The following is a 115343-nucleotide window of genomic DNA, read 5'->3' as shown; positions in this document are numbered from 1 at the left end:
TCGAATTGGGGCAGGTCGAAGAAGAAATGTTCCGAATCTTTCATGATCGGCGTCGCGCCAGAAACGGCAGACTTAGGATCGATCAGATCGGTCGGGCTGTAAGTTTCACCACAGTTGTCACAGTTATCGCCGTATTGGTCTTCAGCTTTACATTTCGGGCAAGTGCCTTTTACGAAACGGTCTGGCAGAAACATTTCTTTCTCAGGATCGAACAGCTGAGAAATAGTGCGGCTAGTAATAAAGCCATTTTCTTTAAGCTGAGTATATACAAATGATGCCAGCTCACGGTTTTCATCTGAATGTGTGCTGTGGTAGTTATCAAAGCTAATATCAAAGCCAGCAAAGTCCGCTTGGTGTTCTTTGCTCACTTCCGCAATCATCTGCTCAGGATCCATACCCATCTGCTGGGCCTTAAGCATGATTGGAGTACCGTGTGCATCGTCAGCACAGATGAAATGAACTTCGTTGCCGCGAAGGCGCTGATAGCGCACCCAAATATCCGCTTGTACATGCTCAAGCATGTGACCTAAGTGGATAGAACCGTTAGCGTACGGCAGGGCGCAGGTCACCAGAATTTTTCTTGGATTTGCAGCCATAATTACTTATTTCGCTCATGATGGGTAAAATGATTTTAAGCCACAAATATTACCTGAAGGGCACGCTATTGCCTAGCATCATAAGGCGATATTCGACCTCAATAGCAGCGATATTTAAGGTTTGGTGATACGATAAACACGGAATAATAATAACGGAGCGCTATACATTATGGGTAACGACTCAATGATCCGATTTGAAAATGTTGCGGATATCTGTCTGTGGCTGAACCATTTTGAGCACCCCTGGTTGCATCACGCATGGGCTGAAACGCCGAATGTGGTATCGGTTTCGGCCCAGGGAATGGTCACGATTAGCTTACCTTTTGCCGCCTCAACGATGGCTGAGCTGCTAGAACACTGGATTATTACCCAGCAACAATTACATCATGTTGCTGCCAATATGGCTTTCACTGTGCAATGTCATGTCGCTCCGCTATCGAGCGGTGATAAAGCACCGCTGAAAGGGGTTAAGAACATTATCGTTGTGAGTTCTGCCAAGGGTGGGGTCGGTAAATCGACCACTGCAGTTAATCTGGCGCTCGGTTTGAAACAGCAAGGTGCAAAAGTCGGGCTGCTCGATGCCGATATTTACGGCCCTTCTGTTCCAATGATGTTGGGAACGGTAGATCAAAAACCGCAATCGCCTGACGGCAAGATGATGATGCCTATTGAATCATGCGGTTTATTTACTAACTCTGTCGGTTATCTGGTTCCGGCTGAAAGTGCGACGATCTGGCGTGGCCCGATGGCTTCAAAAGCACTGACCCAAATTCTGACTGAAACCTGGTGGCCCGATCTGGACTATTTGGTGATTGATATGCCACCGGGTACCGGAGATATTCAGTTGACGCTGGCTCAGCAGATCCCCGTGACAGGTGCGATTGTTATTACGACGCCGCAAGATTTAGCGTTGGCAGATGCGATTAAAGGCATCAGTATGTTTAATAAAGTAGAGGTGCCCGTCGTTGGGATTGTGGAAAACATGAGTTACCACATCTGCAGCAACTGCGGTCATCATGAGCCTATTTTTGGAACGGGTGGTGCAGAGCGAATGGCGAAGGAATATTCGGTACCGCTATTGGCCCAACTGCCGTTGCATATCAAAATTCGTGAAGACATTGACCAAGGGAAGCCAACCGTTGCAGCCTCTCCTGATTCAGAGCAAGCTGCTGCATATATTGATCTGGCCGGGGCTGTTGCCAGTCGATTATTCTGGCAGGGTGAGGTGGTAGCAGAGCAGATTACTATTCGTACAATGTAACGCTTTGTGTGAGAAATCTGTGAAGGATTTCCAATCTAATGTGTCAGGTGTCGCATTTCTGCTGGTATCTGACGCTGCGAATCCCTATAATCAGGCGGTTTAATTTTTCACCTTGCCACGTTGTCATACAGGTGCTCTTTGATATGTCTGAAAACTCACACCAATGCGTAATTATCGGTATCGCAGGCGCTTCTGCGTCCGGTAAAAGTCTGATTGCCAGTACTGTTTATAAAGAACTAAAAGAAAAAGTAGGCGATCATCAGATCGGTGTAATCACGGAAGATTGTTACTACAACGATCAAAGCCACCTGACCATGGATGAGCGGGTTAAAACAAATTACGATCACCCGAATGCCCTTGATCACGACCTTCTATGTGATCATCTGCAACAGCTGATCGAAGGTAAAGCCGTAGAAGTGCCTCAGTACAGCTACAGCGAACATACTCGCACGGATGAGACTACCGCAATGACACCGAAGAAGGTGATTATTCTGGAAGGTATTCTGTTGCTGACCGATCCGCGTTTACGTGAAATTATGCACGCAAGTATATTCATGGATACGCCATTAGATATTTGTTTGCTACGTCGCCTGCAGCGCGATGTTGCTGAACGCGGCCGTACAATGGAATCTGTACTGGTGCAGTATCAGAAGACGGTACGTCCGATGTTTATGCAATTTATTGAGCCATCGAAACAATATGCTGACATCATCGTTCCACGAGGCGGTAAAAACCGTATCGCGATCGACGTATTGAAGGCGCATATTGGCAAGCTTCTTAAATCATAAGATTGATCACTAAGGCTGACGTTGTCAGCCTTTTTTATATCTGCTTTTTAAATAAGCGTGAATAAAAGCGGATAAAATGACTATTTTAATGGGCAGCCTTAACGGCTGCCCTTTTTTTTGCTTTAATCTATTTGTATTTGATGTAAAAGCATTTTTGCTTTACGCACGTATTATGGACAGCGACTGTTTTGGGAAACTAACGATTGCTAACGCTGTCATAAGCGGAAATTGGCTAGATAGCCAAACAGACCAATTAATCAGCTTGATATGATTTACCTCATCGAATCAGGAAAAACGGATCACATAGAGGACACAATGAAAAAGCTACTTTATATTTTACTGGCCATAGTACTCATCGTTGTCGTGGGTATTGGTGCTTTATTAGCGCTGGTGGATCCTAACCAGTTCAAGCCCCTGCTAAGCGAACAAGTTAGAAAGGCGACGGGTCGAGATTTGGTTATTGCTGGTGACATTAGCTGGCGATTCTTCCCGAGTATTGGCTTTAACCTGGGGGAAACAGAATTTAGAAATCCTGACGGTTTTGCCGAGCCGAACTTGGTGAAACTGGGGAATGCGGAATTATCCGTTTCGGTTATGCCATTATTCTCGCAGCATTTAGAAATTGGCAATGTCAGCCTTTACGATGCGCGTGTCTTTGTCCAAACTCGTGCTGATGGTGTGAGTAACTTAGATGGTCTGGGCGAGCAGCAAGGTGAAGTCGGTAAGTCTGCCATACCACCATCTGCTGTTGAAGAAACCGAACCTGAGGTGGCTGTACCAGAGAGCCAAGAGACCAGTCAGCCATGGTCAATCAGTTTAGCAGGTGTGGAGCTGGTTAATGCCAGCGCAATAATTCGTGACGATAAAGCGGGCACCTTAACGGAAGTCAGTCGTTTGAACTTCAGTCTGGCTCATTTTTCCCCGGGTGAATGGACCAATGCAAATTTTGATGTCATCGGTAAAAATGGCGAGCTGAGCTTTACGGCCAAAGGTGAAACAGGGCTGCTTATTCTGCCGGGTTTTAAAGATGGTGAGCTGAAAGCATTGACGTTATCTGCAACCGCGAAGGATCTTGTTAATGATATTGAGGTATTTGAGTTAGACGTCGATAGATTTAAAGTGGGTGAGTGGTCCACGATTACCTACAACACCAAAGGGCAGGTGCCAGATCTTGGTTTTGATGCCAATGGTCAGACGCGCCTTAAACTCAGTAAAGATTTTAATGCTGCCGAGCTGGAACAATTAACGTTAGCGGCCAAGCTGAAAGGTAATACGCTTCCTCGTCCGGAGATGACCGTAAAGCTCGATGCAGATGCCAATTATGATGTGGCCAAAGGTCTGGCAACGCTGAGTCGTTTTGAAACGGCTATTGATGAAATTGCGTTGAAGGGCAAGGGGTCATTCCAGAACGCTGATATTCCGGCTATACGATTTGCGGTAAACAGTGACAACATCGACCTTGATGCTTTCCTTGGCCTGAAGCAAGCGTCTTCAGATAAGCCTTCTGCAGAGGATGACAAGCAGGTTTCATCGCCTCAGCCTGGTTCGCAATCGAATGAAGCGGCCCCGGTATCGGATACCGAGCCGGATCTGTCGGCTCTGAAAACGTTGGATCTGGCGGGCACGGTGAACATTGGCAAACTGAAAGCTGCTAACGCCAGAGTCTCTAACGTACAGCTTGATGTGAAAGTGAAAAAAGGGGTTCTTAAGCTGAACCGCTTTGACGCCAATTTGTATGGTGGCTCAGTGAATGCGCAAGCGACGATTGATGCCAATGGCAAACTCCCCAAGTATCAGGTAACCAAACACATCAAAGGGGTGCAGGTTCAGCCAATGCTGATCGATATTGCACAAAACGATACCCTGGCAGGTACGGGGAATATCGATGTTAAGTTATCGGGCACTGGGCTTGCTGAAAAACGGATACGTCAGAATATGGCAGGTACGGTAGATATTAACTTTGCCGATGGTGCTATTCACGGAGTCAATATTCCGCAAATGATACGGGAAGCCAGAGCAACACTTAAAGGTCAAAAGGCTGAATACGTTAAAGAAGATAAGAAGACAGACTTCTCTGCGTTAGAAGCCACTTTTAAATTAGGCAAAGGCGTAGCTTCAACCAATAACATGCATCTTGCATCACCGTTGCTTCGTATTGATGGCAAGGGCAATACCAATCTGGTGAGTGAAGCTATTGACTTTACCATTAACACTTCTGTGGTAGCGACCAGCAAAGGGCAGGGTGGCAAAGAGATTGATGAGGTTGCGGATCTAACCGTTCCAATTGATGTTGAAGGTGATTGGAAGCAGCCGACCTTTTCGCTAAATCTGAAAGAGCTGCTCAAACAGAACAATGAGTTAGAAGAGAAAGCCCAAAAAGAAGTGGAACGAGGTCTGGAGAAGCTGCTTGGCGATAAAGCCAAGGATGACAAGATTAAAAATGCCGCAGATAAACTGTTGAAAGGCTTGTTTAACTAATCAGTTTCTTTAACCTAACGACAAAACTAAAAGGCTTGCCACAAAATGGCAAGCCTTTCTTTTAGCTGATGAATTTAGGATGGACTAGGTTAGGCTGCCGATTTTTTCTTCTTTTTGGATTTTTGTGACTCCAATGTGTCCTGGAATGCTGATAACAGATCCACGGCAGATAACATGCCGACCAACTGTCCGGTTTTATCTAATACCGGTGCCGCCCCAATGTTGTGGTTAAGTATCGTGCCCACTGCTTTGGTTAAGGTATCGTAAGTCCGGACATGAACCACGTCTTTAATCATCACGTCACCAACATGCAAATCATTGGTCAGCGCATAGTCATGGCCAATATCAGGCGACTCATCCACCCAGCCCGGTCGACGCAACTCTCTGTCACTGATAATACCTCTCAGTTCACCGTCAGCACTGATGACCGGCAGATGGCGAATGCCTTTATCGCGCATCAGAAAGAAGGCTTCACGCAGGCCAGCTTCAGGATAAATAGTAATTACTTTGCGGGTCATGTATTCCGAGACTTTTGTTGGCATCGCATCTTCCTTTGGTGAAAGTGAATGGATGTTGCCTTTCTTACGCTAACTAAATCAAACCGTGTGAACTGCGACTCGTTACGCATTTTTACTTTCTCTTTACTTTTTTGTCGCTATGATGTGCATCAGAGCTTAGGAAAGCTCATGAATGTTTTACCAATTGGGATAATTGTGCCGATTGGCACTATACAAATTGGTATTAAGGAGATGATGTGGATTCGGTAACTCAGGCTGCGTTAGGCGCCACTGTTGCAGCAGTGGTAGCAGGAAAGCAATGTTCACCCAAAGTGTTGCTGGCGGGGGCTGCTCTCGGAACTTTGCCCGATCTGGATGTATTCATTGGTTATGGTGATCCTGTCTCTGACATGGTGAAACACCGGGGTTTCAGTCATTCTCTGTTGGTTCTGTTACCATTTGCCAGCTTGCTTGCATGGGGCTGGCAGCGTTGTATGCCTACGGTATTGCCGTTTTCCCGATTATGGCTGCTTGTCACGGCGTGTCTGCTGACCCATCCTTTACTGGATGCGTTCACATCGTATGGAACCCAGTTGTTCTGGCCGCTGGATGTCAGTGTGGCTGTATCGAGTATCTTCATCATCGATCCGCTTTATACTGTGCCATTACTGGTGATGCTTTTAGCCAGTTTGCTGTGGCGAGAAAAAATGGCAAGGTTATGTGGGATCAGCCTGACAATTTCCACGTTTTATCTGGTTTGGTCAGTGGTTGCTCTCAATTTGGTTGAGTCCCGTATTGCCGCAGACGTCAAAGACACGCCATTGGAAGATAAGCCGGTATTTATTGCTCCGACCCCTTTTAATACCGTGTTATGGCGAGTTGTTGTGCTGGATGGTGACACTTATTGGGAAGGGTTGACCTCATTGCTGGACGATAACAAGGCAATTGATTTTATACCCAAGGAACGTGGACAGTGGCCGTTAGCGGATAAACCTGATTATCTTGTGATGCTGGAAGATTTTACCCAGCACTTTGTGAAGTATCGTCAAATCGATAACACGCTGACGGCAACTGATCTGCGCTTAGGGATCGTCGATTACCTTCCGTTCAGTTTTGCATTTGCCACACAAGGTGCAGATCAACAATGGCAGACACAGTTGCCTGAAAAACGGCAAGAGACCCGCGTCAGGCCAAAACATTTACCTGCTTTATGGTTGAGGCTGTTGGGAAATCAGGACATTGATGCAAATTTATGCCATGTAAAAGAGTGCCCGGAAAAAACCAATACTCATTCGTAGGAAAAGGGAGCGTTCAGCTCCCTTTTTTGTTTGTGCATCGGCACTCATTTCGCTTAATTAGTCTTCAGGCTGATTTTTATTAGGATCGGTTACTATCTCATAAGGCCAGTAATGGTGGCCGATACGGATCATCAGTGTGGCGGCTGCAAGAATAAAAGCGGCCAATGCCAGCCAGACAACAAAAATACCGTCTAACTCTTTCATACCTAGCGTGATATATCGTGCTATTGCCATTATTGCGATATAGATAGGATAGCGAACGGGGATTTTCCCGTTGGCAACGAATTGCTGCACCATGGCTAACACTTCCAGATAAATAAACATCAGCAAGATATCTGTCAGCTGAATATCGCGGTTTACGAGCACATGAATGAATTCATTTATCATGGCAAACAGGGTTGCCAGAGTGATGGCGACTAATAAAATAGCTTCAAGAACATGAAAAATCTTCAGAAACCGAGAGCTGAAGGCTTTAGGTAAATGTGATGGCATATACTCTCCGGGCATAACGCTGAACCGCCGTAAAATGTTTTAATGACTTACCAGTCAACACCTTTACGGGCTTTAATCCCGCTTTCAAAAGCATGTTTAATGCTTCTGACTTCAGAGACGGTATCTGCCATATCCATTAGCGAACGGTGCGCTGCACGGCCTGTGATAATGACAGACTGCATCGGCGGCCGGTTACTGATCGCTTCAATGACTTCATCCAGCTCAACATAGCCATACGTGACCATGTATGTCATCTCATCAAGCAGTACGACATCATAGCTGTCGTCTGCCAGCATCTTTTTACATTCGGCCCAAGTAGTTTGTGCTGCGGCTGTATCGGCTTCTTTGCTTTGTGTATCCCAGGTGAAACCGGTTGCCATTACCGCGAAGTCAACGTCGTGCTGTTCCAGCAATTTACGTTCACCGCAATCCCAGGTTCCTTTTATGAACTGGCCAACACCACACTTAAGGCCATGGCCAACAGCGCGGGCGATGGTGCCAAAACCGGAGGTCGATTTCCCTTTGCCATTACCTGTGACGATCAGAAAAATCCCTTTTTCTTTCTGAGCCGCTTCAACACGCGCATCCACTTGATCTTTTACTTTCTGTTGGCGTGCTTTATAGCGTTCGTCTTTACTGGTTTCGTCAACCATGGGATTTCCTCTGTTTATATGCAAATTAAATTATCAAGATTACTATGAAAAGAGTGCTAGCAAGGCCATATACCCTGATAGTTCAGCAATTTGCTGCGCGGCACCCAGACAATCACCAGTATAGCCGCCCAATTGCTGTTGAAACCACCTGCCACATAGATAACGCATTGCGAGCATAACAAGCGTTAAGGTAACGGCGGCTTCAATAGGTAGTAACAGTAATATAATCAGTCCCGTGCCGATCAGAACCCATAAATCATGTTTGCTTTGCTGATTAGCCAGTGGTTTAACTTTACTTTGCTGATCGGCCCTGACGTAAGGATATGAAAAAATCAGACTGGCAGAGCAAATACGGCTTACGCTGTGCATTACAATCAGAAGGATTGCCGGTAAGGCTGGATCAATACTTGCCAGTGCAGACAAACTGATCCATTTACACCCGAGCATCATGACTAACGAAGCAGCCCCATAGGTACCCAAGCGCGAGTCTTTCATGATGTCGAGCTTGCGTTCAACCGTCCAGCCACCGCCAAAGCCATCAAAGACATCGGCGAGTCCATCTTCATGAAAAGCTCCGGTGGCCAGAATGCTGGCGACCATTGCGAGGGCAATGGCGAGTTCTGGTGGCCATATGAGGATGGCGAGTAAGTAAACAGCCGCACTGATTAAACCAATGACAATGCCGACAGCACCAAAATAGCGATTTGCCTGATTGAGACGCTGAGTTGAGTAGGGCGTATCTGCCGGCACCGGGATCCGGGTAAAAAAGGCCAGCGAGACAAGAAATATCTGCCATTGTAACCGCCAGCCCGTAGCTTCGTTTTGCGCCGATGGTATGGCCGTTTGTTCTGATGACACGTGATGTTCAGTATTTTGCTGGCTCACACCGTGACTCCTGCATCGCTGAAGCTGGCCATTTCATTATAGAAAGTACAGGCTGATTCGATAATCGGCAGTGCCAGGGCAGCCCCGGTTCCCTCGCCCAGGCGTAGCCCCAAGTTTAATAATGGGGTGGCTTCAAGGTGCTGCAGCATACGCTGGTGGCCAGATTCTTCCGAGCAATGGCAGTAAATGAAGTAAGCGTTCGCTTCGGGATGCATACTGACAGCAATCATTGCCGCAGCGGTCGAAATGAATCCATCGACTAGTACCACCATTTTATTTTCAGCCGCTTTCAACATGCCGCCGACAATTTGAGCAATTTCAAATCCACCGATGCTTGCAAGTACGTGCAAAGGATCATTCAATCGGTCTTGATGCAGGTCGAGTGCTTGGGTGATCAGGTCAACTTTGCGCTGTAGCTGCTGATCATCGATCCCAGTACCACGGCCAACGCATTCATCGGCAGGAATACTTAGTAAAGCTGCCATAATTGCCGATGCACTGCTGGTATTGCCGATCCCCATCTCACCAAATCCAACTAAATTACAGCCTTGCCGATAAAGTGTATCAACGACGCCTGCACCATACTGTATGCCTTGCAGTGCTGTATCAACAGGCATCGCGGGTTGCTGGCTGAAATCAGCGGTGCCATGGCCCAAACGGTGCTTGATCAGGTTGTGATGATCTGCGGGTTCAACTTTGATTCCGGCATCAATGACCTTTAATGCCATATTATTGGTGCGGCAGAAGCAGTTAATGGCTGCACCACCGGCAAGGAAGTTAGCGACCATCTGTCCCGTCACTTCGCTTGGAGCGATACTCAGGCCATGTTGGGCAATTCCATGATCACCAGCAAAGACCAACAGGTGAGGCTGGTTGACCGAAATGGTCTCAGTTTGCTGAATGAGCGCTAGCTGCATTGCAACAGTTTCTAATTGACCTAGGGAGCCTAATGGCTTGGTTTTATTGTTAATTTTATCCTGAATCTGTGTTGAAAGCATGGTGTCTGGTCGGGTGATGCTAAACATGGGACCGCTCTCCTTGTGGCTGGTGGAAGTAATAAGGCAATTGCACTCGTGGCCAACAATGGTAGCCAGTGAGTCAGGAACGTTTAATGTGATGAACTGCCTATACCCAAACGACTTAAAGAGGCGGGTTCAGCCCTTTGAAGTCGTTTGGGTATAGATAAGACAGCAAGAGAAATTTTGCGGGAGTGAAGGATACAAAGCAATGAAAATCTTGAAAATGTGCGGATCCTGGTTGAATCTCAGTTGGTGGATAGCCGGAAAAAGAAAACGCCCGCAATCGCGGGCGTTTCTATGTATTAGCTTAAAGGTGGCAGTACCAGTTTTAAGCATTGCTGATGAAGCTGAACAGAGGGGTATTAACCGCCTAAGGTATCTGTTGCAACTTTATAGGTCGGATCTTCCAGCATATTAACTTCAACCAGATTACCGGCTTTTTTCAGTAAGCTACGGCATTCCTGACTTAAATGACGGATATGCAGTGTTTTACCCTGGCTGGCGTAACGCTCAGCGATGGTATCAATTGCTTCAATCGCAGAATGATCAGCGACGCGCGATTTAGCAAAATCAATGATGACATCTTTAGGGTCGTTTTTCGCGTCGAACAGCTCCTGGAAGTGAGAAACAGAACCAAAGAAAATCGGTCCATTTACTTCGTAGATCTTTGTCCCTTTTTCATCGGTATGTGATGATGCGTAAACATGCTTAGCGTGATCCCATGCAAATACAAGCGCAGAGTAGATAACACCCACAATCACAGCAATAGCAAGGTCGGCAGCAACTGTTACACAGGTAACAAGAATGATGGCAAAGAAATCATGCTTTGGCACTTTACGCGCCATTTTAAAGCTTGCCCATTCAAAGGTGCCAATAACAACCATGAACATGACACCAACAAGTGCAGCTAGAGGAATGATTTCAATTAGCGCAGAGCCAAATAAAATAAAGCAAAGTAAACCAACAGCGGCAGTAATACCCGATAAGCGACCACGACCACCAGAGTTAATGTTGATCATCGATTGACCGATCATCGCACAACCACCCATTGCGCCGAACACTGAACATGTTACGTTTGCAATGCCTTGACCAACACACTCACGGTTACCTTTACCACGAGTACCTGTCATTTCATCAATTACAGTTAGTGTTAGTAGTGATTCAATCAGACCAATTGCAGCTAAGATTAGCGAGTACGGTAAGATAATACGTAAGGTTTCCATGTTGAAACCGACTTCAGGTAAAGCAAAGCTTGGCAGTGAAGCCGCCAGGGTTGCATTAACATCACCACTCATTGTGCGAACGAAGTCGATAACGGTACGAGAATCTAGACCAAATACATGAACTAATGCAGTAACAGTGATAATAGCAACAAGAGATGATGGGACTGCAGTCGTTAGTTTAGGTAGAAAATGGATAATTGCCATTGTAAGAAGAACAAGCCCTAGCATGATATACAGCTGAGAACCTTGCATCCACTCAAGTGCACCCGTTGCTCCTTGTACTTTAAATTGACCAAGCTGAGCTAAGAATATAACGATAGCTAAACCGTTAACGAAGCCAATCATCACAGGGTGTGGCACCATGCGAATAAATTTACCGAGTTTAAATATACCGGCAAGAATCTGGAATAGACCGGCAAGCATAACGGCAGCAAATAGGTACTGAACACCGTGTTCGGCGACCAGGCTGACCATAACAACAGCCATTGCGCCCGTTGCACCAGAAATCATACCTGGGCGACCGCCTAAAATAGCGGTGATGATACCGACAATGAAAGCGGCATACAGGCCAACCATAGGGTCGACACCTGCCACAAAGGCAAAGGCAACGGCTTCAGGAATTAGGGCTAACGCAACGGTCAAACCCGAGAGTATGTCATTTTTGACAGAGTGGTGTGAAAATTGAGGAAATTCAAACATTATAATAAGTTTTGTTTCAGTCCGGTTGATGATATCAATCGCATTAAGTAACTGCGCTGAATGTTCAGTTATTTAATACGGTTGGTATTACTGAGCATTGAAAGACGCGAATCCTACAGAAATATGTGATTTGGTTCAACTTTCATACTAAATAACTTTACAGAAACATCAAAATTAGCATGAAAATTTGATATGACATGGGTTAAGGGTGAAAAATTATGATTTTCGCGCTGCTGAATTTAAGGCAAAAAAAAGCCATGCTTTAAGCATGGCTTTTTTCGATTTATTGCACTTAGTCTAGCGAAGGCTTAGTCATCGGTGCCGTCGCTGTACTCGTGGCAGTTGTACTGCCCGCTTGACGAGTTTTAGCTCGTGCTTCGCGAAGAGGAGCAGAGGCAACAACCGTTACCTCAGCATTTTCTGCGGGTGCCGGCGCTTTAACCATCGGAGATGTGGTATGGCGTCCACGAGGTGCTGTTGATGTTACTGCTGCGTGCGAACTTTTCACTGTTGCAGGTTTTGCTGCGGGTGCTTCAGCGGCAGGCGCTTTGGCTGCAACAACAGGCTCTACAACAGCAGGCTCTACAACAACGGGTTCAGCAATGTCAGCCTCTTTCTCTTCAACGACAGGCGTTGCAGAGATCGCAGGTTCAACGCTCTCGTTCGCGTCTGCAACCTGAGCCTTGGCAGCCGGACGAAGCGGGAACGCTTTACCCATTGCCAGTTCAGGCATTGCAACGCCACCTAAAGTTGTTTGAACCGTTTCTTTCGTATCAACGATTTCAGCGGCTTCAGCCTCAGCAACAGGGGCAGCTTCAGCAACGTCTGCTGCTGGTTGAACGGCTTCTACGACAGGTTTAGCTGCACGACACCAAACTTTACCCATTGCCATTTCCGGAGATGCGACTCCTGAAACCGGACGGGATGTTGTTGGCTTCTCAACAATTGAAACAACATTTTCCAGATTGTCTAATGTATCTGAAGCTTCTTCAACAGCATGGCCTACAGCATCAGTAAAGGCCTGATCAACAAGGTCGGTTTTTTCAACTTTGGTATCACGCATACGACGACGGCGCTGACCGCTGGCACGTAGATGACGTGGAGAACGTCGGTTACGGCGCTGACCACCTTCCTGCTCATTATTCTGTTCTTGCTGGTCGTTATCAACCTGAACATCTTGAGCTAATGCCTCTTTGGCAACGGCAGTTCCCATTTCTTGCAAAGGAGAGGCTACTTTCTTCTCTTCCACAATTTCTGGTTGAGCTGCCGGGGTTTGTACTGGAGCAGTGTCGACATCATCTGTGATACGTACTTTTTTACGAAGCTGACGTCGCTGACGGCGTTGTTTCACTTTCGCTGCTTTTTCTTGCTCAGTCGCGCGTTGCTCGTCGTGAACAGGTTTTTCAACTTTAACTTGTTGCTCTTCCTGATGACGCGGCTTCTGAGGTTTTGTATCGTCTTTACGCGCTTCGTCACGTTCTGGACGTTGCTTCGCTTCGTCACGTTGTGGACGTTGCTTCGCTTCGTCACGTGGTGGACGTTGCTTCGTTTGCTTCTCAGCTTGTGGTTGACGCTCCTGCTTTGGTTTTTCCTGGCGACGACGCTGCTGACGTTGTTCACCATCAGTTTGGTTATCACGTTCAGCTTCCTGACGGTTGCGATCCTTACGTGAAGCATCGTCATCACGGCGGCTGTCACGACGGCTATCACCACGACGGCTATCACGACGGCTATCACCGCGACGGCTATCACGACGGCTATCACGACGCTGACGGTTGTCTTTTTCTTCTGTCGCTTTCTTCTCTGGTTCTGCTTCAGCTTGACCAGAGAAAAGGCCAGATAATGCAGAGAAAATACGGCTGAACAGGCCTGGTTGCTGCTCTGTTTCAATTTTAGCCGGTGCCTGAGGCTTCTTAGCGATTGGCGCAGGTTCTTTTGGTGCAGCAAAACCTTGCAGTACAGGCTCTTCGCGCTTTTTAACAATACGCTCTTGTTGCGGAGATTCTGCGGCTTCAGCTTCTTTCAGTTCATCGATAATTTTTGGAATGTGGTAAGAAAGGGTATCTTTCTCATCACCTTCGCGCATACGCATCACTTCAAAGTGAGGTGTTTCCATATCAGAATTAGGTACGATCACAACACGAACTTTGTGATATTTCTCAATATGTTGAACAGAGCGACGTTTTTCGTTCAACAGGTATGAAGCAACGGCAACCGGTACGATGGCCAAAACCTGCGCACTGTTGTCTTTCAGCGCCTCTTCTTCAATCAGACGAAGGATAGACAACGACAGTGATTCGTTATCACGTACAACACCGGTACCGGTACAGCGAGGACACACATGGTGGCTTGCTTCGGCCAGTGACGGGCTTAAACGCTGACGTGACATTTCAAGCAGGCCGAAGCGAGAAATGCGACCAATTTGCACGCGTGCACGGTCCATACGTACTGCTTCACGCAGACGATTCTCAACTTCACGCTGATTACGAACCGGCGTCATATCGATAAAGTCGATAACAACAAGGCCGCCTAAATCACGCAAACGAAGTTGACGAGCAATTTCATCTGCCGCTTCAAGGTTAGTTTGCAGTGCAGTTTCTTCAATATCACTGCCTTTAGTCGCACGGGCTGAGTTGATATCGATAGATGTTAATGCTTCTGTCGGATCGATAACAATGGAGCCACCAGATGGCAGATGAACGTTACGCTGGAACGCAGATTCAATCTGGCTTTCAATCTGGTAGTGGCTAAATAGCGGTACTTCACCTTCGTACTGTTTGACCCGAGACAGGAAATCAGGACGAATAAGCTTAATGTGTTCACGTGCACGATCGAAGATTTTCGGGCTATCGATAAGAATTTCACCGATATCACGACGCAGATAATCGCGAATTGCACGGGCAATTACATTACTTTCCTGGTGGATAAGGAAAGGTGCTGGGGTTGAATCTGCGGCTTCTTTAACGGCACTCCAGTGATTAAGCAGAACGTTTAGATCCCACTCCAGCTCTTCACCTGATTTGCCCACACCTGCAGTACGAACAATTAAGCCCATGCCATTTGGCAGTTCCAGCGTACTAAGTGCTGCTTTGAGTTGGGTACGTTCTTCACCTTCGATGCGACGAGAAATACCGCCGGCACGAGGATTATTAGGCATCAGAACAAGGTAGCTACCAGCCAGTGAGATAAAAGTAGTAAGCGCCGCACCTTTATTGCCACGTTCTTCTTTGTCTACCTGAACGATAACTTCCTGACCTTCTTTCAGCACTTCCTTGATGTTAGGACGGCCTTGGTAAGAGTAGTTAGCTGGGAAGTAATCGCGAGCAACCTCTTTAAGAGGAAGAAAACCGTGACGTTCAGCACCATAGTCAACAAACGCAGCTTCCAGGCTTGGTTCGATGCGGGTGATACGACCTTTATAGATATTTGCTTTTTTAGATTCGTGGCCAGGGCTTTCGATATCAAGATCGAAGAGCTTCTGCCCATCAACTAATGCGACGCGCAACTCTTCCTTCTGAGTAGCGTTAATCAACATTCTTTTCATTATATTGTACTCGTTTATTGTCGTTGTTTTAGCGAGCTAATTAAAAATGCTTTATTGGTGGTGCCGGACTCCAAGTCTTATGTACGAGTGCAGCCTCACGGCTGGAAATTCAGGAGTGCTTCTGGCAACACTTATCATCCAACGGTATCAAGATGGTTAGATCTGAAATATACAGCTGGTATCACCGCATCGACGCGGTTGTATCTATCACACCAATAAAAAATCTATAATCTGACACGCTAATAATGGCTCTAGCGACCATAACGTCTTACGCCGTGTGCTGCGTATATCACTAGAGCTGCATAAGAAATAGTCATTTAGGTGAGGTTTTGCTCACCTTGTCATTAAAGTAGGCATAATTCCCTACTCTGTACGCAATGATAGCAGGGTGACTTTTTTGCGGCAATCTGCTTTGCATGCATGATACAATCACAATCTATGAAAGAAGATAAACCAAAAGTGCAATTCATCGAGATTTCCGATGACTTTGCTGGCCAGCGGATCGATAACTTTCTCCGCGCTCGGCTTAAAAACGTTCCAAAAAGTATGATTTATCGCATTGTGCGCAAAGGTGAGGTGCGAGTAAACAAAAAACGCATAAAACCTGAATATAAGTTACAAGACGGTGATCTGGTTCGAGTCCCGCCGGTTTTTGTACCGGAGCCGGAAAATCAGGCTCCTGTCAGTACAAAGCTGACTAAAGTGGCTGAACTGGAATCATGTATCATCTATGAAGATGATCATATGCTGATCCTGAACAAGCCCACAGGAACGGCGGTTCATGGTGGTAGCGGGCTGAAGTTTGGTGCCATTGAAGCGCTGCGTGCATTACGACCGGATGCAAGGTTCCTGGAACTGGTTCACCGTATCGACCGTGATACCTCTGGTATCTTACTGATCGCTAAAAAACGTTCAGCGTTGCGCAGACTGCAAGAGCAGTTCCGTAATAAAACGGTGCAGAAGTATTACTTCGCATTGGTGATGGGCGAATGGAAAGCCAGTTGCAAAAAAGTAACCGCACCTTTATTGAAAAATGAAGTGAACAGTATTGTGCGTGTTAACCCTAACGGCAAAGCATCTGATACTCGTTTTAAAGTATTAGAGCGCTTTGAGCAGGCGACGTTAGTGCAGGCCAGCCCGGTCACTGGACGAACGCATCAAATCCGTGTTCATTGCCAGTACGCCGGCCACCCTATTGCCTGGGATGACCGTTATGGTGATCCGCGTTTTGATGCTTACACGAAAAAAGTCGGTTTGGGGCGTCTGTTCCTTCATGCGGCGAATATTAAGTTCACTCACCCGCAGACAGAGGAACTGGTCGATATCAGTGCACCAATGGATGCGACGTTAAATCGTGCAATTGAAAAATTGCGTAAGCAGTGATTGAGGTGCGAGGAGCTAGTTTCTAGAACCTCGCTTCTCGCCGCTAGAGAATATCGACGCCCTGTCTGGCGAGTTGTTCACGTAGTGCTATCAATGGTAAGCCGACGAGGGTGTTAGGATCACGGCCATCGAGCTTGTTAAATAGAGCGATACCTAACCCTTCGCTCTTAAAGCTGCCCGCGCAGTTTAATGGCATCTCACGTTCGACATAGTGACGGATCTCTTGTTCAGATAGCTTTCTGAAGTGCACGTGGAAAGGTTCACAAAGTATGTCGCTTTGTTTGGTTCTGGCATTATATAGACACAGACCGGTATAGAAGGTTACCGTTTGTCCGCTAGCGGCTTTGAGTTGCAGGCATGCGTTTTCAACTGTGTGGGGTTTACCGACAATGCGACCGTTGATGACACAGACCTGATCTGAACCAATAATTAGATGATCAGGAAAATTGTTTTCACAGGCTTTCGCTTTTTGCTCTGCTAATCTTTTAACCAGATCTTCTGCTGATTCTCCGTGAAGCGCACTTTCATCGATCTCCGGGCTGGTGGTTTCGAATGGATACTGGAATTTTTCCAGTAGCGCTTTTCTGAAAGGGGAGGTTGATGCAAGTAGCAAAGGTTGAGTCATGGTGGTATCTGATTGGTGGATGGTCACAATAGTCTAACCAGCTCAGATAAGAGAAGCGAGTTTTTCACTTTTTAGTGAGCTAGCCACTGTCATTTAATAGTGAGAGAAGGGCATCAATACTCCGGTATTGCCCCAGAGAAAGAGAGATAGAATCATGGCTAAAGAAAGCTGTGATTAAACTGCGTACAGATAGCACTAATGCTACTGTGCGGAGTAATTTTTAAACTGTTTTTGTCGGTTATTTGTCCGCTTCTAATGAAAGGAGCAAGTGGTTGAGTCACTGGTAAATAACCGTTCATCCGATGGGAAAGTGGATCTTAAACCACGACGTGTTTAAGGCAAGCAGATGAAATGGCTAAAAGCTGTTAATTCGCACACATTTCCTTTGACTCAAACAAATTAGAAGGCTAATATTCGCGCCCTATGCAAAAGGTAAAATTGCCGCTAACGGTCGATCCGGTTCGCGCTGCTCAGAAAATGCTTGATTTTGATGGCATCATCAAAACCGAGTTACTGACACGTCTGGCTGAATCCACCCAGAGCGTAGTAAGTGATGCAAACGTCACCTTGTCATTTGACTTTGACCGACGTCACCTCGCAGTTATGCACGGTCGTGCAGATGTCGAAGTGGTGTTGACCTGTCAGCGATGCCAGGAAGGGTTCAATCACACTGCTAGTGTGGAATTCTGTTATAGTCCGCTCCTCAAACCTGAGGAAGAAGATGAGTTTCCGGAAGCTTATGAGCCGGCTGAAGTCGACGAAAATGGTGAGATCAATCTGATTCAAATCATCGAAGATGAATTGATTATAGAGTTGCCTCAAATCGCAATGCATGATGAAGCTGACTGTAAAGCCAGTGGAAACATGACTTGTGGTGAGATCCCCATTGCTGATGAGCGTCCGAATCCGTTTGCAATATTGAAAAATCGAAGTTAAGAGTTTATTTAAGGAGTAGGGTTAATGGCCGTACAAAAGAGCAAAAAATCACGTGCAGCACGTGGTATGCGTCGTTCACACGATGCACTAACAACTGCAGCTGTATCTGTAGATTCAGCAAGCGGTGAAACCCATCTGCGTCACCATGTGACTGCTGACGGTTTCTACCGTGGCCGCAAGGTTATCAACAAATAAGGTTGAGCCTTGACTGGTCTAACCGTTGCACTTGATGCAATGGGTGGGGATTTCGGTCCTCATGTAATAGTGCCTGCCGCTGTGCAGGCACTGTTACAATACCCGGAGCTCAAAGTTATTCTCTATGGTGATCAAAGTGCGATCACATCTCAGCTATCTCTCCTGAATCAACCTAGCACCCCTCGAATCACCATTGTTCATAGCGAACAAACGATTGCCAATGACACACGTCCGTCACAAGCATTACGCCGTAGCCAGGGCACTTCCATGCGGATGGCTTTAGACTCCGTGGCTGAAGGTAATGCCGATGCCTGTGTCAGTGCTGGTAATACCGGGGCTTTAATGGCGTTGTCTCGCTATACTCTAAAACAGTTGCCTGGCGTTGAGCGGCCTGCATTGGTGACAGCGATACCAACTCAAAGCCAGCATAAGACCTGGTTGTTAGATCTTGGCGCAAATGTCTCCTGTGATGCCGATACTCTGTTTCAGTTTGCGGTAATGGGCTCGGTGCTCGCCGAACAATGTTTACCGTCGAAACCCCGCGTTGCGCTACTCAATATTGGTGAAGAAGAGATAAAAGGAAATGATCTGGTTAAGCGCTGTGCCGAAATGCTCAGTAGCTCGCCAGATATTCACTATATAGGCTACATTGAAGGTGACCAATTATACGCAGGCAAAGCTGATGTGATTGTCTGTGATGGTTTTGTTGGCAATGTCAGCCTGAAAACCAGTGAAGGGGTTGCGAATCTATTTATCAATAGTTTTAAGCAAGCTGTCACTGGCAATCCAATTAAACGTTTAGTGGCTAAATGGTTGTTTCGTGACCTATTCATTAGCCTCAAACAGTTGAACCCCGACCAGTACAATGGCGCAAGTCTGTTAGGATTGCGCGGTATTGTGGTCAAAAGCCACGGAAGTGCTGATATTTCCGCTTTCTCAAATGCAATTGGCGAAGCGGTACACGAGATCAAACGGCAAATACCGACAAAAATTAGTGACCGTTTGGAAGAAGTATTACTCGAGAGGCCATATTAGTCTTCATGTATAGCAAAATTTTAGGTACAGGCAGCTATCTGCCAGCCCAAGTGCGTTCCAACGCCGACTTAGAACAGATGGTCGAGACCAGTGACGAATGGATCGTTGCTCGTACCGGGATCCGTGAGCGACGCATTGCTGCGCCGGACGAAACCGTTGCCGTGATGGGGTATCAAGCTTCTTTAAACGCTATCGAAATGGCGGGTATTGATAAAGAAGAGATTGATCTTATTATTGTCGCGACGACCAGTGCCAGTCATTCTTTCCCTTCTGCCGCTTGTCAGGTTCAGGGCATGTTAGATATTAAAGGCTGTCCTGCATTCGATATTGCCGCCGCGTGTTCTGGTTTTGTCTATGCGTTAAGCATTGCTGATCAGCACATCAAGACCGGGATGGCAAAAAATGTGCTGGTGATTGGTGCTGATGCGCTTTCACATAAATGTGATCCCAATGATCGTTCAACGATCATTCTGTTTGGCGATGCAGCTGGCGCAGTGGTTGTGGGTGCGAGTGAAGAGCCGGGTATTATTTCGACTCACCTGCATGCAGATGGTCATTTTGGTGGCCTGCTAAGCCTGGCAACGCCTGAGCACGGGCAACCATTTAGTGATGACCAATGGCTCTATATGGCCGGTAATGAAGTCTTTAAAGTCGCCGTTACTCAGCTATCAAATTTAGTTAAAAACACGTTAGCCGCAAATGATATGGATAAGTCAGAGCTTGATTGGTTAGTCCCTCACCAGGCCAACTTGCGGATTATTTCGGCAACGGCGAAAAAACTGTCTATGTCCATGGATCAGGTGGTTGTTACCCTTGATCGTCATGGTAATACCTCAGCAGCAACGGTACCGACGGCGCTTGATGAAGCGGTACGTGATGGCCGTATTCAGCGTGGCCAGACCTTGTTGCTGGAAGCTTTTGGTGGCGGTTTCACCTGGGGCTCGGCATTAGTTAAGTTTTAACAAAATAAAAATTAAGGATCCTCGAATGTCTAAGTTCGCGATTGTTTTTCCTGGGCAGGGTTCTCAGGCAGTAGGCATGCTGGCTGAGCTGGCAGAAAAATTTGATGTTGTTAAGCAAACTTTTGCTGAAGCATCTGAAGCTCTTGGTTATGACCTGTGGGCATTGGTTCAAAACGGCCCTGCGGAAGATCTGAATCAGACTCACCGCACTCAGCCTGCGCTATTGACCGCATCTGTTGCTATCTGGCGTGCATGGCAAGAACAGGGTGGTGAGCAGCCAGCAGTACTGGCTGGCCATAGTCTGGGCGAATACTCCGCACTGGTATGTGCTGGTGTTATCGACTTCAAAGAAGCGGTTAAGCTTGTTGAACTTCGCGGTCAGCTAATGCAAGAAGCCGTACCCGCTGGTATCGGCGCAATGTCTGCAATCATTGGTTTAGATAACGACGCAATCGCTAAGGCATGTGAAGATGCCGCGCAAGATCAGGTTGTTTCTCCGGTTAACTTTAACTCTCCGGGCCAAGTGGTTATTGCCGGTAATAAAGAAGCCGTAGAGCGTGCAAACGTATTATGTAAAGAAGCCGGCGCGAAGCGTGCACTTCCTTTGCCTGTTTCTGTACCGTCTCACTGTGAGCTGATGAAGCCTGCAGCAGAGAAGTTGGCAGTGGCGTTAGAAAGCATCCAATTCAATACGCCGTCAATTCCTGTCATTAACAATGCTGATGTGCAGACCGAGACCGCTCCTGCTGCTATTAAGCTGGCACTGGTTAAGCAGTTATACGGCCCGGTTCGCTGGACTGAATCTGTTGAACGTATGGCTGGCGAAGGCATAGAACAACTACTCGAAATGGGTCCAGGCAAAGTACTGACTGGCCTTACAAAACGTATTAATCGCGCACTTAGCGGTGCCGCAGTCAATGATCCGGCAAGTCTGGAAGCCGCTAAGTAAGTATTAGCTTAAAGAGGAATAACAATGAGCCTGGAAGGTAAAGTTGCTCTGGTAACGGGCGCTAGCCGCGGTATCGGCCGTGCGATCGCTGAGATTTTGGTTGAGCGTGGCGCTACCGTTATTGGTACTGCAACATCTGAACATGGTGCAGAAGCCATTAGTGCATATTTAGGTGATAACGGTAAAGGTCTTGCACTGAACGTGACTTCACCTGAATCAATTGCTGATACGCTAAAACAGATCAAAGATCAGTTTGGTGATATTGACATTCTGGTTAATAACGCAGGAATCACCCGTGATAACTTGCTTATGCGTATGAAAGATGACGAATGGCAAGATATTATCGATACTAACCTGACATCTGTTTTCCGCCTGTCTAAAGCGGTACTGCGTGCTATGATGAAAAAACGTCATGGTCGTATTATCAGCATCGGCTCGGTGGTAGGAACCATGGGTAACGCCGGTCAGACTAACTACGCTGCAGCGAAAGCCGGTCTGCTTGGTTTCACCAAGTCAATGGCACGTGAAGTGGCTTCTCGTGGTATCACTGTTAACGCCGTTGCACCTGGTTTTATTGAAACTGATATGACAAAAGCTCTGAATGATGAGCAACGGGCTGCTACACTAGCTAACGTACCAGCAGGCCGCCTGGGTGATCCGCGTGAAATTGCAGCAGCAGTCGCTTTCTTAGCGTCTGAAGATGCTGCTTATGTAACCGGTGAAACGCTGCATGTTAATGGCGGCATGTACATGATTTAATCAAAAAAGTTGCAATACTTGATGACGCAAGTCAAACTCACCTTGTTTTAACGCAAAATCGTGGTTTGACCAGCAATGAGAGTCTTGCAACTTTTGCCGTAATGAATAAACTACAGCAAATCGCATTAGCGAATTCTTGTTTTAAGGAAATATATTAGTATGAGCACCATCGAAGATCGCGTAAGAAAAATTATCATTGAGCAACTAGGCGTAGACGAAGCAGAAGTTAAAAACGAAGCTTCTTTCGTTGACGATCTAGGTGCTGACTCACTAGATACAGTTGAACTAGTAATGGCTCTTGAAGAAGAATTCGATACTGAGATTCCTGACGAAGAAGCTGAAAAAATTACTACAGTTCAAGCTGCAATCGACTTCGTAAACAGCGCTTCTGAGTAATAAAAAGAACTTCCCCCAGGCGGTCACCATGACCGCCTGATTTTTTTTAAGTCTATTAAACCCCCCTCAATACCCGGAGAAATTAATCGTGTCCAAACGTCGCGTAGTTGTTACTGGCATGGGTATGCTAACTCCTGTTGGCAATTCGGTTGAATCTTCTTGGAAGGCTTTACTATCTGGTACCAGTGGTATTAGTACTATTGAGCACTTTGATGCTAGCTTGTTTGCTACTCAATTTGCCGGAACGGTAAAAGGCTTCAATCCTGAAGAATACATGACCAAGAAAGATGCTCGTAAGATGGATTTATTCATCCAATATGGCATTGCTGCTGGCGTGCAAGCATTAAAAGATTCTGGCATTGAAGTGACAGAAGAAAACGCACACCGTATTGGTGTCGCTATCGGTTCTGGTATTGGTGGTCTTGGTCTTATTGAATCGAACCATCGTGCATATTTGGAAAAAGGTCCGCGCAAAATTAGCCCGTTCTTTGTTCCATCGACAATTGTAAATATGATCGCTGGCCACATGTCTATCATGCATGGTCTACGTGGTCCTAACATCGCTATCGCTACTGCTTGTACTACTGGCCTTCATAACATTGGCCATGCAGCACGTATGATTGCCTATGGCGATGCAGACGTTATGGTAGCAGGTGGTGCTGAAAAAGCATCCACTGAACTAGGCATGGGCGGCTTTGCTGCAGCAAAAGCACTTTCGACTCGTAACGATGATCCACAAGCGGCTTCACGTCCTTGGGACAAAGACCGTGACGGTTTTGTGCTGGGTGATGGCGCAGGCATGATGGTTGTTGAAGAATACGAACATGCAAAAGCGCGTGGCGCTAAAATCTACGCTGAATTGGTTGGTTTTGGTATGAGTGGCGATGCGTATCACATGACATCACCAACACCAGACGGCTCTGGTGGTGCACTGGCGATGGAAGCAACCCTTCGTGATGCGGGTATCAATGCTGACAAGATCGGCTATATCAATGCTCACGGTACATCAACACCTGCAGGTGATATTGCTGAAACGCTTGGTATCAAGCGTGCTATGGGTGCGGCAGTGAATGATGTATTGGTCTCTTCAACCAAATCAATGACCGGTCACCTGTTAGGTGCCGCGGGTTCTGTTGAAGCGATTATTTCCGTGATGTCTCTTGTTGATCAGGCGGTACCGCCCACAATCAACCTTGAGAACCCAGATGAAGGTTGTGATCTTGATTACGTTGCCGGCGAAGCGCGCCAGGTAAACCTTGAGTACGCACTGTGTAACTCATTTGGTTTTGGTGGCACAAACGGTTCTTTACTGTTTAAGAAAATCTAGCAATAACCTGATATCATAGAACGGCCCGATACTCATGTATCGGGCCGTTTTTTTATGCAATGTAACCATGTTATGGGTAGGCGTCAGAATGGTACTGATAAACGGCAGCGAACAGACTACCGTGCCGGTTGCAGATCGCGCGGTGCAATATGGTGACGGCTGCTTCACCACCATTTTAGTGGAGCAGGGTAAACCTCAATTATGGCCGTTACATCTGCAGCGATTGCAAAAAAATGTCTCGGCGCTTTACATTGCAGAACCCGATTGGGGGATGCTGGCTCGGCTCGTGCATCAGCGAGCGGCAAGCTACTCTGACAAAGGGGTGGTTAAGGTACTGATCAGTCGTGGTGTCGGTGCCCGGGGTTACAGCGCTATTGGCTGTGATGATACCCAGGTGGTCGTATCTGACTTTGCCTGGCCGCAACATTACGCTCAGTGGCAGCAGCAAGGAATTGAACTGGGTGTCAGTCAGCAACGATTGGGGCTAGCGCCGATGTTGGCCGGGCTTAAGCATCTGAACCGTCTGGAACAGGTATTGCTGAAACGAGAGGTTGAATGCAACGGTTGGCAAGACGCGGTGGTACTGGATGTAAATGGGCATGTCATGGAAACGACGGCTTCGAATGTTTTCTGGCGTAATGGCAAGACTATTTATACCCCGGAACTCGATATGTCAGGTGTGCATGGCGTGATGCGGGCCCATATTATTGAGCTGATTGCAGGTACCGAGTATTGTCTAGAGTTTGTCAAAAAACCGATAGAGGGATTGCTTTGCGCCGAGGAAATCTTTATTACTAATGCCCTGATGGCGTTAGTGCCTGTGACAAAAATAAATGGTTGTGGTTTTCCTGAGCGCACAGCGCTCAGTGTATTGAACAAGAGGTTGTATTCGTGCTAAAGAAGTTGGTTATTGCTGTAGTGGTGTTGGGAGTGATTGCCGCAGGAGCCGTTGGTTGGTCATATCAACAAGTTAAGGCCTCACTGGAGCAGCCTGTCATTAACAACCAGGAAGTATTTATCACGGTTAAATCAGGAACCAGTTTTCGGGGTTTATTGAATCAGCTGGCAGATGCCCAAGTGATCACTCCTTCGCCGTGGATGCGCTGGATAGGCAGAATCGACCCTCAGCTGACTCAGATTAAAGCGGGTACCTATCAAGTTTTACCGGCACAGAGTTTACGTGATGCGCTCACCGTGATTACGTCAGGAAAAGAGCACCAGTTTGTGATCACTCTGGTCGAAGGTGACCGCCTGGTCGACTGGCTGGCTCAGCTCAGCCAGGCACCGTCATTGGTACATAAAACGGCAGGAATGTCAGAAGCTAAAATTGCCAAAGCCATCGGTGCCGATGTCGAAAAACTAGAAGGCTACCTGCTGCCGGAGACCTATCATTACACCGAAGGTACTACGGATCTTGAACTGCTAAAGCGTGCTTATAATAAAATGACCGCTCTGCTGGTGGATGCCTGGCAGGCACGTGATAATAAGATCCCGCTCAAATCACCTTATGATGCCCTGATCATGGCATCTATTATTGAAAAAGAAACGGCAGTAGATTCAGAGCGTACATTAGTTTCGTCGGTATTTATGAATCGCCTGGTGAAAGGAATGCGACTGCAAACGGATCCAACCGTGATCTATGGTATGGGCGATAAATATGACGGTAACATCCGCAGAAAGGATTTACGCACCCCAACGCCTTATAACACCTACACTATTTTTGGCTTGCCGCCGACACCCATTGCGATGTCGAGCAAGGCTTCTGTTCTGGCCGCAGTGAATCCAGATACAAGTACATACCTTTATTTTGTGGCTGATGGAAAAGGCGGCCATAAATTTTCAAAATCACTCACAGAGCATAATCGCGCTGTTCGAGCTTATTTAAAGACGCTAAGAAACTGATGACTGGTAAATTTATTGTAATTGAAGGCCTTGAAGGGGCAGGTAAAAGCACGGCTATTAATCAAGTGATTAATACTCTGGCAGCACACGGTATTGATGATCCGGCATCAACTCGAGAACCCGGTGGTACGCCGCTTGCTGAACAAATGCGGGCATTGGTAAAAGAAGGTCATCCTGATGAGCCATTGACCGATATGGCTGAGCTGCTTTTGCTCTATGCCGCACGTATTCAGTTAGTTGATAACGTCATTAAGCCTGCCTTGGCCCAAGGTCGGTGGGTCGTTGGTGATCGTCATGATATGTCATCGCAAGCTTATCAGGGGGGCGGCCGAGGCTTCGATAAAGCCTTGATGGAAAACCTGCGTGATACGGTACTGGGCGATTTTCGTCCGGATCTGACTATTTACATGGATATCGACCCTGTTCTTGGCCTTGAGCGTGCGCGTGGGCGCGGCGAGTTAGACCGTATCGAGCAAATGAATATTGATTTCTTCCACCGTGCCCGTGCGCGTTTTCTTGAACTGTCTGAAAATGATCCGAATGTATTAGTTATTGATGCGAGTCAGTCACTTGAAGCCGTTACCGCTGATATTGCCCAGGCATTAACTCGATGGTTGGAGCAGCAATAATATGCTTTATCCTTGGCATCAATCATTGTGGCAAAACTGGCAGCAATTGCTGGGGCAGGGGCGTCTGCATCATGCGGTATTGCTGCTTTCTGCTAAGGGGAGCGGACGAGAGGTTTTAGCGAAACAGCTGGCGAAGACGGTATTGTGTCAAAATTGCGATACTGAGCCCTGTGGTGTTTGCCATAGCTGCCAGTTGGTTGCCGCTGATACCCATCCTGATTTCCATATTGTGAAGCCAGAGCAAGAAGGCAAGCAAATTGGGGTCGATGCCATTCGCCAATGTAATCGGTGGGCGGTGGAAACGTCACAACTGGCCGGTCAGCGGGTGATCATGATTGGACACGCTGATGCGATGGGCGAAGCCGGTGCTAATGCGATATTGAAAACCCTTGAAGAACCGCCTTCTGGTTGTCAGTTTATTTTAACGGCACAGTCGCTTGATAGTTTGTTACCGACGATTGTGAGCCGTTGTAACAAATGGCGTTTGGCTACACCTGATGAGCAGGAAGTTAAGAGATGGGTTGAAAAGCAGTTAATGCAGTCGATTAAAATTGAGGCTGTCCGTCTCAATAGTGGTGCGCCACTGGCAACCATGCAGTTTGTCGAGCAAGGTCAAGATATCCGCCATGGTAATCTGATCGACGCATTTGCGGCATTTTTACAACCTCCCTATATCGGCATCTACGATGTTGCCGGTTTGTGTTCCGGTGAAGGTATTACCAGCTTAAAGTGGCTAAGCTATTTCATGGTTGACTGTATTAAACTTCAGCAAGGGGTCAGTGAATACCTGGTTCACGGCGAGTCTCTAGCCAAAGTACAAACGGTTGCCGGACTTGTGCCACCTGCAGTCTTAATACAGCAGGTAAGAAAGATTAACGAATTACATAGAATGTTAGAAAAACAACGCGGATTAAATACCGATCTGCTCCTTGTTGAGTGGTTAACCGGTTTCTTAGGAGAAAATAACAGTGTTAGTTGATTCACATTGTCACCTGGACAAATTAGATTACGAGCAGCTTCATACAGGAATTGATGATGTGTTAGCTAAGGCCAAAGCACGTGGTGTCGACTACTTCCTTTCGGTTGGTGTTACGCTAAAAAGTTTTCCTTCAATGATGGCAATGATTGAACCCCATGGAAACGTGTTCGCATCTTGCGGTGTGCATCCGCTGGATATTGAAGAAGGTTTTGATTTTGACCAGCTGAAAGCATTTGCACAGCATGAACGTGTTGTTGCAATTGGTGAAACAGGATTGGATTATCATTATCAGCCAGAGCTTGCAGGACAGCAGCAGGAAATCTTCCGTCAGCACGTACGTTTAGCCGTAGAGCTGAATAAGCCATTGATCATCCATACTCGTATGGCGCGCGAAGATACGATGCGTATTTTACGCGAAGAAGGCGCTGAAAAGTGCGGCGGAGTGCTGCATTGCTTTACTGAAAGCCTGGAAATGGCACAAGAAGCGATTGAGTTAGGTTTTTACATTTCAATTTCAGGCATCGTAACCTTCAACAAGGCCAGCGAACTCAAAAATGTCGTGAACAACTTGCCACTCGAATGCTTGCTGGTTGAAACGGATTCCCCTTACCTTGCGCCAATTCCGCACCGAGGGAAACAAAACCAACCTGCCTATGTACGCGATGTTGCACAATACATCGCGTTATTAAAAGGGGTATCGGTTGAAGAAGTTGAAGAAGTCACGACCAATAACTTCTTTACACTTTTTTCGCGAGCCGAACGTTAGAATATCAGATGATTAAAAAAGGAGCTTAGGCTCCTTTTTTTATTTCTCCTGCTCCATATTTGTGAATGTGTTTTGTTTTAGAAACTTTTTCACATTTAATACACTTAATCACATTATGCAATTAAATTGTAAATAAACGACATATAGCAATAATCCTACAACTTTGAATGGCAATTGAACGAATAGTTTCTTTGCTACCTGCTGCGTATTTATTTGTTAACACAACGATTTTTAATGCTCCAGACCGATTCCAAGCAAGATCTATTGGGCTTCATATTTACATTTTGAAATTTTATTTCATGCAGTCTGAACGTTTTGATGGTTGTCGGTTCATATTTAAGGCTATGTTTTATTGTAGTAATAAAATAAATGAGAAAAGTGGTGCTAGCATTATGACTGCGGGGGTATATCGCTTGCACGTATATTGATCTCTAAATAAAACATCGCACTCAGGAGCACAATATGTTTAAGAACCTTTTTGCTAACCTGCAGAAAGTCGGTAAGGCACTTATGTTGCCTGTATCGGTTCTGCCGGTAGCCGGTATTCTATTGGGAGTCGGCGCCGCTAACTTTAGCTGGCTGCCAGAAATTGTTTCTCAGATTATGGAACAAGCTGGTGGTTCCGTCTTTGGTCAAATGTCTCTATTGTTTGCAGTAGGTGTTGCACTTGGCTTTACGCACAACGATGGTGTTGCCGGTCTGGCTGCTATCGTCGGTTACGGCATCATGACGGCAACGCTAGGCGTGATGGCCAGCGTGATGGGGGCAGAGAAAATCGATACTGGTGTACTTGGTGGTATCCTTGTCGGTGGTTTGGCTGCATGGGCTTTTAATCGGTTCTACCGTATTCAGCTGCCAGATTACCTGGGTTTCTTTGCGGGTAAACGTTTTGTACCCATCATGACCGGTTTCTGTGCAATTGGTCTTGGTGTTGTTCTTTCAGTGATCTGGCCACCAATCGGTGGGGCAATTCAGTTATTCTCTCACTGGGCAGCAGAGCAAAACCCAACGGTTGCGTTTGGTATCTACGGTATTGTTGAACGTTCTTTGATCCCATTTGGTCTGCACCACATCTGGAACGTCCCGTTCTTCTTCGAAGCCGGTAGCTGTATCAACGCTGCGGGTGAAGCGCGTACGGGTGTACTGACTTGTTATCTTGAAGCCGACGAAGCAACTCGCCTTGCCGGTAACGGCTTCGGTCAGCTTGCCGGTGGTTACATGTTCAAAATGTACGGTCTGCCAGCGGCAGCAATCGCTATCTGGCATTCAGCGAAGCCTGAGAACCGTGCGAAAGTGGGCGGGATCATGATCTCTGCGGCGCTGACGTCATTTCTGACCGGTATTACTGAGCCAATCGAATTCTCGTTCCTGTTTGTTGCCCCGGTTCTATACGGAATTCACGCATTACTGGCGGGTTCTGCCTTTGTCATGACCAACATGCTAGGCATGGTGCACGGTACGTCTTTCTCACACGGTTTTATTGACTTCGTGGTTCTTTCTGCAAACGCTCAAAAAATAGCATTATTCCCATTAATGGGCCTAATCTACGCCGCTATCTACTATGGCGTGTTCCGTGCAGTTATCGCTAAGTTTGACCTTAAAACGCCAGGCCGTGAAGAGGAAGAAGAAGAGGCTGCAGTAGCTGTTACTGGGTCTGAAATGGCGAAAGAGCTGGTTATGGCATTCGGCGGTAAAGACAACATCACCGGTCTGGATGCATGTATCACACGACTGCGAGTTTCTGTAGCAAGCATTGAAAATGTTGATCAGGATAAGCTGAAAAAATTAGGCGCAGCAGGGGTAGTTATTGCGGGCGGTGGTGTTCAGGCTATCTTTGGTACCAAGTCAGATAACCTGAAAACTGATATGGATGAGTGGATACGTCATCACTAATATGGCTCACTGACTTAGTCAGTTTGGTATAACGGGAAGCTTAGGCTTCCCTTTTGGCGTTTGCAGGATCTGTCCCGTCCTAGAGTGACAAAAAGAACAACATCAGTACGGGAACCAGCAAGCTCAGGATAAAACCACTGACAATGGCGATAGGTACGCAGCGAATGCCGCCGCTGTTCTGAATGACCGGCAGGGTGAAGTCCATCGCTGTGGCTCCGGCATAGCCGATAGCCGTATTGGGATAACGCTGAATAATGATTGGGATCAGGCTCAGGGCAATAAGCTCTCTGAGCAATTCATTTAAGAATGCTGCGCCACCATAAATTGGCCCCAGGCCATCGCCGATTAATATGCCGGCTAACGAGTACCAGCCAAAACCAGAAGCCATCGCTAAACCGTGGTTAAATGGAATATCCAGGATAAAAGCCGCAATCAGGCCGCCAGTTAAGGAGGTGGCAATGATCACGAGGGCAATAATAATGCCTTTCTTATTCAATAATATCTGGCGTAAAGTCATGCCGCTATTTCGAAGTTGAATGCCAATCAGAAATAACAAAATGAGCAGAATTGTTTCACTCGCTTGGTCTACCCAGGAAAGATCGAAACCTAGTGTGACCCCCACGATCAGCCCCCCGGCGACCACTAAAACCAAACGTACTGATTCCATGACCATTTTGCTAAGGGGGAGTTGACGATGATCGTGACTGGTATCCGTTGGCCATAGCCGATCTAAGAAAGGCAGTGCAGCCAGATTACATAAGCTAATCGAGATGAAAAACGTCAGGGTATAGATAAGGATTTGGTTCAGGTTCTGCCCCAAATTATCCAATCCTGCCAAGCTTAAACCCATCAATGCAAGGATCACCAACACAAGGCAGCTGGTCTGGGTATTAATGAATTCTAATACCGAACTTTTATTAACAGGTATTAAATAGCCAATTATCAATGGCAGGAAAATGTAGAGCATCCCTGAGAACATGAGCATCCTTAACGTATTTTCTAAATATCAATATTTGATAAGTATTTTAATAGCTTACCAATAGCGCTTAGCCATGGTCAATTGAAACAATACGGCACATTGCACCGCATTGGGGGGGAAGGGTTACATACCGCTGTCTTTCATGACATTGCGAATTTGGCTCTCGAAATCGGCGTCAGGCATGTTGGTGAGTTCATACATGACTTCGGCACCAGCCAAATCAAGTTCGACATGGTGTTCATTGATGGCCTCATCATTATTTTTAAACATCAACAAGTGGTTGGCCATTCGAGCGATATCCAGATAACTGGTTGTATTGTCTTGTTCCTGATAGGGCATCGCTTTATTTGAAGAGACTTCCAGATAATCATCATCAAATCCCCAATGCTTTAACACCATTGGTGTCGCTTCACCACAGCAGTGCTGGAAAACATAGGTCGCGATGTCGAGATCAAGGTAGTTACCATGGTTCAAGTAAGACTGGTACTCATTAATTAAACCAAATAAGCCGATATCGGCTAACAAACCAGTCAGCAAGGCTTTTTCTGGTTCAAGTTTTAACGATTTTTCACTATGTTTCGTTATCCCCTGACATATCAATGCCATAGTACCGGCTAGCTGGCGCGAACGAATAGCACTTTGCGACAATAATAAATTACACTCATGACTAAAATGACTTTTATTTTTCAGCTCTTCAATTGCTTGCGCGGTGACGATATCTCTGACTCTTAGAATGCCTAAGCGAGATACGGCGGTTTGAAGATCATGACAAATAATATTGCGTCGATTGAACATAATAGTATTTGAAGTGCGGACGATCGATGCTGCCAAGCTTGGGTCATCGAGCAAAAGATCAGCAATATCACGAATCGTTGTATCGTCGGCGTTACAGAGAGTATGCAGCTGAGCTAATACCTCAGGTATCGGGGGGAGTGATAGACGATTTTTTCTGACTGCGTCTTTTACAAGAGAGCAAAATTCAGACTCCAGCCCTTTGATGATTTTTTCATTTTCAGGCTTTAGCCAAAAAAAAGATAAATGTGTCATTACTGATTGTAGTTAATAATGGATGAGATGATTCTAACGCGAGCGGAGAGTGATAGACAGGGTCGTAGCCCAAAAAAGAGAAAGAAGTTAAAAAAATTCAAATCAGGTATCGCTACTCTTGTCATTATATTCTGTATTTAGCAATTTCAGCAGGAATCGAATTGTTAACTTTGGGCTTTCCTGAGTAATGAGTAATTGTTTATATTGAACTTCAAGAGGTAAGATCTCAATCCATCTCTGGCAGATCCAACTAACATCATTGTATTTAGGGGCTGAATATAATGCACCGATTTCAGGCATGGTGGAGTAAAACAGTTTCAGTTTATCACTCAAACATTGTGTCGTATTACTAATTGGCAAAGAGTGCCACTGAATGTAAGGCTTATATTCTCCAGTCAGAAGCCCGTCATATTCAATATGAATTTCGAGCAGACGGATTTTTCTTTCCCCCTCAACAGTGACTCCCAGCAAGCCCCCTTCAAGAGCGTTAAAGTCAACAATATTGACCAAGGTTGCAATAGCAGGAATGTTTTTTACCTCTTGTTTTTCATCGGCCTCATTGAGCATGCACATTGTAAAACCAGAGTCTGACGCTAGCGATTCCTTGACCATACGAATGTATCGTGCTTCAGCAACCGTGATTTCGAGTCTTCCGCCGGGTAAGACATGTTCAGATGATGGGAGCAGTGCCGTGCGTGCCATTTTATACCCTCAACTTATTACTATTAACAATAGACCTCAGTGATAAGAATAACGATAAGACATTGGCATATTATTTGATGTTTTTGAGATATTACCCGACAAAAAATATGGTCAAATTTTGTCACTTTTCCCTTATTTTGCGATGAATAATATGCCTCAAATCTCAAAATTAACTGTTCATTGTTTCATATGTGGTAATTATAATTCCTGTGTGTCATTGTCAATTTGTTGGCGCTTTTTGTTTGGCGTTACCGGAAAAAAAGACCAATAACGTTTGGCTGGAGGATATACAGTGACTTCGTTCAAGGAAGAATTCTATAACTATCTGAGCGGCTTCGGATGCCATGAGAAACGCTCGATGTTCGGTGGAACAGGTGTTTTTATCAATGGTGCTATGTATGCGATTTTAACGGAAACCTCATTGTTTCTCCGCGGAGGAGGCGATCTTGATGAGAAACTTATTGCGTTAGGCTGTGTGAAATTCAAACACATTAAAAGAAGTACAACAGCTGTTGTCAATTATTATGATGTTACTCAATTGTTTTTGTGTGATGCGAAAAAATGTAGCGTACTGGTCAATGAGTCTATTGACATATCACGGAAAGAGAAGGCTTTTAAAACATCGGATCAGAGTAAGCGATTGAGAGACCTACCGAATATGCGTCTAACCTTAGAGCGTATGGTTAAAAAGGCGGGCATTCCGGATGTTAGTAGTTTTGTTACATTAGGTGCTGCTGAAGTGTATCGCAAAGTACGGAGTACACATGGCAGTGATGTTGACGTGAAATTGCTCTGGATGTTTGCGGGTGCAATTGATGGTTGTCACTGGACGTTATTGAAAGAAGAGCAGAAACAAAGCTTGTTAAGCGCTATTAAATAAAACTATCTATCTTTGCATTACGAAATGAGTGTCTGGCCACCTTTTTTGGGTGGCTTTTTATTTGGTATAATGCGACCAAATAAATATGCTCCATTTGGGACTCTATGCAATTACCTAAACTTACGGGATCTGTGCTGTCTGGCTTGCATTGCTTTCTTATTGCCGCAGATCAGATGAGCTTTACTCGTGCTGCAGAAATTCTTTACCTTACCCAAAGTGCAGTTAGTCATAAAATTAAGAACCTCGAAACCAGCCTTGGAGTGCAGTTATTTATTCGCCAGCCCCGCAAGCTGTTATTGACTGAAGAAGGGAAGCGTTTAAAAGCCGTTGTTGCGCATAATTTTGGAGACATAGTCCATGAAATCAGGGATTTAAAAACATTAGAGTTAAGCGGTGATCTGAATGTTTCTGTGCCGCCGACCTTTGCCCAAACCTGGCTGTTACCTCGCCTCAAACATTTCATCGATAAATATCCGGCATTGCGTTTTCATCTTCGTACCCGTAATGATCTGGTTGACTTCCAGACCGAATCATTTGACTGCGCGATCTACTTTGGACACGGAAAATATGCTGGCCTGCATTCAGAGAAGTTAATGGATGAAACGATGCTGCCAGTGTGTAGCCATGAATATGCGACAGCACATAATCTTTATGAGCAGCCCGACAATCTGACATCATGTATGTTGCTGCATGATGCAGCACCATGGGCCAGAGCAGGCCGTAACGATGAATGGCAATACTGGGCACAGCGACAAGGGGTTCTATTACCCGAGAGTGGCTGCACCTTTGATCGTGCTGATTTGGCCTTACAAGCAGCTGAAAGAGGGTTGGGTGTAGCGATGGGACGGATGTCTTTTATCGCAGAGCAATTGGCGACCAATCGCTTAGTAACACCTATTAATCGGCCTGTTCGTTCACCACTAAGTTACTACGTGGTGTGTCGCCAGGAAGTGGTTTCCTCACCGCGAATTAAGGCATTTCAGCAGTGGCTAACCAGTGAAATCTCTGACTGGCCTGCCAATTAAGCAGCCATTAAAAAGCCCCTTGTGGGGCTTCTTTATTTAGTATTTGAAGCGTGTTGTCAGCATGATATGGTCGTTGTAAGTGTCGTTGAAACGACCTTCTGCGCCAATAGAGAATAGCTCTGTCGCATGGAATCGCGCGTATATTGCACCGATAGTGTTCTCATCATCATCAATGCTGGTGTGACCAATCAGACCGCCAACTTCAAGTTGCGGGCCAAGCCACTGGCGAATACCTACATTCACTTCCATGCCTAGTTCACCGCTGGAACTAGTGTGCTTTTCACTTTTTACGTTACGAAGCTTAAGTTGACCGGTGATATCGGCCCAATTGTTAACTGGTGCGTGGAAACCAACACCCAGAGCAAGGTCCCAGTCATCCTCGAATTCCGTATCGATACTTCCGGTAATATGTGCATTTGGGTGAACAGATTTACTGAAACCTGCGCCGTAAGTTAGCGGGCTAATACCAATACGCGCCTCAGCGTAATCGTAACTGAAGTTACTCATCGTTGTTAGTGACTCAGCATGGACTGCTGAAACAGATGCCAGCATGATGCCTGTAGCACAAAGAAATTTACGCATGATAATTAGTCCAAGGAGCGAAAATAATCCGCTCATTTTAATAGACAAATAAATTCAATAATAGATTTTTGGTCTATTTAGTTGAATTATTGATGTGTGTATGAGTAAAAATGCAGCAAAAATCACATAAAAGCGTGATCTGCCACTCGATTATCATCCAGACCTAATGAGATTAAGAGCATATAAGTGATTAAAAAATAACCATCTAAGGCTGGAATTATAGATAATTTGGAGTTAACGCGGATTAAAAGCCAAATCGGGTTAGAAACAGGGAGCATTGTATGCTCCCCAGAGCGCGAACTTGGTGTCAAATTGATCGGTTAATCTGTTTAGTCTTGCTGAATTTATTTGATATCAATCTTCATTTGTAAGCGTTCATTCGGAATGTTGTATGCCAATTAGATGTCTGATAATGATAGGCGGTTATTGCTCAGTGCTTGCATGATCCTTCCGGTATCCAATACGCGTACCCATGGCATTAAATCTTTTTCATTATCAATCATATAGGTCGTTAGCTGATCAATTGCTACATCGATTAACTGATCGCCGTTCCAGGGTTTAGAAATAAAATAATCCAGACTGGCGTTATTGACTGCCTGGACGGTTTCCTCTAATCCCGCTTGTCCGGTCAGCAATACTTTTCGTGCCCTGGTGGTTTCTGACTGGTGCTTTAATTCGATGAGAAAATCTATTCCGGTTTCTCCCGGCATAATGTGATCGCATAAAATCAATGCCAGTGGGATATGATCCGCAATGGCTTCTGCCAGCACTTCTTTTGCTTCATCCACCGATTCCGCCGCCTCAATGATAAAGTGTTCTTCAAGTGTATTGAGATCACGCAAAACGCTGTCCAGTACTTCTCTTTCGTCATCGACACATAAGATGAGGTATTTGTTCATATGCTCTCCTTTAGCTGCATTTACCTGACCGGCAGCGTGACTATCATTCGAGTAAATTGACCGGGTTCTGATTCCACCCGAATTTGTCCATCGTGTTGGTTGATGATCTGCTGGCAAACCGATAACCCGATACCTAAACCGAAATTGCCTTCGCGTTTGGTCGTGTAATTCAATGCGAAGATTTGCTGTTGCTCATCTTCGGGGATCCCCTTGCCGTTATCTTCAACAACAATATCAATTTGTTGCTGGTTGCTCTCTGGAGTAAAGCGGGTTGTAATATGGATCTCTCCGGGCTCTTCAATGGCATCCAATGCATTGGCAATAAGGTTTGTCCAGACTTGCTGTAAGGCGATAGGCTGACAGGTGATAGGGGGAAAGTCGCCATACTCTTTCGTGACATGATGACGCTTTAAACGGTTTTCAAAGATGACTAAGGTGTCTTCCAGACCTTCGTGCACATCAACCGTATGTGTTGTTTCGTCATCCTGACGGGCATAACTTTTTAAACTCTTCACCAGATCGGCGATGCGATGCGCGCAGACGTTAATTGAACGTAAGAAATTACCCATTTGGTAATAGTTATCCCATTCATTCATTACCGGCTTTAACTGGTTTTTCTGTGGTAATAGCCATGAAGTCAGATGGTCATGATCATCGATGCCCATCTGCACGGCTTTACGGGCGAGCTGGCGATCACCAAGCAGTCCTTCTAATTGCTTGGCACGCTGACGGGTTTCCGAGGTTGATAACGGCCTTGATTGCATGGCCTGTTGCAGAATCTGGTTACCACGGGTTTGGTTGTCATGGCTAAGCTGAGACTCAGTGAGTTTACTGACCGTCTCTTTCAGGGTTTCACTGCCACGCAAAATGGCCGAGACCGGGTTATTGAGTTCGTGGGCGACCCCTGCAACCAGCTGTCCCAACATGGCCATTTTTTCTTTCTCAACCAGTTGATGATAGGCTTCATCCAACGATTTCAATGTCTGCTGTAGTCGCAATTCTGTTTTAATACTGCCTTGTAAGCGGCGGTTGAAGTTGCGTAACAGTAAGTTGGTAAACAGCGGTAATAACTCGGTGCGTGAGTTCATAACCTTAGTAAATAACTGGCGGTCGAGCTTGATAACATCGGTTTTACTGAGGGTGATACCGGTAGAGAAGGAAGGTTCACCTGTAACAAATGACATCCCGCCCACTAAGTGCCCGGGGCCCACTCTGACCACTTCGTGTTTGCAGCCGTCATTATCTTTCTTATAGAGCGCGACTTCCCCCTGAGTGATGAGCCAGAGAAAACTGTTGGGTTCGCCCTCGGTGGTGAGCAAATGACCTTCACTGTAGGTACGGCAGGCCCGGCTTTCATCATTACCATCAAAAAAATCATGCAGCGCATCTGCGACCTGATTTGCTAAGCTTTCATCATCCAGGCTGTTGGTATTTTGAATGAAACCGGAACGGAAACTCGACATTTGGCGGTCGATATGGGCTTTTAGAATACGGCGGTGATCCAGCGCCTGACTGTATTTAAGCCAGTCTTCTTCCGGGTGTTTGAGAATGTAGGTGGTGAGCTCTTTAACCAGAACCCGATTGAGTTCGTCTTTATTCCAGGGCTTGGTCAGGCAGTAATTTAAACGGCCTTCATTGACGGCTTGCATGATGGCGTCAAGTTGCGGCCTGTTGTTGAGAAGAACGGTACGTGCTTGCTCGGTGGCGGGGTACTGATCAAGGCGGATCAGAAAATCGACGCCCTGATCGGTTCCTAATTCGTTATCACAAATTACCATGGCAGCCCGTTGGCCATTTTGCTCGATAAAATGAAGTGTTTCATTGGCCTCTTTTATGCTGTCGGCACCAACGATATCGAACAGTTTTGCAAAAGGCGCTAAATCCCGGCTTAATCGTTCAACCACTTCAGGGTCATCATCGAGGCATAAAATGACAAAACTGTTCACCCACATATCCCTATAATAAATATCGTTATCGAGAGTGTATGATAATTCACCAAAAAGGACTGAGACGCTGATTACAAACCTGCAAAGAACTGTTTCATTAGTGATTGATCAATAGAGGAATATTCCCAGTTGTAATAGACTATACCCAAACTACCTCAAGATGCCGAATCTCGAATCTTGAGATAGTTTGGGTATACATTCACTTGAATTTTTAAATCAGGATACGACATGCTGAAGAAAGTAGCTGCGGCTGGTGGTGCTGTTGTTATTGCACTCTGCTGGCCATTTGCGACAGGTCAGGTAGGAGAGCGGATATATCTCGATACTGTTGGAAAATATGATAGCCCTTACGTCAGCATTATCAATGCTAATTATGATCGTGGTTACTTATCTTCCGATGCTGTTTCTCGGATAGAAATTAAAGATGCCTTTAAGGCGATTTTTGAAGATGAGGGTTTACCAACCGTCTGGTACATTGAACATAAGGTCAAACATGGCCTGTTTGGGGTAAGCTCTGTCAGCTCTTTGGTGTTGGATGAGGCGCTTCAACCGATTGCCACCGATCTATGGGGGGACGGCGTAGCACCGATCACCTTTACCACATCGACGGCATTGACCCGAAAGACAGACTTTAACATCACCATTAACCCGGTTTCTTACTCTGAAGAAACCGGAGCCAAAGCCGACATCAAGGCTTTTGTTATGGAAGGTACGGTTGATGCTGAGGGGGCGAGTGAGTTCAGCTATCGTTTACCTGAAGCCGAGATTATCACCCTGGCTGACGAAGCCATGGTTATGAAAGGGCTTGTAGGGGGCGGTAACGGCGTATTAGATGGCCAGTTCTGGATTGGCAGCCAACATTTTACCCTTAACAGCGTGAGCTTTATTGATCAGGTCAATGATAAGAGTGTTGAAGTTGAGAACGTAAAGCTGGGAATGAGCAATACCCTGACCCAGCCCGATCCGACATCTGATGCCGCAGAACAACAGCTCACCAATCTGAATACGGTGACTATTGCTAAAATAATATCGCTGGAAGGGGAAGAGTTCAGCAATTTCAACTTCAAAATGGCATTTGCTGATCTGAACTATCGTGCAATTAGTCGCCTGGGTGACATGGCTGATGAGCTTGACGATCAAATGACAGCCGAGCAGGCTGAAGAAGCCTCATTAGCCCTTGATCTGCTGGTGGCTAAAGGGCTGACATTTAATCTTGAAGATTTAAGCGTAACGACACCGCAAGGAGATGTGAAAAGTAACATCAATGTGGTAATTGCACCGGGAATTGCTCGTGCGTCGGAAAATATCGCGCAAATCACAGAGAAGTTATCCGGGCAGATTAACTTGGTCTTGCCACAGGCAATTGTCGATGAAGATCCTATTTTGTCTGAAAAAGCGGCGATGATGGAGCAAGGCGGTGTGGTTGTGAAAGAAAACGGTCAGTACAAAATGCAAATGAAGATTGAGGGTGACCAGATCATTTTGGCGTCGGGTGATCAACTGCCGCTGGCCATGCTGTTAATGTTGTTTATGTAGCATTTTCGATAACAGGCTCTGCTCGCGTTCGTTGTTGATGTCGTCATTCAACAGCGCTGCGTTTGGTATTGCTGACAAAATCCCGCTGTTATCGCGGGATTTTTACTTTCTGGGCATCGCCGGGTTCATTTGTATCCGATTCCAGAATATTGATGGTTTTCTGCATGGTCTGCTCGACGACTTCCATTAGAAGGCGAACTTTTTGCGGCTGAAACTGACGGTCTTGATAGGCTGCATAAATGGGGGTCGCGCTTTGGTAACGGTCGTTGAGCAGGGGTTGCAGGATACCCTGTTTAACTAGGGGGTTGGCCAGCATTTTGGGCAGTTGGGCGATGCCCAGTCCCGCTTGTGTCAGGCGAAGTGCCAATTCCGGTGAATCGACGGTAAGCTTCGGTGACAGAACAAGGCGTTTTTTCTCGACGCCATCGTCAAAGTGCCAGTGCGGAGAGGTGCCAGAGTGATAGCTAAGGAAAATGCAGTCATGTGTTATAAGCTGCTCTGGATCTTTAGGCTCGTCAACGTATTTGAGATAATCGGGACTGGCGTAATAGCCGGTCTGGAATGTCGCAATCGGCTTGGCAATCAAGGTTGAATCCTGAAGCTTGCCGGGGTTGAGTAACAGGTCGAAGCGGCGCTCCGACACCTCATTCGGGTTGGATTCAAAAGAGCGAAGATCCAATTCCAGCTCTGGATAGTCGCGGCAAAACCCCGTGATCTCCTTAGCGAAGAAATAGTGGAGCATGATAGGGGCAAAGACCCGTAGCCGGCCTGACACTTGCACTTTTTGCTGGCTTAACATCAGCTTGGTTTCTTCCACATCCTGCAATAGCTGCAACGCGCGATCATGAAACTTTTCACCCATCTCAGTCAGGGTGAAATGGCAGGTTGTGCGATGAATTAAACGCACACCTAAGTGGTTTTCGAGTTCACGGATCCGCCTGCTTAAGGTGGACTTGGGAATACCGCAATATTCCGCTGTCCGGGAAAAACTGCCGTGCTCTATCACCTGAATAAACAGCTGGGTATCGTCGAGGTTCAATGAGCTCATGGGGTTAAATCATTCAGTAAGACAGTTGGTGCGCAGAGTGTACATTTGCTGAGGGAATATTATCTGAGTGGGATCAAAATTCAGTCGAAATCTGTTTTGGATATGAATTAAATGCGGAGCGTGAAATGCAATCTGTCTAGTATACTTTCGGCTTGTTGTAGAAAAGAGAAGTGTTAGCTTCATTTGTGGCATGTTGGCAGACGGCCATTTTCCTTTTCTGGCAGAAGGCTGTTAATGCCAATCCGATTAAGCCTGTATTCAGATAACAACAGCGATACTCACAGGTAATAGATCCGTTCGGCGATCAACTTCTCATTTGCAGAACGGAGGTAAGAGACAAAAATCCCTTACTGGCAATCACTGTTCCATAATATGGAACAGCATAACCGCATCCTGATCCCCCCGGGAATGCGAAGCGTCGAAGATCTTGAGCAGTCACATTACCCACATCTAACACATCGATTCCCCGCTGTTCCATATAGTGAAACAAGGTTTACCACTTTTTGCATCTACTCCTTAGGAGGGAGGCAAGCTAGGCTAGCGACAATTCTGGTTAACCACAGCTGTTTTACGGTTATTAATAGCTGTTATGAGGTGTAATTGAATGAATCGTCATAGCTTATCTTGTTACTTGGGGGGAGGAGCGTTATTGCTGGCTCCTGTACTGGCACAGGCCGGTGGTGGCATCCACACTTTGGTTGCGGTTACAGAATATACCGCAACCGCTGGCGCGGGGCATGCCACAGATATCGGCGCCACCGCCTCTTACAATAATCCCGCTGGCCTGGGGTTGTTTCAAGGCCGGGAGCTATACGCGGGTGTGACGGTACTTGAGGACTCGCTGCATTTTTACGATGAAGGTTCCACTGGTCCCGACGCTGATGTGCGAGCTAGGGATATTGACTACTCAGCGGGACTATCGGCTGTCCCGTCGCTCTTCTACGCTTCGTCTATTAACGACAACATGGCTTATGGCATCTCCTTTGCTCCCCTGGCCGGTGGTGAATCAGACTTTGGTTCTGAATGGGTCGGCTCTAATTATATCAATAAGATTGATGTCAAGATTGCGGGTTTATCCGCCGCGTTGGGGCATCGCATCAACGATTCCTGGTCTCTGGGCGGATCGCTGGGGGTGGCTTACCTTTCCTGGAACCTGGATAATGAACTGCCGGCTAATGTCGCACCCAACTCGACAAACTCATTTGAACTCGAAGATTTCCAGCCGTATTGGCAATTAGGAGTGATGTATCAGCCGACAGATACCACCCGGATGGGCTTGCGTTATCTGTCAGGTGTGGATTTTGAGCCTAGCGGTGATAACAACATGGTTATTGATGGCCACAAGGTAACAACCGATGCCAAGATGACCGGCTTTAATTTGCCAAACATGGTGTCGTTCAGTATCGATCACCAGCTGACTGAGCGTCTGTCACTGCTGGCTGATATCAAATGGAATGAGTGGTCGAGGATGAAGGAAAACACCTTGACCATGGGTGATACGCAGATCGTGATCGACAGAAACTGGCGCAATACCTGGGGAGGCGCTATTGGCGTTGCCTACCAGCAGAGCGAAGCGCTTAGCCTTAAGGCTGGCATCAGTTACGATGAGTCGCCGGTGTCGACAAAAGACCATAAGGTGGATCCGCCATTGGATCGCCAGGTGCGCTATGCCCTTGGTATGGGCTACGCTCCGACCGATCAGAGCTGGAGTCTTGATCTGAGTTATCAGTATCTGGATCTTGGTGATGTGGCAGTCAGCCAGTCTGTCGGGCCTTATGTTGTCAACGGAAGCAGTGAAGCGCATTGCCATATCATTAATCTGGCACTTGGCTACCGCTTCTAATAAGTTCCTGGAAAACATGCCCTAGCTTTTGAATGGTTAAAGTTTTGAATCATTCAGCACAGATCCCCTCCGGCGAAACCGGATGGGATCTGCATTGGTTCGCCGTAATAACGTAGATGTAACGTTTTTTCTAGCACTATCGCAGCAATGCTTTCCCACCTCAACAAACCAGTCTCGTAGCCCCTACTTGAGCTAATCGACCAGCCTTAAGAAACGATCATTTCTTCACGCTTTGATCTGAACTCAGCGAGTGCGTACGGGTATATCTTTTCCTTTTGTTACCGTTAATCGGTTACACCTATTGATGAAATTAGTTATTTCCATTTAGTAATTTTAAAGAAATAGACGACACTTAATTTAACGGGGCAGGTATCTTGACATAAGAAAAAGCTCGTAGCCTGTTTATCTGGTATTAACAATAGGTTCAGGGGGATACATGGAATCGTTAAAAGTTAAAGATTATATGAAGCTTAAGCCAGTAACATTCGACCCGAAAATGTCGTTATCTGTCGCATTGGATAAGCTATTAACAGCAAAACAAATTGGCGGTCCGGTTGTTGATGAGCATAAGAAAGTCGTGGGATTTTTGTCAGAGCAAGACATGATCCACCGGTTATTGAAAGTGGGATACTACTGTCAGGACACAGACAATGTGCAAGATTGTATGCGTTCTGATGTGCTGACCGTTTCTCCTGAAGATTCAATCATTGAGCTGGCAGAAATCATGTCGGCTCAGAAACCCAAAATCTACCCGGTCGTCGATCCAGACAATGGAAAATTGGTGGGGGTGATCACCCGGCGCGATGTGTTAACGGCTATCAGTAATCAGATTGGTGAGTGCTTTAAACATCCCGTATGACTTTCATACCACTTATTGAAGAAAGGCGCATTGGCGCCTTTTTTTTGTTGAATAAAAATTTATTGTGATTAAAGTCGCGATTTAACTCATTTTTAAATAAAAATCTGTCTGATAGCAGGCTTGGAACGAGAGACATAGATCAAAAGCCCTTCATATTTCACAAAATTATTGATCTGAGACGATGAAATAAAGCGGATTAAGAAGCAGAATGACTAACGCGAAAGGTTTATATCCAAACTATTTCAATATACATGAACACTGCATATTGAAGTGGTTTGGATATATATCATTCGCCCGACGATGAACGGAGGTTCGCACGGGCGATAAATCACTGCTAGTTATTCCAATTTATAAGCCAAAAAAAAGGAATGAAGGCAGAGGTTATGAGTGACGTTTTTACATTTTGTTTTAAGGGAATAACACCATTATGCGTCAATACATCAGGTACATCGTACCTATTCTGATCCCGCTTTTAATTCTTTTGCTGCCGGCATCCGCATTTCCTGTTGAGGGGCTGACAATTGTCCAGCAGCGGGTTATTGCAATCTTCTTGCTGGCGGCCTTGTGCTGGGTTCTTGAGCCGATTCCAATTTATGCGACTTCTGTGGTCATCATCGTTTTAGAGTTATTGTTGCTTTCGAATAAAGGGCTTTACCTGTTCCGACAAGAGGAAGGACAGGAACATTTTGGTGATTTGCTGGTTTACAGCGACATCATGGCGACGTTCGCCAGCCCAATCATCATGCTGTTCTTAGGTGGTTTCTTCCTGGCGATGGCGGCAACGAAATACCGCTTAGATGTCAACTTAGCCCGTGTACTGCTGAAGCCTTTCGGGACTCAGCCGAAGTATGTGATGTTCGGTTTGATGCTGATCACCGCGATTTTCTCAATGTTTATGTCGAACACTGCCACCACGGCGATGATGCTGTCTATTCTGGCTCCGGTTATTGCTCTGTTTGGCAATAAAGATCCGGGTAAGATTGCGTTCGCTTTGTGTGTACCCGTCGCGGCGAACATTGGTGGTATTGGTACGCCGATCGGTACACCGCCGAATGCGATTGCTCTGAAGTACCTGAGTGAAGAAAACATGATCACTTTCGGAGAGTGGATGTTCTTTGGTGTGCCATTTGTCGCGGTCATGCTGGTGTTTGCGTGGGTACTGATTAACTTTTTGTACCCGGCCACGCAGGAAAAAATTGAGCTGACCATTAAAGGTAAGTTCCTGAAAACACCTAAAGCGATCACGGTGTATATCACCTTTGGTTTAACTATTTTGTTGTGGCTGATGGGCTCGTCCCATGGCATGAATTCATACACCGTCGCATTGATCCCAGTTGCGGTGTTCTCATTGACCGGCATTATCAATAAAGAAGACTTAAAGAAAATTTCATGGGATGTACTGTGGTTGGTGTCGGGTGGTATTGCACTGGGTCTGGCACTCGATCGGACCGGTCTTGCACGCTTGATGGTACACAGTATTCCGTTTGATAACTTCTCACCTTATGCGGTGCTGGCGGGTGCTGCACTGCTGTGTTTAGTGATGGCGAACTTCATGTCTCACACCGCAACAGCAAACTTGCTGATGCCAATTATGGCGGCTTTGGGTACATCGATGAGCTCACTGGTGCCATTGGGGGGCGAAATCACCCTGATCCTGGTCGTGACTTTTGCCGCATCACTGGGTATGTCGTTACCCATCAGTACTCCACCGAATGCGCTGGCACATGCTACCGGCCATGTTCAGAGTAGTCAGATGGCACGTATTGGGGTAGTTGTTGGTGTGGTCGGTGTGACCTTAAGTTTTGCGATGATTTGGTTGCTACATTTAATTGATCATATCTAAGGAGAGGCGGGGTTCTAGAACCTAGAATCTAGAACCTAGTATCGAGTACCTAGTATCTAGATCCTCAACTTTAAGGAACGAAAGGCGTATTCATGCATCAACCGAAAGCATTACAGCGCATTGTCGATGTCTATTTTCAGGATCGCACGCGCACAATATCGGTCAGTGCGAACACTCAGGCGTTAAAGCAGGATGGCTTTAACGACAGATTGTATTGGGTTAAAAAAGGTGAGTTGTCGGGTTACCTGTACAATGAAAATAGTGGCTTAACGGCGAAAGTGTTTCGGGTTGAACAAGGCATGTATTTTGGCGTGCATAGTTATTTTGCTCAGACGCTGGTGGCCTCGACCACGGTGATTGCGGAAAAAGACAGTGAAATCGCCTGGATTGATTTAAATACCCAGGCGGTTGAGCCAGAGAAGTATGGATCACTCATCGAGCAGTTTATGCCGGTGATGGTTCATGAACTGGCGCAACGGCAAATGCTGACAGGCTTGGAAGCGCTGGAAAAAGAAAAAGCCCTACAAAAACTTTATGCTGCTGAACAAATGACGACATTAGGTCAGCTGGCTGCGGGTATTGCTCATGAACTGAATAATGCCGTTGGCGTATTGAGCAGTAAAACGGAAGGGATCCAAAACTCAATTTGCCATTTTCTTGAAGAGAACAAGCCGGAAGTCTCATCGTTTTTAGATCTTGGGATCTGTGATGGCCAGTCATCCACTTCCGCAGAGGTAAGAAAGCGGGCAAAAGAGTTGCAGGAAAAGCATTGCCTCACTCGCGATCAGGCCCGCCAGTTAGCGCGGGCTTTACCGCAAGGTGATGTACCTGATGCCTGGTTGGTTAATATTGATGATGCTTTGCAGTATTGGGATATAGGTCGTGATCTGCATGATATGAAGCTTGCAGGTAAACATGCAGCCAGTATCGTGCGTTCGGTAAAACAGCTGGGGGGCAGTGATCAGGCTCGCCAGTCGGATATCGACGTGAACGATACGATTCACAAATCTCTGGCACTGCTGCAGAGCAACTTACGTCGTGTCAATGTGGTATTGCGTCCGGCGGTATTACCGACCATCACTGCAAGTGCGACCGAGCTGGTGCAGGTGTGGGTTAATATCATCAAAAATGCCTGTGATGCCATGGAGCAGACACCTGAGGCACAGATTGAAATCATCACCCGTTATTCAAAAAACCGGTTGCTGATCACCATTAGCAATAATGGCCCGATGATTGATGAAGCAACACGGAGAAAGATTTTTCAACCAAACTTCACCACCAAAAAAGGGGGCTTGTCGTTTGGCTTAGGGCTGGGTTTGTCTATCGTACAGCGTATTGTGAACAGTTACGGCGGTACGATTGCACTAAAAAGTGACCCAGAGAAAACCAAATTTCGAATAAAACTGCCTATTGCGTAAGGGACGGTTATGGAAAAGCTAAACATCATCTGCGTTGATGACCAAAGGGAAGTGCTAAGTGCCGTACTCAAAGACTTAGCGCCGCTGAATGACTATTTTCATGTTGAAGATTGTGAATCGGCGGATGAAGCATTAGAGCTGATGGACGAGCTTGATGCAGAAGGGGAGTATGTGGCTCTGGTGATATCCGACCATGTGATGCCGGGTAAAACCGGGGTTGAGTTGTTAACGGAAGTGTCACAAGACTCACGTTTCAGGTTTACCAAAAAAGTACTGTTAACCGGTCAGGCGACACACCAAGATACCATCGCTGCGATTAACCGGGCTCGGATTGAAAGCTATTTTGAAAAACCCTGGAAAGCTGAAGTCTTGCTCACCTCAGCCCGAAACCTGATCACCGAGTATGTATTTGACATGGGCTTCGATTATCAGCCGTGGATCGACATTCTCGATAACAGTGTTATTTTCAGACGACTACAATAGTAGTATCTGGTTAGGGCTTGTTTATCTTTCAACATAATTGCTGCAATGTTGAAAGATAAACAGGCCCTAGATATTTATTAAAAGCCAAAGCAAATTGTTTTGGCTTTTTTTGTTGACCTTGGACATTACTCAAAGGTTTATAATTATCGCATTGGTAAGACCCATCTTGTGCAATTAAGAGTAACCAGGAGGATCACAATGTGTGCTCAATGTAATAATAAGAAAACTCATATTCATACCGTAAAACCAACCGCAGCTAAATCGAGTACGGTACAGGTTGTCGGTGCCACAGCAACAGAATGTTGCTGTCCGAGTGAAACCCATGTTGAGTCGAGTGACAGTGAAGGCGGTGGTGAATCAGGCTCTGATGATCCTGCTTCCGGCCATAAGTTGGCTAATCCGTCCTTTTCTCTTGCGGGAGGTTTAAATAAGCCTAAGCCAGGAAAATTGTCGTTGTCATCATCGGCCGTCGTCGTACCCGTCCCCGAGCATTCAGAATCGCTACCGTCAGCGGAAAATAGTTGCGGTACAACTGGTTGTTGTTCCGCCGCATCTCCTTCTTTAGAAGAACTTCAGGATACAGAAGAGCAATTAGCTCAATCGAATTTAGGCCACAGCCAAAGTTGGAAGATCCTTGGTATGGATTGCCCGAGCTGTGCCAGTAAACTGGAAAAAGCACTTCTCACTATCATTGGTGTTGAGCACGCAAAGGTCATGTTTGCGACAGAAAAACTGGTGGTTAACTGCCAATCAGCCTCGCAGGCCGCAGAGGTTGAAGCCAAGGCACTAGAAACGGGTTTTAAATTGGTGACAGGCAGAAAGCTTCAGGAGCAGGAAAAGCCCGGTTTCATCAAGCAATACCTGCCGGTGATTATCATCRCCTTGATGATGTTGGTTTCATTCTTAATTAGCCGTAGTTCAGAATTCTATGGTCAGCTTGCCTTCACACTGACGACCGTTTTGGGGCTGCTCCCAATCGTAAAAAAAGCCGTGAATCTGACGAAATCAGGTACACCGTTCTCTATTGAAACCCTGATGAGTATTGCGGCTATTGGTGCGTTGTATTTAGGAGAAACCGCTGAAGCTGCCATGGTTTTGCTGCTTTTCTTGATCGGCGAACAACTTGAAGGGTATGCATCGTCACGCGCCCGCAGCGGGGTAAAAGCCCTGATGGATTTGGTGCCGGAAGAAGCGACTGTGATCCACTCTGATGGCACGAAAAAAAGAGTGGCAGCAGAAGATCTCAAAAAGGGTGACGTGATTGAGATTGCGCCAGGTTCTCGCTTGCCGGCTGATGCCCAATTGCTTGATATATCTGCGAGCTTTGATGAAAGTGCTTTGACCGGTGAATCGGTTCCGGTCGAACGCCTGCCGGGTGATAAAGTGATGGCGGGCTCACTGGTCGCTGATAAGGTGGTGCGCCTGACCATTATCTCAGAGCAGGGTGATAATGCGATTGATCGTATTCTTCACTTAATCGAAGATGCAGAATCACGTAAAGCGCCGTTAGAACGATTTTTAGACCGCTTCAGTCGCTGGTACACCCCGGCAATGATTGTGCTTGCGGCACTGGTTATTGTGATCCCACCTCTGCTGTTTGCTCAATCATGGCATGAGTGGATATATCGTGGTTTAACCTTATTGCTGATTGCCTGCCCTTGTGCATTAGTGATCTCTACACCGGCAGCGATTACATCAGGTTTAGCCGCTGCTGCTCGCCGTGGTGCCTTGATTAAGGGCGGTGCAGCATTAGAGCAGCTTGGTCATATTGGCACGATTGCTTTCGATAAAACGGGAACCTTAACTCAGGGTAAACCCGTGATGACCGATCTGATCTGCTGGGATGGTAACGAAGAGAAATTACTTCGCCAGTCAGCAGCCGTCGAAGCCGGATCATTGCACCCGTTGGCCGTTGCGGTTGTTAAAGCTGCGGAAGAACGTGGATTGAACGTTACTGAAGCCGCTGAGCGTGAAGCACTGCCCGGACGCGGTATTCAAGGTGTGATTGACGGTGAAACCCTGCTGCTGTGTGCGGCAGATCGATTACCTAAGTCAGTGGCATTAACCGCGGAACAACACGCTCAGGCAATGTCACTGGAAGCGGAAGGTAAAACCCTGGTTGTTGCACTTCGTGATCACGTTGCTATTGGTGTGATTGCATGGCGAGATAACCTGCGTGATGATGCCGCTAACACCATTAAAGAGCTTAAGCTGATGGGGATCCAGTCGGTGATGTTAACCGGTGACAACCCCCGTGCTGCCGCCGCTATCGCCGAGGAAATTGGCATCGATTTTCGTGCCGGTTTATTGCCTGCTGATAAGGTAACAGAAGTACAAACCGCCAACGAAAAAGCCAATGTAGCAATGGTCGGCGATGGTATAAATGATGCCCCGGCAATGAAAACAGCGTCGATTGGTATAGCCATGGGTGGCGGTACAGATGTCGCGCTGGAAACGGCTGATGCGGCGCTTACTCATAACCGCTTGTCGGAACTTCCGATGATGATTGAACTGTCTCGTGCCACGCTCAGAAATATCCGTCAGAATATTGTTCTGGCGTTAGGATTGAAAGGCATATTCCTGGTAACCACTTTGCTGGGCGTCACGGGTCTGTGGGTTGCGGTACTCGCAGATAGCGGGGCAACGGCATTGGTGACATTGAATGCATTGCGTTTGTTGCGTTTTAGCCCTGAAAGCCGGTTGAACAAATAACCGGAGATAGCGCACAAAATTAATACCGCAAAATAAACGGCATCACCTATTCTTACGGTGATGCCGTTTTTTTATAATTAATTTGTGATGAAGGGCAACAGCAAACGCTTTAAGGTGATGGTGATCACGGTTTTATGTAACCTGTAAATCGGTTCATTTTATTATCTGTGACTGCTGTCACTTAAAGTTGCGATTCTATCCGTTATCGTTAACTGGTGTTTTGAGAGTATTTATCTATTTATGAAAATCGATGAATACTGCCTAAACATTAAAATTAGTTTAAAGCCACGACCTCTGACTTCCCTATACAGAGCGGCAAACAATAAAAGGATATGATTATGTCTGAGACGACAGTTTTCCATTTAGGTGTGACAACAGCGGATCTTAATGGTGCAGAACTTGCTATTATTCCAGGTGATCCAGCGCGTGTTGAAAAAATCGCGAACCTGATGGATAACCCTGAGTTTCTAGCAAGCTCTCGCGAATATACGCTTTATCGCGCGGTTTTAGACGGTAAAACTGTGATTGTTTGCTCTACAGGTATTGGTGGTCCATCAACGTCTATCGCGGTTGAAGAATTAGCGCAATTAGGTATCCGTACGTTCCTGCGTGTTGGTACAACGGGTGCGATTCAGCCACACATCAATGTGGGTGACATGATCGTATCAACGGGTTCTGTACGCCTTGACGGTGCGAGCCTGCATTTTGCCCCAATGGAATTCCCAGCGGTTGCAGACTTTGATGTTGCGACAGCAATGAAAGCTGCAGTAGAAGCAGAAGGTGCAACAGTACACACAGGTGTAACGGCTTCAAGTGATACTTTCTACCCGGGTCAGGAGCGCTACGATACGTTCTCAGGTCGTGTTGTTCGTCGTTTCCAGGGCTCAATGAAAGAGTGGCAGGAGATGGGCGTTCTGAACTATGAAATGGAATCAGCAACACTGTTAACTATGTGTGCTAGTTCTGGTCTGCGTGCAGGTTGTGTTGCGGGTGTTATCATCAACCGTACTCAGAAAGAGATACCGGATCATGCGACTCTGAAAGAGACGGAAGCGCGTTCGATCAAAGTGGTAGTAGAAGCTGCTCGTCGCATGCTGGCTGAGTAATTCTTATTACTTATTACTTGTTATTTGCCCTGATCTCTTTATCGGAAGTCCTCATTTATAGTTATAAACTCCGGGCTTCCTCTTCGACCTCAGGGCAACTAACGGCGTACTAAGAACCACTCCAGGATATCTGCCGTAAGCGCAAAAATCCTATGAGTTATCACACTATTCAAGATGAAAACCGGTACTAATGTATCGGTTTTTTTGTGTCTGTTATACCAACCTGATTAATGTTCGCTGGGAGGCCAGATAATTAGTCAGTTTGGTATTTGCGGTACTGTAGATATAAGAAGGTCGCAATTGCGACCTTTTTAAATGAACCTAATCTAGTTTCTAGTTTCTAGTTTCTAGTTTCTAGTTTCTAGTTTCTAGTTTACGCAATATTATGCGTCTGGCCACCGGCATCTTTCAGCCAGTTGTGAAGGTGGGTTTGTAAGTCACCAAGTTGATCCGGGCCAATGATAGCAAGGCCTAAATCCTGGGCGCGTACTAAATCATGATGACGCAAAGGACGGAAGCTCACCAGCATCGCGCGTGCTTGCAGGCCGCCTAATAAATCACGCAGTGATTCCAGCTTGTAGAGCGTGTCGTCACCATCATCACGCATACCTTTGGTTTTACACTCAATAATATGCAGCTTATTATTCACAACCGTCGCGACATCTAGTTCATTACGGACTTCACGGTCTCCGATCTTACGGTAAACCTGAACCCCTAATGAGTGATCCTGAATAGTTGGCAGCTCATTCTGAATCGCACGAACCGTGCTGTGAACCAGGTTTTCCAGCCATTCACCATTTGCGAAACGACGCGCATCTTCATGTATGAAAGTCAGAATACCCTTTTCGTAGGTGGCCAGCCCGGTATCCTGCAGATCGGCAATTAACATGCCTAACTCCCTATAACCTTGTTGTTTTTCACTCAGGCCAACATCGAGTTTCTGTTCTTTTCGACATGTGGTTGCCAGATAGTTCAGTGTTGCCAAACCTGGTCCCAGTTCCAGTGCCGAGCTTGCCCAGCGCTGTCCCAGCTCCCATAGCTGATTGTTGAGTGATTCCGGTACCGTTGTTTCGGGCAGCTCACTTCTCGCACCAAAAATAGTGAGGTAGTCAGTTAGTTGAATACGATCTTCAACTTGCTGTTGCTTGCGATCCGAAGGGTAGAGCCAGCACATTTCGTCACTGAAAGGTTCGATGACATAAATAGGCCAATGAAAAGAACGGAAAACTTCATATGCAGATAGCAGGCGGTGACGTAAACCACAGCTGGTATTAAACCAGACTTCAGTCTGGGTTTGTCGGAGCTTATCTGCTAACTCGTTGAGTCGTTGACGAAGGCTGGTAATACTGATGGAGTCAGGGATCTGGAAAAATTCAACCTCAATATCTCGGGGTGTCAGTATTGATGCAAGGCGCTCGTACTGCTCTCTCTGGCTTTCCGTACCGATAAAAATCATCTTATCGGCCGGGATAGCATGGTCTAATAAGGGGGTAATAAGTCTTACGGGGTCTTGGTCTATAACGCCAACGTGAGTAATCATAAAAATCCTTAATGCCTTTCCCCGAATGAACAGGGACTGATAGTTCTTGTGGGCATTAAAAGGCAAAAAGAAAAGAGGATGCCAACACAAGATTATTTAATCTATATATTTAGAATAAGATATGGGTATTGAAAAACAGTATTTCAATGCAATACCCGATATCATGCCTAAATAATTGCACAAAATTCAATTTATCTGAAATCGATCCTTTTTTTGTTTGCTGTGTGTCAGTTTTATGTTGGCTAAAGCCATTTTTTGCTAGTAGGGATTTTATTCAGAGTTGTTACTAAGTATTTGCCGTTGTGGAGATTCTGTCACTATTTAATTAAGGCTCCTTTTAGATGTTTTATGGGTATAAACGCAGCGTTTTCGTGGAAAAAGCACGTTTACCTAAAGGTTTTGTGATGTTTGGAAGGAAAATGATTGAATTATTGTTGCTGAGAGTGACAATAAAGAGGTTTACCTTAGCCTGAACCTATTTATGACTAAAAAGCTCACCATTCTGGATATTGCTAAATTAGCAGGGGTTGGAAAATCCACAGTTTCACGCGTGTTGACCAATGATCCTAAAGTAAAAGCGGCAACCCGTGAAAAGGTTGAGCAAGTGATCAGAGACTCTGGTTTTGTGCCGTCAAAGTCAGCACAGACGATGCGAGGTGGCAGCACCAAAGTTGTCGGCATTATTCTGTCTCGTCTTGATTCACCATCTGAGAACAAAGCGGTGAGCGGCATTTTAGATGTTATCTATGCAGCTGGTTATGATGCGGTGATCATGGAAAGTCAGTTTAGTGCCGAGAAAACCAATGAACATTTAGCAGTTTTACAAAAGCGTAATGTCGATGGTGTGATCCTGTTTGGTTTTACCGGCTGCGATTTAACCGCGGTAGAAATGTTACAGCATAAAGCCGTTGTTATAGCCGTTGATACCGATACTATTTCATCGGTCGGGTATGACAACCATGGTGTTATTGAGCAGGCGATGGCGCATTTACAGCAACAAGGTAAGCGCGAGATCAGTTTTGTGGGTGTTGACCCAAGTGATAAAACGACGGGTCAAATGCGCCTGAATGCTTATTTAACCTATTGCAAAGCGGCCGATATTACTCCGAACTATCAGACCGGCCAGCTAAGTCATGAAAGTGCCTATGCGCTGACCGATAGCGTATTAAGGCCGAAAACAGAAGCCATTGTCTGTGCCAGTGATACTCTTGCGATGGGGGTTGCTAAACGTCTGCAGGAATTAAACCGCAGCGATGTGCTGGTATCAGGGGTAGGGGCGACCGATTTGCTATCATTTATTTTCCCCAATACTTTCAGTATCGACCCCGGTTATCTTGAGGCGGGAAAAGCCTCGGCAAACTTGCTGATCAGGCAGCTGTCAGGTCAGTGTGCGATAACGCATTTAACGCAGCAAGCAACACTCGCCATTACGCCTTAAAGAAAAAGTATAATAAGAAAAAAAGTGCAGTTACCTCCTATCCTAATATGTATACCCAAGTTACCTCAAGATGCAGGATTCAGAGTGATGCCAGCCAGTTCAATTCAAGGAAAATGTGCGAAGGAATGAGCGGTCCTTTTGAGTGCATTTGACACAGGAGTGGGCTGGCTGGAACACTCCCGAAGGGCGAGTTTTCCAGGCACTAATGTTGCGTTGATGATTTTTGATGTAGAGCGACTATATCTGCAAATCAGCGCCTGACCTTAGCGCCTGGAAATTCTCGCTGAAACGAGCATCTTGAGGTTACTTGGGTATAGGGGGGAGCACTTTTTTCTCGCACTCTGTGAACTCTTTCACGGTTTGGGAATGTTCCCATTTCGTTTTTGCCATTCTTTTGCCATTATCATAACCATAAGTGGGAACATTCCCGCCAAGTGGAAACGCTAAACAACGATAAGTACCCTTCACAACATGAGATGGACAACGGTATGAGTAAGATAAATCGGCAGCACATCGAGCGCCTGGTTGAATGCATCGGTGGTGCTGACAATATTGCCAGCGTAAGTCATTGCCTTACCCGACTACGCTTTGTACTAAACGATACGGATCTGGCAAAGGTTAAAGAAATTGAAACCATTCCGATGGTGAAGGGTTGCTTTACCAATGCGGGTCAGTTCCAGGTGGTGATTGGTACAGAGGTTGATGAAGTCTATAAGATCCTATCGGATATGACGGGCGATGCTGGCGCATCGAAAGAAGAAGCGAAAGTCGCTGCTCGTCAGAATATGAGCCTGCTTGAGCGTAGTATTTCCCACCTGGCCGAAATTTTTGTTCCCCTTTTACCTGCCATTATTACCGGTGGTTTAATTCTGGGCTTCCGTAATGTCATCGGCGACATTCGCATGTTCGATGGCAAAACGTTAGTTGAAATCAGCCAGTTCTGGTCCACAGTGCATTCCTTCCTGTGGCTGATTGGTGAAGCGATTTTCTTCTTCCTGCCTGTCGGCGTCTGTTGGTCTACGGTGAAAAAGCTCGGCGGTACACCGATCCTGGGTATCGTTCTGGGTGTCACGCTGGTTTCACCACAATTAATGAATGCCTACCTGATAGGTAAGCAAGTGCCCGAAGTCTGGGACTTTGGCTGGTTTGTGATTGAAAAAGTGGGGTATCAGGCTCAGGTTATTCCTGCCATGTTTGCGGGTATCGCACTGGCAATGATTGAAACGAATCTGAAACGGATCATTCCTTCTTATCTGTATTTAGTCATCGTGCCGTTTATTTCGCTCATTCTGGCTGTGATCCTGGCGCATGCCTTTATTGGTCCGTTTGGTCGGGTGATTGGTAATGGTGTGGCCTATGCGGCAAAAATAGCGATGACCGGTGACTTTGCCGTGCTCGGCTCTATGATCTTTGGCTTTTTGTATGCGCCATTGGTTATTACGGGCATTCACCATACAACCAATGCCGTCGATTTGCAGTTAATGCAGGATATGGGTGGTACACCGATCTGGCCTTTGATTGCATTGTCTAATATTGCTCAAGCCTCTGCTGTTGTCGGTATTATCTGGATCAGTAAAAAACACAATGAGCGTGAAATCTCAGTCCCTGCAGCAATTTCGGCTTTTCTTGGGGTAACAGAACCTGCGATGTACGGGATCAACCTGAAATACAAATTCCCGATGCTAACCGCGATGATTGGCTCTGCGATTGCTGCTGCGATTTGTGGTAGTGCCGGTGTGATGGCCAACGGCATCGGAGTAGGTGGTCTGCCGGGCATTCTGTCTATTCAGCCGCAGTACTGGATGGTGTACCTGGTTGCCATGCTGGTAGCGATTATCGTCCCCATCGCCTTAACGCTGGTGCTTTATAAGCGTGCACAGGCCAAGGGTCAGATTGAGGACAGTGAGCACACGCCGCAAACAATTTAAATCTTCATAACTGGATAGTCCTGGCGGCAGGGCTATCCCCGTTTTTATAAGCAAATTTTCTTTTGAATCAATTTTCTGTGAGTAAACAAGCATGATGACAGAACAACATGAATGGTGGCGTACTGCGACTATTTATCAAATTTATCCTAAAAGCTTTTGTGACAGCGGAAGTCAGGGTACTGGCGATATTCAAGGGATCATTTCTAAGCTCGATTATCTCAAAACGCTGGGTGTCGATGCCATCTGGTTAACCCCGGTTTACTGTTCGCCAATGATCGATAACGGTTACGATATTTCTGATTATTACAATATCAATCCTGATTTCGGCACTATGGCTGATTTCGATCAGTTACTGGCCGAGGCGCATCAAAAAGGTATCCGCATTGTGATGGATATCGTGGTAAACCATACCTCAACAGAGCATGCATGGTTTAAGTCTGCATTGGGTGATAAGCAAAGCCCGTATCGTGATTACTACATCTGGAAAGATCCGCTTAACGGTCAGGCACCAACAAACTGGGAATCTAAATTCGGCGGCAATGCCTGGGAGCTGGATGAAGCAACTGGTCAGTATTACCTGCATTTGTTTGCTAAAGAACAAGCCGATCTGAACTGGGAAAACCCAAATGTTCGGGCCGAAGTGAAAGAAGTGATCAGTTTCTGGGCAGAAAAGGGTGTAGATGGTTTCCGCTTGGATGTGATCAACCTGATTTCAAAGCAACAAGACTTTCAGAATGACGATATTGGTGATGGCCGCCGTTTTTATACCGATGGTCCTCGAGTACATGAATATCTGCAGGAAATCAGCGAGGCAGTATTCCAGCAATACGGATCGGTAACGGTCGGTGAAATGTCATCAACCACGCTTGAGCATTGCCAGCAGTATTCATCACATGATGGTAAAGAGTTGTCGATGGTATTCAACTTCCATCACCTGAAAGCCGATTATCGCAATGGCGATAAATGGACGAATGCGCCATTTGACTTTCTTCAGCTTAAGCAAATATTCAGCCACTGGCAGCAGGGGCTGCACAATAAAGGCTGGGGGGCGTTGTTCTGGTGTAACCATGATCAGCCGCGGGTAGTCAGTCGCTTAGGAAATGATCAGCAGTACCGTGTCGAGTCGGCGAAAATGCTGGCGACATCTGTGCACATGATGCAGGGCACGCCATATGTTTACCAAGGCGAAGAGATTGGCATGACCAATCCGGGGTATACCTCAATTGAGCAGTACCGTGATGTGGAAAGTACTAATATGTACGACATCATGGTGAATCAGCAAGGTGTGAATGAAGCCGAGATGCTGGCTATTTTAGCGCAGAAATCCCGTGATAACTCGCGTACGCCAATGCAGTGGAATGACCAAGAGCATGCTGGGTTTACGCAAGGTCAACCATGGCTGGAAGTGGCGGCGAATTATCCTGAAATCAACGCCGAAAAAGCCGTGGCGGATGACGACTCAGTATTCCACTATTATCGTAAGCTGATTGAATTACGTAAAGAGTTAGCCGTGATCACAACCGGTGATTACACTGACTTAATGCCCGAACATTCACAGCTGTTTTGCTATCGCCGTCAGTCTGATAAGCAAACCTTAGTTTGTATCAATAACTACTATGGTCAGGAAACCGAATGCCAGCTACCAGAGACGCTTAATGTTGAAAAAGGGCGTTATATTCTGGGTAACTATTCTGATCATCAACATCAAGTACCCAGCCACCACCTGGTAATGAAACCTTATGAATGCCGTGTCTTGTTGATTGAAAATAACTGATAACCCCCAAAGTAACCACCGAGTTTATCGAGTGGTATAACAAAAAGGCTTTAACCGCAGTCTCTGATAAGAGGTGAGGTTAAAGCCTTTTTTTATCTGGTTGTACTTAGTCGGTGTTAAATTGTTGGCGTCGGCACCTGAGAAGCCAGTAACCAGATAGCAAGAACAAAGAAGATCAGACCCATAAACTTGTGCTGGTTGGTGCGAAATTTTTCATTCTTCAGCAACGGCTGACCTAAGCTGCCAACCATAGTCACCAGAAACAGGTTAAACAGCAGGCCAAGAACATTGAGCAGTAGACCCAGCACCAGCATCTGTTCGCCAGAGGTTGCTGTCGCCTGAGTTGATACGAACTGCGGCAAGAATAAGACGAAGAAAATCAATGCTTTCGGGTTTAGCAGGTTACTGATCACCGCACGGCGGTAGAGTGTCTTTGCCATACCGGATTGCTGTTCTAATTCGGGTGTATCTGCAGGCGTTGTACGCATGCAATCCCACCCCATTTTCAGCAGGTAAGCACCACCGAGCAGGCGAAGCACTTGCAATGCTATTGGATTCACCGCGATGAGTGCCGATACGCCCATTGCCGCTAACAGCGTTAGCAGCAGGCCTGAAGTCGCGTTACCTAAGCTGGCAAATACGCCCACTTTACGGCCATAGCTGAGGCTGGAGCTGGCGATAAGCAGCATATCTGGCCCTGGGATCAGCAACAGGGCAATTACAGCGGTCAAATACACTGGCAGTATAGAAAAATCGATCATTATTCTGATATTGAATTTAGAGTGAAGGGCTGGATTTTACAGTGATGGCAAGATAATTAAAGTCATTGTTTATTATAAGTGGCCTTAATCGCTGATTATTTGCTCATTGCTGGTTGTTCATACTTAAACTGTTAATGATTGTCGCAAGGTATGTTTCGTAATTGCTGTGATTACGGTGACTATAATGGCTCTTACGCTTTGTTTCCCATAACGAGATAAATGTACTTAAAAAACCACGTTCAATCCCCCCCAAATGTATTTGCAATAAACCTCTTGACTTAGAGCATGCTCTAACCCGTATTTTTCCTATATGGCTTAAACGGAAGCCGGAAATTCACCTTTATAACCAGGGTCTTAATTATGGAAAAAAGAATACTAGGTAACTCGGATATGGCGATCTCCCGCTTGGGATTAGGTAGTTGGGCCATAGGTGGAGACATCGGCGATTGGGGCTGGGGTAAACAGTCGGAACAGGATTCGATTAACACCATTCATGCTGCATTAGAGTTAGGCATTAACTGGATAGATACGGCCCCTGCTTATGGCCTGGGTAACGCTGAAAAAGTCATTCATAAAGCATTAAAACAAACCAGCTACAAACCTTATGTTTTTACTAAGTGCGGGTTTTCCTGGAATCCAGGGGAAACAGAGCTGCTTAATCGCTTAAACAGATCGTCCATCTTGACAGAAGTAGAAAACAGCCTCAGCAGGTTAGACGTTGATGTGATTGATCTTTATCAGATCCACATGCCCCGGCCTGAGACTGATATTGAAGAAGCCTGGCAAACCCTGGCTGATTTAAAACAGCAGGGAAAAGTGCGCCATATTGGTGTATCTAACTTTTCAGCCAAACAACTGGAGCGGATCAGCGCCATTGCACCTGTGATATCAAATCAGCCAGCCTATTCTTTGCTCTACCGGGAGGCAGAGGAAACCTTGCTGCCCTGGTGTCAACAGCACAATGTTGGCACCATTCATCACTCCACCATGGCTTCAGGCCTGCTAAGCGGGACGATGAACAAAGCCAGGTTTGCCCTGCTGGATAAAAGGGACTGGCGCCATAAAAGCGATAGATTTAAAGATCCGGCTTTTAGTCAAAATCTACAGCTGGTGGAATTATTACGACAGATAGCAGAGGAAAAGGGCTGTGAGGTCGCGCATTTGAGCATAGCCTGGACGCTGGCTCACCCGGCAACCACAGGCTCTATTATTGGCGCCAGAAATACCAAACAGCTGGCGGGCTTATTAGGTGCGGCAGATGTAAACCTAACCACAGAAGATCATACTCGCATCAATGCTTTTTTTGACGCTCAGCAAACAGAGCCTGTATAGCAAATAGCATACATTCGCACACCCACTTAATTAAGCTGCCCACTCAAATCTGAGTGGCAGCTCTTTTATAACCAATGAACGACAGATAAATTGGTAACACAGATATAAAAGTGAGTGGCACAAGCCTTGGCTGCTGGCAACTATTTCTGTTTAGCAACAATATCCTGGTAATGATTTATCTTCCAATCAATATGGGATAAACACTTCTGGGTTTCTGCCAGTTGTTTGTCCAACCTCACTTTATGTTGCTGCAAAATTTGCAGTAACAGCTCCGCCTGGTTTTCAGCATCTCTTACTTTATTAGCAAATTGCTGTATGTCCTTAAGGGGCATGCCGGTGCTTTTTAAACACTGCACGAAATGCAGCCAGCGAATATCATGATCGCGATAAAACCTGTGCCCGGAAGTATCCCTGGATATGGGATAAATTAAGCCGCTTTTTTCATAAAACCTGAGGGTATGACTACTTAGCCCGCTTACTTGGGCTGCTTCCTGAATTCTCATTTATACCAATTCCATACTAGGGTCTGTTTATCTTTCAACATTGCAGCTGTAAAGACTAAAAAAGTCTTCAGACAAGGCACGAAGAGAGAGGTTTAGTTATTCTAAATGAGCTCTGAGTAACGCAGTATGAAGCTTTTTTAGCCTTTACCCGAAGGGCTGGGACTATTTTTCCATCTAACTGCGTTGTCAGATATTTAAGTAGGGCAACTACATGGCATATCTTCCGCCTTGTTAGCTGAAAAAATAGTCTCCAGCAGCAATTATGTTGAAAGATAAACAGACCCTTAATACATGATGCATTTTCTGTCATGTAATAAATCAGCTCTTCCTTGTTTGGAACCATCATTCTTGCTTATGCTAATCCCCCAGTTTAAATCATGACTACTCCACAATCGCAGAGCAGTCATTTTTTATTTATCGGCCGTATGTCGACACAATGTATTGCTCGAACTCGCGGCACATGTCACTGTCGGAGCTAAGATTATTGGCAATCTGGTTAGCACCATCAACAATGTTGATACTGGCATTTAAAGAAGCAACATCCGTTTGCGTTCTGGATTGAAGCGCTGAGATTTTTTGCTTCTCGATATCCCACGCTTGCTCAGCAGATAAATTGCATTCATCCGCAAGATATTTGGCGTTAAACCCTTCACCCGTCAGGTTTACTATTGTGGTGTTATGATTAACGCTATTACCGCCATGCCAATAATGTTTCGCAAGTAGCGGGCCGATTTCTGGGTTATCGGTTAAGTAGCCGAACTTCTCGGTAAAATAGGCTCTGGTTTGATACACCGCCATATTGGCCAGTAGGTACCCTTGATAAGAACATGCTGATTCATCGGAGAGAAGATGTGGAATGGACATTAACGGACGCGGGCTACATTCCAAGCCGAGGGTTTTTTTCTCCATCGCTCTTGCTAACGTTGTCACCGTTTCAGCACTCAGTTCATCGTCACTCAGTTGATACAGTGTTCGTTCAAAGTATGGAACAACCAAAATACTTCTTTCAATATACGCTCTAAAGGGCTGTTTACTGTCAATTATCGATTTAATGATTGCATCAGGCACTGCGTTTCCATCAGCATCCAAGGCGTACTGCTTTAACCAATCGGCATCGCCTAGTAAGCTGTCGCAAAACATTGACTGCGTTTCAGCATAGGCCATCGAGGTCGGCGCGAACTCTTGCGAGAAACACGGGGCATTCATCTTCACATTGGAGAAATGGGCGGCGTGTCCACCTTCATGAAACAAGGTATTGATCCCGTCATATCCACTGCCTACTTGATCCGGTTTGGCGTTACTGGTGAAGTTGACCTTAGCAGCAACCCAGTTGCCTTTATCGTAAAACGCAGGGACAGGGCCGTGGCAGAAGCCGTTTTGATATTTTCCTTTACGATCAAGAAGATCCAGCGTGAGTTCAGCGCCAGAATAATCAATATTTAAGCGACCAAATGATTCTACCCATCGGCGTAAAGACTGAGAGAACGGGACATAAGGATCTAAGTCGCGCATCGCATCACCCGCGAACGAGTATACAAAGTTATGCCCTTGTATAGATTGAGCGCCCATTGATTTAACTAAATGATTTAAGCTATTTTGGTGGCTGTCTCTGGTTCTTGCTTCAAAATCATCAAGAATAGTAAACAGCTCTGCAGTCGTCATTTGCTCCGTTTTGACAATGGAGTAGTCAAAGAAGTTGTCATATCCTAATGATTTTGCAAACTGATTACGTAGTTTGACGAGCGCTAAAAAGCCGTTTTGAAGTAGCCACTGCTCTAAATCGACTAGGGCTTGATGAGATGATTTACGAACATTTTCGTTGGCACTGGTACGAATGTTTGCACCAAGCACAGGCAAAGATCCTTCCGCATCTTTACCGTCTTCATCCACATACGTCATGACGTAGTTCTGTTTTTTCTCAAACAAATCAGCTTCGAACTTAATCAGTTCCGCTTTAAGCGTTTGTGCTTGTTCAGACTCTAGCGCATGAGCTTGAAAAGTGGCGAGCCAGCCCTTTAATCCAATCAGGGTTTGAGTTTTCTCGTCAGAGTCAGCAAGCGATTTTGCCACCTCTATTTGCTTTTTAAGCTCAGTGATTTGAGAAGAAGCGCTTAAGAATTTAGTCCACTCTGTTTCTGCTTTAGTTGAACCATCATGGTCATCACTGATACCCATGTACGTTTCCCAAAAGAAGTCCTCTTTTGTTCTATGAATAGATAAATAGCGTTGGTTCAGTGAATCAAGGTAGGCGGTAGCGGTCATTATCGTCCCTGTAAGTATAAGTTCTTGATTAATTTAAAATATTATATGTCTATCCGCTGGTAATACAATAGCGATATTATTTGAAAATTTTATTCATACCGCTATGAAATTATAGAATTCCCCTCATGAATGATCTATTTTTCAAAGCTATCCATCTCTGAGAGCACTGAGACATAAAGTGTCTGTTTGATGCGGGGCTCTAATCATAGGAACGATACCTCTTAACGAAAGAAGCTTTGCTCCTGCAATGAAAATCGTGGTAAGGCGTATAATCGGTGAAATGCCCGTTGCTGTCAGGCACGTATTCCTTTTGTATGTAATCGTCAATGAGGTTTTTCAGTACCTGGTAATACTCAGCATCGTTATTACAGTGCTTCTTCATCTGATCCAGGTATGACGTGTAGCTCGTGCTATCGAGCGATCGAAGTATAAAGGCAACAGTTTTTATATTGGCTTTAAATTCAAAGGATTCTGTCAGTTTGATAAAGGTCTGGGCCAAGTTTTTGTGGCGAGAGTACAGAAGGCACTCTTTAGCCAGTAATTCTTTTGCTGCCGTATTGATATTATCGGAAAAACTGACCACAAAGAGGTCTTTGGGGTGGTCGCTGACGGCAAATGGTGACTTGACGTGATGTAGAAATAGCTTATCCATCGGAAATATCCTTAGTAATAAACTTTCGTGATCTTGTTGATCGGTTAAAGCCTATATTGGCCCCTGGTTTTCATGGCATAGAGCACAGCGTATTAATTTCCCTTTAGTCGGCCAATGTATAGAAAAGTGTAGGAACAACAAAAGGAATTTGCCACTAGGTAATCTGTCCATTTAGCCTGTTGCATTTATTGAGTATTACCGGTTTCGAACAAACAGAAAGGGGACACAAAGGCAGAAAGGGGACAGGCATACTTAAGAAACCATCAATCCTGTTAGTTTCACTCCATAGCAACATCAATCCCAATCTGATCCACTGCCCCTTTTAAAGTTTGGCATATGAACTATGGTCATTATTCCATCAGCAAGGATTGACTCATGACCACTGCCAGAAAACAACAAATATGTCTGGAATCAACGCACWACTACCACTGTGTTTCACGCTGTGTGCGGCGGACCTTTCTCTGTGGCTACGATGAAGCAACAGAAACGTCTTTTGAACACCGTCGCGAGTGGGTTGAAGCGAAGATCAAACAACTCAGCAGCATTTATTGYATTGATATTTGYGCCTACTCAGTAATGAGTAACCACTACCAYCTGGTAGTGCATATTGATAAAGAGAAAGCACAAGCGTTAACAGATCAGGAAATCATTGATCGCTGGTGTACCCTTCATAACAAACCGGTACTGATCCAGCGGTTGCTGACTGGTGATACTAAAAGCGACGCCGAATTCAACGCCTGCAGAACCATCATCGACGAGTGGCGTTCTCGACTCGCCAACCTCAGCTGGTTTATGCGTGAGCTCAATTTAGATATCGCCACACAGGCGAATAAAGAAGATAAATGTACMGGTCATTTCTGGGAGGGCCGCTTTAAGTGCCAAGCMTTGCTGGATGAACAAGCGCTGGCTGCTGCAATGGYCTATGTCGATTTAAATCCCATCCGTGCYGGCATTGCCAAAACGCCAGAAAAGTCTGACTATACGTCGATAAGAGCAAGGCTTCAGGCTCTGAAAAATGAAAAGCTAACGGCTCCTTCACTTTACCCTTTCATTGGTAACCCAAACAACGCCATCATCAAAGGGATCCCGATGCGATTGATTGATTACATAGAGCTTGTTGACTGGACAGGTCGACAGCTTCGCAAAGGTAAAACAGGGTATATTGACTCCAACACACCGCCAATCCTGCAACGTTTAAATATTGAGCAGAAAAATTGGTTAAAAGCCTGCACCCAGTTTGAACGACAGCGCGCGTTGCTCATTGGCTCATCGCGATCCATTCAGGCTGCAACGGTAAGTTTCAACCGTTCWCGGGCACAGGGTTACAGACTCACCACGTAAATAGCCTTAGATGATCAAAAGCTACCACCTAATTCTGGTCTCAGAAGAATAAACCTTCCTCCCAATACCCCAAAATTGCTTCAGGTTCAGGCTATTACAAGCAAGAAAAGACACAATGCTATTTCGGATGTATTTGACCAACTTAATGATGTCAGCCTTAGTTACTTCTTTTAACTATGCCTGTCCAAGATACGCCATTAACTATGCCTGTCCAAGATACGCCAGATACGCCACACGAAGATACGCCTGCAAGATACGATTAAAAAGAAGAAGGGGATCATAAAATGTATCCTGAACATTTTATTGCGGGGAGTGAAGGCCTGGAAGCGGATGAGATGAGAATCACAACTATAATTTTATCCTACCCGACAGAGTCATGGCGCTCAGCATGGCCTTTTGCCTTGTCGTTTGTGCATATTTGACGCGCCAGCGTAACGAGATAAAGCATAATACATGCTCTATGCAATTTGACTCCTATCACTGTTCTACCGTTCTTACTCGTGTAAGTTATCAATTAATTAAGTCGAAATAATCCCCGCAACATTCTGCAATACATCAACAACAGGGAAGGTTGAAGTATGAACATAAGTAAAAAAATTCACATTGGTTTAGGCATTATGGCGCTGATACTCATCATAGCTGCCATGGCAGGGTTTAGAGGGGTCAACATGGTCTCTGATTCACTGCGCTTTGTGACAGGACCCGCATGGAAGGCTGCCGATGGGGCGATGGGAGCAACCATAGGGATCCAGGCCGAGATGATCGCCATGCAGCGCAGCTTGTTATCGGAGATCTCACATCAACAGGCCATTGAGGATATTCATAAGGCCGAACGATTTGGCGGTGAAGCCCTTGAAAGTATGATGGCCTCCGGTCTGATGGCTGAATCTCAGGCCATTAAAATGAAGGGGATGATCCACTTATTCCGCAGTCGTCGTGATGCCATGCTCTCACTTCACCAAGAGCTGGAGCAAGACAAAAATAAGCTCAACAGTACTCTTACAGCAATTGATAACTTGCTGAAGGAAGCGGAAGAAACCGTCGTTCAGAATATGGATTCCGATAGTCTATCCAGTATGGATCACAGCAAGGTTCAGCAGATGTGGGAAGTCGCAGATGTGGTAATGGAGAACCGTATAGCCTTGTTGCGCAGGGGGCACATTCTAACATTGCTCCTTGATAATCATCCATCAGCGGACCAGGCGCGTACCCTGTTACCGAAACTGCTGGCTGATGTTTCAGCTGGGGTTAATGTCATGAGTAGTTCGCACTTGATCCCGGTTGAAAGCGTAAGCGACCTACAAAGCCTGCTCAAAGCTTATACCGATCAGTTTGAACAAGTATTGACGCAGTTTGAAGAGTTGAAGGAGGCCAAAGAGGATCTAGCTACGATCACCCAGAGCATGCTCGATACAATCGAGATCCTGGAGGAGAGTGGAGCTTCCAAGGTTGAGACTGTGATCGAAGAGGTCAGGCCTAAGGTCGATACAGCCCAAGGGGTCATCTGGGCGGCAGTTGTCGTTGGTATTTTATTGATCGTTATGGGATTATTGTTCCTTAATCGCTATGTACTCGCCCGCCTGAACTTAGTGGTTACCCAGATGCGCAAAATATCTGAGGGTGAGGGTGATCTGACCATAACCCTTGAAACTAAGGGTTCTGATGAGTTGGCTGAGCTTGCCAATGGGTTTAACGGCTTTGTCGGTAAGACCCGCAGCGCTATAGCTGAGGTGAAAGATTCGGTGGATGCCCTCAAGTCGGCAACTAACCAGATGTCTTGCATCACTCGCGATACAGTCAATGGCATCCAGCAACAGAAATCGGAGACGGGGCAGGCAGCCACCGCCATTGCTGAGATGACCGCGACCATCGCGGAGGTGTCCAGCAACGCTCAGGCAGCTGCAAGCTCCACTGCTGATGCCAATCAACAGTCAGTGGACGGAAGACATGTGGTATTTCTTACTGTTGAGGCGATAGGTCAACTCTCCGATGAGATCAAGAAGGCGTCAGAGGTGATCCATCTTCTGGAATCAGACAGCGAGAATATTGGTTCAGTACTAGATGTGATCCGGGGTATTGCGGATCAGACCAATCTGCTGGCGCTGAATGCTGCTATTGAGGCTGCGCGTGCCGGTGATCAGGGGCGAGGATTTGCGGTGGTCGCGGACGAGGTTCGTACCCTGGCCGGACGCACCCAGCAATCGACTACTGAGATTCAGGCCATGATTGTGAAGATCCAGGAAGGAAGCACTGAGGCTGTTCAGGTGATGGAAGAGAGTTGTAAACGGGTCGACGTGGCTGTGAAACAGGCTCAAAAAGCGGGAGATGCATTAAGTGCTATCACGAACTCTGTCACTAAAATCAATGATATGAACACCCAGAACGCCGCCGTTGCTGAACAACAGGCAATTGTGGCCGATGGGGTCAGTCAGAATGTAAATGTTATTTATGATGTGGCCATGCAAACTTCGGATGGCGCAGGCCAAATCGAGTCGGCTTCGCTTGAGTTAACTAAGTTATCACAGCGACTGGAGTCCCTGGTTCTGCAGTTCAGGGTGTAACGTCTTGAACAGGATTCAAAAATAGATTCTTTGCAATCCCTGAGTAAAGCGGCCTTCGTTTGAAGGCCGCTTTTTTGATACTAGTCTATAGAAACTTGCTTCTAGAATCTTACTCTTAAGCCATTTTCTCTGTCGGCTTCCAACGAGCAAGTTCAGCAGGCAGTTTGATGCCTTGTGATGCTAACAGGTTGATTCGTGCTAAATAAGCGGCACCGTGCATCAGGTGCTTGGCGAGATCGACTGCCCGGCGATCCTGATAGTTATCAAGGTAACTGCCTTTTGCCCAGGCGTTGAATGCGCCCAGTGCAGGGCCGGCCCAGATTTGATAATCCATCTCGCGACCGGCTTCACCGGTGTTTGACCAGCGGCTTGAAAGGCCAAGATACCAGCGGAAGATCAATGCCATCTTACGTTTTGGATTGCCTTCTGCACGAATGATTTGCTTTGGATCACGCTCGTTAAAGTGCGCCACAGTACCCGCCCAAATCTCATCAAGGGTCGAGCGGAAAACCTGAGTTTCCAGCTTATGACGCTCATCGGCAGGGATTGCTTCGATAGAATCGTAACGGGTATAGATTTCATACAGCTTGTTGGCACGCATCGGGAATAAGGTACCGCGCTTAACAACCTGCAGCTTCACACCCATTTCGAACATATCGGCAGCAGGTGCCATGGCTACATCGGCCATCTCTGTCGTTGCAAGCAGTTTACGCGTGTGCTCACTTGCGCCCGCTTCGATACAAGCCTGGTTTATAGAGCCTGTCACGATATAAGCAGCACCCATGTTGAACGCAGCCAGTGCCGCATCAGGGGTACCGATACCGCCACCAGAACCAACACGTAACGGTGTCTTAAACTGGTATTGAGCCTGGATTTCTTCTTTCAGAGCCAGAATCGTCGGCAGAAGCGTCACCAGTGGGCGGTTATCGGTATGGCCACCTGAATCGGCTTCAGCGGTAATATCGTCAGCCATTGGAACGAGCTGAGCCAGTTCCATTTGTTCTGCTGTAATACGGCCTTCATTGACCAGACCCTGAAGGATCTTAGCCGGAGCTGGCTCCATGAACTTACGGGCAACTTCGGTGCGGCTTACTTTCGCAATCACCTTGTTGGCGATTTGGATTTCGCCTTTCGCATCACGGCTAAGACCCGCAGCACGGTAGTGCACGATTTGCGGCGTAAGACCTAAGAATGCAGACGCTTCAACGGTACGTACTTTATGTTTCAGGAACAGCTCAACACTGCCACGCTCCAGTGCGGGTTCGCTAGGGCTGTGGATCAGGTTAAATGCATAAGGGCCGTTCGGTAGCGCGGCCTGAATGCGGTTAATTGCTTGTTCCACCCGTGATGGAATAAGGCCTGCGGCACCAAATGAACAGAGGATCCCCGCTTGACCAAGCGCGATAACCAGCTCTTCCGAAGAAATTCCATTGGCCATCGCACCTGCATAGTAAGCGTATTTCACGCCATGAACACGGCGGAAGTCACTGTCACCTAAGCTTTGGGTGCCAAGCGCCGGCGCAAAGGCGCTGACCGGATGGGTGTTGGCGGCACTGGCGCTATCACCAGAGACCAGATCGGCTTGCTGACTGATACCCAGACCTTTTTCCGGGTGATTAACCAGATAGCAGCCACGGCTAAGATCTTTCAATATCTGAGCCATAGAACCTGTATCGAAGAGGGTAGCACTTTCTTCAACCTGCCACGGCCATGGTGATAGCTTTTCGTTATTCATGGTTGTTTGCGTTGTCATATTCTTTATTCCTAACTCAAGCTTCTTCAATACAGATAGCGATGTCTTTCACTTCGTAAATACGCAGGCCGTCTTTACTTAGGTTGGCATCACCAATGATGATGCGTTTACCGTCTTCATCTTTAATCGCAGTGATGTGGACATCCAGTGACATTTGCTTGTTAAGCGGGTTGATCTGACCGCGGTATTTCCACTTCACTTCAGACTGGATCTGACCAAATTTCGGTGAACGGAATCCGGCACCCAAATCTTTGTTCAGGGCATAGGTCTGCATCAGCTCGATAATCGCTTCAACACCTAAAGAGCCCGGCATAACCGGATCTTGATGGAAGTGGAACTGGAAGAACCAGTCACTCGGGTCGATAGTACGTTCTGCATACAAGTAACCTAAGCCTGCTTTACCGCCATCGCTGGTGATATCCACTTTGTCGATGAAGTTAAGACGACCGCCAGCCAATTGGTAATGCGGCTGTGCTTCGCCGATAGCTGAAAGCGGTGCGTTGAAGTAACGGCTTTCCTTATCAAGCAGGTTAATGCTTACATCTGGCGTACGATTATTTTCGACGTGCCATGGTTGCGTCACTTTACCGTTATCGAGACCAAGCTGATCTTTGAGTGCTGCACCTTTGAAGTAACCAAAGACTGCTTTACCTTCGTAGAAAGGCACACCGTCGGTGCTTAGCTCGAAGCTGAAGCTTTGAACGATGTTGGTACCCATCATGACGGTTGAAAGCAGACGAGAATCATTGACGATAGTTTTACCGCGTAGGTCAACATTGCGCAGCATCTTACCGCTACCATCTAGGTTACGGAAGAATAGCTCTAAGCCTGGGAAACCTAAGGTTGTACCCATGTAACCTGAGATAAAGCCATTGGGTTGCAGCGAAATTTCCATCAATACCGAGTAAGGCATTAGGCTGCTATGGCTGTTTTCTTCAAAGTACCAGGCATTTCCCGGCACTTCATATTCAGCGATACATGATGACGGTGTTTTGAAGTCGCCACGGGTGCCGTTCACTTCAATTACACGGGTAGTCAGCTGTAGATCGCCACACGGGGTACGTGGTGGGATCATGCCGCGATAGATTGAGAAGTCAGGGCCGAAACATTTTTCGATGTCACCGGTTGCAAACTCAAACATGTGGTACGGCGTAAACGGTACTGTGTCTGGCGTGCGGTTCGGATAATCAGGTGTGATTGGCGCTTCAACGTGCTGAAGCGGAATAACACCTTTGTTTGTTGCTGTGTTCAAATCAGGAATTTGTGCCATCAGCGGCGCATTGGCAGAAGCTTGCTGCTGAACGGCTGGCTTTTGAGCAATTTCCTGAACAGCTGCTTCTTGAACAACAGCTGTTTGAACAGGAGCAAAAGTCGCTGGCTGTACATCCGCCTCGGTGGTTTCATCGTAGCGAGTACATTCCGCTTCTTCTTTGATCATTACACCCAGGTTCTGGAAATCGACCACGACTTTGCCATCAAGCAAGATATCGATATTTGCTTTCGCATAAGGACGAGGGCTTAAGCCAATTTCAGTCACTTCCATGCGGTAGGTCAGTACTGCAGATTGTGGCAGAACCTGACCGCGGCAACGTACTTGCTGTGGTGCATTTTCAAGTGGCTGGAAACGACCATTCTGTACTTGTGTATGCATACCCAGGTACATCATGTAGAACTGAAGTAACTGACCGCAGCCTTCTGCCATCAATGAGCCAGCCATCACTGAGTCATCTTTGAAGTGGCAAGGGAAATACCAGTGATCAGCTTCAAGTTGCTTGTGACCTTCGATCAGACCAAGACCCCATGTACCGCCTTGCGGATCAACATGACTGACTTGCTCGATCATCATGAACTTGTCTGAGCTGAAGCACAGTGAAGGCTGTGCACGATCAGAAACATGACTGTCACCGAAACAACCTGCAATATTGGCGCTAAGCAGATTGTGCAGTGTCTGATAATCGAATTGGGTCTTCTGGCAGTGAAGGATTGGGTTAAAGCGCTGCTTAACCGCCAGGTTTCTTGCTTTAATTTCATCTTCGGTGCGGATGACACCTTTACCATCAGCAAGCTCTTCATCAGTAAAGAAGCCGGCACAACCGTTGTCCATTTTCAGGATCATCTTATCGCCGACGAAACATTCGTAAGAGAAGAAGAACAGCAACGTATCACCGTTGCGGGCAAAGTTGTTGATGGAAATATCGTAGCGCAATGTATCGCCACCACGAGGTAAGTCGCCCAGGAAGGTGAGGGTACAATCAAGCAGACGGTAAACACGCTCGCCTTTATTTTCAAAATCAATGCCGAGGTAGCTGATCAGCATCAGGTCGCACTGGCCCGATTCTACAGCAACGGCCCACGGGATCTGACCGTCTACCAAGTATGGTGCATCCACAGGAATATCGTATTCCGTGGTCATGGTGCATGGTTTGTATTCAAGCATGGTGGCATCAAGTTTAGTGACGCGAGATACCAGCAGATAATCTGTGGTTGGCAGTCTTACACGACGAGAGTAGTTATCGATAATCGCATAATCCGGACCAAACACATTGGCGATATCGCCTTCAGCGTATTCCACTAAGTCGTCGTAATCCCAGATGCATGGCTTGCGAATTGGTTTGGCGATAGCAGGTGCTGCCATGACATTCTGTGCCGGTGCAACTTGTCCTGAAATAGCTTCAGGCTGATGGTTAAACACCTGACCGGTCCCCGCGTTCATTTGTGCGGTGACTTCATTCAGCTGTGCTTTCAATAGGGCATCAGCCATCTTCAAACCTTGCTCGCGGTTTTGCAGAAATGCCTGATGAACCTGTTGTGCCAGCAGTTGATTTTTAATAAATGAAGGGCTTTGGAATGAGGTTAAATCATTCTGGTTTTTAGCGGATAGGACCTTTGTCATATTGCTTTGAATACCTGTAATCGGCGTCTGGCTTGGTGTTGCCAGAATCGGGGATACTGATGGAGTAACGGGCGCGGGTACGACTGTCTCTTCGAGTGCTGGTACGCGTGGTTTTGCGTTAGCGACTTTTTGCTGAATTTGTTGTAGTTCAGGAAGATCCGTTGTCACGATATGTTGGTAAATATCGCGGCCACCAAGGGTAACTTGCTTGATTAACTGACGCTTTGAATCTGTCGATAGTTCACTATCAAGGCGTGCTTTAAGCGACTGCGTCTCTGCGGCGGATTGCGTTAGCAATAGCTGTGAACACTGCTCCTCGCTGACGTTGGCTACAATTGCGGCTTTGCTATCAAAGTCAGACGCTGTTTGATTAAGGCTTAACAGTCCATGAAGCATACTTGCCATACCTGATGCGGCATAACAGTGCCCTAGACGTTGATTAGCCTGAGTCTGCGAAGCATGAGCGAGAGGGAATTGCGCCGTGTCTGTGCTTTCTGGTGCTTGGTTGAGCTCCAGTAAACGGACGTTATTCGCTGCAATACCGGTTTGTGTCAATAAGCTATCAGTCACGCTTGTGCTGTTACTGACAGAGCTAAAACCAAGTGCACTGATTTCGCCATAGCTTGTACTAGTGTTTTGGCTCTGTTGCTTTTCTTTGTCAACCAGGACAATGGCACCGGCACCTTCACCAACGTTCCAACCGCTGTCTTGCACGGTAGAGGCTACCGGCGTGATGCGGTTTTTCAGGATAACCTGTTCAGCACTACCACTCAGATCGACGGCGGCAATAACCACAGCATCCAGCGATTCTTGAGATATCAAGTTTTGTGCAACATCGATACAACGTGCTACCGATTGTTCTGCGGCAGAAATCGTAAAGGCCGGGCCGTTAAAGTCCCACAGCGAAGCAATACGAGATGCCATGATATTGCCGATGAAGCTGGTGTACTGGTTCAGCTTGGCAGCATCAAGCACACTGTCCATTGCAATGGCTTCAAGTGCCTGATATTCGCTATCACTCAGTTCTACGCCCATGTTGCTCAGGCTATCGGCAAGTTGCGTATGCAAGTTAACGCGACCACGGAACTGGTGCATTTCCAGTTCAGTTTCCATCGCAACCAGAACCGCTACTTTTTGTCCTGCTTCAAGCTTGGCATCTCGGATCGCTTCATCCGCGATTTTCATCAGTAAAAGCTGCTGAGAAATCAGACGGTCATCTTCATTCGGCGGCACTTTAAAGCGTAAGAAATCTAATTCAAATTGATCGATGTACGCACCGTGCGGCACGGTATGTAAACCAAATTGGCTCAGAAGCTCCGGGTGTTGATCTAACCCTTTCCAGCGTTTCTTCGGCAGTGCAACGAAAGCATCAGCACCGGTTTCAATCGCATGATTAAGCGCATTGATGGTTTTTAACGAACCAAAGTGGGACGCTAAACCGGTAATTTTAAGCTGAGGAGCGGATGCCGGCTCGGCAGTGGCTTGAGCGACTGGTTTTTCAGACGAACCCTTCCATGCTTCCAACAACAGGTGAGCGTTACAGCCACCGAAACCAAATACCGAAACACCCGCGTGTCGCTCAGGGTTTCCTGCTTTATCCGGCCAAGGCTGAACTTGGGTTGGCAACGTGTGCGAACCGAACAAACCTTCAGGTGAAGAAAGCGGGGTTGACAGGTTGATACTCGGTGGCAGCACGCCTTCTTTCATTGCGAAGATCATCTTCATGATCCCCGGCATGCCAGCAGCAGTAAGCAAGTGACCTAAGTTGGATTTTGCTGAACCGATAAGCGGTGCTTTTGTGCCGTTAAGCTTGTCAGCAAAAAAGCGTTCCATCGACGTCATTTCGACTTTGTCACCCAGTGGCGTACCGGTTGCGTGACATTCGATCACTTCGATACTTTCTGGTGACAGGTCGGTGGCTTCATAAGCACGTTCGAAAGCTTGCACTTGTCCCTTGCTGTTCGGGCTTAGGACAAACTGACCACGGCCATCATTGGATAGACCGATACCGCTAACAACCGCGTAGATATGGTCGTCATCACGCTCGGCATCTTCCAAGCGTTTTAGCACTAAAACACCGGCACCTTCACCAGCAAATAGCCCTTTACTGTTGGAATCAAATGGTGCTGATATGCCGTGATCCGGGTAAGCGTGGAAGATTGAAAAACCCATATTGATGAAGAATGGATCGGCGCCAGAAACAGCACCCGCCAACATCATGTCAGCTTTGCCTGTACTTAGATAATCACAAGCTAATTTCAGGGAGTAGACCGAGCTGGCACATGCAGCATCAAGGCTTAACTGTACACTGCCAAGACCTAAGGCGTCGGCAACCAGTTTAGAGGCATTATGCGCAGCTGCACCATTGGCTGGGTTTGCGCTTCTATCAAGCTCATTTGATGGGCTTAACGAAAAATGGTCGTTAGCCAGTTTCGTTTGTAGTGCCTTCTCTACCGCAGAGTGATAAATCGGCAGGAACAAATCATTTGAGCGTGTCGTTGGGAACGATAGGGCGCCCATGATCACGCCGGTACGCTTAAGTACCTCAGCATCTAATGCAATACCCGCATCAGCCAATGCTTTGTGGCTGGTGTCTAGTGCCCAAAGGAAGCTTTGATCCAAGCCTTCAAACTTCTCTGCCGGTACACGGTATCCGCTGGCATCAAAGGTGAAGTTCTGGATGTAACCGCCTTTATCACAATAAAAACGGTCTGATTCCCCTTGCTGGCCTTGGTAGGCATCAGGGTTCGCGCCTAATTTCTCAGGGCTTAATGTACTGCGGGAATCTTTTTTATCCAGCAGGTTTTGCCAGAAAGCCTTCGGCGTATCTGCATCAGGATACAGGTTGGCTAAACCAACAATGGCGATTTTTGTTCGCTTTTGAGAACTCATACTAGCTCTCCTTTTAAAGTTATCTCTGGTGTTACTTGATATTGTTCAAGCCCCTTCAGAAGGGGATCAAGTGACAGCGGGATCTGGTGACTGATTAACTGACCAATACATTTGAGCAAGGTGAGAATATCTTCGCCGCCCTTGGCGTTGGCCGCGACAGTACAACTTTCAGTCGTCACGTTATCTGCTCGATTGATCTTATCGATCAAGGTGCAGGTTTGTCTGTCAGCACCGATCTCAACAAATAAACGGGCACCTTGTTCACGGGCACTGCGTATCAATGCGGTAAAGTCGAGCGTCGAGCAGAACGTATCGGCAATCGAGTCGGCAATACTTTGGCTATCAATATTAACAAGAGTATTACGACCCGCTGCGGCACTGATAAAGCGAATATGCTCGGGTAATTCATCGCATAATGGCTGGTGGTAGAAATCAGTTACTTGCTGATGCTGGCTCAATGCTGGCGTGGTATGCATTGCCGTTACTCGATTGGCTGCGATACCGCGCTTACCGAGTTTTTTGAGCAGGGCTCGACAGTCATTTTCACAACCTGCCAGTACGCAAGTATCACCTTGAATAATCGCAAGATAAGCGTGCGGAAATTCAGGAAGCAAAGCTTCAATCGCGGCTGGCTCGCTACGTACAACAAAGCTGTTCCAGGTGATTTCGTCACCGTCGTTTAACTGCCATGCTTCACGCACTGCCGTTAATTCGCCTGAGATAGCGGTGGTAAAGATCGGGCTGGTTTTGGTCATTTCAATCAGTGCGTGCGGATTTTTCCAGACGCCTAAACTTGCCCACATCGATGCTTCGCCTTTGGAGTAACCCAACGCGAAATCCGGTTTAACCGCGAATTCTTCGCACAATAGCTGGGTTAACAAGTAACTGCTGCCAACGCCTGCAATCGCTAATTCGCTCAAGCTCATCTCGGCTGGGTTGTCACCGTATGTCTTCTCGGCTTGCAGTATTTCTTTGAGGTTGCCTTCACGTTCAAGACGAGCGAAAAGCTCCGGGAAATACTGGTGCAATTCGCGGAACATACCAGGGTAAACGGTACCGACACCGGGGTAAACAAATGTCACGCCACCTTTGCTGTTTGGTGATGGTGAAAAACAGCTGCCTGCTGGCGTTTTATAATGACTTTTTTCAGTCATTACTTTTGGTAGTGCATGACTAATCGCAGTAATTTCCTGAAAAATAGCGGCGACTGAAGCACCTTGCAATACGATGGCCGGTAGTGACGGTGAAGTTGAATCACCAGCCTGAAACTGTCTCAGATTTTCAGTCATTAACTCAATCAGTGAATGCGAATCATCAGAGAGATCACTCAAGCGTGTTGTTAACTGTGCTAGCTGAGTTGATAACGCTGCTTCATTTTGACCTGTTACGATAAAGAAAAGTCGAGACGGAGAAAGCATTGATTGTGCCGTTTGCAGCCCAGTCGCTTGGGTTAATACCAGGCTGCTTGTGCATACATCGGCATTGAACGTTAAACTCGTCACGCGAGCTGTGTGCGGCTCGGTAAACCAGTAATGGCTGATGTTTTCTTTATCAGAGCTAGTGTTAAGAGTGCGACTGGCAATAGCTTCAACCATTTGGAACAAAGCAGAAATTTTTTGCTCTGCAGTGAGTGCATCAAAAGTCTTTTGGTTGCTTAAACTTGCTTCCTGGCGGCGTGATTGAGCCAGCGCTTCTTCTCTGCAGTCAACAGTTCTATGTACTGAACTGGCACTAAAGCCAGATAAGTAGGCATGAGGATGAATTTTGTTTTGCGCTGCCGTTAAACCCGCAAGCATCAATAACCTTGATTGTGCTTCACCGTGTTCGCCATTTACGCAAAGTTGAACGACCTTGCCTTGGCTGACTGCTTGAATAGCGGTTTGTAGGGCAGTTTCAAAATTATCACCGACTGAGATGATTTCAATGGGTGGTAATGTGGAAACGCAATCGGCAGAAAGCCCAGCAGCATGCGCTGGCTGGGCTAAAAGAGCGATGCGCAACGGCATCGCTTTATTAGAAGAGTCGGCCACTATGACAGAAGCTCCTTTTCTGGCTCTGACTTCACCCAAAATGCCTCGTTAAGGCTTTTGCTGATCGTCACTTTCGCGCCATTCATAACCGCACTCAAACGACCATCTTGATGGTAAAGCGAGACATTAGCTTGTAGTGAACGCGAAGTATGTTTAATCACTTCAAGTTCTAACCAACCTTTGTCACCTGCTTGCATTGGTTCATAAGAAACAAATTCACCAATCGCAGAAGGCAGGCTAGCTGCGCCGTACTTCAATCTTGCCCAAACCAGCATGGCCTGTAGCAAGTAGTCTTCAGCGAAGGGCTGGCAACCACCCGTGTGCTGAGTTGGTACAAAAGCACCACAGTCAGCATCAGCAATGGTTGGCAACTGGCACTGTGCGAGTAAGCCTGCGTCATCAAAACGTTCAACCGTCTGGATACCTTGCAGCCTTGGACCATGGAACAGGGTGCCATTGCTGTACAACGCATCAGCCGTTGTGACGGATTGATTTGGATCCGCCGCAAAGGTTTTAGCCTGTGCTGGTTCAACCGATCCAGTGTTCTGTTCTAAGACCAACATTGCTTGATACTGTGGTCGACCCTGGCAGCTGATCAATGCTTTGATTTGATCGTCAGCTTTCGCATCAGGTGTCAGTGTCAACGTCAGTGTTTGCACCTCATCGGTATCAAAAATTACGCCTTTAAGCAGTTTGTAGTTGCGAACGCTAACGTTCGCCCCTAACAGCTGTTCTGCTGTTTCACGCATCCATTGGATGGCACACACTGTCGGTAACACTGGGTTACCGGCAATGCAGTGGTCCTTGAGGAAAGGCATCGCCTTTGGGTCAAGGTCACGTGTTACAGTGATGCTTTTATTCAGCGGACTCTCTGCTACCAGCACAGACTCCGCATCAAGCTTTTTTACAGCGGCTTCCTTGTTTTCTGAACCTTGCATGCTTGTACCCACAAGTAGTTGAATACCTGTTTCACTCAGAAGCTGCGAGCTAAATAGTTCGGCGCCAGCTTGCAGAGGAATGACATACACACCACGGTCTGTGAACATTTTCTTAAGAGCAGGGTTAACCATACCGCCATCCCACGGTCCCCAGTTGAAGCTCATGACTTTCGCTTCAGGGTGACGAGCCGAGAATTGCAGTGCTGCTTTGTTCAGGATGTCGTTAGACATCGCGTAATCGCTCTGGCCTGTGTTGCCGTAGAAGCCAGCCGCTGATGAGAACATTGCCACCAGTTTTAGCTTGCTGCAATCTAATGCCTTTAACACCGCATCAAGACCGCCAACTTTGGTTCCGTAAACGAGGTTTAGCTCATCCAATGTTTTGTCTTGAATATGCCTATCTGCCAGTACGCCAGCACCATGGATCAGACCGGTGATGTCACTGAACTGAGATAGTGTCTTGGCAACGGATTCACTGTTTGATACATCCAGGCTCAGGTATTCCGCGCTTGCGCCAACGTTAGCAAAGGCTGTTAGCGCTGCGTTGATTTCAAGGCTGCTTAAAACAGGCTTCAGCAACGCATCCACTTTTTTCGGTGTTGGTTTATCACCCGAAGCCTGCAGGTGAGCAATAGCGGCAACTTTCAGTTCACTCGCTGGTTTGCCTTTAGCCCACTCAGGTAGCTCATTCGCTGTGATGTGCTTGCTGCGACCGGCCAGAATGAAGTGCGATTGGCACTGCTTAGCCAGTGTTAGCGCACATTCAAACGTTACGCCTTTAGCGCCGCCTGTTACCAGAACCTTATCGGAATTGGTTAGCTTCGCAGCCACATTTTTCGTTTGGGCTGTACCTGCTTCAGTTGCACTTAAAGTAGAGCGACCTGATTCGCCTTGTTTTGGTTCACAAAGGCCGATCTCAACCGTGTGGGTATCAATATCAAATAGCTCTGCGGTTACTGCTTCTGCCAGATGGCGAGCATCAAGAGCAGGGGCAACATCTAAAGCACGACAGAATACGTTCGACCATTCGTGGCTTAACGTTTTAGTCAAACCGGACAACGCCGCTTGGTTTAGCTCAGCGTTAATTAGCTGCTGAGTATCAAGGTAACCAAAACCACCATCAATACGGCTTACTGTGAAGAAGCTACGACGGCTTGACGTTGATGTTGTGTTTAACTGAGCGTGAAGCAATTTAGCGAACAAGAACGCAATTGAAATGCTTGATTTCGCATCGGCATTCAATGAAATGCCTGTATTCTCAGATTGCGTGTCAGCAGCAAGAGGTTGCAAGTGAATGAATCCACCAATCTCTTTGTGCTGGCCTTCAATTTCAGCAATAACAGCTTTCACACCAGCGTCATCAACACTCGCTAACGGGTAGCTGGTGATTTCGCTGTTCAGTGGTGAAGCGGCAGATAGAGGACTACGTACTACGGCGACTTGTAGGCCGCGAGCGCTTAGCTTTTCTGCGAGAACGCCTGCATTGTGACCATCATCGGTGATCACGATACATGCGTCTTTGGAAAAACAGTCTGCTAATTTATCTACCGCTGGTAACTTTTTTAGCGCCACCTCGCTGTGAGGAGGAAGTTCAACACTGGTCGCTGCAACGACAGCTTCAACTGCTGGTGCAGATGCGGCTGTTACAGATGAAGAGCCTGAAAGCTTGCTCTGCATGTAAGTAACGATTTCGCCCAGTGTACGACACTCAGCCAAATCTTCAGGGTTCAGTTCAGGTAAGCCTGGTAGTTGGTCTTGAACGGTACCCAGAATTTCAACACGCTTGATAGAATCGATACCTAAGTCCGCTTCCATATCCATGGCAAGATCCAGCATTTCAGCCGGGTAGCCGGTTTTGTCTGCAACAACGTCAAGCATGGTGCTTTGTACATGTGCAGCATCTAAGCCGCTTGCCGCTGGTGTAGTTTCAACCGCAATTGCTGGTGCAACTGATGCTGCAGGCAGTTTGCTGTTCATGTAATCAACGATTTCACCCAGTGTACGACACTCAGCCAAATCTTCAGGATTCAGTTCAGGTAAGCCAGGTAGCTGGTCTTGGACTGTACCCAGGATCTCAACACGTTTGATGGAATCGATACCTAAGTCCGCTTCCATATCCATGGCCAGATCCAGCATCTCTGTTGGGTAGCCAGTTTTGTCCGCAACAACGTCAAGCATGGTGCTCTGAACTTGTGCAGCGTCCAGTCCGCTTGATGCAGGAGTCGATACAGCCGCCGGAGCTGCTGATACTGTTGCTGCAGGCAGCTTGCTGTTCATGTAATCAACGATTTCGCCAAGCGTACGACACTCAGCCAGATCTTCAGGGTTTAGCTCAGGAAGAGTAGGAAGCTGGTCTTGAACCGTACCCAGGATCTCTACACGTTTGATGGAATCGATACCTAAGTCCGCTTCCATATCCATGGCAAGATCCAGCATTTCTGTCGGGTAGCCAGTCTTGTCAGCAACCACTTCCAGCATGGTGTTTTGAACTTGCGCAGCATCTAAGCCGCTTGTTGTTGGTACTGCTGCTACAACAGGAGCCACTGTAGATACTGTCACTGCAGGCAGTTTGCTGTTCATGTAGCTAACGATTTCGCCAAGCGTACGACACTCAGCCAGATCTTCAGGGTTTAGCTCAGGCAGAGTAGGTAGCTGGTCTTGAACCGTACCCAGGATCTCTACACGTTTGATGGAATCGATACCTAAATCGGCTTCCATATCCATTTCCAGATCCAGCATTTCTGTTGGGTAGCCAGTTTTGTCTGCGACAACTTCCAGCATGGTGTTCTGAACTTGAGCAGCATCTAAACCGTTAGAGCTTGCTGCTTCAGTAATAACAGGGGCTGCTTCAGTAACAACAGGCGCTGCTGCTGGTGCAGGTTGAGCACCTAGCTTGCTGTTCATGTAAGTTACGATTTCACGCAATGTACGGCATTCAGCTAAATCTTCAGGGCTTAGTTCAGGCAGGTTAGGCATCTGATCTTGAACCGTACCAAGAATTTCAACACGCTTAATAGAATCGATACCCAGGTCCGCTTCCATATCCATATCAAGATCTAGCATCTCGGTAGGGTAGCCCGTTTTCTCAGCAACCACTTCCAGCATCACTTTTTCAGCGTTGGCTGTCTGTACCGGAGCCGCTGCTTGTTGGACAGGTGCTGGTACAACCGTTGGAGTCGGAGCTGGTACCGGTGCGACAGGCTGAGCCGGAGCAACAGCTTTTACTGGCGCAACCGTCATTACAGGTGCAACAGCAGGCGCCGCTTTTTGAACCGGTGCTACGGTTTGCACTGGAGCAACTGTTTGAACAGGAGCTGCTTGTACTGGCGCGACGGATTGAGCAGTAACGGCTGGTGCAAACGTTGCCTGCGACGTCAACAACCCTAGTGCAGAGTTATTGCTGTTCGCTTGCAGCTCAAGATAATGCGCGTGAGCTTTCAGGGTTTCAGCCTGATGCTGGTGGAACATTTCCATTGAACGTTGCAGGCTGTCAGGAATAGCAACACCAGATGTAGCCATCTTGGCTTGTTCTGTCATTAACGTTGTGAAAGTGTCGCCGTATTGTTGTGGAATCGCGAGGAACTGCTGGTGAAGCTCTGCGGCTTGTTGTTGAGCGGCAAAGAATGCATGCAATGACGCATCACCTACAGGAAGTTGTGCTGTTGTTGCCTGTGCTGGTGTAATGGCTTGACGAGGCTCTTGAGCGACAGTTTGAGCGACAACTTGTGTTGCTTCTTGAGGCGCAGCTTGCTGTGTAGCAGCTACGGCTACAGGCACTTCGCGTATTTCGGTTTTAATCACTTCTTTTTCCACAATCTTCTCAACGACTTTTTCAACGATTTCAGTTTGCTTGCTGACGGTTCCCGTTTCTAATGACTTAGCCATTTTTGCTCGGGTCGAAGCACTGATGTAGTTCGCCGCATTCAGTTTGATATTCATTGGTGATGCTGCATCAGGCTGAGCAATAACGGCTTGGTACGGGTCGATATTGTCTAGCGAGATCCCCGCAACGGCCAGCTGTACAGAGGCCAGACGTAGTTGCTGATCACTATCACCTTTAGGGTTCGGGTTGATACTGATCGTGCAAATCTCATCGGCTTTATCTGTCGAGATTTTCTCAGCAAGGGTTTTTTCAACCAGTTTCTGCAGAATATTCTTAGGTCCGAACTCTACAAATACACGTGCGCCGGCGTCGTACATTGCTTCAAGCTGAGTGCTGAAACGTACTGACTGTAGCATGTGTTGCTTGAAAGCTTTCTTAATGACTTTGCCGTCATTCTTATAAAGCTCGCCTGTTGCGTTTGAATAAAGCGGCAAAGCAGGTTTGCTGAATGTCGACTTATCAATGGCTGCAGCAAATGGTTTCTGCGCGTGGGCAACCAATGGTGTGTGGAAGGCACCAGATACAGGCAGTGGAATGGCCTTGAAACCTTGTTCGCCTAGTGCTTTAGCTGCAAGCTGTGCCTTTTCAGTCGGGCCTGCAATAACAAGCTGAGTCGGTGCGTTATAGTTGGCGATGCTCACGCCATCAAATTCGCTGATACATTTTTCAACAGCTGCTAACTTATCTGCATCAAGAATAACGGCGTACATAGTACCGCTATCGCCTTCTGCTGGTGTTGCTGCCATGGCGTTGCCACGTGCAAAAGCAAGCTGGTAGTAATCATCTTGAGAGATAACACCAGAAGCGCATAGGGCACTTAGCTCACCAAAGCTGTGACCTGCAACCATGTCTGCCTTAAAGCCAGCTTGAGTCATTAGCTCATACTGGCCCATAGAAACCACGCCAATAGCGCTTTGTGCATTAGCTGTATTGGTTAATGTTGCTTCTTGAGCTGCAGTGTCTTGCTTATTAAACGCAGGAATTGGGAAAAGCACCTGTGATAGCGGCGTCTTGTTGTTTTCACCAAATACTTTATCGGCATTCGCTAACTGCTGGCGCATCTCTGGATAATGACAAGCAAGTTCACGACCCATATTGAGGTACTGTGAACCCTGGCCTGCAAACAGTGCAGCGACTTTGGCAGAACCGTTTTCAACCACCAGGCCTGATTCACGATAGCTTGTACCACTTGGTAGCTGCCAATGTGTTTTAGTCTGACTTTCAAGTGTTGAGATTGCCTGAGCTAGCTGAGCCTGAAGCTCTTCATCAGTTTTAACCACTAAACCTAAACGTGCATGAGATGTCTCAATGCTACGTAAGCCATACGCGTCAGCAAGTGCTGCTAAATCCGTTTTCTGGCCAGAGATATTCGCTGATGTTTCTTTCAGGCTTGCGATAAGTGCATCGCGGGAAGCGGCGCTGAACAGCAGCGTTTGCGGAACCTGACGCTGTCGGTACTTGTCACCACGAGCATGTTCTTGTGTGTATTCTTCCATAACAACGTGGAAGTTAGTGCCACCAAAACCGAACGAACTTACACCCGCGCGGCGTGGTGTGCCATCAACACGCTGCATCCACGGGCGAGTTTGGGTATTGAGGTAGAAAGGAGAGTCCTCAATATTCAGTTTAGGGTTCGGGCTAGTGACGTTGATCGTTGCTGGCAATACTTTGTGGTGCAGTGCAAGTGCTGCTTTGATTAAGCCTGCGGTACCTGCGGTAGATTTGGTGTGACCAATCTGAGATTTTACCGAACCTAAAGCAATGTGCTGTTTGGTGTCATTGCCATCGCTAAATACAGAGTTCAGACCACTAAATTCAGCAACATCACCTGCTGCCGTACCTGTACCATGAGCTTCTAGCAGGCCAAGAGTATGTGGGGCAAAACCGGCATCATCATAAGCACGTTTGAGCGCTTTTGCCTGACCTTCAGGACGTGGCGCATAGATACTCTTAAATTTACCGTCAGAAGAAGCACCCACACCTTTGATCACTGAGTAGATACGGTCGCCATCACGCTCTGCGTCTTCAAGACGTTTCAGGGCAACCATACCGATGCCTTCACCTATCATCATGCCTTTCGAATCAATGTCGAATGGCTGGATAGTCTCATTGGTGGTGAAAGCCGGGGTTTTCGAGAAACTCATGTACATGGTTGGTGAGTTATCGGTACACACACCACCTGTGATCATCATTTCGCTACGGCCTTCGACCAGTTCGCTTAGCGCCATCCGCAGCGCAGCAAGAGAGCCTGCACAAGCGGCATCAACGACACAGTTCATGCCGCCTAGGTCGAAACGGTTTGCGATACGGCCAGCGATAACATTGCCAAGAGAACCAGGGAAAGAGTTTTCTTCCCAGTGAATGTACTGATCCTGGAACTTCTTGATCAGCATTTCGCTGTCTTCGTCGTTAATGCCGCTGCTTTTAAATACTTTCTTTAGAACAGGGTATTGAAGACGCGCATTCAGGCTCTGGCTGATCTTCTGACCACCACCGACACCTAAGGTGATACCAATTTTGTCTCGGTCGTAGCCTTCAGGAAGCTTGGCATCAGCCAGTACTTCTTTAGCAACAATTAGAGAAAGCAGTTGTGACGTATCCGTTAGCTCAAGGATGTTTGGCGGAAGACCGAACTCCATTGGGTTGAAGTCGACTTCTGGCATAAAGCCACCGCGCTTACAGTAAGATTTGTCCGGCGTGCTCTTATCCGCATCGTAGTAATCTTCAGGACGCCAGTGGGTATTAGGAACGTCGGTTATTGCGTCAATTTTCTCACTGATCAGATCCCAAAATTTATTCAAGTAACGGGAGTTGGCAAAGATACTTGCCATGCCGACGATGGCGACAGGCATATCTTTAAGGCGTTTATTGAGTCGCTTATCTTCTTGCGACTCGGGTGTTGATTTTGGGGTTTGGCTCATAATGAGTCTCCACTGGACATCCGTGGGTCGGGTGTCATATTTTCGGTCTGGGCTTTAATACGAACTGAACGGTAAGTTGAGGTAGCGCCGGAAAAGCACGGCCAAAAGGTGTGCTTGCTACGGGTAAGCAACAGTCGTGAGTACAATGCTCGTGAGTAAAGTTGTCGTGAGTGCTGTGACTCGTGCGGAATTACACAAGTCATGCGGTGATTGTGCTTTCAACCGTAAAGGTAATGTTCATTACAATCCTGCTGAAACTACTGCTTCGATTATCAGAGAAGGAGATACCTACCATTCGCGATGAAAACCAGCTAAATCTGTTAATGGTTGAGCAGATTACCCGAGGTCGCTTTTTGATACAATCGCCTGAGACTGAGGTTGCATCTCTTCAGACCAGTTGAAAATGTTAAATTTCAATTTTTTGTAATAAGTTGCTGATTAAGTTGTTGATTATATTTTAATTATCATTCGTTTCTAGTGTAAATACTCAAGTTTCAGTGTAAGTGTGATATATGCCCCAGTTTTGCAAATAAGTGTGATGTAACAGCTGTTACAAGGGGCTTGTGCCTGTAGTGACAAAAAAAAGCGTCTACGCATAAAGATGGCAAGTTAAGCCCGTTTTATTCCTGATTTGAGTTGAATTAAGAGGGCCTGTTTATCTTTCAACATTGCAGCAATTATGTTGAAAGATAAACAGGCCCTACTAGATAAAGCCGGCTTAGCGCTGTTGTTTCAAAAGTAAAACAGTCACAATAGAAAACACCATAACCTCGCAGGATCTTCTCTTTGTCATCTTTTTCTCTTGTTCAGCTCTGGTTTTGTCCACTTACTCAGCTTGATGATGCCGGTCCTAATATAGACAGCTTGAAACGTTGGTTAACAGAAGATGAGCTGGCGAAGGTGGCTCGCTATCGGCTGCAAGATGCGAGGACTCGGGCGCTCTATGTTCGCGGCTTTCTGCGGGCGATATTGTCACGGTATGCACCGCTTTCACCGGATGAATGGCGATTTGAATATGGTGAAAAAGGTAAACCAAGGTTGTGTGCAGAGCAGCGGGATCAAACCGGGCTGGAATTTAATCTGAGCCACAGCGGAGACTACCTGTTATTGGGAGTGATGAGAGCGGGAAGTGAAAACGTAGAGTTGGGGGTGGATATAGAGCATGCCAGAACGAGTACGGATATTTACCCGATCCTCAATCACTACTTTTCACCGCAAGAAGTCACGGCGTTATTAAATCTGCCGGAAAATCGACAAAGGCAGCGCTTTTTTGATCTGTGGGCATTGAAAGAATCATATATTAAAGCAACAGGGCAGGGGCTTGCAAAATCGTTAAAATCTTTTGGTTTTGATCTTTCAGAGGCAAGAGAAGAGACTTTGCCAATGCGACTAGCAACGGGGCTTGATTCCCCCTTTTATTCAGAATCTGTTGCCAGTGAACTTGAACTTGAACTTGAACTGTATCGAGGTATTGGATTGAGCTTTGCTGATAACGGTTCTGACAAAAAAGTCGAACCGAACCCGTGGCAATCCTGTCTTGGTCGTCTGAATGAAGAGTATCGTTTTGCCGTTACGCTAGGTGGCAGTGTGAAGCCCATGGCGTTAGACGCAAGGCTAGTCTGTCCAAATAATCTGCTGCGTTAATTATATACCCAAGTAACCTCAAGATGCAGGATTCAGAGTGATGCCAGCCAGTTCAATTCAAGGAAAATGTGCGAAGGAATGACTGGTCCTTTCAAGTGCATTTGACACAGAAGTGGGCTGGCTGGATCACTCCCTAAGGGCGAGTTTTCCAGGCACTCATGTTGCGTTGCTGATTTTTGATGTAGAGCGCGCTATATCTGCAAATCAGCGCCTGACCTTAGCGCCTGGAAACTCTCGCTGAAACGAGCATCTTGAGGTTACTTGGGTATAAGCATCAGCGAACGGTGGACCCCCCGATTATCGCTAAAGTGATACCAATCGGAATAAATCAACAAAACGATAAAATGTTCTGCGTTAAGCGATTTCGGGGATGACGATTGTTAAGCCCTTCCAATAAAGGAGGGAATCTTGTTGCGTGAAATGGGGATCCGCTAATCCGCCATCATCGACTTTAAAATCTCTTCGGGAACAGGCTGCAACCGTTTCTCTTTATCTAAACAGACCATTTCAATATCACCAATAACAGCGGCTCTGGTTGCTCCCGGACGCCAGACTTCTTGTCGCCATAGGGTTTTGTATTTGCCATCTAACTGATAAGACGTTCGAATATCACAGATTTCGGCAAACTCCACACCGTCCTGAAAAGTCATATTGGCTTTATAAACCGCAAAACCTAAACCTTGTTCATCCCAAAGTCTGGCTAACTTATCGCTATCAATCACATGCTCACGTGCGCGCTCGAAATACTTAAGAAAATTAGGGTGGTATACCACACCTGAATGGTCTGTATCTTCATAATAGATTTGCACAGGGTGATGATATATCTTGCTCATTATTGGTTATATCTCTCAATCAAATCAGGCAGGAATGCCAAGACTCATTTTGCAACACGTACAAAGACATGCACTTTACCTTACGCTAGTCGTTAACTTAATATTTTTTATACTGGTCATATGAGCAAATACAGTGACATTTTTATTGAATCATCTGCATTTTCTTGCTCAAATGGCGCACTAATGACGAAGATCGGTACTGTTTTTGCCGAGATAGTGAGCAATTATATAGTTGAATGAAATATTCCCGCGTTTTTATCAATAGTCTGGCTTACGAGCTAGCACCACAAGTGGTATCGAGTTCTGAGTTAGAATCCCGTTTAGCACCTTTATATCAGAAGTTTCGTATTCCCATGGGGCAGCTTGCTGCGCTGACAGGTATAGAGGAGCGTCGCTGGTGGCCCAAGGGGCATAGATTGTCAGATGGTGCTCTGGCCGCAGCCAGAAAAGCCATTGATGAAACAGGTATTGAGGTTGGCGATCTTGGTGCTGTTGTCTACACCGGAGTATGTCGCGATCAACATGAACCGGCAACAGCGTGTCGTATTGCTGCTGAACTAGGTGTATCAAAAGACACCGCGATTTATGACATCAGTAATGCTTGCCTCGGTGTACTTTCTGGCATTTTAGATATAGCAAACCGTATTGAACTGGGTCAAATCAAAGCAGGCCTGGTGGTTTCTTGTGAATCAGCCCGCCATATCGTTGATATCACAATTGACCATATGCTGGCCGAACCAACCATGCAGAATTTTGCCCAATCTTTAGCCACCTTAACAGGAGGTTCAGGGGCTGTTGCTGTTCTACTGACAGACGGTAGCCTGCCACTGCGCAATGGCCGTCAGCACCAATTGTTAGGTGCCAGCCATTTATCAGCACCAGAACATCATAAACTTTGCCAATGGGGCTTACAGGAAGTCGGACCGCAACTATTTCGCGAATTTATGCGTACTGACGGTGTCACCTTGCTCAAAGAAGGCGTGAAGCTGGCGCGTGATACCTGGGACCATTTCCTCGATCAGCGCGGCTGGGTAGTCGAGCAGGTCGATAAAGTCATCTGTCACCAAGTAGGCGCATCTAACCGTAAACAGGTGCTGAACGCGCTGAACATTCCAGTCGGGAAAGAATTTCCAACCTATAAGCTGATGGGCAATATGGGCTCGGTTTCTTTACCTGTTACCGCCGCGATGGCTCACGATCATGGTTTCTTGAAATCAGGCGATAACGTGAGCTTCTTAGGTATAGGCAGTGGGCTTAATTGTATGATGTTAGGTCTCAAGTGGTAACAGCTAACGCTGAAATAGTTACAAAATACAGGATGGTTTATTTCCATGCTGAGGATAGTTAGGATTAGTCATGTTAGACACGTTGTTTCCCTTTAAGCGCAATTTTCTCAGCAGAAATGGCCACAAGCTGCATTATGTGAATGAAGGGCAGGGCGAGCCGGTTGTTATGGTTCACGGTAACCCGAGCTGGTCATTCTATTACCGTAATCTGGTCACTGAATTAAGCCAGAACCACCAATGTATCGTGCCGGATCATATTGGCTGTGGTTTATCTGATAAGCCAGATGATGCTGGCTACGACTACACGTTAAAAAACCGTATTGACGACTTAGAAGCGTTACTTGAGCATTTAGAAGTACGTGAAAACATCACCCTGGTTGTACATGACTGGGGCGGTATGATTGGTATGGGTTATGCATCTCGTTATCCAGAGCGCATCAAACGCCTGGTGATCCTCAATACTGGTGCTTTTCACCTTCCGGAATCTAAGCCGTTTCCATGGGCTTTGTGGATCTGTCGAAATACGATGTTAGGCACATTTTTAGTGCGTGGTTTTAACGCTTTCTCATCTATCGCTTCTTATGTGGGTGTTAAACGTAAACCGATGAGCCCGGAAGTTCGTCAGGCTTATGTGTCTCCATTTAACTCTTGGGCGAACCGTATTTCAACATTACGTTTTGTGCAGGATATTCCATTAAGAAAAGGCGATAGAAACTACGAGTTAGTCTCTGAGATCGCTGCAAGCTTGCCGAAGTTCTCCCAAGTACCTACCCTGATTTGCTTCGGCTTAAAAGATTTTGTGTTTGATAAGCATTTCTTAGCGGTTTGGCGTGAAAAAATGCCACACGCAGAAGTCCACGAATTTGCAGACTGTGGTCACTATATTTTGGAAGATGCGAGCGAAGAGGTTGTACCGCTAATTTCAGAATTTATGAAAGCTCCAGACGCTAAGTCGAGTGAGGAACATTCCTGATGGTTAATGGTGCCCCTTTTGATTCAAGTGAGGTACCAGATTTGGAATCAACCGATGCAAACAAAGCTAATATTTGTCGTCACTTAAAGCGAGCAGCGGTTGAAACCCCTTCAGCGCTTGCTGTGGCAGTACAGAAGAAATCATTCGCAGGAAAACTGCGTTATGAAGAACTGAGCTTTGGCCAGCTTGATGCTGACAGTAATTGTATTGCACAGGCTTTAAATGACTACGGCATCAAACGTGGTATGAAAGCGGTGTTGATGGTAACACCGAGCCTCGATTTCTTTGCCCTGACGTTTGCGTTATTTAAAGCCGGCATCATTCCTATTCTGGTTGACCCTGGTATGGGGGTTAAGAATCTTAAACAATGTTTCGATGAGGCCAAGCCTGATGCGTTTATTGGCATTCCCAAAGCTCATATTGCGCGCTGTTTGTTTGGTTGGGGTAGACCCAATGTACGTCGATTACTGACAGTTGGCGGCAGTGATATTTTTGCGAATATATTCGGCGGAACAACGTTAAAAGCGCTACTTAAACGTAATAGGGTAGTCAAGCCCCGTAGTCAGATGCATCAAGCTACTGATTATGACATTGCCCAATTCAAGAATGATGAAATGGCGGCTATTCTGTTCACCAGCGGTAGCACCGGTACGCCAAAAGGCGTGGTTTATACCCATGCAATGTTTGAAGCACAAATCAGTGTGCTGAAAAACGATTATGGCATTGTGCATGGCGAACGTGATCTTGCCACATTCCCACTATTTTCCCTCTTTGGTCCTGCATTAGGCATGGCGTCTATTGTACCTGATATGGATGCCAGTAAGCCTATCACGGCTAATCCTGATAGCCTTTTTGCGGCTATTGAGCAGTATCAGTGCACCAATATGTTTGTCAATCCAGCGTTGATTGAGCGATTAGGGCAAGCGGGTGCAACTCGAGCTAAGCCCCATAGATTACCGGGTATTAAGCGTGTTATTTCTGCGGGTGCACCAGCCACAATTTCGTCTATTTCACGTTTTAGTAAAATGTTGAGTGATGGCGTCGAAGTACTTAATTCTTACGGTGCGACGGAATCGTTACCACTTACCATGATTGGTAGTGAGCAGCTAATGAAAACCACTGACGTTACCGATAACGGTGGTGGTATTTGTGTTGGTTTACCGGTTCAGGGCGTAGATATTGCGATCATCGCGATCACCGAAGATCCGATTGCTGATTGGGATGACAGCCTGAGGTTGCCAGCCAATAAAATCGGGGAAATTGTGGTTAAAGGCCCGATGGTGAGCCGGAGTTATTATCACCGTGACACTGCAACCGAGCAGGCCAAGATCACCGATGACGCTGCTGTCCGTCATCGTATGGGTGACTTAGGTTATCTGGATGAAGACGGAAAACTTTGGATGTGTGGTCGTAAGGCTCATCGCGTTGAAGCAAATCGTGCCAATTCAGAATGCGATCAACAGCCTTATTTCTCTATTCCATGTGAACGCATCTTCAATACTCATCCCAGAGTGAAACGTACAGCGCTGGTGGGTGTTGAACGAAATTGTGCAATGGTTCCTTTACTGTGTGTTGAGCTAAAGAAAGGCGTAAAGATAGACAATACGGGATCTTTCTTTGAAGAGTTGAAAGTCATTGGAACAAAACATGAGCAGACACGCGGAATCACTGATTTCTTAATTCATCCTGATTTCCCCGTTGATATCCGGCATAACGCGAAGATTTTCAGAGAAAAACTGGCAGTTTGGGCACAAGGCATTATTTCTGAAAAAGAACAGAGCAAGGAGTCATCTGCTGGTGTTAAAAGATAAAAAACGAGATCCGCAAACACCGGATGAGGTGAAAGTTCTGACAGCCTTGGCCTCTACGGTTAGTCACGCTTTTGTTACCGGTGCCGGTGGATTTCTTGGCAAAGCCATTTGCAGGTGTTTGCGTCAAGCTGGCATTGCGGTAACGGGCTTTGCTCGTGGTGATTACCCCGAACTTGAGCAAATGGGCGTCACCATGGTCAAGGGCGATATTAGTGATAAGACAACGCTGATGAATGCGATGAAAGGCTGTGATCTGGTTTTTCATGTGGCTTCAAAGGCGGGAGTCTGGGGTTCAAAAGCAGACTATTACGCCCCTAATGTCGACGGTGCACGTAATATTATCGATGCCTGTCAGGTGCTGCGTATCGATAAACTCGTCTATACCAGTACTCCAAGCGTGACGTTTGCAGGTTTTGATGAAGCGGGGATTGATGAATCCGCTCCCTATGCCAATAATTATCTGAATTATTACGCTGAATCGAAAGCCATCGCCGAGCAGATGGTGCTTGCCGCGAATGGTCGCCTTCTCGAAAAGACCTGTTGTCTTGAAAATATTAATTCTCTTGAAAAAATAGATAGCCTTGAAAAAACAGATAGCTTTGAAGAGCCAAATAGTCTTGAAGAAAGTGATTGCCTTGAAGGAACAGATAAACAGCTAAAGACAGTGGCATTGCGTCCCCATCTTATCTGGGGGCCGGAAGATCCCCACCTGGTACCAAGGGTGATTGACCGAGCTCGCGCTGGCAGGCTCAAGCTGGTGGGGCGTGAAGATAAACTGGTTGATACTATTTATGTCGACAATGCTGCCTACGCGCATATTCTGGCAGCACTAAGACTGAGTGAGCCGGAAGCTGTGTGCGCGGGAAAAGCGTATTTCCTCAGTAATGATGAGCCGATCACTATGGCAGCCATGCTTAATAAAATCCTTTCCTGTGCCGACTTACCGCCTGTTCGCAAGCGAGTACCGACATCACTTGCCTATGGGGTAGGTGCTTTGCTGGAATGGATCTATGGATGGCTAGGTAAAAAGCAGGAACCTGTGATGACCCGCTTTGTTGCCCGTCAGCTGTCGACTAGCCACTATTTCGATATCAGTGCCGCGAAAACGGATTTGGGCTACGTGCCTCTTGTCAGTATTGAAGAAGGGATGAAGCGACTCAAAGCATCACTGAAGAGTTGCTAATCTGCTTATTAGTGATTGGTATAATGCAAAAAAACCTGCTCGATGAGCAGGTTTTTTAGTCTGTGAAGCAGCAGGCCTAATCAACTAAACCATAATCTTTGCGAAGAATCGCAACGATTTCGGCTTTAGGGTTCTCACTTAATGTGATTTTCTTGCCGGTGATTTTTTCAGCAATGCCAGTGTAGATTTTTGATACCTGCATCAGTACTTCCTGAGGAAGTGCATTATCACGAGCAAGTGCTGAACGCTCTTTCATACGATCTTTATTCAGAAGTATATCAGGATCGGGGAAGTGGTTTAGCAGCAGCTGACGGAAATCTTCTTTCGAGTTTTCAATAATTACACCGTCCCGGAAAGCGGCTTCGTCCCAGATACGTGATGAATCAGGCGTACCGACCTCATCCATATAGATCAGTTTTTCCTTGCCGCTTGCATCTGTCACGTAACCAAACTCAAATTTGGTATCAACAAAGATTTGGCCCAGTTTTTCCAGCTCATTGCTGATGACGTTGAAACCTTCTTTAAGCAGGGCTTCATAATGATCGATATCAGCCGGATCACGGAAATTGAAAGCCGTGAAGTTGTCTTCGATATTCTGGCGGGTGATATTCACGTCATCAACAGCCGGAACACCAGGAATGCCTTCTAGAATGCCCTTGGTCGACGGTGTAATTAATAGTTCTGGCAGCTTCTGATCTTTGCTTAAGCCTTCCGGTACTTCGATACCACAGAAATCACGCTCACCTTTTTCATACGAACGCCACATTGAGCCTGTGATGTACTGGCGGCAGATAGCTTCAATCATTACCGGTTTTGCTTTCTGAACAATCCAGATAAACGGGTGGGGAATGTCTAAAATATGGCTGTCAGCTAAGCCATTCTCGCGGAACAACTTAAACCAGTGATTGGAAATAGCGTTTAATGCAGCGCCTTTTCCGGGAACGCCCTTCAGACCGCCTACACCATGCCAAATGCAGTCAAAGGCTGAAATACGGTCACTGATCACCATGATGGCCAGCGGTGCATCTGGTGCAACATCGTAGCCTTTTTCTTCAATCAGGCGGCGGCTGTCGGCATCAGTCAGCCAGTAGACCGAACGCACTTTACCACTGTGAACAGGTTTGTCGGTACGGATCGGCAGATCATCATTTACAGCAAGGACTTGATCAGCAAGACTCATGGTGAAATTCCTATTTTCAAAAATCAATACGATGATAAAAGCATGCAATTAGCGGCTAACAATCTACAGATTAGGCGGTTAGCTGAATTCTGAGGCAAATGATACCAGAACTAGCCACCGCTGCCAGTAAAAAAGCAAACGTTTGCTTTTCTGGTTGAATGAGAGTGGAAAAGCATTGTTACTAATTGTAAAAATATGAGTAATACCCATCGCTATCGTGGGGGGAAAGGAGAGATGTAAAGCACTGAACATTCCCATATTCAGTGCTTGCTTCAGAGCAGAAATTGCTGTTGAAAGATAAACAGCCCCCAGTCTTGATAGACTAATTTCAGCTCTGTGTTATCGGATATGGCGTGATAAAACGTCTCCACGTCACGCTCATTAAAATCAGCCCCGGTAATCCAAAACAGACTAATCCCATCGCACCTGAGCGGGGTTCACCTTCGGCAAAAGATGCCCACGACCAGCCAATGCAGATCCATAAGAAACCAAATACCGCTACCAGACACAGGTTAGCCACCAGGCTTAAACGATACTGCCGGTTCAGATTCATATACCACCATGCTGCGCCTGTTGTTAGCATTCCCATTAAGTACCACATTAAACCAATCATATTAAGACTCCTGCTCTGAGTGCCAGAACGTTTGTACCGCGTTATCAACATCCATATTGCCGTAGCCAAACAAAATATCAGCGTCCTTCATCAACTTGTGGACAAAGCCGGATGTAAAGGTATTGGATGCGTCGATCATCCTGTGATGCCAGAAATCAGGTTTGTTCCATGGGCAGGCTTTGACACAGACAATACAGCCAATGCCATTGTCGCCCCAAAACTTGAAACACTTTTTCGCGTCGTTATAAAACTTTTTAACGCCAACCTGGCCATGCCATGCATAGTCAGGGTTATCGGCACCTTCATAGGTAGGATAAAAATCAGGTTTATCATCCATGCTGATCGCGCTGGATGGGCACTGCTCAGCACAACGCTTACAGTTTTCGCAGAACTCCATAATGCCGAAATCGCGCGGTTTGTCGTACTCAACAAAATCCAGATCGGTATAGATTTTGGCCAAGCGGATTCGGTTGCCAAGCTTAGGGACGATGAGGGTTCCGTTACGGGCACCTTCCCCGATGCCTGATGCAATGCCATAGGCCACGTTATTGCCGAGATCGTTGCCTGAAGCAACTGCTTGATAGCCTAAGCGGCGAATGAAGTCTGCAACCTGGCCGCCGACCAGCGACATTCTGGTATATTCGTTACTGACAGAGCCACTTGCTAATGGGGCTGGAGCGGTACGAATGGCCTCGTAATCTTCTTCGAAGGCTAACACGATGACCGTCTTGGGTTTGAATGGGAAATCGTCTTCCCAAGAGTAGGTCTTTTCTGCAATGGTGTCGTAGATTGGCGAGAAGTTCCAACGCGGATCATTATGGGTAATACCCACCCGTGCGGCACCGTAAAGGTGGCAGGCGCGCTTGATGTGTTGTGAGGCTTCCGAAGGTGAATTAAATTCCCACTTAACCGGAGCCAAATTCAATTGTTCCCAGGTGTGTTCACCGGTATTGGGTACACCGAATTTACTTTTGGGACCAAGATATTTTTCCAGTGATGATTTACTGGCATGGGCCAGTGCCCAGTCGATCTGGCGATAACCCATTTTGCTGTTATCCCATACAGACGGATCCGGCTTCATGTTTACCACTAATTTTCTGGCGACATGTTTAAACTTAAATCCCGGTTCATTGATGGCAGCAGCAAAAGCCTGATCCCGTTCCGGATACTGCTTCTGCAATTTAGGTGAGATTGCGTAGCTGAAGATCAAATCGCGCTGATCCATCGGCTTGAGCACATCGTCCAGTATCTCTACCGGGAAGTCATCATAAGGCACGCCTTGAACACGGTAGTTTATCATTCCGGCAGCGCCACCAGCAGCTGCTACTCCAGCTGTGATAGCACTAATCCGGAAGAACTTTCGTCGGCTGATATTTTCAACTGAGTCATTTTCTTCTTTTGGTTGTTTAACGTCTTTGTTATCCATTTTATTACCGCTAGAAATACAGAGTAGATCTATATTAACCAGCGTATAAAATTCAATGTATACCAAAAACTGTATAGGCTTATACTAAATCGAACAACCAAGGTAATGATTTTGGTTAGTATTATTTAGCAATCAAATATGTTGTGGGTTTGTTCCATATATTGGGTAAACATGTCTAAAAATACTTTTACTTTTTTTGCCATATAGCGGCGAGAGCTATAAATAACGTAATAAGACTGCTCGATGGCGTATTTTCCTCCGAACAGGCAGACCAGGTTGCCTTTTCTCACTTCGTTATCTGCTAATTGCTGTGGGACCCAGCAAACCCCATGACCTTGTACCGCGAGATCCATGGTTAAGTTCATTGAATCGCTGATAAACGTACCATCGACTTGAACAAATTCTAAATGACCATTTTCTAAATAAAAGAATTTATCGGTAGGGTGTATCTTGCTGTCAAATATAAGACAGTTATGGTTACTGAGTTCTGAGGGATGCTCAGGGTAGCCGCATTTATCCAGATAAGCCGGGGATGCATAAAAACGTCTTGGGCAGTTTAATACCCGCCGGGCGATCATGCTTTGATCTTTAGGCGGATGGATGTAAAACATGAGGTCATACTCAAATTCTTTTTCCAGATCTTCTGGTCTGAATGCCTTGTATACAATCTTTATTTCAGGGAAAGCTTTCATAAACTGGCTAAAAAATTTCCTGGAAAGCAATTCGGCGAATAAGGGAGAAATACAAAGAGTCAGCGTTCCGCTTGGCTCATTCTGGTAGTCGGCCAGGGTTTCTTTGGCGGTAGATAACTCATCCAAAATCACCTTACAATGTTTGTAAAACTGCACGCCCTGTTCGGTGAGGCAGATTTTTCGGCTTGTTCTCTCAAATAGCCGGACTTTCAGGCCGTCTTCAAGCTGCTTGATTTTACGGCTAACACTGGGTTGCGGCAGATCTAAGTCGTTCGCGGCATCGGTAAAACTCATGTGATCAGCTACATGGACGAATAGCTCTATATCTTCCAATTTCATCGTTTTACTCTTCAACATGTGTAACTATTAAATATAATAATAAATTATTAATAATAAAAGGAAGAACCGTCGATTGCTATAAACCCTGAGTAAAGAAAAAGATTAATGTTCGTTTCTGTGATTAGTAATATTCCATTGATATCAATACTGTTATGTACCTATTCAGCTCTGCTGCTAGAAACATCTCGTGGAAGTGCCAGAATAGCTTTTGGTTATTTGGCGGCAGGAAAAGACAGCGCAATGAGTACTAGAAAAAAACGGAAACGTCCAAATTATTTGCATGTGTTAGCCATGTTATCCCTGATTGCTGCATGGTGGTTTGGAGCGACGCAAGAAACCAGTGTGTTACAACTGCTTAAACAGTATTACTCATCAGCTGAGGTAACAGTAAAGCAAGGTGAAGACTTTTCGTATTCTGTGTTGGCAGGCGATAAATATAAAACCGTCTATGTTGCTGAAGGCAAAGGTTATGGCGGGCCTTTAGTGGTTGGTTTTTCTCTTAATAAATCAGGTCAAATAACCAATATTGAGCTGTTGTCACACGTTGATACGCCAGGCTATGTTGGAAAGGTCAACAATCAGGGATTCTACCGACAGTTTGAGGGTAAGAAAATCTCAGACAGATTGATGGTCGGGCATGATATTGATGGCGTCTCGGGGGCAACGCTAACATCTGAAGGAATAACCGACGCGGTGCGGGTTGCGGCACATAATGTGGCGGTTCAGCACGGTTTCGCACAGAGCTGGCCTGAAAAAAAACTGCGACTACAAATTGAAGATATCGTGTTGGCGATACTTGTGTTACTGGCATTGCTTGAACGATACATACCCACGAAACAGAGAAAATATTACCTTCTGTTTATGGGGGCGGCTTCGGTTGTATTCATCGGGTACTGGATTAATGCGTCACTGTCTTTATCCGCCTTATCATCATTGGCTTTAGGGTTTGTGCCAGACTTAGATGTACAGCTTTCATTATACATTTTGTTGTTCGGTGTTTTACTTGGCATTGTTCAGTTTGGAAAAAACATATATTGCTCTATTCTCTGTCCTTTTCATCACATTCAACGTTTGGCTTACAAAATAGGTGAAAATAACTGGCCTGTTTCAAAGTTTATACTTAAAAATAGTGTGAATTTTGTTAATTTTTTATTGTGGCTTTCGCTGGTGTTAATCTTTATTTGTCGTAACCCGACGATTGGTTCTTATGAACCCTTTTCTATGCTTTTCTCGTTAGAAGGGGTAGGTGTGCAATGGTATGTTTTTCCTCTGGCGTTGATTGGTTCCCTTTTTGTTAAGGATTTTTGGTGTCGACTGTTTTGTCCGGTAGGCAGATGCTTAACTATTGCTACTGCACGACGTAATAAATTGAATAAATACATAAAAAGTCAAATTCCGATAAAAATGGTGAATAACCGATGAAGAAAAAGACAAAAGATCAGAATCCATTTTCATTCAAGTTGGTTTCTACCTCCATTTTATACATAGTGACCTTTTTTGTGATTGCGCTGTTTCTTAGTCAAAGTTATATCTGATCGCTGTCATAACCCTAGCCGTCTTTCCCTTTAAGAAAGTGGTAGGCGGGTAGGGTTTCTAAGCAAGTGTCTGCGACGAGCTTTTTTAGTCGGTCCCGAACGTCGTTGCTTCCGGTTATAGGCTGCTCACAGGCAAACTGTAGGCAGGGGTAAAGAGTAATATTGTCATTGGTGAACTCGGGGGAGAAGGGGGCAAGCCAGTTGGCGTACCGGTTGGCGAGCTGATTTATTACAGCTCTGTCATGGTTGTTTAATTTGAGCCAAACCGTGTTGGGTAAATAATGCCCTTTAAGTGGCTTAATAGCATCGGTAGTGACTTTCGACCCTGCAAATATTAAGCGCTGACCGGGACCATACATTAAATCCAATGCAACCAAAAACAGCGTGTAACCCGGTGGATAGCGGTTGATTTGGGAAGCGAAAGTTGCAACTAAGCTGTCAAAGTGCGTGTGCCAGATGCTTTGCCCTGTGAGCTGATAGAGGTGCGCGATATTGCGTGCCATGACGCCATTGCCGGAGGGGATGGCACCGTCATAGGCTTCTTTGGCGCGAACGGCGAGCTCTGTATTGGCTTCGGTGAAGTAGAAGCCACCATTTTGGCTATCCCAAAACTTATTCAAAGCTATTTCTGTCCAGCGGAGCCCCTGTTGTAGGTAATCAATCTTCAGGCTGGCCTGGTAAAGCTCCAGGGCCGCCCAGATCATGCTGGCGTAGTCGTCCAGGTGGGCAGGCAAGCCGGTTTTGCCATTGCGGTATCGCTTAACGAGGTGATCGTTATCATCACTCAGGTGTTGCCGAACAAAATCAAAGGCCTTTTCAGCCATTTGAAGATAATCAGTATCGTCCAGCAGTAATGAGCTCCGTGCCAGCGCTGCGATCGTCAAGCCATTCCAGTCGGTTAAAATCTTGTCATCGAGCAGTGGATGAACGCGTTTCTCTCGTTGGCTAAATAGTTTGAGGCGAATAGCTTGCCATTGGCGTTGCCAGCTGGTGAGTGAAACCTTGGCCTGATCTGCCAGCTGTTGTGGCAACCGGGAGAGGTGAGGAATATTGGCCCCTGTCAACTGACCACTTGCTTCATCGGTGTAGTTACCTTTTTCTGAGATATTGAAGTGGCGGGATAACCAGCTCAGCTCACGGCTGTCTAAGATTGCTTTCAGCTCCTCATGTCGCCAGACATAGAACTTGCCCTCTACGCCTTCACTGTCGGCGTCTTCCGCACTGTAGAAACCGCCATCAGGGTGCTGCATCCGCAACGTCAGGAACTTAACAATCTCACTGGCCGTTTGTTTAAAAAAATCATCACCTGTAGCGGCATAGGTTTCGCTGTAGGCCATCAGCAGCATGGCCTGGTCATAGAGCATTTTTTCAAAGTGGGGCAACAGCCAATGGCTGTCAGTACTGTAACGGTGAAAGCCGAAACCGATCTGATCGAACAGGCCACCCAGACGCATGGCTTGTAGTGATTGTTGCGCCATAGCAAGCGCCTGCTTGTTGCCATTGCGATGCCAATAGCGCAGTAAGAACAGGTACTGATGCGGGGTAGGGAACTTGGGCGCGTTGCCAAAGCCGCCGTGAATTGCATCAAAGCTATCTTCCAACTGTTCAAAAGCGAGGTGTTCGATATTGTCGGCTAACTTGTCCTTAGCTGCATGCTCACCCATAGCCTGTAGTTGATGGTTTAGCTGTGTGGCGCCGTTGAGTAGTACTTCATGCTGGTTTTGCCAGGCATGAGCAACGCTGGGCAACAGCTCCATCATACCGGGTCGTCCATAACGGCTATGCTTGGAAAGATAAGTGGTGGCATAGAAGACATGGCCTTCCGGTGTCAGGAAGCAATTCAGCGGCCAACCGCCACTGCCTGTCATCGACTGGCAGGCGGCCATATGGAGCTGATCGATATCTGGTCGCTCTTCTCTGTCGACCTTAATAGCAATGAAATCGCGGTTAAGCCGTGCCGCTACTTCTTCATCTTCAAATGACTCCCGCGCCATGACATGGCACCAATGGCAGGTGGCATAGCCGATAGAGATAAAAATCGGTTTGTTTTCGCGTTTGGCTTTATCGAATGCCTCGTCACCCCAGGGATACCAGTCGACAGGGTTAGCCGCGTGTTGCAACAGGTAAGGACTTTGCTGGAATACCAAGCGATTCCAGTACCCCCCACCGTTTGCGGGCAGTTTTTGAAGTTCTTCTTCACTGGGAATGCCGGGGTGATGATCTGTCATAAGGTGGTGCCTGTTCTTATCACGGGGTAGGAGTCGTCGCGAGAGTACCTGACATGTCGTTTCTTTGTGATAGTAGCGCGAGCGTGTTCTTGAGCTTGGCAGGGGTAAAATTACTTTTTGCTGTTGCTGCTGACTCTAGATCAGTCTAGGCATAATGCAGAAAGCTGTCTAATACAGTACCCATTGTCTTTGAGTATTTAACACTCCCTCTTTGGTCATGGTTCAGTGTCGGTTAACCTAAACTAAATGGGTTTGTTTCAAGCATGACTGGCATAGTGAGGCCACATACACCAGCAGGTGAATCAGGATCAGTTGCTGGCTCACCAATGAGATATTCATTATGTACCACATTGGTAGTAATGAATGTTGGAAAATGCCAGGGGCGACTGACTTTGTTCGACTCCCTTGGTAAAGCTATTCCCAGGCGCTCAGGAACTTTTCCATCAGCGTGTTGAGTTGGTCTTGTTCCTGCCCAGATAAGACGGCCATTTTTTTTTGCTCGCTGTTATGGAGCTCCTGAATAATTTTATCAATCAGAGATTTACCACTTTCTGTCAATTGTACTAATTTACTGCGCTTATCTTCTGGGTTATCAATGCGTTCCACCAACCCCGCTTTTGTGATACGGCCGAGCACCTTGGTTAAGCCACCTGAGCTGAACAGCATAGAGCAATAGAGTTCGGTGGGAGATAAACAGTAGGGCTCGCCACCTCTTCGTAGTGTTGCCAGCACACTGAAATCAGCTCGTTGCAGATCATATTTTTCTATCACTTGAGCCAAGTTCTGTTGCAAGTAATCGTGAATGCGGTGCATCCGAAGGATCGCCGGAGAATAATTTTCAAAAGACTCAGGCCAGTGTTCTTCGATTTTTTTCAATATGTTAGCAACACTTTCTTGTTTCGACATCGACATCTCTCCCAATTGATAAATCAAATATATCTTGCTGGGAAGATAAATGCCAGCTACTATCTTTCCAGAAAGATAAATAAGAGGCACCTATGAATAAACAAATACCAACGTCATTGCTGCTATTGCTCGCTGCCGTTTTTGCCATGAGCCCCTTTGCGATCGATAGCTACTTACCTGCTATTCCGGTGATGGCTGGTGACTTAAACATAGAGACGTCGCTGGTGGCGGTGACCGTCAGCATCTATATACTGGGCCTGGCTATTGGCCAGCTGATCGGTGGGCCATTATCGGATCGGTTTGGTCGTAAGCCAGTGATGGTTGGTGGCCTGCTGATTTTTGCGTTTGGGAGTTTGCTGCTTGCCGGTGTTCAGTCATTAGAAACGTTATGGACATGGCGTGTGGTGCAATCTATCGGCGGTGGCATTGCGGTGGTGGGTGTACCAGCAACCATCCGTGATAATGCGGTAGGAAAAGAAGCCGCCCGGTTATTTTCACTGATCGCGTTAATAATGATGCTTGCTCCATCCATAGCCCCGACGTTCGGAACTGTGGTAATGCAGACGTTGAGCTGGCACTGGATCTTTATAATACTCAGTCTGATTGCTGTGGTTGTCGCACTTAGCGCGATACTTGTTATGCCCAAAACAAAGAAAGTCCAAAAAAATAAAGTACCAGGTGGCTATATCTCGGTATTAAAAGAGCGTCGCGCACTCGGGTACCTGCTTGCACAGGCCTTCGGTTATGCTGTGCTGATGACCTTTATTACCAATGCGCCATTTGCCTATATCGAACATTTTGGGGTAACCGCAGAACTCTTTTCCGGATTATTTATCGCCAATGTTATCGGTATTGTGATTATTAACCGTACCAATAGCTTTCTGTTGCACACCTATGAACCATCAAGCTTGTTGAAAGTTTTTCTTGGCATGCAGCTAATAGGGGGAGTGGTGTTAGTGAGCTCAATGATCATTGCACCCGGGAACCTCTGGTTTATAGTTGCCGGTTTTGTGATTTCAATTGCGGCCAATGGCGGCATCATGGCAAACTCCAGCGCCTGTTTTATGCGTTATTTTGATAAAAATGCCGGTGTCGCATCAGCGCTGCTTGGCGCTGTACAGTACGGAATCGGTGCGGCCGTCAGTGCGCTGGCAGCAATGTTAAGTAATGAAACACTTTGGCCAATGATCTTAGCAATGCTGGTATCGACCCTGATTGCCTTGACCGGGGCCTTTGCTGGCTCACGATCTGAACCGAGTAACAACTCCGGTGCGGTTTTGTCTACGTCTGAGTATCAGCCTGATTAATGGTAACTCTCGCAGTATTATAAAACACGTAGTGTAAGCAGTCCGTTTTAATAACTTGAAAGCAACCTTATCAGCTCTCTCAGCATTGCTTGTTGATTGATCGCACTTAGAATTTTGGTGAGTATCCAACTTGATATTGTGTTTAGAACTAGATATCACAGCTACCAATTGTGATGACATCAGCTAAGGTTCTTTAATTAAGTTGGTTGATTTGAGGTTGAAGTTGTTTATTTTCCAACATGCATCCTCCTTCATAGCGCCATAAACATCACAAAAGTACAGCGTTCTATTATTGATGGTGAAAATAAAAACCAATTGATCATCATTCATTGCTGATGGCTGATTTATCTCGCTGTATAAAGCCAATGCATCAATTTCCGCAGCTGAAGTTGGCTGCCAGGGGGAAATTGGTGTCGCATGCTCTATGGCGGCCGCGGGGTTGACGGAAGTGCTGGGCGGGACACCAGAGCAGGTAGAAAACGCAGCTGAAATTGCTATGGAGCATAACCTCGGGTTGACTTGTGATCCGATCGATGGCTTGGTGCAGGTGCCGTGTATTGAGAGGAATACCATGGGGGCGGTAAAAGCGATTAATGCATTCCTGATGCGTTGCAGCAGCTTATGAATGAGTAATTACGTTAACTCACAATGGGGGGCACTTTCGAGTTGGCAGGAACACGAGTTGGCAGGAACACGAGTTGGCAGGAACGAGTTGGCAGGAACGAGTTGGCAGGAACGACTAACTCGATGTGGGACAAAAGTAAGTTAGAATTTTTGCTCTAACTTGAACGCCTCGAATAAGGAAAAGTATCCCAAACCACGAGATTTCTGCCTGTACCACTATCTGCCTGTACCACTATCTGTCTGAAACACGTTAAGATGCTCGATCTAGGAAGAAGAGAGCGAACGTGACTATTATCTTACGACAGTAATAGTATGATATTATTATTAATACCTGTTCCAACTCGGTACTCGAATGAGCCAATCCCAACTGCTATTAGATATTAGTACTCACGCCTTGTTACACCTGGAATTTAAAAAACTCGACAAACGCCTTACCCTAACTGAGAAGAATAATCTGCTTGTTCAGTATCTCAAACGCGTACTCAAAGCCAATCGATATCGGGCTGTCAGGAAGTCGACTAAAAATTGGCTTTTGCTCAGTCGACAATCGGGTACCAACTTGGAATCAATTTTAGTTCGGGACCGAGAGCGCTTACTGCAGACCTGCTCAACTGACCTGTACCGTTTTGTCGGACTCATTAGGGAAATAGAATCTCAGCTTCGTACCAAAGTTCAATACTCGCTGGCCCACAAGATCGACCTGAATGCTCGATATGGCAAGGTACTGGTATGTGTGGTTGATGAAGATTTAACATCGAGCTTTGATGATGACGGACTGATGCTCAAATCCACCCAGATACTTTTCATTGGCAGTTCTGATCACAAAGATTTATTTTCTGCCGTTATAGAGCAAAGCGGCTATTTTCAATCGGTTGTCGCATACGAAGACGAAAGCCATCTGCGGGTTGAGCTATTTCGGATGTAACTTGATCGCTTAGTACAAGTGAACTTTACGCTCGCTTGCGAGGTAAATCACGTTGAAATAAGCTAAATTTCATATAGTAAAACGCTATCGGATGGTTCTTGGCAGTTATCATTTTCATCAAAAATGGACGTTGAATCAGTTTCAATGTTAACGGACCGAACGGCCATAAATTCATCTGAAACCGTTTCATCACTGTCAAAAAATGAATCCCACTCTTTGTCTGTCATACTCTGCTCATGTAGGAGAGGAGAGTATGGAGTTATGCCTTCTAGTAACTTTTTCTCCGTCGGTATTTTATGCCTTTTTTAGCTTTGTCATACAAACTTACCAGTTCTAACTCAATATCAACTTACATTAGCAAAAATATCGTAAAACTGCTCATTGGCCAGTTACATAAAAAGTGTCGTAACTTACTTTGGGACATTTTCGATTCAGAGCAATTTTCTGTTAACGAAGAGGTTAATTGGTATTGTGATTTTGGTTCAAACGGCGAGTTTCGACATTCGTAATGTCACAATGCCTTTGATTTCAAAGCAAATAGCTTCGGCTTTCTTATGGTTTTTCTCTGATTGTCTGAATGAGATGAAAGGAATTCAGCCAAGCCATTGCCCATCAACGGCTTGCTGAAATAATAGCCTTGGATAATATCTGCTCTGGTTTGTTCCAGGAAATCCAACTCTTCATTTGTTTCAACCCCTTCAGCGACGACTTGAAGATCCAGTTGATGTGCCATGGCAATAATGGCTGAAACAATCGCTTTTCCATCTTCGCCATTGGTTAAATCAGTGATAAAGCTTTTATCAATTTTTAACTCATTGATCGGTAAGCCTCTCAGGGCGCTCAATGAGGAGTAGCCGGTGCCAAAGTCATCCAGAGCGATTCGGATACCTTCAGATTGAATTTTTTCCAGCTGAACGATGGAATCTGAACCTTGTAATATACTGGATTCAGTGACTTCCACTGCCAATAAGTCAGCACTGAGTCCGGTTTCCGCCAGGCAATCCAGAACGACCTGGTGCATATTATCTCTTGCCAGTTGTACGCAAGACACGTTAACCGATACGCGAACCGCTGGATACCCCATTAGTTGCCACTGTCTGATCTGATGGCATGCTTCCAGCAGGACCCAGCGGCCCAGAGAGATAATCAAGCCAGACTCTTCCGCAATCGGTATAAACACATCGGGACGTATCCACCCCTTAACCGGATGGTTCCAACGTACCAGCGCCTCGCATCCAACAATTTTTCTGGTTTTCGTACAAATCTGTGGCTGATAGGCTAACTTCAGTTCGTTGTTATTAATTGCCCTTCGGAGATCTTCTTTGATTTCCAAGGCTTTGAGCGATTTCAGGGCGACGGTTCTGGAGAAGAACCGGTAGGTATTTTTGCCCTGCATTTTGGCGTCATACATCGCAGTATCGGAATTTTTCAAAAGTTCGACCGCACTTTCTCCGCTCTCATCCGCTAAAGATATGCCGATACTGACCCCAATTAAAAATTCCCGACCAGTGACGTTAATCGTTTTGCTAAAGGCGTGAAGTATGCGTTCTGCAACACGTCCAGCAGCATCGCGATCTGATATTTTTTTCAGGAGGATTGTGAACTCATCTCCTCCTAATCGAGCTATTGTATGTTGTATTGAACCCGAGCCGTCAGCAGCATAACTTATGGTATCATCCGCCCTCAGTACGTGCTTGAGCCGTTCGGCAACGGCTATCAGCACCTGATCACCGGCCTCATGACCACAGGTGTCATTGACCTGTTTGAACCCGTCCAAATCAATAAATAATAAGGCAATATTGGGCGGCTCTGCATGAGTTGTACAATATTGGCGATTCAATTCATCAATAAACTGACGCCGGTTTGGCAATTGGGTCAGGCTGTCCTGGTAGGCTATTTCATGCACTTTTTGTTTTTGCTTGATCAAGCCCTGGCCCATATCCTTTATTGTGTTGGCCAGATCTGTCAGTTCATCATCGGCTTTTGATTTGAATGACCACAGAGAATCTCCCTGGCCCATATTTTTGGCTGAAAGACTTAGCTGAAGAATGGGTTTAACAAGTAGCTTATTTAATATCCAAAATAATACTAATACACTCAACAGAATCACTATCAAAGAGTTCTGTATGGATGCATAGCTCACATTTTTGAATAATTGGTTTAATTCTGATTCAGGCCATCCGATACTGAAAAACAGGCTATTAATCAGTTGTTTCTGCCCGACAATATAAGATTCACCGTTAAGGGACCAATTTGAAATTTTAATTTTGTTGCTATATACGGTTTCATTAACAACTTTGAGTCGGTCGTCAAATATTAATTCATCAAACACATTCATTAAGATCGGGGTGCCCTTGGTATCGTGTATTATCACAAAGCCAGTAGCCACCAAGCTATTGTTTGTCAATAAATAATTTAAAAAATCAAAATTGGTTTTGACAATCAGATAGCCTTTGATAACTTTTTTTGTCGATCCAGATTGCTCAATGGCATTTTTTTGGAAAATTTTTCTGGCTGAAACCAATGTCCATTCATCGGTATCGGGATTCATAAAGGTATTAATTTCAAAATTAGATTTCGATTCAGCGATATTTTTGAAGTAACTGGTGTCTTGTTCTTCATCAGTAACGTTGGTGATGTGATTATTCACCAATGAAACTTCCTCATAGCCGTCTGGCATTATCAGGCTGATCTCTATGTACTCGGGATGAGCATTCATGAAAGTAGAGAATTCCTTTAATAACACCTGATGCATTACATTAAAACGAATGGTTTCATCCTCGGTTCGAAGATACCGATTCAGTATCACACTTTGAGAAAAAATGGAGCTGTCAGCCTCTATAGCGGTTAGCTGGGAATCCAGTGCATTTTGTACTTGTACAATAGAATCTCTGATATGCCCCTTAATTTGCTCGCCAAAATAATCCTGATAGATCATGAAGGAAGGAATTAACAGCACAACAATTTGCAGCAATATAACTGGAAAAATACTAAGTGCTATTTTTGGCTTAAGGTGCATATCAGTCATCCATACAACAAATGAAAAACGTATTTATTGCAATGTCTTTCTCAGTTCATTCATGATCGAGTTATGTTTTTTTATTGTACGGGGTGACAGTGCCTTGTATGTTTCAGATTGTGCTACTGCAACTTTATCAGGGTAAATAACAGGGTTATTCATAAATTCAGCGGGTAACAGTTTTTCTGCTTCCGTGTTTGGGGTTGCACCGTAAATAAATAACGCATTATTGGCTGCTTGCTCAGGCTGGTTGATAAAATTAATAAAGCGATGCGCTAATTCAGGGTTGTTAGCTTTTGCAGACAGGCAGATAAAATCAGCCCAAATGGCGCCCCCCTCTTCAGGCAGTACATATTCAATTTGTGGCTCTTTCTCTTTTAACACCAACGCATCACTGTTATAAGTGAGGATAACACTGATCTCTCCCGTCACCAGTTTTGATGTTGCAGAGTCCGCAGCCACAGCTGAATAACCGGCAATTGATGGTGCCTGGGCAAGTAGTAGTTGACGGGCTTCTTCAAGCTCCTGCCTGTTGGCGCTTCCCATGGAATAGCCCAGGGATTTCAGTGCCATGCCTACTGACTCCTCAGACAGGGTTGACATGAGTATTTTCCCCTGTAGTTCTGGGGCGGGATCAAATATCTGTTTCCAGCTGGTAATGGGCTCGGGTACAAGGTCTTTCCGATAAGCAATGCCGGTGGAGCCCCAGGAGTAAGCTGCGCAGGTGTGATCTCTTTTATCCAAATTCGATAAGGTAGGTAATTTCACATGGTTAAGATTGGGAGCACTCGTAACATTAAAAGACGTGACCCAGTTAAGTTTCTTGTAGAGAGGTATGCTGACTGAATCAAGCATTATCAGATCATACCCACCAGCCCCAGAGGTAGTCAGCATCTCATCACGGGCATCGTCCGATTCATAATAAACGAAATTGACCTTAGCGTTGTACTCGGCTTCAAATTCAGCCACAATATCGTCACTTATATAATCACCCCAATTCAGAAAAGTAAGCTCAGATGGCGTTTTCGTAGACTCAGCAGCGACGGAATAAACCGGACTCAATAGGGCAGTTGCCAAAGTGACGGTAAGTATAGAGCCTTTCATTACCCTTGGGGTTAACGTTAAAGTGATTTTATTCATCCGTGATCTCTCTATAGAAATTAATTTTCGTGAATATGATTTTACGATTAACTTTGGTACCGACAGTAAAATTAATCAAATTTCATTCGTCTAATATTAACAAGTTGTGATTTATATCAATACGGTAGAGCGGGTCAGGTAAGATTTCGAAATCACTTGACCAGTAAGCGATTACGACATGCCGTTTAATGTTTTAGCCCCCACAAAAAAGTGCTTTGGGCTTAAGGTGCATATCAGTAACCCAGGCATAATAAGCGCCTTTATTTCGATTTGTTTTTCAGTTCATTCATGATCGAATTCTGTATTTTTATTGTACGGAATGACAATACCTCATAGGTTTCAGATTGAGCAACGCAAGCTTTATCAGGGTAAATAGCAGGGTTATTCAGGAATTCAGCGGGTAACAGTTTTTCTGCTTCCGTGTTTGGTGTTGCACCGTAAATAAATAACGCATTATCGGCTGCTAGATCTGGCTGGTTGATAAAATTAATAAAGCGGTGCGCTAATTCAGGGTTGTTAGCTTTTGCTGAAAGGCAGACAAAATCAGCCCATATGGCGCCCCCTTCTTCAGGCAGTATATATTCAATTTGTGGCTCTGCCTCTTTTAGTTCCAATGCATGATTGCTATAAGTGAGGGCAACACTGATCTCCCCCGACACCAGTTTTGATATTTCAGAGTCTATAGCCCCGGTAGAATAACCGGCAACAGCTGGTGCCTGAGCAAGTAACAGTTGACGGGCTTCTTCAAGTTCCTGCCTGTTGCCGCTTGCCATGGAATAACCCAGGGATTTCAGTGCCATGCCTACCACCTCATTAGCCATGGGTGACATGAGTATTTTGCCCTGCAGGCCAGGGGCGGGATCAAATATCTGTTTCCAGCTGGTAATTGGCTCTGATACAAGATCTTTCCGATAAGCAAGACCGGTGGTACCCCAGGCATAAGGTGTGCAGGTATGATCTTTCTTAGTTGAATTCGATAAGACAGGTAACTTAACATGGCTAAGATTGGGAGCACTCTTATGATTAAACGATGTGATCCAGTCAAGTTTTTTGTAGAAGGGTATGCTGACTGAATCAAGAAGTATCAGATCGTACTCATCAGTACCAGAGCGAGTCAGCATCTCATCACGGGCATCGTCCGAGTCAAAATAAACGAAATTGATCTTAGCGTTGTACTCGGCTTCAAATTTAGCCACAACATCGCCACTTATATATTTTCCCCACGTCAGAAAAGTAATCTCAGATGGCGTTTGAGTAGAATCAGCGGCGATGCAATAAATCGGGCTCAAGAATGCGCTTGCTAAAGTGGCGGTAAGTATCGAGCCTCTCTTTACCCTTGAGATTAACGCTAAAAATATTTTATTCATCCATGAATCCCTATCTAAATGACTTTTTGAATATATCTTTATTATTAACTTTGGTATCCATAGTGAAGTTAGTCAAAATTCATTTGTCGAATTTTAAAAAATCATGACTAATATCAAAGTGATATAGCGCGTCAGGTCAAGCTGACTAAGCCCCTTTTCCGGTAAGGGCTTGCAACATGCCGATTAATTTTCTCTCTCCCCCAAAAAAGTGCTTTGGGTTTACGGTGCATACCATTAATCCATACATAGTAAACGTATTTATTCCAATGTACTTCTCAGTTCATTCATGATTGAATTTTGTTTTTTTATTGTACGCGGTGACAGTTTATTATACGTTTCAGATCGGGCAGTTAGCGCTTTATTAGGATAGATAATAGGGTCATTCAGGAAATCAGCAGGTAAAAGTTTTTCTGCTTCCAAGTTTGGGCTTGCAGTGTACATAAATAACGCATTATTGGCTGCTTGCTCAGGCTGGTTAATAAAATTAATAAAGCGATGTGCTAATTCAGGGTTGTTAGCTTTGGCAGATAGGCAGATAAAATCAGCCCAAATGGCGCCTCCCTCTTCAGGCAGTACATATTCAATTTGTGGCTCAGCCTCTTTCAGCGACAATGCATCGCTGCTATAAGTAAGGACAACACTGACTTCCCCCGATACCAGTTTTGATATTTCAGCGTCTGCAGTTACTGCAGAATAACCGGCAACAGCTGGTGCCTGGGCAAGTAGCAGTTGACGGGCTTCTTCAAGTTCCTGTCTGTTGTCGCTTCCCATGGAATAACCCAGGGATTTCAGTGCCATGCCTACCACTTCCTCAGCCAGGATTGACATGACTATTTTACCCTGCAGCTCAGGGGCGGGATCAAATATCTGTTTCCAACTGGTAATGGGCTCAGGTACCAGATCTTTCCGATAAGCAATGCCGGTGGTACCCCAGGTGTAAGGTGCGCAGCTATGATCTTTCTTATCCAAATTCGATAATACAGGTAACTTTACATGGTTAAGATTGGGAGCACTCTTATGATTAAAAGACGTGACCCAGTTAAGTTTTTTGTAGAGAGGTATGCTGACCGAATCAAGAAGTATCAGATCGTACTCATCAGTACCAGAGCGAGTCAGCATCACATTACGGGTATCGTCAGAATCAAAATAAACGAAATTGACCTTAGCGTTGTACTCGGCTTCAAATTCAGCCACAACATCGTCACTTATATATTTATACCATGTCAGAAAGGTAATCTCAGATGGTGTTTTAGTTGACCCAGCGGCGATAGAATACACCGGACTCAATAGTGCAGTTGCCAAAGTAGCGGTAAGTATCGAGCCTCTCATTACCCTTGGGATTAACCCTAGAAGGATTTTATTCATCCATGAATTCCTTTATATCAATTATTTTTTTGAACATGTCTCTTATAGTTAACTTTGGTAAACATAGTGAAAGTAATCAAAATTTATTTGTAGATTTTTGAAGAATTGTGATTGATATCAAAATCTTACCTGGTCATGGCGAGCTTGTTTGTTGGTGCTATGGGGGCTGAGCCCCCTATAACTTTCCGCTTACAAAAAACGTCATAAAAGAACGTATAACCCGAGATAACTCTCAAATAGTGAAGGGGAATGTGGACCATTCCCATTTATCAAATAGCGCTTTGATCTCTCCGGATTTGAGCAACTTGGCAAAGCGTTCGTCGAAGACTTGTTGTAGCTGTCTTCCCCGCTCATTATTGGCGAAGGCCGGGTAGAGATTCAAATTCATCAGGGTGTTATAGTCAAACTCTTCCGAGTTGAGATAGTCTTTTTCAAGCTCGATTTCCAATTCGACCTGAGCCTCCAGGAAAAAATCAAGGCGGCCCTTTTTCAGCAGCTCTACTGCTTGCTTCCGAGTTTTGAATTCTTTGTTATGGAATTGGGTTTTGATGTATTCGTTATAGTCATAGCCTTTGATCCAGCCAACGTTTTTGCCCGCCAGACTCTCTTCTCCCTGCCACTGGAAGTCTGGGTCTTTCTTGTAAAGGGCGGCAACGACATCGGCATCGAAATGCCATTTAGGATAGATGATATTTTCTTCTTCTTCGATATAGGAACCCAGCCAGGCATCGACCTTTTTCTGTTTAACCAAGGCTACACTACGGGCGTAAGACGTGGTGCTGTATTCGACCTTGATGCCTAATGGCTCATAGATCAGCCGCATAATATCCCAATAAAGGCCGGTGCCGTCCTCGTTGGTGGAATCCTCCCAGGCCTCACTGGCTAGCTTGATTTCAGTGGGCAGTGTAGCGGCCTGTGCCAGGTTGAGTTGAAAAAATAGTACAAAGGCCATACTAAAAAACGCAATAACACTGCGATGTAATTTTCGACCTGATTTAGTCATAAGGAACTCCGAGTTGTGAAGTAAAAATTAGCGGCAAACCAGAGAGTGGTTAACCTGTGATCGTTATACCTTGAAGAGGGTCATCAACTGGCGTAGCTCCGCTGCCAGTTGCGCTGATTGTATGCTGGTTTGCGAAGTTTGATCCGCGCGTGCAACACTTTCCTGCACGATCTGCAGGGTATTGGTAATATTTTTGCTGACGTCACTGACCACGCAGCTTTGCTCATCGGATGCCTGGGCAATCTGGGCATTCATATCAGAAATATTGGCGATGGCTTGAGTGATGCTTTCAATAGCGATGTCGGTCTTGTTGACCTCTGAGACCCCTTGTTTTGCCTGGGATTGGGTCAGTTGCATGACATTGACGGCGTCCTTGGTGGTGCTCTGCAGAGCTTCAGTGATCTGGTAGATCCCTTTTGTGGACTCCTGGGTACGTTGTGCTAAGACGCGAACTTCATCGGCGACGACGGCGAAGCCGCGCCCTTGTTCTCCAGCCCTCGCCGCTTCGATAGCGGCATTAAGCGCCAGCAGGTTGGTTTGATCTGCAATTTTTTTGATCTCGTCGGTCATGGTGTCGATTTGTTTATTCTCGGCTTCCAGGCATCGAATAACATTGGTAATTTTTTCTACCTGATTTGCTAAGGCTTCGATCACCTTGACTGCGTCTTTGACCAATTGGCTACCGTTTTTCGCCAGTATTGTTGACTCGGAGGCAGAGTCCGAGGCAGCAGCTGCATTCTGAGCCACCTCTTCATTGGTGCTGCTCATCTGGGTTGCTGCACTCGCCAGCTGGGTAATTTGATCTTGTTGAGTGTGTAGATCTGCATGGGTTGTATCACTGATGGATTTCATTACATCAGCACTATCAAGTAGTTGTTCGGCGGTCGTGGAGACTTTACGGATAATGGTTTGGAGTTTGGTAATGAACTGGTTGATACCTTGTGCCAACTGGCTGATCTCATCGCTACCATGCGTATCCAGGCGTTGGGTCAGATCGCCTTCACCCTCAGCGATATCGCGAACCGCGCGGGTAATATCTTTCAGGGGGCGAAGTACCGTGCGTGAAAGGATGAAGTACATCAGGGCTACAATCGCCAGGTCCAGGGCAAGGATCTGGATAGCCAGTTCCCACAGCGCCTGGGAAAGCAGGGTGCGAATGGCGATATCATCTATGTAAACGGTAACGTTACCGACTTGGTTGTTGTTGTCGCCATCGTCATAATACAGTTCAGAGGAAAGTTGGAAAGTGCTATTGGATGGAGGCTGGTCGACTTCAACAAGGTTTCCATTGCTGTCCTTTGCGCGGATCATCATGGTCTCACTGTCATTTTTGACGACAATAGCTGCCATAAAGTTTGATTTCATTTCCGAGGCAACATTTTGGGCTAGAAAGTCGAGCTCGTAGTTCCAGATAGGGCCGGGCAGGCTCAGCTGCATCCGCTGTAAGCTGTTATTCACTTGTACTTGTAGTTGTTGCTCTAACTGCGATTGGGTCTGGGTGTAATTCAGCCAGCCAAAACTTGCTAAAAAGATGGTAACGATGATGACAAAGGGAATGATAAGCCTAGCACTGATACTTTTAACATCCATTGTTAATCAATCCTTATCCTAGGTCGATTCGCCACATGAGTATGTCGCATTGTGTAGAGGTATTATCTCATGGTGGCTTAATTGAGTATTAGCTCATTTGCATAACGTATGATTGCATAGTGACATATTTGTTCGGCTATGCAATTGTTATCGGTGTAGAAATACCAATGTAATCCAATAATTGAGAACTCTATCAACTTGACCCATGCCGCTCGTAGGGCTATATGTTGCAAAATATTTAGTCTGGGCTCGGAATTTCACTCTTCCCCATTTAATACAGCGGCTCAATGACCAACCTCGAATTTAAATGGAAGTATTTTTCCCTGAGATACTTCACTTGCCGCTGCTCGACATCCGTTCGCAGTCGTCCCTCCTTCTCCAAGCGGTCAATCGCATTGGCGTATGAGGCGTGCAATTGTCGAACTGAAACATTGCTACTTGACTTGATAGGCGTACACTTATCAAGTTGAATTCAAGATTTACCTAATTAGACGACTATCCGGACATAGGGGCTATTTTGAACAGTAAATCAGCTGAAACTAAGAGATCTTGTTGTGATCACGGTGGCAAACGGCCCGGATGCGGGCGCAAGCCAGGAATTAAAACGCAACCCATCAGACTGCCTAGCTGGCTATTGGAACGGCTGGAGCAACGGGGCGATGCCCGGCAACTAATCATTGATGCCTGTGTCAGTCATTACCAGTTAACTTGTGATGATAAGGCAACAACTAGTGACTAAATCTGGTTTTATACTTCATTATTTATTACTGAATAAATATTCTTATTTATTTGCGATCCTTTGCATTTTTGTTGTGAACTGGCTGCAGGTTGAAATTCCCCGCCATATCCAGTTGGCGATCGATTTATTAAACCAGTCATCTGCCGCCGCACAAACTGAGTTAGTTAACAATGTCGAGGTTGTGATTATCTTTGCGATAGTGATGGTGTTGGTTAGAGTGCTGTCACGAATGTATGCATTAAACCCAGGCCGAATTACCGAAGCTGCCCTCAAAAACGACCTGCTTTACCGACTTAATCGTTTGCCTGCCTCTTTTCATAATCGATATCCATCTGGAAAGTTAATATCGATTATTAACAATGATTTAACTGGCATTCGCCTTTTTTATGGCATTGGTTTTCTGCAACTGTTTAACATCCTGTTTGCGTTGTCGTTAACTCCGATATGGATGTGGAGGATTTCCCCCGAGCTAACACTGTATTCTGTCATTCCCATTGTCATTGCATTCGTATTTTTCCGGATAGGGTTTAGAAAGTTGCGGGCTTTACACACGGAACGCTTGAATCGATTGCAGGATTTGTCTGAACAACTGATGAATTATTTGTCTGGTATCGATCTGATTAAGAATCAACAAATGGGCCCCTGGGTCAGTAAAGAAATAGACAAGGTGAATCGACGGCTTTATGACTGCACCATGAAGATAACCCGAATCCAGACCTTTGTGATGCCTATATTGGACTACGCCAACCAATTGATGAAAGTGTTAATTCTCGGACTCGGTGGTTACTATTTATTGCAGCACCAGCTGACGATTGGTGAACTAACCGCATTTCTTTCCTACTCGGTATTGTTGGCATTGCCTTTTATGCATATGGGGCGTATTGCGACGGTATTTCAAATGGGTATGGTTAGCATTGACAGTGTGCAGAATATTTTAAACAACGAAATACCGAAAGCCGACTTAGCCATAATGACTGATGCTCAAAAAAAGGCGTTGAAGCATGTCACTTTAACGGTCAAAAATTTGAGTTATCGTTACCCGGAAATAGGGCAAAGTGGCGGTGATCAGCCATCGGAGAACAAACTGATCCTGAATAATCTTAGTTTCACTATCGAAGCGGGTAAAAAAGTTGGTG

At 46.1% G+C, this 115343-nt stretch carries 85 protein-coding genes and 2 pseudogenes (1 of these 87 running past the window's edge); 47 read left to right on the top strand and 40 right to left on the bottom strand.

The window, feature by feature from the left end; all coding sequences use genetic code 11:
* Positions 1-596: the 5' portion of a methionine--tRNA ligase gene (gene metG, locus L4D76_RS05155; protein ID WP_428439867.1), read on the bottom strand. 1450 nt of this gene lie to the left of the window's left edge; 596 of the gene's 2046 nt are visible here — the first part of the coding sequence; the start codon lies at positions 594-596; its stop codon lies off the left edge, out of view.
* A 169-nt stretch (positions 597-765) separates the two neighbouring features.
* On the opposite strand from metG, the gene apbC reads away from it, so the two are divergent.
* The 4 genes from apbC (at position 766) to L4D76_RS05135 (ending at position 5123) form a co-directional block, all read left to right on the top strand.
* Entirely contained in the window at positions 766-1857 is a 1092-nt protein-coding gene (gene apbC / locus L4D76_RS05150; RefSeq protein WP_428439866.1) for an iron-sulfur cluster carrier protein ApbC, read from the top strand.
* 143 nt (positions 1858-2000) lie between these two features.
* Positions 2001-2645 carry a uridine kinase gene (gene udk / locus L4D76_RS05145; protein WP_428439865.1) on the top strand — a complete coding sequence of 215 codons (645 nt, stop codon included), beginning with the start codon at positions 2001-2003 and terminating at the stop codon, positions 2643-2645.
* A 76-nt stretch (positions 2646-2721) separates the two neighbouring features.
* A complete protein-coding gene (locus tag L4D76_RS05140; RefSeq protein WP_428439864.1) occupies positions 2722-2916 on the top strand; it encodes a hypothetical protein in 195 nt (64 codons plus the stop codon).
* A 44-nt stretch (positions 2917-2960) separates the two neighbouring features.
* Positions 2961-5123: an AsmA family protein gene (locus L4D76_RS05135; protein ID WP_428439863.1), complete on the top strand. Its 2163-nt coding sequence runs from the start codon at positions 2961-2963 to the stop codon at positions 5121-5123.
* An 89-nt stretch (positions 5124-5212) separates the two neighbouring features.
* Here the strand turns inward: L4D76_RS05135 and L4D76_RS05130 are convergent, their stop codons facing one another.
* On the bottom strand, positions 5213-5665 hold the full coding sequence (locus L4D76_RS05130) for a CBS domain-containing protein (RefSeq protein WP_428439862.1): 453 nt from the start codon (positions 5663-5665) through the stop codon (positions 5213-5215).
* Between the two features lie 212 nt (positions 5666-5877).
* Here L4D76_RS05130 and L4D76_RS05125 point away from each other — a divergent pair, with 212 nt between their 5' ends.
* Entirely contained in the window at positions 5878-6918 is a 1041-nt protein-coding gene (locus L4D76_RS05125; RefSeq protein ID WP_428439861.1) for a metal-dependent hydrolase, read from the top strand.
* A 57-nt stretch (positions 6919-6975) separates the two neighbouring features.
* On the opposite strand, the gene L4D76_RS05120 is transcribed toward L4D76_RS05125, so the two are convergent.
* From L4D76_RS05120 to rne, 6 genes are all read right to left on the bottom strand, one after another.
* Positions 6976-7410: a phosphate-starvation-inducible protein PsiE gene (locus L4D76_RS05120; RefSeq protein WP_428439860.1), complete on the bottom strand. Its 435-nt coding sequence runs from the start codon at positions 7408-7410 to the stop codon at positions 6976-6978.
* Positions 7411-7457: 47 nt separating this feature from the next.
* Complete coding sequence (cobO, locus tag L4D76_RS05115) at positions 7458-8063, bottom strand: cob(I)yrinic acid a,c-diamide adenosyltransferase (RefSeq protein ID WP_428439859.1); 606 nt, start codon at positions 8061-8063, stop codon at positions 7458-7460.
* A gap of 42 nt (positions 8064-8105) precedes the next feature.
* A complete protein-coding gene (locus tag L4D76_RS05110; protein ID WP_428439958.1) occupies positions 8106-8921 on the bottom strand; it encodes an adenosylcobinamide-GDP ribazoletransferase in 816 nt (271 codons plus the stop codon).
* A gap of 23 nt (positions 8922-8944) precedes the next feature.
* Positions 8945-9973, bottom strand: coding sequence for a nicotinate-nucleotide--dimethylbenzimidazole phosphoribosyltransferase (gene cobT / locus L4D76_RS05105; protein ID WP_428439858.1), 1029 nt, complete (start codon positions 9971-9973; stop codon positions 8945-8947).
* 356 nt (positions 9974-10329) lie between these two features.
* Positions 10330-11889: a SulP family inorganic anion transporter gene (locus tag L4D76_RS05100; RefSeq protein WP_428439857.1), complete on the bottom strand. Its 1560-nt coding sequence runs from the start codon at positions 11887-11889 to the stop codon at positions 10330-10332.
* Between the two features lie 292 nt (positions 11890-12181).
* Positions 12182-15424 carry a ribonuclease E gene (gene rne, locus L4D76_RS05095; RefSeq protein WP_428439957.1) on the bottom strand — a complete coding sequence of 1081 codons (3243 nt, stop codon included), beginning with the start codon at positions 15422-15424 and terminating at the stop codon, positions 12182-12184.
* A gap of 447 nt (positions 15425-15871) precedes the next feature.
* Here rne and rluC point away from each other — a divergent pair, with 447 nt between their 5' ends.
* Positions 15872-16816 (top strand): 23S rRNA pseudouridine(955/2504/2580) synthase RluC, encoded by a 945-nt coding sequence (gene rluC, locus L4D76_RS05090; RefSeq protein WP_428439856.1) that lies wholly within the window; start codon positions 15872-15874, stop codon positions 16814-16816.
* 43 nt (positions 16817-16859) lie between these two features.
* Here rluC and L4D76_RS05085 read toward each other — a convergent pair whose 3' ends face one another.
* Entirely contained in the window at positions 16860-17441 is a 582-nt protein-coding gene (locus L4D76_RS05085; protein WP_428439956.1) for a Maf family protein, read from the bottom strand.
* Positions 17442-17864: 423 nt separating this feature from the next.
* On the opposite strand from L4D76_RS05085, the gene yceD reads away from it, so the two are divergent.
* The 14 genes from yceD (at position 17865) to ptsG (ending at position 30169) form a co-directional block, all read left to right on the top strand.
* Positions 17865-18377, top strand: coding sequence for a 23S rRNA accumulation protein YceD (gene yceD / locus L4D76_RS05080; RefSeq protein ID WP_428439855.1), 513 nt, complete (start codon positions 17865-17867; stop codon positions 18375-18377).
* Positions 18378-18401: 24 nt separating this feature from the next.
* The gene (gene rpmF / locus L4D76_RS05075) at positions 18402-18572 is read left to right on the top strand and encodes a 50S ribosomal protein L32 (protein WP_006231206.1); all 171 of its coding nucleotides are present in this window, start codon (positions 18402-18404) and stop codon (positions 18570-18572) included.
* Positions 18573-18581: 9 nt separating this feature from the next.
* Positions 18582-19607, top strand: a complete 1026-nt coding sequence (gene plsX / locus L4D76_RS05070; RefSeq protein ID WP_428439854.1) for a phosphate acyltransferase PlsX — start codon at positions 18582-18584, stop codon at positions 19605-19607.
* A gap of 5 nt (positions 19608-19612) precedes the next feature.
* Positions 19613-20569 (top strand): beta-ketoacyl-ACP synthase III, encoded by a 957-nt coding sequence (locus tag L4D76_RS05065; protein WP_428439853.1) that lies wholly within the window; start codon positions 19613-19615, stop codon positions 20567-20569.
* Between the two features lie 25 nt (positions 20570-20594).
* Positions 20595-21518, top strand: coding sequence for an ACP S-malonyltransferase (fabD, locus tag L4D76_RS05060; protein WP_428439852.1), 924 nt, complete (start codon positions 20595-20597; stop codon positions 21516-21518).
* A 24-nt stretch (positions 21519-21542) separates the two neighbouring features.
* Positions 21543-22277: a 3-oxoacyl-ACP reductase FabG gene (gene fabG, locus L4D76_RS05055; protein ID WP_428439851.1), complete on the top strand. Its 735-nt coding sequence runs from the start codon at positions 21543-21545 to the stop codon at positions 22275-22277.
* Positions 22278-22436: 159 nt separating this feature from the next.
* Entirely contained in the window at positions 22437-22673 is a 237-nt protein-coding gene (gene acpP / locus L4D76_RS05050) for an acyl carrier protein (protein WP_428439850.1), read from the top strand.
* Between the two features lie 88 nt (positions 22674-22761).
* Positions 22762-24000: a beta-ketoacyl-ACP synthase II gene (gene fabF / locus L4D76_RS05045; RefSeq protein WP_428439849.1), complete on the top strand. Its 1239-nt coding sequence runs from the start codon at positions 22762-22764 to the stop codon at positions 23998-24000.
* An 88-nt stretch (positions 24001-24088) separates the two neighbouring features.
* A complete protein-coding gene (gene pabC / locus L4D76_RS05040) occupies positions 24089-24898 on the top strand; it encodes an aminodeoxychorismate lyase (protein WP_428439848.1) in 810 nt (269 codons plus the stop codon).
* Positions 24892-25902: an endolytic transglycosylase MltG gene (gene mltG / locus L4D76_RS05035; RefSeq protein ID WP_428439847.1), complete on the top strand. Its 1011-nt coding sequence runs from the start codon at positions 24892-24894 to the stop codon at positions 25900-25902. The genes pabC and mltG overlap by 7 nt, the downstream gene beginning before the upstream one ends.
* Positions 25902-26531 (top strand): dTMP kinase, encoded by a 630-nt coding sequence (gene tmk, locus L4D76_RS05030; protein ID WP_428439846.1) that lies wholly within the window; start codon positions 25902-25904, stop codon positions 26529-26531. The genes mltG and tmk overlap by 1 nt, the downstream gene beginning before the upstream one ends.
* 1 nt (position 26532) lies before the next feature.
* Entirely contained in the window at positions 26533-27510 is a 978-nt protein-coding gene (gene holB, locus L4D76_RS05025; RefSeq protein WP_428439845.1) for a DNA polymerase III subunit delta', read from the top strand.
* Positions 27500-28276 carry a TatD family hydrolase gene (locus tag L4D76_RS05020; RefSeq protein WP_428439844.1) on the top strand — a complete coding sequence of 259 codons (777 nt, stop codon included), beginning with the start codon at positions 27500-27502 and terminating at the stop codon, positions 28274-28276. The genes holB and L4D76_RS05020 overlap by 11 nt, the downstream gene beginning before the upstream one ends.
* A 462-nt stretch (positions 28277-28738) precedes the next feature.
* Positions 28739-30169, top strand: a complete 1431-nt coding sequence (gene ptsG, locus L4D76_RS05015; RefSeq protein ID WP_428439843.1) for a PTS glucose transporter subunit IIBC — start codon at positions 28739-28741, stop codon at positions 30167-30169.
* A gap of 79 nt (positions 30170-30248) precedes the next feature.
* On the opposite strand, the gene L4D76_RS05010 is transcribed toward ptsG, so the two are convergent.
* The 3 genes from L4D76_RS05010 to L4D76_RS05000 form a co-directional block, all read right to left on the bottom strand.
* Positions 30249-31148, bottom strand: a complete 900-nt coding sequence (locus L4D76_RS05010; RefSeq protein ID WP_428439842.1) for a LysO family transporter — start codon at positions 31146-31148, stop codon at positions 30249-30251.
* Positions 31149-31271: 123 nt separating this feature from the next.
* Positions 31272-32195, bottom strand: coding sequence for an HDOD domain-containing protein (locus L4D76_RS05005; RefSeq protein WP_428439841.1), 924 nt, complete (start codon positions 32193-32195; stop codon positions 31272-31274).
* A 102-nt stretch (positions 32196-32297) separates the two neighbouring features.
* Positions 32298-32897 carry an LON peptidase substrate-binding domain-containing protein gene (locus tag L4D76_RS05000; protein ID WP_428439840.1) on the bottom strand — a complete coding sequence of 200 codons (600 nt, stop codon included), beginning with the start codon at positions 32895-32897 and terminating at the stop codon, positions 32298-32300.
* 292 nt (positions 32898-33189) lie between these two features.
* Between L4D76_RS05000 and L4D76_RS04995 the strand changes: the two genes are divergently transcribed.
* Together L4D76_RS04995 and dsdC are read left to right on the top strand one after the other, a co-directional pair.
* Positions 33190-33777, top strand: a complete 588-nt coding sequence (locus L4D76_RS04995; protein WP_428439839.1) for a TfoX/Sxy family DNA transformation protein — start codon at positions 33190-33192, stop codon at positions 33775-33777.
* A gap of 104 nt (positions 33778-33881) precedes the next feature.
* The gene (gene dsdC, locus L4D76_RS04990; protein WP_428439838.1) at positions 33882-34802 is read left to right on the top strand and encodes a DNA-binding transcriptional regulator DsdC; all 921 of its coding nucleotides are present in this window, start codon (positions 33882-33884) and stop codon (positions 34800-34802) included.
* A gap of 36 nt (positions 34803-34838) precedes the next feature.
* Here the strand turns inward: dsdC and L4D76_RS04985 are convergent, their stop codons facing one another.
* The 3 genes from L4D76_RS04985 to L4D76_RS04975 all read right to left on the bottom strand — a co-directional run bounded on the left by L4D76_RS04985 (position 34839) and on the right by L4D76_RS04975 (position 38229).
* Positions 34839-35384 carry a hypothetical protein gene (locus L4D76_RS04985; RefSeq protein ID WP_428439837.1) on the bottom strand — a complete coding sequence of 182 codons (546 nt, stop codon included), beginning with the start codon at positions 35382-35384 and terminating at the stop codon, positions 34839-34841.
* A 398-nt stretch (positions 35385-35782) separates the two neighbouring features.
* The gene (locus L4D76_RS04980) at positions 35783-36283 is read right to left on the bottom strand and encodes a response regulator (RefSeq protein WP_428439836.1); all 501 of its coding nucleotides are present in this window, start codon (positions 36281-36283) and stop codon (positions 35783-35785) included.
* 20 nt (positions 36284-36303) lie between these two features.
* Positions 36304-38229, bottom strand: a complete 1926-nt coding sequence (locus L4D76_RS04975; protein ID WP_428439835.1) for an ATP-binding protein — start codon at positions 38227-38229, stop codon at positions 36304-36306.
* Between the two features lie 228 nt (positions 38230-38457).
* Here L4D76_RS04975 and L4D76_RS04970 point away from each other — a divergent pair, with 228 nt between their 5' ends.
* Positions 38458-39765 (top strand): DUF945 family protein, encoded by a 1308-nt coding sequence (locus L4D76_RS04970; RefSeq protein WP_428439834.1) that lies wholly within the window; start codon positions 38458-38460, stop codon positions 39763-39765.
* A gap of 88 nt (positions 39766-39853) precedes the next feature.
* Here the strand turns inward: L4D76_RS04970 and L4D76_RS04965 are convergent, their stop codons facing one another.
* Positions 39854-40813, bottom strand: coding sequence for a LysR family transcriptional regulator (locus L4D76_RS04965; protein WP_428439833.1), 960 nt, complete (start codon positions 40811-40813; stop codon positions 39854-39856).
* A gap of 604 nt (positions 40814-41417) precedes the next feature.
* On the opposite strand from L4D76_RS04965, the gene L4D76_RS04960 reads away from it, so the two are divergent.
* The 7 genes from L4D76_RS04960 (at position 41418) to udp (ending at position 51077) form a co-directional block, all read left to right on the top strand.
* A complete protein-coding gene (locus tag L4D76_RS04960; protein ID WP_428439832.1) occupies positions 41418-42656 on the top strand; it encodes an OmpP1/FadL family transporter in 1239 nt (412 codons plus the stop codon).
* A 436-nt stretch (positions 42657-43092) separates the two neighbouring features.
* On the top strand, positions 43093-43515 hold the full coding sequence (locus L4D76_RS04955; RefSeq protein WP_428439831.1) for a CBS domain-containing protein: 423 nt from the start codon (positions 43093-43095) through the stop codon (positions 43513-43515).
* A 427-nt stretch (positions 43516-43942) separates the two neighbouring features.
* On the top strand, positions 43943-45358 hold the full coding sequence (locus L4D76_RS04950) for an SLC13 family permease (protein ID WP_428439830.1): 1416 nt from the start codon (positions 43943-43945) through the stop codon (positions 45356-45358).
* Positions 45359-45450: 92 nt separating this feature from the next.
* On the top strand, positions 45451-46776 hold the full coding sequence (locus tag L4D76_RS04945) for an ATP-binding protein (protein WP_428439829.1): 1326 nt from the start codon (positions 45451-45453) through the stop codon (positions 46774-46776).
* Positions 46777-46785: 9 nt separating this feature from the next.
* Entirely contained in the window at positions 46786-47259 is a 474-nt protein-coding gene (locus L4D76_RS04940; RefSeq protein ID WP_107285135.1) for a response regulator, read from the top strand.
* 198 nt (positions 47260-47457) lie between these two features.
* The gene (locus L4D76_RS04935; protein ID WP_428439828.1) at positions 47458-49971 is read left to right on the top strand and encodes a zinc/cadmium/mercury/lead-transporting ATPase; all 2514 of its coding nucleotides are present in this window, start codon (positions 47458-47460) and stop codon (positions 49969-49971) included.
* A 338-nt stretch (positions 49972-50309) separates the two neighbouring features.
* Positions 50310-51077 (top strand): uridine phosphorylase, encoded by a 768-nt coding sequence (udp, locus tag L4D76_RS04930; protein ID WP_428439827.1) that lies wholly within the window; start codon positions 50310-50312, stop codon positions 51075-51077.
* A 373-nt stretch (positions 51078-51450) separates the two neighbouring features.
* Here udp and L4D76_RS04925 read toward each other — a convergent pair whose 3' ends face one another.
* Complete coding sequence (locus L4D76_RS04925; RefSeq protein ID WP_428439826.1) at positions 51451-52617, bottom strand: Card1-like endonuclease domain-containing protein; 1167 nt, start codon at positions 52615-52617, stop codon at positions 51451-51453.
* A 481-nt stretch (positions 52618-53098) separates the two neighbouring features.
* Between L4D76_RS04925 and treR the strand changes: the two genes are divergently transcribed.
* From treR to treC, 3 genes are all read left to right on the top strand, one after another.
* Entirely contained in the window at positions 53099-54055 is a 957-nt protein-coding gene (treR, locus tag L4D76_RS04920) for a trehalose operon repressor TreR (protein WP_428439825.1), read from the top strand.
* A gap of 488 nt (positions 54056-54543) precedes the next feature.
* Positions 54544-55983, top strand: a complete 1440-nt coding sequence (gene treB, locus L4D76_RS04915) for a PTS trehalose transporter subunit IIBC (protein WP_428439824.1) — start codon at positions 54544-54546, stop codon at positions 55981-55983.
* A 91-nt stretch (positions 55984-56074) separates the two neighbouring features.
* Complete coding sequence (treC, locus tag L4D76_RS04910; protein ID WP_428439823.1) at positions 56075-57757, top strand: alpha,alpha-phosphotrehalase; 1683 nt, start codon at positions 56075-56077, stop codon at positions 57755-57757.
* Positions 57758-57873: 116 nt separating this feature from the next.
* Here the strand turns inward: treC and L4D76_RS04905 are convergent, their stop codons facing one another.
* Positions 57874-58518, bottom strand: coding sequence for a LysE family translocator (locus L4D76_RS04905; RefSeq protein ID WP_428439822.1), 645 nt, complete (start codon positions 58516-58518; stop codon positions 57874-57876).
* A 360-nt stretch (positions 58519-58878) separates the two neighbouring features.
* Between L4D76_RS04905 and L4D76_RS04900 the strand changes: the two genes are divergently transcribed.
* Complete coding sequence (locus L4D76_RS04900) at positions 58879-59850, top strand: aldo/keto reductase (RefSeq protein WP_428439821.1); 972 nt, start codon at positions 58879-58881, stop codon at positions 59848-59850.
* A gap of 140 nt (positions 59851-59990) precedes the next feature.
* On the opposite strand, the gene L4D76_RS04895 is transcribed toward L4D76_RS04900, so the two are convergent.
* The 3 genes from L4D76_RS04895 to L4D76_RS04885 form a co-directional block, all read right to left on the bottom strand.
* Positions 59991-60353, bottom strand: coding sequence for a MerR family transcriptional regulator (locus L4D76_RS04895; protein ID WP_428439820.1), 363 nt, complete (start codon positions 60351-60353; stop codon positions 59991-59993).
* 414 nt (positions 60354-60767) lie between these two features.
* Positions 60768-62615, bottom strand: a complete 1848-nt coding sequence (locus L4D76_RS04890) for a M3 family metallopeptidase (protein WP_428439819.1) — start codon at positions 62613-62615, stop codon at positions 60768-60770.
* Positions 62616-62814: 199 nt separating this feature from the next.
* Complete coding sequence (locus L4D76_RS04885) at positions 62815-63267, bottom strand: hypothetical protein (RefSeq protein ID WP_428439818.1); 453 nt, start codon at positions 63265-63267, stop codon at positions 62815-62817.
* Between the two features lie 375 nt (positions 63268-63642).
* Here L4D76_RS04885 and L4D76_RS04880 point away from each other — a divergent pair, with 375 nt between their 5' ends.
* A complete protein-coding gene (locus tag L4D76_RS04880) occupies positions 63643-64608 on the top strand; it encodes a transposase (RefSeq protein WP_428439817.1) in 966 nt (321 codons plus the stop codon).
* A gap of 578 nt (positions 64609-65186) precedes the next feature.
* Positions 65187-67169 carry a methyl-accepting chemotaxis protein gene (locus L4D76_RS04875; RefSeq protein WP_428439816.1) on the top strand — a complete coding sequence of 661 codons (1983 nt, stop codon included), beginning with the start codon at positions 65187-65189 and terminating at the stop codon, positions 67167-67169.
* 115 nt (positions 67170-67284) lie between these two features.
* Here L4D76_RS04875 and pfaD read toward each other — a convergent pair whose 3' ends face one another.
* From pfaD to L4D76_RS04855, 4 genes are read right to left on the bottom strand one after another with little or no spacing between them, the layout of a single operon-like run.
* Positions 67285-68922 (bottom strand): eicosapentaenoate synthase subunit PfaD, encoded by a 1638-nt coding sequence (pfaD, locus tag L4D76_RS04870; protein ID WP_428439815.1) that lies wholly within the window; start codon positions 68920-68922, stop codon positions 67285-67287.
* Positions 68923-68938: 16 nt separating this feature from the next.
* Positions 68939-74707: a hotdog fold thioesterase gene (locus L4D76_RS04865; protein WP_428439814.1), complete on the bottom strand. Its 5769-nt coding sequence runs from the start codon at positions 74705-74707 to the stop codon at positions 68939-68941.
* Positions 74704-76737, bottom strand: coding sequence for a PfaB family protein (locus L4D76_RS04860; RefSeq protein ID WP_428439813.1), 2034 nt, complete (start codon positions 76735-76737; stop codon positions 74704-74706). Before L4D76_RS04860 ends, L4D76_RS04865 begins: the two co-directional genes overlap by 4 nt.
* Positions 76737-84479: a phosphopantetheine-binding protein gene (locus tag L4D76_RS04855; protein WP_428439812.1), complete on the bottom strand. Its 7743-nt coding sequence runs from the start codon at positions 84477-84479 to the stop codon at positions 76737-76739. Before L4D76_RS04855 ends, L4D76_RS04860 begins: the two co-directional genes overlap by 1 nt.
* 786 nt (positions 84480-85265) lie before the next feature.
* Between L4D76_RS04855 and L4D76_RS04850 the strand changes: the two genes are divergently transcribed.
* The gene (locus L4D76_RS04850) at positions 85266-86123 is read left to right on the top strand and encodes a 4'-phosphopantetheinyl transferase family protein (RefSeq protein WP_428439811.1); all 858 of its coding nucleotides are present in this window, start codon (positions 85266-85268) and stop codon (positions 86121-86123) included.
* Between the two features lie 431 nt (positions 86124-86554).
* On the opposite strand, the gene L4D76_RS04845 is transcribed toward L4D76_RS04850, so the two are convergent.
* Positions 86555-86956 carry a thioesterase family protein gene (locus L4D76_RS04845; RefSeq protein WP_428439810.1) on the bottom strand — a complete coding sequence of 134 codons (402 nt, stop codon included), beginning with the start codon at positions 86954-86956 and terminating at the stop codon, positions 86555-86557.
* 236 nt (positions 86957-87192) lie between these two features.
* Between L4D76_RS04845 and L4D76_RS04840 the strand changes: the two genes are divergently transcribed.
* The 4 genes from L4D76_RS04840 to L4D76_RS04825 all read left to right on the top strand — a co-directional run bounded on the left by L4D76_RS04840 (position 87193) and on the right by L4D76_RS04825 (position 92209).
* Complete coding sequence (locus tag L4D76_RS04840) at positions 87193-88242, top strand: 3-oxoacyl-ACP synthase III (protein ID WP_428439809.1); 1050 nt, start codon at positions 87193-87195, stop codon at positions 88240-88242.
* A gap of 70 nt (positions 88243-88312) precedes the next feature.
* Positions 88313-89215: an alpha/beta fold hydrolase gene (locus L4D76_RS04835; RefSeq protein WP_428439808.1), complete on the top strand. Its 903-nt coding sequence runs from the start codon at positions 88313-88315 to the stop codon at positions 89213-89215.
* The gene (gene oleC, locus L4D76_RS04830) at positions 89215-91026 is read left to right on the top strand and encodes an olefin beta-lactone synthetase (protein ID WP_428439807.1); all 1812 of its coding nucleotides are present in this window, start codon (positions 89215-89217) and stop codon (positions 91024-91026) included. Before L4D76_RS04835 ends, oleC begins: the two co-directional genes overlap by 1 nt.
* Positions 91013-92209 (top strand): NAD-dependent epimerase/dehydratase family protein, encoded by a 1197-nt coding sequence (locus L4D76_RS04825; RefSeq protein ID WP_428439806.1) that lies wholly within the window; start codon positions 91013-91015, stop codon positions 92207-92209. Before oleC ends, L4D76_RS04825 begins: the two co-directional genes overlap by 14 nt.
* A gap of 76 nt (positions 92210-92285) precedes the next feature.
* On the opposite strand, the gene L4D76_RS04820 is transcribed toward L4D76_RS04825, so the two are convergent.
* The 4 genes from L4D76_RS04820 to L4D76_RS04805 all read right to left on the bottom strand — a co-directional run bounded on the left by L4D76_RS04820 (position 92286) and on the right by L4D76_RS04805 (position 96459).
* Positions 92286-93389 carry a phosphoribosylaminoimidazolesuccinocarboxamide synthase gene (locus L4D76_RS04820; RefSeq protein WP_428439805.1) on the bottom strand — a complete coding sequence of 368 codons (1104 nt, stop codon included), beginning with the start codon at positions 93387-93389 and terminating at the stop codon, positions 92286-92288.
* A gap of 328 nt (positions 93390-93717) precedes the next feature.
* On the bottom strand, positions 93718-94002 hold the full coding sequence (locus L4D76_RS04815; protein WP_428439804.1) for a tetrachloroethene dehalogenase: 285 nt from the start codon (positions 94000-94002) through the stop codon (positions 93718-93720).
* A gap of 1 nt (position 94003) precedes the next feature.
* On the bottom strand, positions 94004-95428 hold the full coding sequence (locus L4D76_RS04810) for a reductive dehalogenase (protein WP_428439803.1): 1425 nt from the start codon (positions 95426-95428) through the stop codon (positions 94004-94006).
* A gap of 125 nt (positions 95429-95553) precedes the next feature.
* The gene (locus tag L4D76_RS04805; protein WP_428439802.1) at positions 95554-96459 is read right to left on the bottom strand and encodes a LysR family transcriptional regulator; all 906 of its coding nucleotides are present in this window, start codon (positions 96457-96459) and stop codon (positions 95554-95556) included.
* 117 nt (positions 96460-96576) lie between these two features.
* Here L4D76_RS04805 and L4D76_RS04800 point away from each other — a divergent pair, with 117 nt between their 5' ends.
* Positions 96577-97881 carry an FMN-binding protein gene (locus L4D76_RS04800; protein ID WP_428439801.1) on the top strand — a complete coding sequence of 435 codons (1305 nt, stop codon included), beginning with the start codon at positions 96577-96579 and terminating at the stop codon, positions 97879-97881.
* Between the two features lie 127 nt (positions 97882-98008).
* On the opposite strand, the gene L4D76_RS04795 is transcribed toward L4D76_RS04800, so the two are convergent.
* Both L4D76_RS04795 and L4D76_RS04790 read right to left on the bottom strand, forming a co-directional pair.
* Positions 98009-100222 carry a thioredoxin domain-containing protein gene (locus tag L4D76_RS04795; protein WP_428439800.1) on the bottom strand — a complete coding sequence of 738 codons (2214 nt, stop codon included), beginning with the start codon at positions 100220-100222 and terminating at the stop codon, positions 98009-98011.
* Between the two features lie 414 nt (positions 100223-100636).
* Complete coding sequence (locus L4D76_RS04790) at positions 100637-101128, bottom strand: MarR family winged helix-turn-helix transcriptional regulator (protein WP_428439799.1); 492 nt, start codon at positions 101126-101128, stop codon at positions 100637-100639.
* A gap of 92 nt (positions 101129-101220) precedes the next feature.
* On the opposite strand from L4D76_RS04790, the gene L4D76_RS04785 reads away from it, so the two are divergent.
* The 3 genes and pseudogenes from L4D76_RS04785 to L4D76_RS04775 all read left to right on the top strand — a co-directional run bounded on the left by L4D76_RS04785 (position 101221) and on the right by L4D76_RS04775 (position 103984).
* Positions 101221-102435: a multidrug effflux MFS transporter gene (locus tag L4D76_RS04785; protein ID WP_428439798.1), complete on the top strand. Its 1215-nt coding sequence runs from the start codon at positions 101221-101223 to the stop codon at positions 102433-102435.
* Positions 102436-102787: 352 nt separating this feature from the next.
* A pseudogene (locus L4D76_RS04780) lies at positions 102788-103042 on the top strand (L-serine ammonia-lyase, iron-sulfur-dependent, subunit alpha); the annotation flags it as partial.
* Between the two features lie 369 nt (positions 103043-103411).
* Positions 103412-103984: a DUF2913 family protein gene (locus L4D76_RS04775; protein ID WP_428439797.1), complete on the top strand. Its 573-nt coding sequence runs from the start codon at positions 103412-103414 to the stop codon at positions 103982-103984.
* A 62-nt stretch (positions 103985-104046) separates the two neighbouring features.
* Here L4D76_RS04775 and L4D76_RS04770 read toward each other — a convergent pair whose 3' ends face one another.
* The 8 genes and pseudogenes from L4D76_RS04770 to L4D76_RS04735 all read right to left on the bottom strand — a co-directional run.
* Entirely contained in the window at positions 104047-104211 is a 165-nt protein-coding gene (locus L4D76_RS04770; protein ID WP_428439796.1) for an AbrB/MazE/SpoVT family DNA-binding domain-containing protein, read from the bottom strand.
* A 284-nt stretch (positions 104212-104495) separates the two neighbouring features.
* Positions 104496-107003: a bifunctional diguanylate cyclase/phosphodiesterase gene (locus L4D76_RS04765; RefSeq protein ID WP_428439795.1), complete on the bottom strand. Its 2508-nt coding sequence runs from the start codon at positions 107001-107003 to the stop codon at positions 104496-104498.
* 33 nt (positions 107004-107036) lie between these two features.
* Positions 107037-108143, bottom strand: a complete 1107-nt coding sequence (locus tag L4D76_RS04760; protein WP_428439794.1) for a polyamine ABC transporter substrate-binding protein — start codon at positions 108141-108143, stop codon at positions 107037-107039.
* Positions 108144-108403: 260 nt separating this feature from the next.
* Positions 108404-109510, bottom strand: a complete 1107-nt coding sequence (locus L4D76_RS04755) for an ABC transporter substrate-binding protein (protein ID WP_428439793.1) — start codon at positions 109508-109510, stop codon at positions 108404-108406.
* A gap of 258 nt (positions 109511-109768) precedes the next feature.
* Positions 109769-110875: a polyamine ABC transporter substrate-binding protein gene (locus tag L4D76_RS04750; protein ID WP_428439792.1), complete on the bottom strand. Its 1107-nt coding sequence runs from the start codon at positions 110873-110875 to the stop codon at positions 109769-109771.
* Between the two features lie 232 nt (positions 110876-111107).
* Positions 111108-111878, bottom strand: coding sequence for a substrate-binding periplasmic protein (locus L4D76_RS04745; protein ID WP_428439791.1), 771 nt, complete (start codon positions 111876-111878; stop codon positions 111108-111110).
* A 63-nt stretch (positions 111879-111941) separates the two neighbouring features.
* Positions 111942-113468 carry a methyl-accepting chemotaxis protein gene (locus tag L4D76_RS04740; RefSeq protein ID WP_428439790.1) on the bottom strand — a complete coding sequence of 509 codons (1527 nt, stop codon included), beginning with the start codon at positions 113466-113468 and terminating at the stop codon, positions 111942-111944.
* 325 nt (positions 113469-113793) lie between these two features.
* A pseudogene (locus tag L4D76_RS04735) lies at positions 113794-113880 on the bottom strand (IS6 family transposase); the annotation flags it as partial.
* Between the two features lie 105 nt (positions 113881-113985).
* On the opposite strand from L4D76_RS04735, the gene L4D76_RS04730 reads away from it, so the two are divergent.
* Together L4D76_RS04730 and L4D76_RS04725 are read left to right on the top strand one after the other, a co-directional pair.
* Positions 113986-114207, top strand: coding sequence for a hypothetical protein (locus L4D76_RS04730; protein WP_428439789.1), 222 nt, complete (start codon positions 113986-113988; stop codon positions 114205-114207).
* Positions 114200-115343 (top strand): ABC transporter transmembrane domain-containing protein (locus L4D76_RS04725; protein ID WP_428439788.1); only part of this gene is annotated, 1144 nt, incomplete at its 3' end. The genes L4D76_RS04730 and L4D76_RS04725, both read left to right, overlap by 8 nt.

Origin of the sequence: Photobacterium sagamiensis, assembly GCF_050337085.1 — a bacterium.
GTDB lineage: Bacteria > Pseudomonadota > Gammaproteobacteria > Enterobacterales > Vibrionaceae > Photobacterium > Photobacterium sagamiensis.
This window is presented reverse-complemented; position numbering and strand designations above follow the sequence as displayed.

Excerpts from the sequence above, each read along its gene's own strand:
- apbC (WP_428439866.1), top strand. The coding sequence starts at position 766 with ATGGGTAACGACTCAATGATCCGATTTGAAAATGTTGCGGATATCTGT.
- udk (WP_428439865.1), top strand. The coding sequence starts at position 2,001 with ATGTCTGAAAACTCACACCAATGCGTAATTATCGGTATCGCAGGCGCT.
- L4D76_RS05140 (WP_428439864.1), top strand. The coding sequence starts at position 2,722 with ATGACTATTTTAATGGGCAGCCTTAACGGCTGCCCTTTTTTTTGCTTT.
- L4D76_RS05135 (WP_428439863.1), top strand. The coding sequence starts at position 2,961 with ATGAAAAAGCTACTTTATATTTTACTGGCCATAGTACTCATCGTTGTC.
- L4D76_RS05130 (WP_428439862.1), bottom strand. The coding sequence starts at position 5,665 with ATGCCAACAAAAGTCTCGGAATACATGACCCGCAAAGTAATTACTATT.
- L4D76_RS05120 (WP_428439860.1), bottom strand. The coding sequence starts at position 7,410 with ATGCCATCACATTTACCTAAAGCCTTCAGCTCTCGGTTTCTGAAGATT.
- cobO (WP_428439859.1), bottom strand. The coding sequence starts at position 8,063 with ATGGTTGACGAAACCAGTAAAGACGAACGCTATAAAGCACGCCAACAG.
- cobT (WP_428439858.1), bottom strand. The coding sequence starts at position 9,973 with ATGTTTAGCATCACCCGACCAGACACCATGCTTTCAACACAGATTCAG.
- L4D76_RS05100 (WP_428439857.1), bottom strand. The coding sequence starts at position 11,889 with ATGTTTGAATTTCCTCAATTTTCACACCACTCTGTCAAAAATGACATA.
- rne (WP_428439957.1), bottom strand. The coding sequence starts at position 15,424 with ATGTTGATTAACGCTACTCAGAAGGAAGAGTTGCGCGTCGCATTAGTT.
- rluC (WP_428439856.1), top strand. The coding sequence starts at position 15,872 with ATGAAAGAAGATAAACCAAAAGTGCAATTCATCGAGATTTCCGATGAC.
- L4D76_RS05085 (WP_428439956.1), bottom strand. The coding sequence starts at position 17,441 with ATGACTCAACCTTTGCTACTTGCATCAACCTCCCCTTTCAGAAAAGCG.
- yceD (WP_428439855.1), top strand. The coding sequence starts at position 17,865 with ATGCAAAAGGTAAAATTGCCGCTAACGGTCGATCCGGTTCGCGCTGCT.
- rpmF (WP_006231206.1), top strand. The coding sequence starts at position 18,402 with ATGGCCGTACAAAAGAGCAAAAAATCACGTGCAGCACGTGGTATGCGT.
- L4D76_RS05065 (WP_428439853.1), top strand. The coding sequence starts at position 19,613 with ATGTATAGCAAAATTTTAGGTACAGGCAGCTATCTGCCAGCCCAAGTG.
- fabD (WP_428439852.1), top strand. The coding sequence starts at position 20,595 with ATGTCTAAGTTCGCGATTGTTTTTCCTGGGCAGGGTTCTCAGGCAGTA.
- fabG (WP_428439851.1), top strand. The coding sequence starts at position 21,543 with ATGAGCCTGGAAGGTAAAGTTGCTCTGGTAACGGGCGCTAGCCGCGGT.
- acpP (WP_428439850.1), top strand. The coding sequence starts at position 22,437 with ATGAGCACCATCGAAGATCGCGTAAGAAAAATTATCATTGAGCAACTA.
- pabC (WP_428439848.1), top strand. The coding sequence starts at position 24,089 with ATGGTACTGATAAACGGCAGCGAACAGACTACCGTGCCGGTTGCAGAT.
- tmk (WP_428439846.1), top strand. The coding sequence starts at position 25,902 with ATGACTGGTAAATTTATTGTAATTGAAGGCCTTGAAGGGGCAGGTAAA.
- holB (WP_428439845.1), top strand. The coding sequence starts at position 26,533 with ATGCTTTATCCTTGGCATCAATCATTGTGGCAAAACTGGCAGCAATTG.
- ptsG (WP_428439843.1), top strand. The coding sequence starts at position 28,739 with ATGTTTAAGAACCTTTTTGCTAACCTGCAGAAAGTCGGTAAGGCACTT.
- L4D76_RS05010 (WP_428439842.1), bottom strand. The coding sequence starts at position 31,148 with ATGTTCTCAGGGATGCTCTACATTTTCCTGCCATTGATAATTGGCTAT.
- L4D76_RS05005 (WP_428439841.1), bottom strand. The coding sequence starts at position 32,195 with ATGACACATTTATCTTTTTTTTGGCTAAAGCCTGAAAATGAAAAAATC.
- L4D76_RS05000 (WP_428439840.1), bottom strand. The coding sequence starts at position 32,897 with ATGGCACGCACGGCACTGCTCCCATCATCTGAACATGTCTTACCCGGC.
- dsdC (WP_428439838.1), top strand. The coding sequence starts at position 33,882 with ATGCAATTACCTAAACTTACGGGATCTGTGCTGTCTGGCTTGCATTGC.
- L4D76_RS04985 (WP_428439837.1), bottom strand. The coding sequence starts at position 35,384 with ATGCGTAAATTTCTTTGTGCTACAGGCATCATGCTGGCATCTGTTTCA.
- L4D76_RS04980 (WP_428439836.1), bottom strand. The coding sequence starts at position 36,283 with ATGAACAAATACCTCATCTTATGTGTCGATGACGAAAGAGAAGTACTG.
- L4D76_RS04970 (WP_428439834.1), top strand. The coding sequence starts at position 38,458 with ATGCTGAAGAAAGTAGCTGCGGCTGGTGGTGCTGTTGTTATTGCACTC.
- L4D76_RS04965 (WP_428439833.1), bottom strand. The coding sequence starts at position 40,813 with ATGAGCTCATTGAACCTCGACGATACCCAGCTGTTTATTCAGGTGATA.
- L4D76_RS04960 (WP_428439832.1), top strand. The coding sequence starts at position 41,418 with ATGAATCGTCATAGCTTATCTTGTTACTTGGGGGGAGGAGCGTTATTG.
- L4D76_RS04955 (WP_428439831.1), top strand. The coding sequence starts at position 43,093 with ATGGAATCGTTAAAAGTTAAAGATTATATGAAGCTTAAGCCAGTAACA.
- L4D76_RS04950 (WP_428439830.1), top strand. The coding sequence starts at position 43,943 with ATGCGTCAATACATCAGGTACATCGTACCTATTCTGATCCCGCTTTTA.
- L4D76_RS04945 (WP_428439829.1), top strand. The coding sequence starts at position 45,451 with ATGCATCAACCGAAAGCATTACAGCGCATTGTCGATGTCTATTTTCAG.
- L4D76_RS04940 (WP_107285135.1), top strand. The coding sequence starts at position 46,786 with ATGGAAAAGCTAAACATCATCTGCGTTGATGACCAAAGGGAAGTGCTA.
- udp (WP_428439827.1), top strand. The coding sequence starts at position 50,310 with ATGTCTGAGACGACAGTTTTCCATTTAGGTGTGACAACAGCGGATCTT.
- L4D76_RS04925 (WP_428439826.1), bottom strand. The coding sequence starts at position 52,617 with ATGATTACTCACGTTGGCGTTATAGACCAAGACCCCGTAAGACTTATT.
- treR (WP_428439825.1), top strand. The coding sequence starts at position 53,099 with ATGACTAAAAAGCTCACCATTCTGGATATTGCTAAATTAGCAGGGGTT.
- treB (WP_428439824.1), top strand. The coding sequence starts at position 54,544 with ATGAGTAAGATAAATCGGCAGCACATCGAGCGCCTGGTTGAATGCATC.
- treC (WP_428439823.1), top strand. The coding sequence starts at position 56,075 with ATGATGACAGAACAACATGAATGGTGGCGTACTGCGACTATTTATCAA.
- L4D76_RS04905 (WP_428439822.1), bottom strand. The coding sequence starts at position 58,518 with ATGATCGATTTTTCTATACTGCCAGTGTATTTGACCGCTGTAATTGCC.
- L4D76_RS04900 (WP_428439821.1), top strand. The coding sequence starts at position 58,879 with ATGGAAAAAAGAATACTAGGTAACTCGGATATGGCGATCTCCCGCTTG.
- L4D76_RS04895 (WP_428439820.1), bottom strand. The coding sequence starts at position 60,353 with ATGAGAATTCAGGAAGCAGCCCAAGTAAGCGGGCTAAGTAGTCATACC.
- L4D76_RS04890 (WP_428439819.1), bottom strand. The coding sequence starts at position 62,615 with ATGACCGCTACCGCCTACCTTGATTCACTGAACCAACGCTATTTATCT.
- L4D76_RS04885 (WP_428439818.1), bottom strand. The coding sequence starts at position 63,267 with ATGGATAAGCTATTTCTACATCACGTCAAGTCACCATTTGCCGTCAGC.
- L4D76_RS04875 (WP_428439816.1), top strand. The coding sequence starts at position 65,187 with ATGAACATAAGTAAAAAAATTCACATTGGTTTAGGCATTATGGCGCTG.
- pfaD (WP_428439815.1), bottom strand. The coding sequence starts at position 68,922 with ATGACAACGCAAACAACCATGAATAACGAAAAGCTATCACCATGGCCG.
- L4D76_RS04865 (WP_428439814.1), bottom strand. The coding sequence starts at position 74,707 with ATGAGTTCTCAAAAGCGAACAAAAATCGCCATTGTTGGTTTAGCCAAC.
- L4D76_RS04855 (WP_428439812.1), bottom strand. The coding sequence starts at position 84,479 with ATGAGCCAAACCCCAAAATCAACACCCGAGTCGCAAGAAGATAAGCGA.
- L4D76_RS04845 (WP_428439810.1), bottom strand. The coding sequence starts at position 86,956 with ATGAGCAAGATATATCATCACCCTGTGCAAATCTATTATGAAGATACA.
- L4D76_RS04840 (WP_428439809.1), top strand. The coding sequence starts at position 87,193 with ATGAAATATTCCCGCGTTTTTATCAATAGTCTGGCTTACGAGCTAGCA.
- L4D76_RS04835 (WP_428439808.1), top strand. The coding sequence starts at position 88,313 with ATGTTAGACACGTTGTTTCCCTTTAAGCGCAATTTTCTCAGCAGAAAT.
- oleC (WP_428439807.1), top strand. The coding sequence starts at position 89,215 with ATGGTTAATGGTGCCCCTTTTGATTCAAGTGAGGTACCAGATTTGGAA.
- L4D76_RS04820 (WP_428439805.1), bottom strand. The coding sequence starts at position 93,389 with ATGAGTCTTGCTGATCAAGTCCTTGCTGTAAATGATGATCTGCCGATC.
- L4D76_RS04815 (WP_428439804.1), bottom strand. The coding sequence starts at position 94,002 with ATGATTGGTTTAATGTGGTACTTAATGGGAATGCTAACAACAGGCGCA.
- L4D76_RS04810 (WP_428439803.1), bottom strand. The coding sequence starts at position 95,428 with ATGGATAACAAAGACGTTAAACAACCAAAAGAAGAAAATGACTCAGTT.
- L4D76_RS04805 (WP_428439802.1), bottom strand. The coding sequence starts at position 96,459 with ATGAAATTGGAAGATATAGAGCTATTCGTCCATGTAGCTGATCACATG.
- L4D76_RS04795 (WP_428439800.1), bottom strand. The coding sequence starts at position 100,222 with ATGACAGATCATCACCCCGGCATTCCCAGTGAAGAAGAACTTCAAAAA.
- L4D76_RS04790 (WP_428439799.1), bottom strand. The coding sequence starts at position 101,128 with ATGTCGAAACAAGAAAGTGTTGCTAACATATTGAAAAAAATCGAAGAA.
- L4D76_RS04785 (WP_428439798.1), top strand. The coding sequence starts at position 101,221 with ATGAATAAACAAATACCAACGTCATTGCTGCTATTGCTCGCTGCCGTT.
- L4D76_RS04775 (WP_428439797.1), top strand. The coding sequence starts at position 103,412 with ATGAGCCAATCCCAACTGCTATTAGATATTAGTACTCACGCCTTGTTA.
- L4D76_RS04770 (WP_428439796.1), bottom strand. The coding sequence starts at position 104,211 with ATGACAGACAAAGAGTGGGATTCATTTTTTGACAGTGATGAAACGGTT.
- L4D76_RS04765 (WP_428439795.1), bottom strand. The coding sequence starts at position 107,003 with ATGCACCTTAAGCCAAAAATAGCACTTAGTATTTTTCCAGTTATATTG.
- L4D76_RS04760 (WP_428439794.1), bottom strand. The coding sequence starts at position 108,143 with ATGAATAAAATCACTTTAACGTTAACCCCAAGGGTAATGAAAGGCTCT.
- L4D76_RS04755 (WP_428439793.1), bottom strand. The coding sequence starts at position 109,510 with ATGAATAAAATATTTTTAGCGTTAATCTCAAGGGTAAAGAGAGGCTCG.
- L4D76_RS04750 (WP_428439792.1), bottom strand. The coding sequence starts at position 110,875 with ATGAATAAAATCCTTCTAGGGTTAATCCCAAGGGTAATGAGAGGCTCG.
- L4D76_RS04745 (WP_428439791.1), bottom strand. The coding sequence starts at position 111,878 with ATGACTAAATCAGGTCGAAAATTACATCGCAGTGTTATTGCGTTTTTT.
- L4D76_RS04740 (WP_428439790.1), bottom strand. The coding sequence starts at position 113,468 with ATGGATGTTAAAAGTATCAGTGCTAGGCTTATCATTCCCTTTGTCATC.